Source organism: Xanthomonas sp. WHRI 6108 (assembly GCF_040202385.2).
GTDB classification, from domain to species: Bacteria; Pseudomonadota; Gammaproteobacteria; order Xanthomonadales; family Xanthomonadaceae; genus Xanthomonas; species Xanthomonas arboricola.
Map to the genome: position 1 here is coordinate 2,684,257 of NZ_CP168198.1, position 115,343 is coordinate 2,799,599.

Here is a 115,343-nt window from a genome sequence, read left to right on the forward strand (position 1 = left end):
GCGCCGGCGTGGGCGCAGCGAAGGTCTGCGCAAACCACGCAGCCACGACAGGATGGAACTGCTGCAGGACAGGATGCATAGGCGATGCCGCAGGCCGCGATGCCAGGCCAGAAGCGGCGTGTGGATTCAACGGGGCGAAGCCCAATGAATGGGGTTGCGCTGCGCCCGACACAAGCCGAGCGCGGGAATGGCGGTGAATGGTTAAAGCGGCTGTCGACCTGACTGCGCAGCGGCCAAGCCCGGTGCGTCCGCTGCACCGGATCGACCTGCTGCAACTTTCCCGTCAACTCCAGTTCGAACGGGCGCGATGCCGAGCACTTGCGCGACGTGACGACAGCCGTTGCTGGTGCAGCGAAGGGATGCCTGCACGAGCGGCGGATGCCGGCCGGTGCATCAGGTCGCCAGCCACCAGCCGTCAACGCAACGCTGCGGCCCGGCGTGACGATTGTCGATCGGGCGCAGGCCATGGCACATTGACGCCATGCCCAGCCTTATCCTCTTCATGATTGCCGGCGCCGCGCTGTACGCGTTCTGGAACTCCTCGCGCGCGGCGGCCGAACGTGCCGATATCCTCGGCCGCAATGCCTGCCGCGCCGCCGATGTGCAATGGCTGGATCAGAGCGTGCATTCCACCAACATCCGCATCTGCCGCAAGCCCAATGGCTGGCTGGGCTTCGAGCGGACGTTCCGGTTCGAGTATTCCTACGATGGCATCGACCGTCATAGTGGCCGCCTAGTGCTGCGCGGCGACCAATTGATCGCCTTCACCGGACCGCAGGTGGCCACGGTGACGCCGTTGAGCCCGGACCATCAGCGCCTGAACTGACCGCGATTGGGTCGATCTATGCGTCTGCAGGCACCTGGCCTGCATGCAGCGCCGTACGACCGAAGATCCGTGTCGCTGCCGCTTATCCGCAACGCCGATGCACACATGCAACGGCGTCTTCTGGTGGAAAGATGCACGTGCGATGCAAGCCACACGCGTACATCGCGCAACAACGCACGGACGCGCGATGCGCGTCCGTGCATGTGCTTACTTGACCACGCGCAGATGCGGACGCTTGCCCGCGCTCGGCGGCTCGTCCGGCGTGGGTGCGCTTGGCGGCGGTGTACCCGGATCCGGTGGCTCGGTACTGGTGCCGGGGATATCGTCCGGCAAGGCCATGCCCTGCCCGGTCTCGCGTGCATACACCGCCAGGACCGCGGCCATCGGCACCATCACCGGATAACTGACGCCGCCAAAGCGCGCGGTGAACTGCACGCTTTCGTTGTCGACCTGCAGCCCGACCACGGCGCGCTCGGCGATGTTCAGCACCACGCGGCCGTCCTTGACGGCACTGGCAGGCACCTGCACGCCGGGCAGCCCGGCGTCCACCAGCACGTGCGGGGTCATGCCGTTGTCGTTGATCCATTCGACCAAGGCCCGCAGCAGGTACGGGCGATGGCTGGTCATGCGGGGGAAATCTTCGCTCATGACGTCATTTTACCCGCACACGGCCCGCAGCGGCGGCTGCGCGATGGGGCGTCGGTCTGTTGGCATACAGCCGTCGCATCAGCCCGGCAGGTCGCGCAGTTTCTTTTCCTGATCGGTCAGGCTGCGGATGAAGCCGGGATTGCGGAAGATCCGGTTGCCGTAGTCTTCGATCGCCTTGCCGTCCTTGGGCAGGCCGATCTCCAACGCGTCCAGTCGCCAGATGATCGGCGCCATCGCGCAATCGGCCAGACTCATTTCCGGATTGAGGAAGAACTTGCTGGCCTTGAACAGCGGCACCGACGCGGTGAGCAGTTCCTTCAGGCGCTTGCGGCCGGCCTCGGCCTGGGTCTTGTTGCCGAGCTGGATGGCCTGCACCTGCGGCACCCAGTCGTGCTCGATCCGCAGCATCGCCAGACGCAGACGTGCGCGCGATAGCGGATCGACCGGCATCAACGGCGGATGCGGGTAGCGCTCGTCCAGGTATTCGCTGACCACCGATGCCGCGTACAGCACCAGGTCGCGTTCGACCAGGGTCGGGACCGAATGGTAGGGATTGAGATCGATCAGATCTTCCGGGGGATTTTGCGGGTCGACCGGCACCAGGTCGTAGGTCACCCCTTTCGCCGCCAGGACCAGACGGACCCGGTGGCACAACACGTCGTCGTTGGACGAAAACAAAGTCAAGGTATTCCGCATACGCACACTCGTCGCCATTCAAGGCTCTCCGACGACCGGAATCCGCCGGCCGCATCGGCGCGGCCGGCCCAACGCCGACCGTCACCACGGTCCTTCGAGTGTGCAATCACGTCACGCAAAAGCCAAGAGTGATAGGGCCGATTAATGCCCGGACAGGCCGCTTATTGCGCCGAGATGCAGCTTCCGGTCACGTGCGCGTGTCGCAACGGGGCGACTGCCGGTGCACGACATCGGATGCGGCAGAGGTGATGCGTCGTCAACCGACGCAGTGATTGCTTGCCGACCCTCACCGCACCCCTCTCCCGCGGGGAGAGGGGCTCAGCGGTCGGTTTGCTGCAGCCGTTGCATGACTTGCGCATGCATGGCCGATGCGCTCTGTAGCCGATGACCGGCCTGCAGACCGGTCAGTGCACGTCCTTCCAGTATTCCTTCTTCAGCAGGTAGGCCATGAAGGTGAGCAAGGCCAGGAACAGGATCACCCACACGCCCATGCTCTGCCGCTTCAAGGCCGCCGGTTCGCCGGCGTATTCGAGGAAGTTGGCGATATCGCGCACGGTTTGATCAAACTCGACCGGCGTCTGTCGCCCTGGCTGACCGAGTTTGAGCGCCTGCACCGGCTTGTCGCCGGTCGCCTTGTCGGGCGGGCCGAACTGCGCCTGCTGCAGGCCCTGCAGCTCCCACAGCGGGTTGGGCATGGAGGCATTCGGAAACAGCTGGTTGTTCCAGCCCAGTGGGCGGGTCTGATCCAGGTAGAACGACTTGAGGTAGGTATAGACCCAGTCGGTGCCACGCACGCGCGCGATCAAGGTCAGATCCGGCGGCGCCTTGCCGAACCACTTGGTGGCCGCATCGTGCGGCATGGTGCCTTCGATGTGTTCGCCGATCTTGGCGCCGGTGAAGTTGAGGTTGGTCATGACCTCTTCCTCGCTCAGTCCCAGATCGCTGGCCATGCGCGAATAGCGCAGGTACTTCAGCGAGTGGCAGCCGGAGCAGTAGTTCATGAACAACTGCGCGCCACGCTGCAGTGAGGCTCGGTCGCTCAGGTCGTTGCCGGCCTGCTGCACCTTTCCGCCTTCGGCTGCCAGCGCCCCTGCGGCCAGGGTCAGCCCGCACAACAGGGCGACCACGCGCGACATCCATGACCTCACGTTGGAATTAGTCATGGGTGGTCACCCGCTCCGGCACCGGCTTGGTCTTGTCCAGCCGCGTCCACACCGGCATGGTGATGAAGAAGGCAAAGTACAGGAAGGTCAGCACGCGCCCGACGTAGGTTTCGTGTGCGTCGGTGCCAGGACCGGAGCCGATCACGCCCAGCCACACGAAGCACACCACCAGCACGCCGAGCGCGACCTTGGAGATCCAGCCGCGGTAGCGGATCGAGCGCACCTTGGCCCGATCCAGCCATGGCACCAGGAACAGGATCGCGATCGCCGAGAACATCACCAGCACGCCGCCGAGCTTGTTGGGCACAACCCGCAACATCGCGTAATACGGCGTGTAGTACCAGACCGGCTTGATGTGCTCCGGGGTCACCAGGCGATTGGCCTCGGTGAAGTTGTCGTGCTCCAGGAACAAACCGCCGAACGCCGGTGCGAAGAAGATGATGAAGGCCGCGATCAGCAGCAAGAAGCCGACCCCGACCAGATCCTTGACCGTGTAATACGGATGGAACGGGATGCCGTCGGCCGGCTTGTGCGCGTCCCAGCGGTTGCCCTTGGGCCCCTTCTTGATCTCCACGCCGTCGGGATTGTTGGAGCCCACCTCGTGCAACGCGCCGATGTGCAGCACGATCAGCAGCAACAGCACCAGTGGCAGTGCGATCACGTGCAGCGCGAAGAACCGGTTGAGCGTGGCATCGCCAGGCAGATAATCGCCCATGATCCATTCGGTCAGCCCGTTGCCGATCACCGGGATGGCGCCGAACAGCGAGATGATCACCTTCGCGCCCCAGAACGACATCTGCCCCCACGGCAGCACGTAGCCCATGAAGGCTTCGGCCATCAGCACCAGGTAGATCAGCATGCCGAGAATCCACACCAGCTCGCGCGGCTTCTGGTAGCTGCCGTACATCAGCCCGCGGAACATGTGCAGATACACCACGATGAAGAACAGCGAGGCGCCGGTGCTGTGCATGTAGCGGATCAGCCAGCCCCACTCCACGTCGCGCATGATGTATTCGATCGAGGCGAACGCATCGGCCGCGCTGGTCTTGTAGTGCATCGTCAGGAAGATGCCGGTGACGATCTGGTTGACCAGCACCACGATGGCCAGCGAGCCGAAGTAGTACCAGAGGTTGAAGTTCTTCGGCGCGTAGTATTCGCTGACGTGCTTGCGGTACATGGGCATCAGCCCGGGCGCGCGTTCGTTGACCCAATCGAACACACCGTTGGCGGTACGGACCAGGATATTGCTCATCAGGCAGCCCCCGTGCTGTTGGCCGACGTACCGGCACCGTCGGGATCGACGCCGATCACCAGGGTGTTGTCGTCCACATAGTGGTGTGGGGGCACCAGCAGATTGATCGGTGCCGGCACGCCGTCGAAGACGCGGCCGGACATGTCGAAGCGCGACTTGTGGCAGGGGCAGAAGTAGCCGCCCTTCCACTGCGGGTCGTAGGGCTCGGGGCGGATCTCGGCGACCATTTCCGGCGAGCAGCCCAGATGCGTGCACAGCCCGACCAGCACCGAGATGTCGGACTTGATCGAGCGGTACTCGGGGTTCTTCAGCACGTAGTCCGGCTGCTGGTCCTTGTTCTCCGACTTGGGATCCTTGAGCCGGTCATCCAGCGATGGCAGTGCGTCGAGCATCGCCTTGGAGCGCTTGACGATCCAGATGGGCTGACCGCGCCATTCCAGAACCAGCCGTTGCCCTTCCTGCAAGGCGCTGATGTCGGCGGTCACCGGGGCACCGGCCAACTTGGCGCGTGCGCTGGGATTCCACGACTTCACGAACGGAACTGCGACAAATCCTGCTCCGACCGCACCGACCACGGCCGTTGTCGCGGTCAAGAACCGACGACGCCCGATATCAGCAGGTGCGTTAACCCCATCGTTGGCCATCCGGCTCTCCGATCTTGATTAGGTAGCGTGAGGCTGCCAACGGCTGGCGGGGGGTCCAGCCGCGATGAATCGACCGCAGTGTAGCGGAACGCTTAATGCACAGACAACGCAATGTACGCAGTCGAACCGGCGCAGTGCAAACACTGGATGCAGGCACGCGTCGACCGCATCACGCGCCAGCCCTGCATAAGGCGGACAGCTGTGACCCAGTGCTGACAAAAAAGACCGCGCCAGTTGCAGGCATGCTGCGCGTTGGCTGCACTATCGCGCCGGTGCAACGGCGGCCTGCGCGGCCTGGTGGCCGCATGACGTCCGTTTCGGCGCGCGACTGTCAAAGCAGGCCGCAGCGCGCGCAGATGCATGCAAGGCACACGGCTCAGTTGGCCGCCGTGGTCTGCCCACGATAGCGTCCGGCCAGCACGCCGACGCGTTGGACGTAGCGCTGGGTCTCGCTGTAAGGCGGCACGCCGCCATAGCGATCCACCGCGCCCTCGCCTGCGTTGTAGCCGGCAGCGGCGAGCGTGAGATCGCCGTTGAAGCGCTTCAGCAACCACGAAAGATATTGCACGCCACCGCGAATATTTTGCGTTGCATCATAGGCATCGCTGACGCCGAAGCGGCGCGCGGTGCCGGGCATCAACTGCATCAGCCCCTGCGCGCCGGCCCGGCTCAGTGCCAGCGGGTTGTAGGCCGACTCGGCATGGATGATCGCGCGCACGATCGCTTCCTCGACCCCGAACTCGCGCGCGGCTGCGGTGATTTCCTGCTGATAGGCATTGGTGTTGAGCCGGATCGCACCGAAATTGACGCCGGGCTTGGCCGCGCAGGCGTAACAGGTTTCGATGAAGCTGTAATGGATGGTGCGCAGGCCTTCGATGCTGGCGACCTGACGCGGGCGCGCACTGGTGTAGTGACGCACGCCGTCCTTCATATACGAATAGACCTGCCCGCTGACCACCCGGCGCGGATTGACCGCGGCGGCGGGTGCCTGCACGACCGAGGTCTCCGCCACCGGCAGCGCGCGCGGCATCACCGCCGAGGCGACTTCGGCAGCGCGGCGTGGCGCCTGGCCCACCGGCTGACTGATGATGGTGGCTGGCGCGCCGCTGTCGATCGAGGTGCTGGCGCGCGCAGGGCCAGCGACCAAACCCTGCGCCGGGCGAGCCATGGACGGCGGCGCGCGGCGCGCGGATCGCTCCGGGGTGTAGCTGCTGATGACGCTGCAGGTCGCCCCGCTCTGGCGCTTGCTCAGGTAGCTGGTGATTCCGTCGCCGCTGACACACTTGTACAAGGTGCCAGCGCAGACCGGCGCTGCCGGCAACGTGACGAGTAACAGCCCCAGCAATCTTGACATCCCCTTCATGCGGCGGAGTGTCCCAGCTTGGCCCGGGCTTGCCAAGTGGCCGCCGCAGTTATCCGGGCAACGGCTCCAGCCGCGTCCGCAACGCGTTCAGCGCCTCGGCCAGCGGCACGCGCACGGCGTCCGGGCAGATCGCATCGAACGGCAGATCGAGCAGTAGCAGGTTGGCCGCCAGCGCTGGCATGCTCGGCGCGCCCAGGCCCAGCCAGCAATGCGCCGGCCCGTCGGCTTCCAGCGCGCCCAGCCAGGGCGGGATGCGCGCGGCGAGTGCCTCCAGCGCGCCGTGCAGGCGTACCCGGGCCCGGCACGGGAACGGCGACTCGCCGATCGCCTTGCGCAGGAGTTGCAGTGGTTCTTCCGGCAGTGCGCGAGCGGCGAATTGCGCGCCGGTCGTCTCGGCCAGGTCGATGCGGTCGGCGCGCAAGGTGCGCCAGTCCTGGCGCTCGCAGTCCCAGGCCAGCAGATACCAGCGCCGCCCGTAATTCACCAATAAGGCCGGCTCGACACAGCGCGTGATCGGTAAACCGGAGTGGCGGCGATAGTCCAGCCGCAGCGTGACCCGGTCGCGGCAGGCGCTGGCCAGTTGCGCCAGCAGCGCCGCATCCACCAGGGCACCCGCCTCCCCGGTGACCGGCAGGCTGGCGGTGGCCGCGTGCGCCGCACTGGCACGCTGGCCGCTGCGCCGCGGCAACAGCGGATCGAGCTTGCGCAGCACCCGCGCCGCCGCCGCATCCATGCCGCGTATCGCCGGAGCCGCTGCGCGCAGCGCGATCGCCACCGTCAGCGCCTCGTCTTCTTCGAACAACAGCGGCAGAGCGGCCGCACCCTGCCCCAGCCGGTAACCGCCACCGGCGCCGGGCACGGCATGCACCGGGTAACCCAGCTCGCGCAGGCGCTCGATCGCGCGCCGCACGCTGCGCGGATGCAGCTCCAGCCGCTCGGCCAGCGCCACGCCCGACCAACTGCGGCCGCCCTGCAGCAGCGCAAGCAGACGCAACAAGCGGGCAGCGGTCGAGGCCATCGCATTACCGTATTGCGGACGGAAACTGTCCGCAATAGCTGCGTAGGATTGCCTGGCACCTCGTTCTTTACGCCTTCCGCATCCACCAAGGAAACCGCAATGTCCCACCAGCGCCACATCACCCTGTTCCACAATCCCCGTTCGCGTTCGCGCGGCGTGCTGGTGCTGCTGGAAGAGCTCGGCGCCAGTTACGACCTGCAGATCGTCAATCTGGAAAAGGGCGAGCAACTCGCGCCCGCGTACCTGGCGATCAACCCGATGGGCAAGATTCCGGCGATCCGGCACGGCGACAGCGTGGTCACCGAACAGGGCGCGATCTACCAGTATCTGGCCGAGCTGTATCCGGAAGCCGGGCTGTCGCCGGCGCCGGGCGATGCCGATCGTGGCGCCTACCTGCGCTGGCTGGCCTTCTACGGCTCGGCCTTCGAGCCGGCGATCATCGACCGCGCGATGAAGCGCGATGCGCCGCCGCGCTCGATCTCGCCCTACGCCGACTGCGCCACGGTGCTGCAGGTGATCGATGCGCAGCTGGCCAAGGGCGACTATCTCCTGGGCCAGCGTTGCAGCGCGGCCGATGTGCTGTGGGGCGGCGCGCTGGGCTGGATGGTCGATTTCGGCCTGATCGACCCGCCTGCCAGCACCCGCGCCTACATCGCCCGCATGGCCGACCGGCCGGCGTTCGCGCGTGCCGAGGCCATCAACGCCAAGGCCTGACCAATCGGACGGGCCCGGCGCAAGCGGGTAAACTGTGCGGCTATCTTCTACCCGCCTGGAATAAGCGCCATGCCCGGGACATCCGTTTCCGACCTGTCCGCGGCCACCGCCGTGGACGCACCCGCCCTGTTGCCGCTGCCGGTGGCCCGCCCGTCGGCGCCTGCCGTGGTGCGCGGCAAGCTCTACATCAAGACCCACGGGTGCCAGATGAACGAGTACGACTCGGCCAAGATGGCCGACGTGCTCGCCGCCTCCGAAGGCCTGGAGCTGACCGACAACCCCGAAGACGCCGACGTGGTGCTGGTCAACACCTGCTCCATCCGCGAGAAGGCGCAGGAAAAGGTGTTCAGCCAGCTGGGCCGCTGGAAGGCGCTGAAGGCCGGCGGCAAGCCGGTGATCATCGGCGTGGGCGGCTGCGTGGCCTCGCAGGAAGGCGAGGCCATCGTCAAGCGCGCGCCCTACGTGGATCTGGTGTTCGGCCCGCAGACCCTGCATCGCCTGCCGGAGCTGATCCGCGCGCGGCGCGAATCGGGCAAGTCGCAGGTGGACATCAGCTTTCCGGAAATCGAGAAGTTCGATTGCCTGCCTGAGCCGCGCGCCGAGGGTCCGTCGGCGTTCGTGTCGATCATGGAAGGCTGCTCCAAGTACTGCTCGTTCTGCGTGGTGCCCTACACCCGTGGCGAAGAAGTCAGCCGGCCGTTCGAGGACGTGCTGGTGGAGGTGGCGCAGCTGGCCGCGCAAGGCGTGCGCGAGATCAATCTGCTCGGCCAGAACGTCAATGCGTATCGCGGTGCGTACGGCGCCGATGCCGGCGACGCGGCGCAATACGCCGATCTGGGCCTGTTGATCCGCACCATCGCGCAGATCGAGGGCATCGGCCGTATCCGTTTCACCACTTCGCACCCGCTGGAATTTTCCGACTCGCTGGTGGATGCGTACCGCGATGTGCCGCAGCTGGCCAATTATCTGCATCTGCCGGTGCAGGCCGGCAGCGACCGCATCCTGTCGGCGATGAAGCGTGGCTACACCGCGCTGGAATTCAAGTCCAAGATCCGCAAGCTGCGCGCGGTGCGTCCGGATATCTCGATCAGCTCGGACTTCATCGTCGGTTTTCCCGGCGAGACCGAAGCGGATTTCGAAAAGACCATGAAGCTGATCGAGGACGTGGGCTTCGACCAGAGTTTCTCGTTCGTGTATTCGCGGCGTCCCGGCACGCCGGCCTCGGACCTGCAGGACGACACCCCGGAAGCCGTCAAACAGGCACGGCTCGCACGTTTGCAGGCGCAGATCAACGCGCACGCCACGCGCATTTCGCAGTCCATGGTCGGCAGCGTGCAACGGGTGCTGGTGGAAGGCCCGTCGCGGCGCGATCCGAACGAATTGACCGGCAAGAGCGAGAACATGCGTCCGGTGAATTTCCCCGGCAATCCGCGCCTGGTCGGGCAGTTCGTCGATGTCCTGATCACCGAGGCGATGAGCAATTCGCTGCGTGGTCTTATCCAGGTGGACGACAGCGAAAGCTGATACCGCATAGGTGCCGGGGCGCGTGGCGCCACGGCATGCATCGCGTCTTGCTGACTGGAAGGTGCACGTTGGTTGGTCACTAGTCTCGTATCCAGCGGCCGGGCACGCGATGCTGCGTGTGCCTGCCATCGTTGTTGCGTTGCGTTGCTTTGCGTAGCTGCGTGCGTGTAACACGCTGGCAATTGCGTTGAGGTCACGCGCGTCGTGCCTCGCACCTCGATCTTCGGCAAGCACGCAGCTGCGTGTTTGCCGCACTGCATTCGCCGATCGGCGCTCCAGCATCTGCGCGCTACTAAGCCGTGGTCGGTCTAGGTCAACAACGGCGCGCATTGCTCGCATACGCCAGGCATGGTCGTGATCGCGCACAGCAACGACACCGACGTCCCTGGTCACACGGCACGCAAGGCAAGTGATCAAAATTTCACCACTTGTCTGCAACACCTTGCGGCATAAGGCGTGCGAGCACTTACCCACAGGCTTTGCCGAATTCGATCCACACCGCTTGTGGACAACCGCCATCGCAGTGGTGATTTTTTCACCATGTCCCTGCCGGACCTTGTGCGAGTAGGCGCCACCATTTTTATCCACAGGTTAGTGATGCGTGACTCCACAGCGATTGTGGAAAACCCGTGCACACCATCGGGGACCGGCCATGAACATGCGCTTGCGGCAGCCGGGCGTGTTGGTGGGATCACGCGCTGCGCGCTACCCTCGTCTGCCGCCCAACCGACCAGCGCATGCGTGCGCGGTCCGATCCGACCATGAATTCACCTGCACATCGCGACTTCACACTGGAACCCGACGACACCGAGCGCCTGGCCAACCTGGCCGGCCCGTTCGACGCGCACCTGCGCCAGATCGAACTCAAGCTCGGCGTGGAGATCGCCAACCGCGGCAACATCTTCCGCGTCACCGGCCCGGAGCCGGCGATCACCGCCGCACAGACGCTGCTGACCGCCCTGTACGAGGAAGCCGCCTCCAGCACCTTCGACAACCACGCCATCCACCTGCGCCTGAACGATGCCAATGTCGAGCAGGTGGTCGATCGTTCCTACGTGGCCCAGGACGTGGCGATCAAGGTCAAACGCGGCACCGTGCGTGGCCGTGGCGCCAACCAGGCCAAGTACCTGCATGCGATCGCCACGCACGACATCAATTTCGGCATTGGCCCGGCCGGCACCGGCAAGACCTTCCTGGCGGTGGCCAGCGCGGTCGAGGCGCTGAACGAGTCACGCGTACAGCGCCTGATCCTGGTGCGCCCGGCGGTGGAAGCCGGCGAGAAGCTGGGCTTCCTGCCCGGCGATCTCAGCCAGAAGGTGGACCCGTACCTGCGCCCGCTCTACGACGCGCTCTACGAAATGCTGGGCGTGGAAAAAGTGGTCAAGCTGCTGGAAAAGAACGTCATCGAGATCGCGCCGCTGGCCTATATGCGCGGCCGCACGCTCAACGATGCCTACGTGATCCTGGACGAGGCGCAGAACACCACCATCGAGCAGATGAAGATGTTCCTGACCCGGCTGGGCTTTGGCTCCACCGCGGTGGTCACCGGCGACCTGACCCAGATCGACCTGCCCAAGCACGTCAAGTCCGGCCTGCGCGACGCGATCGAGGTGCTGCGCGAGGTGGACGGCGCCAGCTTCACCTTCTTCGAAGCACGCGACGTGGTGCGCCACCCGCTGGTGCAGCGCATCGTCACGGCCTATGAAAAGCGCGATCAGCAGGACGCTGCCGCCAAGCAACAGCCTGAGTGAGTTCGCGCCCTGTCAGCCTGGTGCTGACAGACGCAGTCGTCGCCGTCGCCGGGCATCCCGATCGCGTGCGGTCTGGCTGCATGACCAGCCAGGATTCGTTTCAAGCTTGCGGGTGCGGGATTACAATCGCGGCTGCGGGCGGGGCCCGATCGGCAGTTCGAGCTACCGCGTGGCCAACGGGCCTGCGTTGCTACTGCTGATCACCTGCACGCGCTGACCCTCTGCCCAGGAAACTCTCGCCATGACCCGTGGACCTGTCCGCCTCGACGTCGCTGTCAGTTATGCGCTGCCGCGCGCCGGTCTGCCGTCGGCGGTGAGTTTTCGCAAGTGGGTGGCCGCTGCGCTGAAGGGACGCATCCGCGAGGCCGACCTGGCGGTGCGGATTGTCGACGAGAAGGAAGGCTGCTCGCTCAACCATCATTACCGGGGCAAGGATTACGCCACCAATGTGCTGAGCTTCCCGGCCGATTTACCCGAAGGCCTGCCCAAGGGCGTCAAGATGCCGCTGCTCGGCGATCTGGTGATCTGCGCGCCGGTGGTGGCGCGCGAGGCGGCCGAACAAGGCAAGTCGCTGGCCGCGCATTACGCCCATCTGACCGTGCACGGCACGCTGCATCTGCTCGGCTGGGACCACGAAGACGACAAGGAAGCCGATGCGATGGAGCAACTCGAACGCGAGATCCTGGCCGATCTCGGCATCGACGACCCGTACGCGGGAGAGCGCTGATGCGGGGCTGCCTCGCCACCGCGTTGCTGTTGCTGGCCTGCTCCAGCGCCTGGGCGCAGGCCGCGCCGGCACGCCCCGACCTGCCGGCCCTGATCGAATGCCGCCAGCGCATCGGCGACTTCAACGCGCTGGCACCGGTGCTGGCCGACCCGCTCAAGGCGGTCGCGCTGGGCTGGACGCCGCTGGACCAGGCCAACCTGTTCATGACCGAGTACACGCTCAACACGCCGATCAGCGTGTTCGGCCACAGCACTACCCACATTGCGTTCTCCGGGGCCAGCGTCATGGCGCTGCTGGACCTGCCCGACCCCCGCCCGCTAGCCAAACAACTGAACCTGGAACTGGGCGTGGATAACGCCGACAAGGTCATGTATGGCCGCGAGCTGGTCAGCGAAGACACCACCAACCCCAAGACCGGCGAGGCGATGATCGAATCGATCGTGCTCAGCGTCTCCAACGTGAAGTCGCATCCGGGCAAGACCGTGGTCGGCTGCGGCTACAGCCTGGACCTGCCCTGACGCGCAGCGCCCACCCCGGCCCCGTCCACAGCGCCTTAGCGGCTTCCTGTTAGACTGACGGCTATCGCCTGGTTTGCCGGGTGCCGTCCCACGTCACGATGTCCGAAGACGACAGTAGCCAATCCCAAGAAACACCCGAAAAACGCCGTAGCTGGCTCGAGCGCCTGAGCGCTGCCTTCTCTGGCGAACCCCATACCCGCGACGAACTGGTCGCGCTGCTGCGGACCGCCGAACAGGACGGTCTCATCGCTGCAGACACCTTGCGCATGATGGAAGGCGCAATCTCCGTGTCCGAGCTCACCGTGGGCGACGTGATGATCTCGCGCTCGCAGATGGTCTCGCTGCCGGTGGAGGCGCGCTTCATCGACCTGATGAAGCAGGTGGTGGAATCCGGCCATTCGCGCTTCCCGGTGCACGGCGAGAACAAGGACGAAGTGCTCGGCATCCTGCTGGCCAAGGACTTGTTGCGCGGCGTGGTTGCCGACAACGGCCCCGGCAACGTGCGCGAACTGCTGCGCCCGGCGGTGCTGATCCCCGAGTCCAAGAAGCTCAACGTGCTGCTCAAGGAATTCCGGCTGTCGCGCAACCACATGGCGATCGTGGTGGACGAGTACGGCGGCGTCGCCGGGCTGGTCACCATCGAAGACGTGTTGGAGCAGATCGTCGGCCAGATCGACGACGAGCACGACGATGCCGAAGACGAGAATTCGCTGATCGCGATCCAGGCCGACGGCCGCTATGTGGTCGATGCGCTGACGCCGATCGAAGACTTCAACGAGCGCTTTGGTGCCGACTTCCCCGATGACGAGTACGACACCGTCGGCGGCCTGGTCACCGATGCGATCGGCCACCTGCCGGAAACCGGCGAAGAGCTGACGCTGGGGCGCTTTGCCTTCCGTGTGGCCAAGGCCGATGCGCGGCGCGTGCACGCCTTCCACGTGACCATTCTGCCGCCAGACCCGCAGGACGACGCTTGAACCGTTGGTACCGCGTCACTGCTGCAGCGCCAGCCCGCGGCAGCATCCGGCGCTGCGCGGCAGCGTGTCTGCTGCTGTTGCTGGCGTGGTTGGTGGCACCTGCCGCCATGGCCCAGGCCACCGGGCAGGCGCTCGCTCAGCCCAATGTGCCGGCACCGCGGGTCGGTGTGGTGACCATGCAGCCGGGCGAGGTGTTCTTCGAGCGCTTCGGCCACGATGCCATCGTGGTGGTCGATCCCGTCACCGGGCAGGCCACCTCGTATAACTTCGGCTTCTTCGACCCCGGCGAGCCGGATTTCGTCCCCCGCTTTGCGCGCGGCGAGATGATGTATTACCTGGTCGCGTTGCCGCTGGAAGAAGACCTGCAGCAGTACCGCGCGGTCGGCCGCGGCGTCAGCATCCAGTGGCTGGACCTGCCACCGGACCAGGCGCGCGCGCTGGCTGACGGGCTGGCCATCCGCAGCCAGCCCGAGAACGCGCGCTACCACTACGATTACTTCGTGGCCAACTGCGCCACCATGGTCCGCGACACGCTGGACCGCGCCATGGGTGGCGCGTTGAAATCGCAACTGGCCGGGCGCTCGCGCGGCAACACCTTCCGCAGCGAAGCGGTGCGCCTGGCCTCCCCTGCCCCGTGGATGTGGCTGGGCTTCGACCTGGGCCTGGGGCCGTATGCGGACCGCCCGCTGTCGCGCTGGGAAGAAGCCTTCGTGCCGATGCGCCTGGCCGACAGCCTGACCCAGGTGCACAACAGCGCCGGCCGCCCGTTGGTGCAGTCCACCCAGGTCCTGCTGCCGCATCGCATCGCACCGGAGCCGGCGGAACAGCAGCGCCACTGGTGGCCATGGCTGCTGACCGGGCTGATCGTCGCTGCCGGCGTGCTGGCACTCGGTCGCCGGCAACGCGTGCTGGCCGCCCTGGCCCTGCCGTACTGGCTGCTGTGCGCGATCGGCGGCGGCTTGCTGGTGTATCTGTGGGGCTTCACCGCGCATCAGTCGGCCTGGGCCAATCGCAACCTGTTGCTGGTCAACCCGCTGTGCGTGCTGCTGTTGATCGGCGGCATCGCCGTGCTGCGCGGGCGCCGGCCCGGGCGCTGGTTCGATGTGCTGCGCTGGGTGGTGGCTGCCGCGGCACTGCTGGCACTGCTGATCCACTGGCTGTCGTTCCAGGCGCAGGACAACCTGCAGTGGGTGCTGCTGCTGTTGCCGATCCATGCCGCGCTCGCCATCGCGTTGCGGCGGCGTGACTTGTCCGTCCGCACGCGCTGATCCAGGATGCGCCCATGAACCACCACGGCCGCCATCCGGACAACCCCTCCTGCGTCATCACCTGCGCCTATTACGACGGCCAGGGCGAGCGCCACGACATCAGCCTGGAGCAGATCAGCGACGTGCTGCAGCGCCCGGATGGCTTTGTCTGGGTCGGCCTGTACGAGCCGCAGGAGTCGGTGCTGCACAAGCTGCAGGATGAGTTCGGCCTGCACGATCTGGCCATCGAGGATGCGCTCAAGGCGCACCAACGTCCCAAGGCCGAGAGCTACGGCAATTCCTTGTTCGTGGTGGTCAACACCGCACAACTGGTCAACGAGCGCATCCGCTACGGCGAGACGCACGCGTTTCTGGGCGCGCGCTTTCTGTTGACGGTGCGCCATGGCGCATCGCTGTCGTACACGCCGGTGCGGCACCGGGTCGAACGCGAACCGGCGATGCTGCGCATGGGCGCCTCGTTCTGCCTGTATGGCGTGCTCGACTTCGTGGTCGACAACTACCTTCCGATCATGGACGAGTTCCGCGACACGCTGGAAGGCCTGGAAAAGGACATCTTCGCCGACAACTACAAGCGTGAAACCGTGGTGCGCCTGTACGAGCTCAAGCGCGAACTCAACAAGATGCGGCTGGTCGTGGCGCCATTGCAGGACGTGCTCTCGCACCTCAAGCGCAACCCCGGCTCGCTGATCCACGACGAGGTCGGCATCTACCTGCGCGACGTGCTCGACCATGCCGTGCGCATCAACGACGCCATCGATACCTTGCGCGAAATGTTGGGCACCGCGCTGAGCGTCAACTTGTCGATGGTGACCCTGGCCCAGGGCGAAACCGTCAAACGCCTGGGCGCCTGGGCCGCCCTGCTGGCCGCCCCGACCCTGATCACCAGCTGGTACGGCATGAACTTCACCCACATGCCTGAGCTGGACAAACCTTATGCCTATCCGCTGCTGGTAGCCGGCGTGGTCGCCTCGTGCCTGGTGCTGTATCGCCTGTTCAAGCGAGCGCGGTGGCTTTAGGCCGCTTTGCGGCTGGGATTTGGGAGTGGGGATTGGGGATTGGTTGGAGCAGGACGTGTGACTGTGGCGCGCGTGCTGCACGCACCCTCATCCGCCCTTCGGGTACCTTCTCCCGAGGGGGGGAGAAGGAAGGCTGCCTGATTTTATGAATCCCCAATCCCGAATCCCCAATCCCCGCACTCAAGCCACATAGATCGTCTTGATGTTCATGAACTCGTGGATGCCGTGCTCGGCCAGCTCGCGGCCGAAGCCCGAGCGCTTGATGCCGCCGAACGGTAGCCGCACGTCGCTCTTGACCACCGAATTGACGAACGCCGCACCGCACTGCAATTGCTGCGCCACGCGCTCGCCGCGCTTGGCATCGGAGGTCCACACGCTGCCGCCGAGGCCGAAGCTGGTGTCGTTGGCCACACGTACCGCCTCGGCTTCATCCCGCACGCGAATGACCGACGCGACCGGGCCGAAAAACTCCTCCTCGTAGGCCGGCATGCCCGGGGCGACATGATCGAGGATGGTGGCCGGATAGCCTGCATGCGAACCGGGTACCGGTTCGCCGCCCAGCAGCACCTTGGCACCCTTTTCCACGCTGTGTTGCACCTGCTTGTGCAGCTCGTCGCGCAGATCCGCGCGGGCCATGGGCGCCAGCGTGGTGCCCTCCTGCTGCGGGTCGCCGAGCACGCGCTGGGAGGCAGCGGCAACGAAGCGTTCGATGAAGCGATCGGCGATGGCGTCCACCACGATGAAGCGCTTGGCGGCGATGCAGGTCTGCCCGCTGTTATCGAACCGCGACTGCACGGCGGAGGCGACGGTGTGCTCCAGGTCGGCGTCCTCCAGCACCACGAACGCATCGCTGCCGCCGAGTTCCATCACGCACTTCTTCAACTGATCGCCCGCATTTGCAGCCAGCGAACGTCCGGCGCGCTCGCTGCCGGTCAGCGTCACTGCGGCAATGCGATCGTCACGCAACACGTCTGCAGCCTGGTCGTTGTCGATATGCAGCACATCGAACACGCCGGGCGGAATACCGGCGGCATCCAGCACCTCCTTCATCGCATCGGCGCAGCGCGGCACATTGCTGGCGTGCTTGAGCAGCGCCACATTGCCGGCCATCAGACCCGGGGCGAGGAAACGGAACGCCTGCCACAGCGGAAAATTCCATGGCATCACCGCAAACACGCAGCCCAGCGGCTCGTAGCGCACATAGCTGGACTGCGCCTCGGTCGGGATATCGCGCGGTGCCAGGTAGTCGGCTGCATGTTCGGCGTAATAGGCGCAGCCCTGCGCGCACTTGTCCACCTCGGCCAGCGCCTCGTGGCGCAGCTTGCCCATCTCCGCGGTCATGATGCGCTGCAGGTCGTCGCGCCGCCGGGTCAGCTCTTCGCCGACCCGGCGCAGCAGCGCGCCGCGCTCGGCCAGCGGCAGCGCCGCCCACTGCGGAAATGCCTTGGCGGAAGCAGCCAGACGCGCCTCGATGGCGGCGGCGTCCAGGGTGTGCTGGGTGTGTTCGACCTGGCCAGTGGCCGGGTTGACGGTGTCGTAGGACATGACGGTCTCCTGTTACAGGCCCGCCATGCTAGTCGCCGGCAAGTTGCAGCCGCGTCACAACCGCGGCAAATCGCTGCAACGCTGTGTTTACCCACGCCGCGACGCAATGCCGCACCTCCATCGCACCGCTCGCGGATCACTGGCAACCGGAACAACGCACCCAGCCAGGCTGATGAAAGCGGCCCTGCCCTGTCCCGACCGTCCCACCGCACAAAAAAGCTCTAGCATTCGGCACTTGGCAGCTTCATCCATTCACGGAAGACCACCACGATGCGCCGGGATCTGATTGTTCTAGTTGTACTTGGCATCGGCGCCTGCCTGCCGGGATGCGCCGTCCTGCAGGACATGCTGCACGGCCCGCGTCCGGGTCCGAACGGATTTGTCACCGTGAGCTGCACCAACACGCTGCCCAATCCCAGCCAACCCTGCGAGGAACAGGCACTGCGGGCCTGCTCGGACACTGCCATCCGCCAATTCGTTACTGCGCACTCGTCGCCGAACATGGTCACGATCTATCCGAGCAAGCAGAAATCCAAGGACGACGGAAAGAACAAGGACAAGGATCGCGCCGACGAACAACCCAAGGTCGAGCAACAGGGCTACGACATCAGCGCCGAGTATCAGTGCTACCTAACCAAGCCGCAGCCCTGGGACAGCGGGTACACGCCTCCGGCCAGGTAACAGCGGCCCAACCAACTGCCGTGCCCGGCGTCCGGTGGCCGCATCAGGCGTCCGCAATCGGCGTGCAGCCATCGTGGATGTCGGTGGCGTCGGCGTTCGCAGCCGTCTGGCCGCCGCTGGTGGCGATGCATTCGCCACACCCATGTTGGTGCCTGCTCAGGAAGCAGCTTGCAGCGCCAGTTGCGCATCGCGCTGGCGGCGTCTTTCGCTGCGCGCCAGCAGCCACCAGCCGATCACTGCGGCGATCGACACCGCCAGCACCATCAGCGTGGCCAACGCGTTGATCTTGGGGCTGATGCCCAGCCGCACCGACGCAAACACCTTGATCGGCAAGGTGGTCGAACTGGGCCCGGCCAGAAAGCTGGCGATCACCACGTCGTCCAGCGACAGCGTGAATGCGAGCAGCCAGCCCGATACCAATGCCGGAGCGATGATCGGCAAGGTGATCAGGAAGAACACCTTCAGCGGTGTCGCGCCCAGATCCATCGCCGCCTCTTCCAGCGAGCGATCCAGTTCCTGCAGGCGCGAGGAAATCACCACCGTGACGAACGAGACGGTGAAGGTGACATGCGCCGCCCAGATCGCCACCGCGCCACGCGGTGCGATCCCGAGTACACCGCCCATCGAAACCAGCAACAACAGGATCGACAGGCCGATGATCACTTCCGGCATCACCAGCGGTGCGGTGATCAATGCACCGAACAGGGTCTTGCCGGGAAAACGCCGCATGCGCACCATCGCCAGCGCCGCCATCGTCCCCAGCAACGTCGATGCACAGGCGGTCCAGAACGCGACTTGCAGGCTGACCCAGGCCGCTTCCAGCAACTGGCGATCGCGCAGCAATTCGCCGTACCAACGCGTGGAAAAGCCGCCCCACACCATCGCCAGACGCGAGGCGTTGAACGAGTAGACCATCAGCAACAGGATCGGCAGATACAGAAAGCCGAAGCCCAGCGCGAGCACGCCAGCGCCCAGCAAGCGCGTGCCGGGAGAGGCGCGCATCATGTCAGCCGCCCTTCCAGCTCGCGCTGCTGATAACGGTGGAACAGCACGATCGGCACCAGCAACAGCAGCAACATCACCGTAGCCACCGCCGCGGCCACCGGCCAGTCGCGATTATTGAAGAACTCGCCCCACAGCACGCGGCCGATCATCAAGGTGTCCGGCCCGCCCAGCATTTCCGGAATCACGAATTCGCCCACCGCCGGGATCATCACCAGCATGCAGCCGGCCACGATGCCGTTGCGCGACAGCGGCAAGGTGATGCGCACGAAGGCCTGCCACGGCCGCGCGCCCAGATCGTAGGCGGCTTCGAGCAATCGCTGGTCGTGCTTGACCAGATTGGCGTACAACGGCAACACCATGAACGGCAGATAGCAATACACGATGCCGATGTAGGCGGCCAGCGGCGTGTACAGCAACTGCAAGGGCTGGCGGATCACTCCCAGCGCCAGCAGCGCCTGATTGAGCAGGCCGTTGCCGTCGAGGATGCCGATCCAGGCGTAGACGCGGATCAGGAACGAGGTCCATGACGGCAGCACCACCAGCATCATCGCCACATTGCGCGTGGCCAGCGGCAGACGCGCACTGACATAGGCCATCGGGTAGCCGATCAACAGCGCAAACACGGTCGACAGCGCGGCGATCCTGATCGAACTCGCATACGCCGCCACGTACTGGCTGTCGCGCAGCATGACCAGATAATTGCCCAGATGCAGCTTGAGGCTCACCGCCCCATCGGCCGCAACGGCGAACAGCGGCGTGTACGGCGGCATCGCGGTGGCGCGCTCGGCGAAGGAGATCTTCAGCACGATCAGGAACGGGATCGCAAAGAACACCAGCAGCCACAGATACGGTGCGGCGATCACACCCCAGCGCGCGCCCGGCAATGCGCGGATCAGGCGCCTCATGCGGTGAGTACCACGCCGTCGTCCTCGCCCCAGCTCAGCCAGACGGTGTCGCCCCAGGTCAGCGCTTCGCTGGCCCAACGCTGACGGTTGGCGAAGTTGGCCATCAGCTTGAAACCGCCAGGCAGGCGCACGTGATAGACCGAATGGCTGCCGAAATAGGCGATGTCCTCGATCACGCCCTGCGCCTTGTTGCAGGCCTGGGCCGGTTCGTCCTTGCCGATGACGAGTTTTTCCGGGCGCAGCGCGAACGCCACCGCCTGTCCTTCGAAACCGGTGATGCCGTGGCCGATCCGGATATTGGCGTCGAAGGCCGGCGCCTTCAGGCCGACGTAGTCGGGTTTGTCCTCGACGATCACCGCGTCGATCAGATTGACCGAGCCGATGAAGTCGGCAGCGAAACGGTTGGCCGGTTGTTCGTAGATTTCGTCCGGGGTGCCGACCTGCTGGATCCAGCCCTGGTCCATCAACGCGATGCGGGTGGCCATGCTCATGGCTTCTTCCTGATCATGGGTGACCATGACGCAGGTGACGCCGGAGGTCTCGATGATGTTGACCAGCTCCAGCTGCATCTGCGCGCGCAGCTTCTTGTCCAGCGCGCCCATCGGTTCGTCCAGCAGCAGCAGCTTGGGCCGCTTGGCCAGCGAGCGCGCCAACGCCACGCGTTGCTGCTGCCCGCCGGACAATTGATGCGGCTTGCGCCTGGCCAGGTTGCCAAGCTGCACCAGCTCCAGCATCTCGCCCACGCGCGCCGCGATCGCCGGCTTGGACAGGGCTTCCTGCTTCAGCCCAAAGGCGATGTTCTGCTCCACGCTCATGTGCGGGAACAGCGCATACGACTGGAACATCATGTTGATCGGACGCTCGTACGGCGGCAACCCGTCGATTGGCTGGCCATCGAGCACGATGCGGCCTTTGGTCGGCCGCTCGAAGCCGGCCAGGCAGCGCAGCAGGCTGGACTTGCCGCTGCCCGAGCCGCCCAGCAGCGCGAAGATCTCGCCCTTGCGGATCTGCAGGCTGACATCATCGACCGCGACGACGCCATCGAATTCCTTGCGGACCTCGTTGATGCTCAGATAGGCGTTGTCGCCAGGGGAAAGCGGCGGCGCTGCGGCCTCGGTAACTGCCATGGATCCTCTCGATTGCGAAGCGTGGCCCGGCACCGACTGTGCACCTCAGAACGCCGGCGCCGCCAGTGCTTGGTGCGACATCGGCACTCGTCCGTTTGCGCCCAAGCGTTTCGTCTGCAGCGAGCCGACAACGACCTGCTACATCGGGTGACCGCCTGCCGGCGCGGGCGCTGCAGCAACACGGTGTCTGCGATGGCAGAGCGACACCCTACCGCGACCGGAGCGCCGACGCCCGCCGCGACGGCTATCGATCAGCGTGGCTCCGGCACCGGCGCGCTCCAGCCCAGACCCAGGCTCTTCTGCAGCGCGACGTAGTTCACCAGCAACTGCACCTGTGCCTGCGCGGCGGCGTCCTGCGCGGACAGCTGCTGGCGCTGCACGTCGAGCAGATCGATCGACGAGGTGGCACCGGCATCGCGCCGTTGCTGCATCAAGCCGGCCGAACGCGTGGCCGAGGCTTCGGCCTGCCGCGCCACCACCAGCTGCTTGCGCGCCGAGCCGAAGCGCGCCAATGCCGAATTGGCATCCTGCAACGCAGCCAGCACCGCGCCCTCGTACGCCGCCTCGCGCCCGGCGTTGCCGGCACGCGCCTGCTCCACCTGTGCCTTGGTGCGGCCGAAGTCGAAGATCGACCAGCGCAGCATCGGCACCGCCAGCGTGGTCAAGGCATCGGAATTGAAATCGCTGGGCGAGCCGGCGACCCAGCTCAGGCCGCCCAGCAGGCTCACCTGCGGAAAATACCCGTTCAACGCCTCGCCGATCTGCGCGCTGGAGGCAGCCAGTTCGCGCTCGGCCTTGCGCACATCGGGGCGGCGACGGATCAGGGCGCCGGCATCGTCCACGCGCACCTGCGTGGGCAGCATCGGCAATGGCTGCGGCGCGCTCAACTGCGCGTCCAGCGCGCCGGGCTCGCGCCCCACCATCAGCGCCAGTTGATCCAGCGCTTCCTGCGACTGCATTTCCAGCGGCAGGCGCTGCGCCTGTTGCTGCTGCACTTGCGTGGCGATCTGTTCGACCTGCAGGTCCGAGGCCGCGCCGCGCTCGCGGCGCTGCTGTGTCAGGCGCAGGGTCTGCCCGATCTTGTCCAGGTTCGCATCGGCGATCGCCAGCCGCGCCTGCAAGCCGCGGTAGTTCAGGTACACCTGCCCCACTTCGGCTGCCAGCTGCACCTGCGCATCGGCCAGCTCGGCTTCCGAGGCCTGCGCCTGTGCCAGCGCGCCTTCGGCGGCGCGACGGCGGCGGCCGAAGAAATCCAGTTCCCAGCTGGCGTCGAAACCGGCGCTGTAGATCTGGGTCTTTTCCAGGTCCAGCGCCTCGCTACCCTGTGCCGGTGGCTGGCCGTTCTGGCCATTCTGCAGGCCGCCCAAGGTATCGACGATGGTCTGCGGCGGCTCGGCATACGCATACACCGCGCTGGCGTTGAGCTTGGGCAGGCGCTCGGCACGGCGCTGGCTGGCCAGTGCGCGGTTGGCGCGCAGCCGCGCCTGCGCCGCACGCAGGTTGGGGCTGTCGGCCAGGGCCTGGGTGACCAGCTGGGTGAGGGTCGGGTCCTGCAGCTGCTCCCACCAATGATTCAATGGCGCGGCAGCGACCACGTCGGCGCCAGCGGCGCGATGCAGGGCCGGCGCCTGCACCGCCGTGTCGGCCACTGCCGGGGGCTTGGTGTAGTTGGGGCCAAGCATGCAACCGCCGAGCAGGACCACGCTCAACGCCGCAGCCAGGGGCATGCGGATCAGGCGCATGGAATCAGTGCATTGCAAGGTGCGCCCCCTTGGGTAACGGCTTGAGCAAAAAGGCCAGCGGAATCGTGCAGACCACGATCACGCCGAAGATCCAGAACAGATCGCTATAGGTCATCACCAGGGCCTGCTGCTGCACCAGGCGCGCCAGCTGCGCGACCGAGCGAATGGCCGCCTCGCCGCCGGCGCTGCCCTGCATCTGCGCAGTCAGCCCGGAAAGAAAGTCCTGCGCGCGCGAGGAATTGGCGGTGATCGCGCTGCCGATGGTTTCGGTATGGAAGGTCATGCGGCGCTCCTGGAAGGTGGAGATCAGCGCAAGCCCCACCGAGCCGCCCAGGTTGCGGCCGGCGTTGAACAGGCCGGACGCATCGCCGGCCAGTTCGGGCGGCACAGATGAAATGGCCGCCTGGTTCAACGACATCATCGCCAGCGCCAGGCCGCAGCCCTGCAACAACTGGCCGGCGACAAAATGCATGCCCACGGTGTCGGCGGTCAGCGACAGATTGGCGAAGCAGGCCGCGGCAAAGCAGATCAGCCCGGCGATCACCAGGATGCGCACGTCCACCACCTCCAGCAGCTTGGGCATCATCGGCATCAGCAGCACGGTCGGCAGGCCTGACAGCAGCAGCACGTAGCCAGCCTGCTCGGTGTTGTAGCCGGAGATCACCGCCAGAAACTGCGGAATCATGTACATGACGCCGAACAGGATCATGCCCACCGCCATGATCATGACGAACACCGCGCCGAAACTGCGATGCAGCAGCAGCGACAGGTGGATCACCGGCGGCCGCTTGCGGAACTGGCCCACGACCAGTGCAGCGAATCCGCTGAGCGCGATCACGCTCAGCGCATTGATCTCGCTGGATTCGAACCAGCGCTCGCGCTGGCCCTCTTCCAGCACCACGGTGAGCCCGCCCAGGCCGGCGGTCAGGCCGTAGATGCCCAGCCAGTCGGCATTGAGCAGGCCGGCCCAGTCGCCTTTTTCATGCTTGAGGCCAAGCAGCAGCAAGGCCACCAGGCCGACGCAGATCGGCACGTTGATGAAGAAGGCGTAGTGCCAGCTGACGTTCTCGGTGAGCCAGCCGCCGAGCAGCGGGCCGATCACCGGGCCCATGATCACGGTCATGCCGAACAGCGCGGTGCCCATCGTTTGCTGGCTGGGCGGCAGCCGCGTCGCAACGATGGTCAGCGCGGTCGGAATGAGCGCACCACCGGCCAGGCCCTGCCCCACACGGCCGATGATCATCATCGTCAACGAGGTCGACAGCCCGCACACCACCGAAAACGCGGTGAACATCAGTGCGCAGATCAGCAGGAAGTTGCGCAGGCCCAGCGTGCGCACGAACCAGCCGGTCAGCGGGATCATGATGATCTCGGCAACCAGGTACGCGGTGGAGATCCAGGTGCCTTCGGTGCCGCTGGCGCCGACCTCGCCCTGGATGGTGGGCAGCGCCGCGTTGACGATGGAGATGTCCAGCGTCGCCATGAACGAGCCGATGGTGCCGGCCAGCACCGCCAGCCAGGCGCCCGGCTCGGCCTTCTCGCGTTGCGCGCTGCCGCCGGCACGCGGGCCGGTGGCTGCCGTTGCATTCATCGCGCGCGCTCCTGCGCCTGCACGCGATCGGATTCCTCCTCGGCCCGTTGCTTGGCGTCCTTGGCCGAGCGCGTGTCCACGGTGACCTCGACCGACATGCCCGGCACCAGCACCTTGCGCGCCTCGTCGCCGGCCAGCACGCGGATGCGCACCGGCACGCGCTGCACCACCTTGGTGAAGTTGCCGGTGGCATTTTCCGGCGGCAGCAGCGCGAACTGCGAGCCGGTACCCGGCGACAGGCTCTCGACCTTGCCGTGCAGCTTGACGCCCGACAAGGCATCGACCTCGATCTCGGCCGGCTGGCCGGGACGCATCAGGCCGACCTGGGTTTCCTTGAAATTGGCGATCAGGTACAGCGATTCCTGCGGCACGATGGTCATGGTGCGGGTGCCGGCCCCGAGGAACTGGCCGACCTGCACGGTCTTGTCGCCGACGCGGCCGTGGATGCGGCTGGTCAGCAAGGTGTCTTCCACCGCCACGCGGGCCTGGTCTGCATCGGCGCTGGCCTGCTTGAGGCCGGCCTGGGCCTGCTCCAGCTGCGCGTTGCTGGCCAGGATCTGGCTCTGCGCGCCCTTGGCCTGCGCCTGCGCGGCCTGGTACTGGGCGCGTGCACGTTGCAGCTCGTGCTGCAGGCTTTCCTGGTGCTCGTGGGTGTCGGCGCCGGAGGCGGCCAACGGGGCGAAGCGCTTCACTTCGGCTTGGGCGAAGGTCAGGCTTGCCGCTGCCGAGGTGACCTGGCTACGCGCCTGCACCAGCGCCGACTCCTGCCCGGACACATTGGCGGTGGCTGCGGCGATATCGGCCTGGCGCGCGGCGATCGCGGCTTCGGCCTGCTGCAGGGTCGCCTGGTAGGTGCGGTCGTCGATCTGCAGCAGCGGCTGGCCGGCTTCCACGATCTGGTTGTCGCCCACCATCACCTTGGTCACGTAGCCGCTGACCCGCGGCGCCACGGCGACCGAGTCGGCCTGCAGGTAGGCATTGTTGGTGTCCTGCATGTAGCGGCCCTTGATCAGGTAATAGGCCAGCCAGATCACCAGCAGCACCACCACCAGCACCCCGACCACGATCAGCGTCCATTTGACCTTTGGGTTCTTCAACGGCGAGGGCTTGGGCGGCTCCTGCTCGTTGTGCGCGCCGGTGCCTTGCGCATCCGTGCCCGAAGGCTGGCCGTCGTTGGACTGCTGGTCGTGGTTGCTCAAGGTGAGGCGTCCTGTGTCGTGGGCGAGGCGCGCGCGACGACGTACCGCATCAGCGGTCCGGCGAAGGCGGCGCAACCATACAATTATTTGAACCGCCCGGTACAGATTGCGTGACGACCGCAGTCAGCGCGCGCTAGGACTTGCAGGCGCACGCCTGGCAAGCGCTCTTACAAAACTGGAGGAGCGACTGCGGCGGTCAGCGACCGGTCTTGATCTCGGTCCACAGCCGCGTATACAGCCGGTCCACCTCCGGCGGATTGATCGCATAGGTGAACATCTTGGCGGTCACCTCCGGCGGCGGGTAGATGGTGGGGTCGTTGCGGATCGCCGCGTCCACCAGCGGCGTGGCGGTGCGCACCGGGTTGGCGTAGTGGATGAAGTTGCTGTTGGCCGCGGCCACGTCCGGCTTCAACAGATAATTGATGAAGGCGTAGGCGTTGTCGGGATGCTTGGCGTCCTTGGGAATGGCCAGCATGTCGAACCACTGCGGCGCGCCTTCCTTGGGGATCGCATAGGCCACCTTGATGCCGTTGCCGGCTTCCACCGCGCGGTCGCGCGCCTGGATGATGTCGCCCGACCAGCCCACCGCCAGGCAGGTGTTGCCGTTGGCCAGCGAGCTCACGTACTGGCTGGAATGAAAGTTCTGCACGTACGGGCGGATCGTCTTGATCAGCGCGGCAGCCTGCTCGATCTCGGCCGGCACGCTGCTGTGCGGATCCAGGCCCAGATAATTGAGCGCGATCGGAATCAGGTCCGAGGGCGTGTCCAGCAGGGTCACGCCGCAGTCCTTCAACCTGGACAGGTTTTCCGGCTTGAACACCAGGTCCCAGCTGTTGGCGACCTCGGTGTTGCCGAAGATCGCCTTGAGCTTGTCCACGTTGTAGCCGATGCCGGTGGTGCCGATCATGTACGGCACGCCATAGGCGTTGCCCGGGTCCTGCGCGGCAATGCGCCGCATGATGTCCGGGTCCAGATTGGCCAGATTGGGGATCTTGGCCTTGTCCAGCGGCAGGAACACGCCGGCCTGGATCTGCCGGCCGAAGAAGTTCAGCGTGGGCACCACCACGTCGTAATCGCTGCCACCGGCGAGCAGCTTGGTTTCCACCATCTCGTCGCTGTCGAACACGTCGTAGGTGACCTTGATGCCGGTGCTCTTCTCGAACGCGGGAATGGTGTCTTCGGCGATGTAGTCCGAGTAGTTGTAGACGTTGAGCACCTTGGCCCGCGCCTCGGCACCGCCGGGTGCATTGCTGCCACCGCAGGCGGCCAGCAAGGTGGTGGACAGCGTCAGGGCGAGCAGTCGCAGCGTCATGCGGGTCTCCAGGGCAGCGCGATCAGGGCGGGCCGGGATGCGGCCGGTCGAAGGGCCAGCCTACCCATGGTGGTTGTGTTTGCACAGCGCGGCGTGGCGGAAACCAACCGTGCGCACCCGCTGGCCGGCGCGGCCGGTGCCGCAAGCGCCTCTGCCGGCCGCCCTGGCGGGTGTGCGCGACCGGCAAAGCTTGACGTGCGCCGGCAGGCTTAGGCGGCACCGATGCCCAGCGCCTGCGCAGTATCGTCCAGCGCCGCCCAGGCCTTGTCGAACAGCGCATCGACCTGTTCGCAGGTGATGATCAACGGCGGCGACAGCAGCATCGCATCGTAGGTGGCACGCAGGATCAGCCCGCGCCGCAGCGCGAAATCGCGGCACAGCGCACCGACCCGACCGCGTTCGGGAAAATAGACCCCGCGCCGGCGTTTGTCCGGCACCAGTTCCAGTGCCCCGACCAGGCCGGCAATACGCGCCTCGCCGACCAGCCGGTGCTCGCCCAGCTCAGCCCAGCGCTGCGCCAGGTACGGCGCGATCCGGTTACGCGCGGTTTCCACGATGCCTTCGTCCTGCAGCAGGCGCAGGTTCTCCAGCGCCACCGCCGCGCAGACCGGATGCCCCGCATAGGTGCCGCCGTGCGCGAGCTCGCCACCCTGCGCCTTGAGCACGCCGGCCACGCGATCGTTGAACATCGCCGCCGCCAACGGGATATAGCCGGAGGTGATGCCCTTGGCCAGCGTCATCACGTCGGGCTGGAAGCCGAAATAATCCGCACCGAACCAGGCACCGGTACGCCCGAACCCGCAGATCACCTCGTCGGCCACCAGCAGCACGTCGTAGCGCTTGCAGATGCGCTCGATTTCCGGCCAGTAGCTGCGCGGCGGGATGTACACCCCGATCGCACCCATGATCGGCTCGCCGATAAACGCCGCCACGTTTTGCGGCCCGAGCTGCAGGATCCTGTCTTCCAGCCGACGCGCCGCCAGCAGCCCGTACTCCTCTGGATCCATCTCCCCGCCATCGCCGAAGTGATACGGCGGCGCGATGTGGTGGATATCCGGAATCGGCAGGCCACCCTGCCTGTGCATGCCGCGCATGCCGCCCAGGCTGGCACCGGCCATGGTGGTGCCGTGATAGCCGTCATGACGGCCGATGAAGATGCGTTTTTCCGGCTGCCCCTGCACCGCCCAGAAATGCCGCACCAGCCGCAGGATGGTGTCGTTGGCCTCCGACCCGGAGTTGGCGAAGAACGCATGGTTCAGATCGCCCGGCGTCAGCTCCGCCAGCTTGGCAGCCAGATGGATAGTGGGCTCGGTGGTGCACTGGAAGAAGCTGTTGTAGTACGCCAGCTGTTCCATCTGGCGCGCCGCCGCCTGTGCCAGCTCCTCGCGCCCGTAGCCGACGTTCACGCACCACAAGCCACCGAACGCATCCAGCAACTTGTTGCCCTGCGCGTCCCAGACATACACGCCCTCGCCACGGGTCAGGATGCGCGTGCCCTTTTCGGCCAATGCCGCGTTGTCGTTGAACGGATGCAGGTGATGGGCGGCATCGAGCTGCTGCAAGGTTTCCAACACAGTGGGGTGCACGGCTTGCTCCGGAAGGTGGCTCACGCCAGTGGCGCGAACGCAGTGGCTTTATAAAAAGCAGCTGGCGCAAAACGCATCGGACGCCTGCAGTGCACGTAGGCCTGGACCATGGCCAGACGACCTGCCCTCATCCGCCCTTCGGGCACCTTCTCCCGAGGGGAGAAGGGAGCGGCGCGGCACGCTGCGCCGAGCGCAGACGCCTCACACATTCAACAACAGGAACTCCCGCTCCCACGAACTGATCACGCGGAAGAACGTCTCGTACTCCTTGCGCTTGACCGAAATGTAGGCGCGCACGAAGCGCCGCCCCAGCATCTCCTGCAAGGCCTCGCAGCCCTCCAGTCCGTCCAGCGCCTCGCCCAGCGAGCGCGGCAGATCGTAGCCCTGCTCCTTGCCGTTGCTGCTGATCGGCGCGGTCGGTTCGAGCTTCTCGCGGATGCCGAGCAACCCGCAGGCCAGGGTCGCCGCCATCGCCAGGTACGGATTGGCGTCGGAGCCGGCAAAGCGGCTTTCCACCCGCATGTTCTGCGGCACATCGATCGGCACCCGCAGCCCGCAGGTGCGATTGTCGAAGCCCCACAGCACATTGCTCGGCGACACCTCGCCAAACATCAGCCGCCGGTAGGAATTGACGTTGGGCGCCAGCAGCCCCATCGCCATCGGAATGTATTTCTGCAGGCCACCAAGATAGTGCGCGAAGGTGTCGCTGAAGCCGCCGTCGCGTTTGCCGCTGAACACGTTCTTGCCGGTGCCGGCATGCAGCAGGCTCTGATGGATATGCATCGCACTGCCCGGCTCGGTCTCCATCGGCTTGGCCAGAAACGTCGCATACACGCCATGCCGCAACGCGGCCTCGCGCATGGTGCGCTTGAACAGGAACACCTGATCGGCGCGCGAGAGTGCATCGGCGTGGGTGAAGTTGACCTCCAGCTGCGCGGCGCCGGATTCGTGGATCAGCGTATCCACGTCCAGTTCCATCGCATCGCAATAGTCGTACATCAGGTCCAGGATCGGGTCGAACTCGTTGACCGCATCGATCGAATACGACTGCCGCGCGGTCTCCGGCCGACCCGAGCGCCCGGCCGGCGGCAACAACGGAAAGTCCGGGTCGGTGTTCTTCTGCACCAGGAAGAATTCCAGCTCCGGCGCCACCACCGGTTGCAGCTTGGCTTCGGCATAGGCGTCCAGCACGCGCCGCAGCACATTGCGCGGGGCAAGCTCATGCGGCTGGCCGTCCTTGGTGTAGCAATCGTGGATGACCTGCGCGGTGGGATCGGCCGCCCACGGCACCATGCGCACGGTGGACGCGTCCGGGCGCAGATGCATGTCCGAATCCGATGGCGAGGTCAGCTCGTAGTAATCGTCCGGGAAATCGCCGGTGACGGTGGTGGCGAAGATGCCTTCCGGCAGCCGGGTGCCGTAGTCGTGCGAAAACTTGTCCGCCGGAATGATCTTGCCGCGTGCGTTGCCGGTGATGTCCGGCACCAGGCACTCGACCTCGGTGATGTGGCGGTCCTTGAGCCAGCGGCGCAGCGCGCTCTCGGGCTGCTTGGGCGTGGATGTGCGCGAACGGGTGCGGATCGACATGCAACCTCACTGACCGCGTCGAGCGGCGTATTGGCGACAGGCCTCGCCGAAGGCCTGGAAGATGGCACGGTAGAACGGATGCTGTGTGACACGCCACTCCGGATGCCACTGCACCGCGAGCAGAAAGCCCGGCCCGGGGCCGCGAAAGGCTTCGATCAGGCCATCCGGCGCGGTCGCCTCGATCAGCAGGCCGTCGGCCAGGCGTGCAATGCCCTGCCCGTGCAGCGAGTTCACCGCGACCTGCGCGCTGCCGCTCATGCCGGCCAGCAGGCCGCCGGGATGCAGCTGCACCGGATGCGCCGGGCCGTACTGCGTGTCCAGCGGCATGGCGCGATCTTCGCGGTGATCAAGCAGGCCGGGCACGTCATGCACGCGTTGATGCAGGCGCCCGCCCAGCGCCACGTTGACCTCCTGCAGCCCGCGGCAGATCGCCAGCACCGGCAGGCCACGCGCCAGTGCCTGCGGGATCAGCCCCAGGCTGGTGGCATCGCGCGCCGGGTCGTGCGGATTGCCCTCCCAGCTCGGCTCGTCGCTGTAGTGATGCGGCTCGACATTGCTCACCGCACCGGTCAGCAACAGGCCATCCAGGCGATCCAGCCACGCGCGCGCATCCAGCGTGGGCTGCAGGCTCGGCAACAGCACCGGCATGGCTCCGGCTGCGTCCACCACCGCGCGGATGTACTTCTCGCCGGCGGCCAGAAACGGATGCGGCCCTTGCTGGATGCGATCGGTCGGCAACCCGACCAGTGGAACGACAGCCATGCGGATCTCCCGGTTGAACGCGGCTGCATCACGCGTGCGCTTGCCATCGGGCAGGCGCTGGCACTGTACAGGGCACATGTGGCGCGCAGCTGGCGGCTTGCGCATCACCTGCATCGCTCCGACCGCGACGACTTGTCAGCGCGTGGTCGCCACGGGTTGATGGGCTGCGTTGCCGATGCCTGCGAACTTACCGTGCGGCCACCTGCATTGCCAGGGTTCCACACGCGCACGGTCGCGAACGATCACATGCGCTTTGCTAGTCTGAGCGGCGACCTTGCAGGTGGTGCCCATGGTTTCCGAGAACTCCGTCGCGTACTTGCCCGCCACCGATGCCGCCACGCTGGCGCGGATCGATGGCTGCGAAGCGGTCGATCTGCTGTTGCCCGACACCAATGGCGTGCTGCGTGGCAAGCGTGTGACAGCCGAGGTCCTGGGCAAGGTCTATCGCGATGGCGTGTGCCTGCCGATGTCGCTGATCGCCACCGACATCACCGGCAATACTGTCGAGGAAACCGGGCTGGGCTACGCCATTGGCGATGCCGATCGCATCTGCCGGCCGATCGCCGGCTCGCTGCGCCCGGTGCCGTGGGCACCGCGGCCGATGGCGCAGCTGCTGCTGGCGATGCATCAGCCGGACGGCAGCGTGTTCGAGGTCGCGCCGCGCGCGGTCTTGCAGCGCGTGCTGCACGGTTTTGCTGCGCTCGGCCTGACCCCGGTCATTGCGGTGGAACTGGAGTTCTACCTGTTCGATGCGGTGCCCGATGCGCAAGGACGCCCGCAGACGCCGCGCGACCCGCAGACCGGTGTGCGCAGCGACAGCACCCAGGTGTATTCCTTGCAGGACCTGGACGACCAGCGCACCTTCACCGACGCGGTGACTGACGCCTGTCGCCAGCAACGCATCCCGGCCGACACCGCCGTGGCCGAGTACGCACCCGGCCAGTTCGAAATCAACCTGCAGCATCGCGCCGATGCGGTGGCTGCCTGCGACGAGGCGATCCTGCTCAAGCGCACCATCAAGGCGATTGCGCAACAGCAGGGCAAGCTCGCCAGCTTCATGGCCAAGCCGTTTCCCGGCCAGGCCGGCAGCGGCCTGCACCTGCATGTGAGCCTGCTCGATGCCGACGGGCACAACGTGTTTGCCGGCAGCGTCGATGTACCCGCCGACCGCCTGCGCCATGCCATCGCCGGCCTGCAGCGGCACGCCGATGCCTCGCTGCTGATGTTCGCGCCGCACGCCAACAGTTACCGCAGGTTCGTCAGCAATGCCTTCGTGCCGCTGGATGCGAGCTGGGGCTTCAACAACCGCACCGTGGCGCTGCGCATCCCGCATAGCGATGCACGCAACACCCGCATCGAGCATCGCATCGCCGGCGCCGATGCCAACCCGTACCTGGCCGCCGCCGCCGTGCTGGCGGCCATGCTGGACGGCCTGCAACATCCCGGCGAGCCCAGCGCGCTAGTCACCGGCAATGCCTATGCGCAAGCGGTCTTTCGGCCGCGCACCTGGCAAGCCGCGGTGGATGCATTCGGCGCCAGCGACTTTGTCGGCGCGCAGTTCGGCAGCCAGTTCCAGCACGTATTCGGCCAGCAGAAACAGCGCGAGTTGCTCGACTACCAGGCGCAGGTGCCCGATCTGGATTACGCCCGGTACCTGCGGATCGTCTGATGGACGGCCCGGCCACATCGCTGCCGCCAACCGATCCGCCGGGTAACGGCTATCCCGACAGCTGGTACGCCCGCAGCACGCCGGCCTTGCCGGAGCAACCATGCCTGCAGGGCGTGCAACGTGCCGATGTCTGCATCCTCGGCGCCGGCTACACCGGCCTCACCGCCGCGCTCGCCCTGGCCGAAGCCGGCTACGAGGTCATCGTGCTGGAAGCCAGGCGCATCGGCTGGGGCGCCTCCGGGCGCAACGGCGGCCAAGCCATCGTCGGCTACGGCTGCGAGCAGGAAACCCTGGAAGCGCTGGTCGGCGATGCCGACGCGCGGCTGCTGTTCGATTTCTCGCGCGACGGCATGCGCCTGCTGCGCGCGCGCATCGACCGCCACGCCATCGCCTGCGACTGGCGCGACGGCCACGCCCATGTGCCGCTGAAGCCGCGCCAGGTGCAGGCCTTGCAGCACGGCATCGTGCGCATGGCCGAACGCTACGACTACCCGCTGGAATGGTGGGACCGCGCGCGTACGCGGCAGGTGCTGGACAGTCCGCTCTACCTGGGCGCGATGTTCGATCCGGCCAGCGGCCATCTGCATCCGCTGGCCTATGCGCTGGGCCTGGCGCGCGCAGCGCTGGCGGCCGGCGTGCGCATCCACGAGGCCTCGCCCGTCTCCCGGCTGGAGCACGGCACGCGCGTGACCATGCAGACCGACCAGGGCAGCGTCAGCGCCGAGTTCGGCGTGATCGCCGGCAATGCCCTGCTGCAGGGCATTTCCACGGCGCTGGAACGCCGCATCATGCCGGTGGGCACCTATGTCGGTGCGACGCCGCCGCTGGGCCAGGCCCGTGCACGCGCCCTGATCGCCAACGACATGGCGGTCGCCGACACCAACTGGGCGCTGGACTACTACCGGCTCAGTGCCGACCACCGGCTGCTGTTCGGCGGACGCGCCAGCTACTCCTCGCGCCCGCCGCACGGCCTGGATCGGTTGATGACCCGGCGCATGCACACAGTCTTCCCGCAACTGCGCGACGTGCCGCTGCAGACGCTGTGGGGCGGCTACGTGGACATCTCGCGCAACCGCGCCCCGCACTGGGGCCGGCTGGGGCCCAACGTGTATTTCGCCCAGGGATTCTCCGGGCATGGCGTCGCCGCTACCGGCCTGGCCGGCCAGGTCATCGCCGAGGCCATCGCCGGCCAGAGCCGACGGCTGGACGTGTTCGCACGCATTCCGCATCGGCCCTTCCCAGGGGGGCGCCTGCTGCGCACGCCGCTGCTGGTGGCAGCGATGAGTTGGTACCGGCTGCGCGATGCGTTGTGGTGAACAGGGCGCCGTCTTGGGCACTTTGAGACGCGGCGCTCAAGTTTTGGCGAGCAGGGCCGTTAGCTGGTATGACGGTTCGATCCGCACGGCCAGCCGATGTCCCCAGGTACCCTACATCGCAATAGTGAAAGCGCAGTCCTGCCGCAACGCGTGTTGCTGGTGGAGAACTCGCGCACTTTCACCAGCATGCTGCGCGAGGCCATCGAGCAACGTGTGGAGCTGCCGGTCACGGTCGTGTCGACCCTGGCGGAAGCCGCCCGTGTACTGGACGAAGAAGACGGCTGGTTTCTGGTCCTGACCGGCCTGGTGTTGGTGGATGGCGACCGCGACAAGGTCGTGGAATTCTTCCTCTCGCGCAAGCTGCCCACCGTGGTGGTCAGCGGCGTCTACGACGAGGATCTGCGCCAGCGCGTGCTGCAGCAGCAGATCATCGATTACGTGCTCAAGAACGCGCCCGGCAGCATCGAATATCTGGCCTGGCTGGTGCAACGCCTGGAGCGCAATCGCCGCATCGCCGCGCTGGTGGTGGACGATTCCCTGTCCGCACGGACCTATGCGGCCGCGTTGCTGTCGATGTACGGCTACCGTGTGGTGCTGGCGGCCGACGGTGCGGCCGGCCTGCAGGCGATCGAGCGCGACCCCGGCATCCGCCTGACCATCGTCGACCAGGAAATGCCCGGCATGGAAGGGGTGGAATTCACCCGCCGTCTGCGTGCGATCCGTTCGCGCGACAAGGTCGCGGTGATCGGCATCTCCGGCAATAACGACTCGTCGCTGATCCCACGTTTCCTCAAGAACGGTGCCAACGATTTCCTGCGCAAGCCGTTCTCGCGCGAAGAGTTCTTTTGCCGCGTGTCGCAGAACGTGGACCAGCTGGAACTGATCGGCACGCTGCAGGATCTGGCCACCCGCGACTTCCTCACCGGCCTGCCCAACCGGCGCTATTTCCTGGAACAAAGCCAGCGGGTAATCCCCACCCTGCTGTCGCAGGAGCAGACGGTCACCGCGGCAATGCTGGACATCGACCACTTCAAGCACATCAACGACACCTGGGGCCACGAAGCCGGCGACCAGGCGCTGCGCGCGGTGGCCGCGTCGGTCTCCAGTCATGCGCGGCCGCAGGATCTGGTAGCGCGTTTCGGCGGCGAAGAATTTTGCCTGCTGGTACCGGGGCTGGATGCCGCCAACGCCACCAGCTACTTCGAAACCCTGCGCGAACGCATCAGCGCACTGCGCGTGCGGATCGGCGACGAAACCCTCAGCATGACGGTGAGCATCGGTGTCTGCATCGCCACCGAAGACGGCCAGTCGCTGCACCATCTGCTGGGCGAAGCGGACAAGTACCTGTACCTGGCCAAGGCCGGCGGCCGCAACCAGGTGCGTCTGGCCAGCTGAGCGGGGGCAGGCTCGTGCGCTGCACGGCCGGCGGCGCGCCCGACCCGGCGGTATCGCCGGCACACAGAATCGCCCCGCAGCACGCACGCCGCCCGCGCGCCGTGACTGGATTTGATCCAGATCAACGCGTTGGCGATCACGTGCGCCTATCGTGCCCTCATCGTATGGAACAAGGGCGAACGATGGCTTTGCTGGTCTGGCAGGACGACCTCAACACCGGGATCGAGGTCATCGATCACCAACACCGGCGCATCGTGGAAATGATCAATCAGTTGCATGCCGCGCACGCCAGCCTGCAACGCCTGGCAGTGGCCGAGGTGATCGACGAATTGATCGACTACACGCTGTCGCACTTTGCCTTCGAGGAAGAACTGATGGAGGAAGCGGGCTACCCCTTCAGCCTGGCGCACAAGCGCGTGCACGAGGTCTTCGGCAAACGTGTCGGCGAGTACCGGCTGCGGTTCCAGGCCGGCGAAGACGTCTGCGACGAACTCCGCAGCATGCTTTCGCGCTGGTTGTTCAACCATATCCGCGGCGACGATCAGGCCTATGCGCCGCAGGTGATCGCACATCTGGACCAGTTCGCGCGCAGCCACCAGCACGGCAACTGGCTGGGACGCACACTCAAGCGCCTGTTCCGCTAGCGACCACTCTGCACCTGGGCGCAATCCACCTCAACGATGACGCCGACTCGCGTACGCCTTCAAACGCCAACCGGGCGACGCGATCTGCGGGCCACGATCAACGCCAGCAGGCTCAACACCGCCGCGGCGCCCAGATACTGCCCGACCGCCTGCACGCCATAGCGTGCGGCCAGTTGCGTGGCCACGTACGGCGCCGGTGCCGCCCCCAGGATGCTGGCCAGGTTGAACGACAGCGAGGCTCCGGTGTAGCGCACCTCGGTGGGATACAGCTCGGCCAGCAGCGTGCCGCAGGGGCCGTAGGTCAGGCCCATGAAGAAGAAGCCCAGTGCAAGGAACGCGAGCACCTGCAACGGGTGATTGGCCTGGAACAGTGGCGCGAACGCCAACCCGAACGCGATGATCGCCACACTGGCCAGCATCATCGCCAGCGGCGCGCCATGCCGGTCGCCGAATCTGGCCGACAGCGGGATGCCGATCGCGAAAAACACGATCCCGGCCATCTGCAACAGCAGGAATTGCTCCTTGTCGTAGCCCAGGGTCTTGGTCCCGTAGCCCAGCGCGAACACGGTCATCAGATAGAACAGCACGAAGGTGGCGAATGCGCCCAGCGTGCCGATGATCAGCGCCGGCCAGTGCTGCGAGATCACCGTACCCAGCGGCAGGCGCACGCGCGTCTTGCGGTCCAGGGCCTTCTGGAAGTCCGGCGTCTCGGTGATGCTCAGGCGCACCCACAGGCCGGTCAGCACCAGCAATGCGCTGGCCAGAAACGGCACCCGCCAGCCCCATTGCATGAACTGCGCATCGTCGAGCAACGCGCCCATGCCGAGAAAGGTGCCGGTGGACAGCAGAAAGCCCAGCGGCGCACCCAGCTGCGGAAACATGCCGTACCACACGCGCTTGCCGGGCGGTGCATTTTCGGTGGCAAGCAGCACGGCCCCGCCCCACTCGCCGCCCAGCCCCAGACCCTGGCCAAAGCGGCACAGCGCCAGCAACGCGGGTGCGAACACGCCGATCTGCGCGTAGCTGGGCAGCAAGCCGATCGCCACGGTGGACAGGCCCATCGTCAGCAGCGCCGCCACCAACGTGGCCTTGCGCCCGATCCGGTCGCCGAAATGGCCGAACACCGCCGAGCCCACCGGCCGTGCGATAAAGGCCACCGCAAACGTCGCCAGCGACTGCAGCATCGCCGCACTGCCATCGCCCGCCGGAAAAAACAGCGTCGGGAACACCAGCACCGCAGCGGTGGCGTAGATATAGAAATCGAAGAACTCGATGGTGGTGCCGATCAGACTGGCGAACAGCACGCGCGCGGGCGAATTGATGGGAGCAGCAAGCGGCGCAGCAGCAGTCATCGTTGATCGGCATCCAGACAAGACAAGTCAGCCGATTCTGGCAGATTGCAGCAACGGTTTGCGCAGACCAACCTGCTCACGAAAGGTTACAGCCGTGACTGCTTGCCTTTCGGGCAGTGGCAGCCTGATGTCTTTCGGAATCTCGGTTGCGTTGGAGTCGCCGGGCAGTGTTGATAGATGCTTGTTAGAGCGACTGCTCTGTGGCCTTGTTGCAGGGCCCTTGCCCGCCCACCATCGCAGGACACGCCGCAAGTACATCCTTGTAGGCTCTTACGCGGCATCCATGCCGCGTAAGAGCCCGCGACGGTGAGCGGACAAGGACCAGTCAAGATGGTCGGTGTGCGCAGTTAAGAGCAGTGCGTGATGCGCGTTGTTCGTATCACCTTGCGCCCGATCAGCTCCCGACGCAGGCCGAGCAACCGGCAGGCTTTCAACACGCGACTTACAAACGTCTCATCTTCCCACCGCAAGCCGAGAAATAAGCTTTGAGGAAAGCAGCCGACCAACTCTCTGGTGCGGTGTCCTTGCCGGTTGCGGGACCCTCGGCGGCATGGATGCCGCCGAGGAGCCTCCACGGATGGATTCACGGCGTGTCCCGCAAGCGGTGAGGGCACCGCGCGCTCGATCAACCAGGCTTTTGACCCAAGTCTTAGACTGCATCCATAACGGCGCCACGATTGAAGAGCTCGGTGGGTCTTGGAGTGGTCGGATAGTGCTGATAGATCGCTTGCAGAGCGTCGGGTCTGCGACTTTGCTGCGGGGCCCTTGCCCGCCCACCATCGCAGGACACGCCGCAAGTACGTCCATGTAGGCTCTTACGCGGCATCCATGCCGCGTAAGGTCCCGCGACGGTGAGCGGACAAGGACCAGTCAAGATGGTCGGTGTGTTTGGTTGCAAGCAAAGCGTAGCCTGCGTTGTTCGGATCAGGTTGCGTCTGATCGAGCTTCCCGTACAAGTGAAGAGGCTTCAGTCTCCTGCTCTCCTCAGCCGGGAAGAACCAGCAAGTTACTCAGTCGCCCTGCTGCGTTTGCGTCATTGCACGTTGCGCATGCGCTGCAAGCCCGAGATCCGTCAGCACTGCGAACTGGCGCTCGCCGCGGTCTTCCAGCTGGATCCAGCCCGGACCGGGTTGACCATCCAGACTGGCGTTACCCAACCACGCCAGGGTGCGCAGCAGCACGCTCATGCGCACGCCCAGTTGCTTGCACAGGCGCGCCAGCGACACGCCCTCGGGCGTGTCGGCCAATGCGGCAATCAGCAGCGCGGTGAGCTGTGGATCAGCGGACAAGCACCGCTCCGATATCGCGCGGCGCCGCATCGGCGGTTTCGGCGCGGTGCGGCAGCACGATCACCGGAATCGACTTGGAGGTGGGCGTGCGCGCTTCGTCGGCGAAGCTGGACAGCGGCACCAGCGCGTTGGTTTCCGGGTAATACGCCGCCAGGCAGCCGCGCGGAATGTTGTAGTCCACCAACAGGAAGCGACGCGCCTCGCGGTGCACGCCGTCCTCGCACAGGCTCTCCAGGTCCACCCAGTCACCGGCCTTCATGTTCAACGCGGCGATGTCCGCGCCATTGATGAAGAGCACGCGACGCTCGCCGAACACGCCGCGGTAGCGATCGTCCAGCCCGTAGATGGTGGTGTTGTATTGATCGTGCGAGCGCGTGGTGGCCAGCGTAAACACCATCTGCTCGGTGTGGCTGCGGCGTGCGCGATGGATCGGGTTGTCGGTCGGCACCGCGTGCGGTTTGAACACCGCGCGCTTCTCGGGCGTCACCCACTGACGATCGCGCGCGGTGTTGGACAGGCGGAAGCCGCCCGGCACCCGCACGCGCTGATTGAAGTCGGCAAAATCGGGGAACACCTGGGCAATCAGGTCGCGAATGCGGTCGTAGTCGCCCACCAGCCAACGCCAGCGGATCGCGCTGCGCGTACCCAGCGTCGCCTCGGCCAGCCGCGCCACGATCGCCGGCTCGGACAACAGCTCCGGCGAGGCCGGCGGATTGATGCCGGCCGACAGGTGCACCATGCTCATCGAATCTTCCACCGTCACGCCTTGCGAGCCGGCGTCCTGGATGTCGATTTCGGTACGGCCCAGGCATGGCAGGATCAGCGCATCGCGCCCGTGCACCAGGTGGCTGCGATTGAGCTTGGTGGTGACATGCACGGTGAGTTCGCAGTTGCGCAGCGCGCGATGGGTGGCGTCGGTATCCGGCGTGGCGGCAGCGAAGTTGCCGCCCATCGCGAAGAACACCTTGCCGCGCCCGTCCAGCATCGCCTCGATCGCACCGACAGTGTCGAAACCGTCTTCGCGCGGCGGCGCGAACCCGAACAGCGTCTGCAACTTGTCCAGAAACGCGGCCGGCGGTTTTTCGTAGATCATCATCGTGCGGTCGCCTTGCACGTTGCTGTGTCCGCGCACCGGGCACACGCCCGCGCCCGGCCGGCCCAGATGGCCGCGCAGCAACAGCAGGTTGGTGATCATGTGGATGGTGGCCACCGAATGCTTGTGCTGGGTGATGCCCATGCCCCAGCAGGCGATCACGCGCTCGGCATTGAGATAGAGTTCGCCGGCCTTGCGCAGCGCCGCTTCGTCCAGCCCGGACTCTTCGACAATGGTGTCCCAGGATTCGCCATGCACCTCGGCAGCGAAAGCGTCGAAGTTGGCGGTGTGGGCGTCGATGAATTCCAGATCCAGCAGCCGTGGCGTGCCCTCGCGCTGGGCCTGTGCGTCGCGCTCGAGCACATGCTTGATGATGCCCTTGACCGCGGCCAGATCGCCGCCGATCTTGAGCTGGAAATAATCCGAGGCGATGCGGGTGGAGCCGTTGTGCAGCATCTCCAGCTTGTCCTGCGGGTCGGCGAACTTCTCCAGCCCGCGCTCGCGCAGCGGATTGAATGCCGCAATCGCCGCGCCGCGCTTGGAGGCCTGACGCAACTCGCCGAGCATGCGCGGGTGATTGGTGCCCGGATTCTGGCCGAAGATGAAGATCGCATCGGCCAGTTCGAAATCGTGCAGCGACACCGTGCCCTTGCCCACGCCGATCTGCGAACGCAGCGCGGTGCCGGAGGGCTCGTGGCACATGTTGGAGCAGTCGGGGAAGTTGTTGGTGCCGAACTCGCGCACGAACAACTGATACAGGAAGGCCGCTTCGTTGCTGGTGCGCCCGGAGGTGTAGAAGATCGCCTCGTCCGGCGATGCCAGCCCGTTGAGGTGCCCGGCGATCTGCGCAAACGCCTCGTCCCAGCTCACCGGCACGTAATGATCGGTGACCGCGTCGTAACGCATCGGCTGGGTCAGCCGGCCCTGCCCTTCCAGCCAGTAGTCGCTGTACTGCGACAGCAGGCTGACGCTGTGCGAGGCGAACAGCTCCGGTCCGGCGCGGCGCGCCGTGGACTCGGCCGCGACGGCCTTGGCGCCGTTCTCGCAGAACTCGAAGGTGGAGGTGTGATCGCGGTCGGGCCAGGCGCAGCCGGGGCAGTCGAAACCGTCCGGCTGGTTGGCGTGCAGCAGCGTCTTGGCGCCCTGCACCGCGATGTCCTGTTCCATCAGGTGCTTGGCAACCGAGCGCAATGCGCCCCAGCCGCCGGCGGGATTGTCGTATTGCTGGATGGTCTTCTTGCTCATGCGGGCTCTCCCACGCCAACGCCCAGATTCAGGCGCTGCGGATGGCTGTAAACGACACAATCGTGATCGCGGGCAAACCCGATCAGGGTCAGTCCCGCACTGTCGGCCAGGCTGATCGCCAGCGCGGTCGGTGCCGAAATCGCTGCGAGCAGCGGGATCCGGGCCTGCGCGGCTTTCATGGCCATTTCGTAACTGGCGCGGCTGGTCACCACCGCAAACCCTTGCGACGCATCGACGCGCTCCCGCGCCAGCGCACCGATCAACTTGTCGAGCGCGTTATGCCGGCCGACGTCTTCGCGCACGTAGCGCACCACACCGTGCACATCGGCCCAACCGGCGGCATGCACCGCGCCGGTCTGTGCGGCGATCGGCTGCTGCGCGTGCAGCGCTTCCAGCGCACGCGCCAAGGCCTGCGCATCGATCTGCAACGCCGATTGCAGCAGCGGCGGCACACGCAGCACCGCCTCGATCGATTCGTTGCCGCACACCCCGCAACCGCTGCGGCCATCCAGATTGCGCCGTCGCCGGTCCAGCGCAGCGGCACGTTCGGGCGGGATCTCGATCTGCAGCGAGGCGCCTTCCAGAAACGTCTCCACCGCCACCACCCGCAGATCCTGCGGCTGGTCGACGATGCCTTCGCTCAGCGAGAACCCGAATGCAAAATCTTCCAGGTCTTCCGGCGTGGCCATCATCACCGCGAACGGCACGCCGTTGTAGTGGAAGGCGACCGGCATTTCGGCCGCCACCATGTCCTGCACCGTGGCGTTGCGGCCGCCACGGTGGCGGACAACCGTGCGCACCACACTGCCGGCGCGCACGGAACGGGAAGACGGAAGTGTCATCTCATCTCAATGAAACAGCACGAAGGCTTTCTGCAGCGTGACCCAGATGCCCCAGGACATCGGCACGCCCACCGCCAGCCAGGCCAGCGCGACCAGGGCGGGGTTGCCGCCATGCCCGATGCGCGCCATCTGCTCCGGCGGCAGCACCGCCTTGCCGCTGCGGTCCACCTTCTCGTGCGCCAGCTGCTTCTCGCGCGCCAGTTCTTCCGGCGTCATGAAATGACGCGCGGCCACCGGGCGCACCAACAGGTTGCAGATCAGACCGAGCACCAACATGCCGGCGAGGATGTACATGGTGGTGTTGTAGACCTGTGACGGCGGGCTGCCGTGGGCCAGCTGGTACTCGCGCATGTAGCCGACCACCACCGGACCGAGGATGCCGGCGGTGGCCCAGGCGGTCAGCAGGCGGCCGTGGATGGCACCGACCATCTGGGTGCCGAACAGGTCGGCCAGATATGCAGGGATGGTGGCGAAGCCGCCGCCGTACATCGACAGGATGATGCAGAAGATGCCCGCGAACAGCGCGATGCCGCCCACGCCGCCGGCCGACGGCGCAGCCGCGTACAGGCAGATGCCCAGCACGAAGAACAGCGTGTAGGTGTTCTTGCGGCCGAGCTTGTCGGACATGCTGGCCCAGAAGAAGCGCCCGCCGATGTTGAACAGGCTGAGCAGGCCGGTGAAGCCGGCCGCGATGGCCGCGATGCTGGCCAGCTGCGCCGTGTCCAGGCTGCCGAAGCCGACGTCCACCCCGATCAACCGGCCGCCGAACACTTCCTGCAGCATCGGCGAGGACATGCCGATCACGCCGATGCCAGCCGACACGTTCAGGCACAGCACGCCCCACAGCAGCCAGAACTGCGGGATGCCCCAGACCTTGCTCACGTGCACGTGGTTGGCAGTGATCATGGCGTTGTTGCTGGCCACCGGCGCGGTCCAGCCGGCGGGGGTCCAGCCGCTCGGCGGCACGCGGTAGCCGAACGCGCCGGCCATCATGAAGACGAAGTACAGCGCCGCCATCACCAGGAAGGTTTCCAGTACGCCCACCGAGGTCGGCGTGGCGAAGTGACGCATCAGCGCATCGGCCAGCGGGCTGCCGATCATCGCGCCGCCACCGAAGCCCATGATCGCCATGCCGGTCGCCATGCCGCGACGGTCCGGGAACCACTTGATCAGCGTCGACACCGGCGAGATATAACCCAGGCCCAGACCAATGCCGCCGATCACGCCCGAGCCCAGCCACAGCATCCAGATCTGATGGAAGTGGATGCCGGCCGCCGAAATCACCAGGCCACCGCACCAGCACAGCGCCGAGACCACACCGGCCTTGCGCGGGCCGACACGTTCCAGCCAGCCGCCCCAGATCGCCGCCGAGCAGCCCAGCAGCACGAAGAACAGCGTGTACATCCACTGCAGCTCGCTGATCTTCCAGTCGCAGGTGGTGGCGACCATGCGCGCGAACAGGCCCATGTCGGCCGGGCACGCGATCGCCTCGGTGATGCCCAGCGCCTTGGACAGTGGCAACCAGAACACGCTGAAGCCATAGGCCATGCCGATACACAGGTGGATCGCCAGTGCCGCCGGCGGTACCAACCAACGATTGAAGCCCGGACGCGCAACGATGCGCTCCTTGGACAGCAGGCCGGCATCTGCGCCGTTGGCGCTCGCCACGGTGGACCCTTGTGTCATTCCCGTTCCCCTAAAAAGTGCGATGAAGTGTGTCCGGAGCGCCCGACAGGACGGCTGCGCGCAGGCGGTGTCAGTGGCTCCGAAAACGATTGATGGCTGCGATCGATTGACGTGTTGCGATAAGGGCAGCGGCGACTACCAGGCCCAACTGGCACTCGTCTGGCGCATCATCGGCGATCGTTGAATCTTTGCAATGCTTCGGCGCGCCCCGCAGCCGGTCAAAAACCCGTCATGGCCTGCACCACAAGGCGTTCCCACAGCTTAGCGGCCGACGTTGCGACTAATTGACTAGTCCATGTGGATCGGCGCATGCGGGTCCGCAAATCGTGCTCGCCGTCGCGCTCGGCCGAGGTGACGGCCGACGCGTGGTGGCCGTACAGTCGGACGCTCCCCCAGCGACGGAGTCCGCCATGCACGACCACCCTCCGCGCGATGGCGCGCACGCGCTGCAGGCACCGGCGCACCTGGACGCGTTCTGGATGCCGTTCACCGCCAACCGCCAGTTCAAGGCGCGCCCTCGCCTGCTGGCCTCCGCTGCCGGCATGTACTACCGCGATGTCGACGGCCGCCAGATCCTGGACGGCACCGCCGGGCTATGGTGCTGCAATGCCGGCCACGCCCGCGAGCGCATCGTGGCGGCGATCCGTGAGCAGGCCGGCACGCTGGATTTCGCGCCGACCTTCCAGATGGGTTCACCGCTGCCGTTCGTGCTGGCGCAGCGGCTGGCCGCGATCGCACCGCCCGGCCTGGGCCATGTGTTCTTCACCAACTCCGGCTCGGAGGCGGTCGATAGCGCGATGAAGATCGTGCTGGCCTACCACCGCCTGCGCGGCGAGGGCCAGCGCACCCGCTTCATCGGGCGCGAGAAGGCCTATCACGGGGTCGGCTTTGGCGGCATGTCGATCGGCGGGCTGCCCAACAACCGCAAATGGTTCGGCCCCCTGCTGGCCGGCACCGACCATCTGCGGCATACGCTGGATCTGCAACGCAATGCCTACACGCGCGGGCTGCCGGCGCACGGCGCCGAACTGGCCGACGATCTGGAACGCCTGATCACCCTGCACGACGCCTCGACCATTGCGGCGGTCTTCGTCGAGCCGGTATCCGGCTCGGCCGGAGTGATCCTGCCGCCGGAAGGTTATCTGCAGCGGCTGCGCGCTATCTGCGACCGCCACGGCATCGTGCTGGTGTTCGACGAGGTCATCACCGGCTTCGGCCGGGTCGGCGAGGCGTTCGCGGCGCAACGCTTCGGCGTCACGCCGGACCTGATCACCGCCGCCAAGGGGCTGACCAGCGGTAGCGTGCCGATGGGCGCGGTCCTGGTGGCCGATGCGATCCACGCGGCCTTCATGCAGGGGCCGCAGAACGCGATCGAGCTCTTCCACGGCTACACCTATTCCGGCCATCCGCTGGCCTGCGCCGCGGCCATCGCCGCGCTGGACACCTACGCCGAAGAACACCTGTTCGACCGCGCGATCACGCTGGGCCCGCAATGGGAAGACGCGCTGCACAGCCTGCGCGGGCTGCCGCACGTCATCGACATCCGCAACATCGGCCTGATCGGCGCGATCGAGCTGGCGCCACGCGACGGCGCGCCCGGCGCACGCGGCTACGAGGTGTTCGAACGCTGCTTCCACGACGGCGGCCTGCTGGTGCGCGTCACCGGCGATGTCATCGCGCTGTCACCACCACTGATCGTCACCCCTGAGCAGATCGGGCAGATGGTCGAAACGCTGGCGAAGATCCTGCGCAGCACCGCCTGACGACGAGCGACACAGGCGCCCGCGCGTAACGCCCGCACGCGGCGCGGTCAAGCGCGCAAAGCCGGGGCAGGCTCACTACAATGCCGGCCCCGCACTTCCCCGCAGTTGCCGCATGAACATCGTTGTCAAAGAAGAACTCAAGGCCTACATCGACCCGCTGACGCCCGACGAGCACGAGGCGCTGGAACGCAGCCTGCTGGCCGAGGGCTGCCGCGATGCGCTGGTGCTGTGGGGCGACGTGCTGGTGGATGGCCACAACCGCTACGGCATCTGCCAGAAGCACGACCTGCCGTTCCAGACCGTGCAGAACCCGCGCTTCCAGTCGATGCAGGACGTGCAGCTGTGGATGATCGAGCAGCACCTGGGCCGGCGCAGCGTGTCGGACTTCCAGCGTGGCGTGCTGGCACTGCGCAAGCGCGAGATCCTGGCCGCGCGCCAGCGCAGCCAGCGCGACGCCGACGCCGCTGCCGAAGCGCCGGCGGTTGCCGACATTGAGCAGCCGGCCACCGGCGTCGACCACGACGCCACGCCGGCGGCCACGGACAACGACAGCCCGCCGTGGGAAGAGACCTCCACCCCGGTCAGCCGCGCCGAGCTGGCGCGCGAGGCCCGCCTGAGCAACAACCAGGTGGTGATGATCGAGCGCATCCACAAGCAGGCCGCCCCGGAAGTGGTGCAGGCGGTCAAGGCCGGCGAGATTTCGATCAGCGCCGCCGCTGCCGTGGCCACCTTGTCCGAGGACGAACAGCGCGCCGCCGCGCAGGCCGGCAAGGCCGAGCTCAAACAGGCTGCCAAGCGCGTACGCGACGCCAAGCGCAAACCCAAGCCCGACGAGGCCGAAGGCGGCGAAGCCGAACGCCGCGACATGAAAGCCCTGCAACGCCGCGTCACCGAACTGGAAAACGAAAACGCCGCGCTGCAGGCCAAGGTGACCGCGCTGCAATCGCAGCTGGAGCGCCTGCGCGGCTAGGTGCCGGACGGTGCATCACCGTAGGAGCGCACCCGGGCGCGACATGGCATTCCCGGTAACCCCATCGCGCTCAGGCGCGCTCCTAAAGAACCGGTCAGCCGCCACCGCGATCGCCGCAACCACTCGTAGGAGCGCACCCGGGCGCGACGCGGCTCTCCCGGTAACGCCGTCGCGCTCAGGCGCGCTCCTACCGCGCCGTCACGCCCGGCTGTGGACATGCCGTGCTCCGGCGACTGGGTACACTGCGCAAATGGAACCAAGCGTTAGCACTCCCCGCCCCGTCGATCCCCGTCGTGCCCAGCTGCAGCGCATGAAGCTGTTGGCGGTGGCCCTGCTGCTGGCCATGTTCGCCGGCTTCGTCGTCAGCCACCTGATGGGCGAACAAGGCGTCTGGGCCTGGGTCTCGGCCTTCTGCGAAGCGGCCACGGTCGGCGCACTGGCCGACTGGTTCGCGGTAGTGGCCTTGTTCCGGCGGCCGATGGGCCTGCCGATTCCGCACACCGCCATCCTGCCCCGCGGCAAGGACCGTCTGGCCGACGGCCTGGCGGTATTCGTGCGCGACCAGTTCCTCGCCCCCGAGGCGTTGATGGACAAACTGCGCGTGTTCGACCCGGCCAGCCGCCTCGGCGAATGGCTGGCCAAACCCGAACAGGCGCGCATGCTCGCGCAGATGGCGCGCAGCTGGATGCTGCAGGCGCTGGAACTGCTGGACGAGGCCGCGGTGCGCCGCGCGATCCAGCGCTTCGTGGTCGACCGTCTGCGCAAATGGAATGCCGCCGCCACCGTCGGCGATGTGATGGCACTGCTCACCACCGACGGCCGGCATCAGAAATTGCTGGACGAGGTGCTGCTGCGCCTGGGCGAGTGGCTGGATCAGGAGCAGGTCAAGACGCGCGCCTCGGCCTTAATCGTGCGCTACGCGCGGCGCGAGTGGCCCAAGCTGGTCGGCACGGTGAACTGGGTCAAGCCGATCGAGGAGATCGGCGACAGCCTGGCCGACCGCATGGCGCGGGCGGCGATCGAGGAGTTGCAGGACATCCTGAAGACCCCCGAGCACCCGATCAGGCTCGACTACGAAGCGTGGCTGCAACGCTACATCGCGCGCCTGCGCGACGAGCCGGCAATGGCCGAGCGCGTGGAGGAGCTCAAGCAACGCGTGATCGAACATCCGGCCTTGCAGGACTACGTGCAAGGCCTGTGGGGCGAGATCCGCGATGCACTGCGCAACGACCTGGCGCGTGAAGAATCGTCGATGGCCGCGCACATGGAGCGCTCCATGCAATCGCTCGGCCAGGCCTTGTCGCAGGATCCCTCGCTGCGCGAAGCGCTCAACCAGCACATGTTGCAGGCCGCCGACAAACTCACCACGCGTCTGCGCGCATCGGTGACCGACCATATCGCGTCGACGATGAAAAGTTGGGACGAACGTCACCTCGTCGAACAATTGGAATTGGGTGTCGGACGCGATCTGCAATACATTCGGTTCAATGGAACGTTGGTGGGCGGACTGATCGGGCTTGCCCTTCACGCATTATCGATCTGGCTGGCGTTCTGATGCATTGGCAATGACGTTGATCGCCCACCGGAAGCACGTGCGGACGCCGGGGAGTTTGCACGGGTTCTGATGATCGTCAGGCGCCACCACGAGACCGACCTCGCCGTCGGCCAGCACACCGGGCACGCAACAGGCAAGGCAAAGGAACAGAAATGCCGAATGGCCGCTGGGATCTGCGCAGAAAATACGGGCGCCGCGCATCGATCGGTGCCCTGCTGATTCTCGCCACAGGTCTGATTGCCGCCATTCTCGCCGGCCTGTCGCTACAGCGACATAACGAGCTCGAGCGCGAGCAGCGTTTCAACTATGTCGTGCGCACGCTGACACGCAACATCAGCGAGCGCATGTATACCTTCGAACACGGGTTGCGCGGCGCACGCGGTGCCTTGATCGGCGCCGGCAAGGATGTCATCAGTCGCGACCGCTTCACCTTGTACAGCCGCTCGCGCGATTACACGCGCGAGTTCCCCGGCGTACTGGGTTACGGCTACATCCATCGCGTCGCGCCCGCCGACGAAGAGGCCTTCCTGCAGGCCGCACGCGCGGACGGTGCACCGGACATCAAGCGCCGGCCGCTGGCGCCCTGGGACGGCGAGCGTTACATCGTGCTGTATTTCGAACCGGAGTCCTCGGGCAACCGTCCGATCGGTCTGGACATCGCCTCCGATCCGCGTCGACGCGCGGCGGCACTGCAGGCCGCACGCAGCGGCGTGCCGATCATGACCTCGCCGATCTCGCTGTCCGGTTATCGCATTCCCAGCGAGAGCGGATTCCTGGTGCTGCTGGCGGTCTATCGCGAGGGCATGCCGCTGCAGACGCCGCAACAGCGCATGGCCGCGACCAGCGGCTGGGTCTACGCGCCCTTCAGCGTCGAACAGATGGTGGAAAGCACCCTGGGCGAGCGTGACGACGTGGCGCTGGATCTGTCCGACCGCAACGAGCCCACTCACAACTTCTTTCGCAGCGGCACGCCGTCCAGCGACAGCGCGCGTCGCCCGCCGGTGATCCAGCAGCTGCAGATCTATGGCCGCACCTGGATCATCACCGCCCACCCCACCGCCAGCTTCCTGGCCTCGCTCAACCAGACCTCGCCATGGCTGACCGGCGGCCTGGTGCTGGGCGTGTCGGTGCTGCTGGCGGCATTGCTGGTGCTGTATTTCAGCAACGGCCTGCGGCGCGAGGAAGTGCTGCGCAAACAGATGGAGCTGGCGGCACTGGTCAGCCATTCCAGCGAGGCCATCGTTGCCGAAACCCCGGACGGACACATCACCCACTGGAATCCCGCTGCCGAAGCGATGTTCGGCTACAGCGCGGACGAGGCGATCGGCCAGAACCTGACGATGCTGCTGTCGCCGCAGCCATATGCGATCCCCGACATCGAGCACGCCGACGAGCACCATTCGGTCGATACCTCGGCCGCACTGAGCATGCGCCATCGCGATGGGCATCTGGTCCATGTGCTGGCCAGCAAGGCCCCGATCATCGAACGCGATGCCACCTTGAGCGGGCACTCGCATTTCTTCCGCGACATCTCCGAGCGGGTGCGTTCGCATCAGCGCATCGTCGACCTGAATGCATCGCTCGAACACCAGGTCGCCGAACGCACCAGCGAGTTGATGAAGTTCTCCGCGCTGCACCGGGCGATCCTGGCACACGCCGGCTTTGCCATCATCGCCACCGACTCCGGCGGCTTTGTCACGCTGTTCAATCGCGCCGCGGAAAAACTGCTGGGCTACAACGCCGACGAGGTGATCGGCCGCCGCAAGGCCGGCCAGTTCATCGAGCAGGAGGAACTGCAGGAGCGCGCGCACCTGCTCTCCGAGCAGACCGGCGCGCCGGTGGCGCATACGCTGGAGGCAATCGCCGCGCTGACCAGCCTGGGCCGCAGCGACACCAGCGAATGGACCTACGTCAGCCACGAAGGCCGCCGCCTGCCGGTGCTGCTGACCCTGAGCACCCTGCGCGACGATAACGACCAGGTGATCGGTTACCTGGGCATGGCGGTGGACCTGACCGAGCAGAAACTGCACGAGAAACAACTGCGCCTGGCGATGGATGCGGCCAAGAGCGCCAACCAGTCCAAGTCCGATTTCCTGGCCAACATGAGCCACGAGATCCGCACGCCGATGAACGCGATCCTGGGCATGCTGTACCTGCTCCAGCGCAGCGAACTGCCCGGTGCGGCGCAGGACATGGTGACCAAGATCGACCGCTCCGCGCGCTCGCTGCTGGAGATCATCAACGACATCCTGGACTTCTCCAAGATCGAGGCCGGGCGCATCGATCTGGAACGCGCACCGTTCGACCTCAATCAACTGTTCGACAACATCGCCGACCTGATGCGTTCCTCGCTCAGCACCAAACCGGTGGAGATGATCGTCGAACCGCTGCCGCGCGACTGCCGCTGGTTGCTCGGCGATGCGCTGCGCATCAACCAGGTGCTGGTCAACCTGGTCGGCAACGCGATCAAGTTCACCGAGCAGGGCGAAGTGGTGCTGTCGGTGCGGCGCTTCCCCAGCGGCGATCCGAACAAGCTCAAGCTGCTGTTCTCGGTGCGCGACACCGGCATCGGCATTTCCAAGGAAAAGCAGAGTCTGATCTTCTCGCCGTTCCTGCAGGCCGATACCTCCACCAGCCGGCGCTACGGCGGCAGCGGCCTGGGCCTGACCATCAGCCGGCGCCTGATCGAATTGATGGGCGGCGAGCTGGAAGTGGAAAGCGTGCCCGGCCGCGGCAGCGAGTTCTACTTCGTGGTGACGCTGGAAAAATCCGCCCCGCCGCTGGCGCAGCGCGACCTGCCGGCGCTGCCGCCGGAAGCGATGCCGCGGGTGTTGATCGCCGACGACCACGATGCGGCACTCAACAACCTGGTGCGCATCGCCAGCGAACTCGGCTGGCGCGTGGATGCGGTCGCCAGCGGCCAGGCCGCCCTGCAGGCGATCGAGCAGGCCAGCGAGCCCTACGACATCTTCCTGCTCGACTGGCGCATGCCCGATATCGACGGCGTGGCGATCGCGCGGCAGATCCGCGCACGCGCCGTGCCCGGCCCGCATCCGGTGATCGTCATGGTCACCGCCTACGAGCGCCGGCTGCTGGAGCAGCATCCCGAGCAACAGGACCTGGATGCGGTGATGACCAAGCCGGTGACCAGCGCGGCGCTGCACCGGCTGGTGGAGCAACTGGTCCACGAACGCCCCGGCGCGCGGCCGGTGGCGCCCACCTTCGTGGCGCGTCGGCTGGAAGGCGCGCATCTGCTGCTGGTGGACGACAGCGAAATCAACTGCGAAGTGGCGCAGCGCATTCTCGAAGGCGAAGGCGCCATGGTCACGGTCGCCCACGACGGCGAACAGGCCATCAACACGCTGCGGCGTGCGCCGGAGCTGTTCCAGCTGGTGTTGATGGACGTGCAGATGCCGGTGGTCGATGGCTATGAAGCCACGCGGCGGCTGCGGCAGATCCCCGCGCTGGCCAGCCTGCCGGTGATCGCGCTGACTGCCGGCGCCTTTCGCCCACAACAGGAGAAAGCGCTGGAAGCGGGCATGAACGGTTTCATCGCCAAGCCGTTCAATGTGGAGGAACTGGTCACCGCCATCCGCCACTTCCTGCAACCGGGTGTACGGCGCATCCCGTCGCTGCCGCACGAGGCCGCTGTGCAGGGCGGCCCCGAGTGGGAACACGCCGACCCGGAGGTGCTGGATGCGGCGCGTGCACGCAGCCTGTGGCGCGAGCGTGAACCGTACGAGCGCTATCTGCTCAAACTGCTGCGCGACAACCCCGACCCGGCCGAGGCCGCAGCCGAGCATCTGCGCCGCAACGAGCTGCCGGCGATCGGTGCGCTGGCGCACAAGCTGCGCGGCGCCGCCGGGTCGCTGGCGTTGCCGGCCCTGGCCGGTGCCGCCAGCGACCTGGAAACCCGCATCGAGCAGGGCCACGACATCACCTCGGCACTGCTCGCACTCAAGGACACCATGCAGCGTACCGCCGCGGCGATCCATGCCTTCCTGCAACACGGCGAAAGCGACGCGGAAGCAGGCGATGACGATGCCGCGCTGGACGCGGACAGCGTGCAGATCCTGGAAGCGGCCCTGGGCAGCGACGATGCCGACAGGATCGACCACGCGCTGCTGATCTGCGCGCCGCATCTGCCGCGCAACCTGCAGGAAGCACTGCAGCGTGCGGTGGAAGATTTCGACTTCCGTCGCGCCGAGGCCACATTGCGCGACTGGCAAGCCACTCACCTGCGCTGACCGCTCACCACGCCGGTGGCAAGGAGCCTCCATGCCGCATCGTCCCCTGCTGTGTGTCGACGATGAATCCAGCAACCTGGCCACCCTGCGCCAGCTGCTGCGCGACGATTTTCCGCTGGTGTTCGCCAAGTCCGGCGGCGAAGCGCTGGAGGCGGTGCTCCGCCACACGCCGGCGTTGATCCTGCTGGATGTCGAGCTGCCCGACATGGACGGCTATGCGGTGGCGCGCACGCTCAAGCAGCAGCCCGCCAGCACGGCCATCCCGATCCTGTTCGTGACCTCGCGCAGCAGCGAGCACGACGAACGTACCGGACTGGAAGCGGGCGCGGCCGATTACGTCAGCAAGCCCTACTCGCCCGCCCTGCTCAAGGCGCGCATCGCCACCCAGTTGAAGCTGGCCGAAAGCGCGCGCCTGGCGCAGCACTATCGCGATGCGATCCATCTGCTCGGTACCGCCGGGCAAGGCCAGGATGCCGACACCGGCGCGCATATCTGGCGCATGGCCGCCTATGCGCAGGTGCTGGCCGAGCAGGTCGGCTGGCCGGCGCAACGGGCGCAGCTGCTGCAGGATGCCGCGCCCCTACACGACGCCGGCAAGATCGCGGTGCCCGGCAACATCCTGCACAAGCCCGGTGCATTGGACGAACACGAACGCACCGTGGTGCGCCAGCACCCGCAGGTCGGCCACGACCTGCTGCGGCACGGGCGCGGGCCGGTGTTTCAGCTGGCTGCGGAAATCGCGCTGCATCACCACGAATGCTGGGACGGCAGCGGCTATCCCAACGGCCTGGCCGGCGAGGCCATTCCCGAATCGGCGCGCATCGTGGCGGTGGCCGACGTGTTCGACGCGCTGTGCGGGCGGCGCGCCTACAAGGCGCCGTGGACGGTGGACGATGCGATGCGCAAGCTCGACAGCATGGCAGGCAAGCAACTGGAACCGCGCCTGGTGCAGCAATTTCGCGAGGCGTTGCCGCAGGTCCTGCAGATCATGGATGCCTGGGATAGCGCGGCGCCGGGGACCTGAAGAGCCGGGAATCGGGAATCGGGAATTGGGATTGGGAATTGGGATTGGGAATTGGGAATTGGGAATTGGGATTGGGGATTGGGGATTGGGGAATCGGGAATCGAAGAGCGGGGAGCGCGGGACGGGCTGATCAGTTTCTGGGCCGATCGGGTGAGTTGGCACAAGGCATTCGCGCCCGTCTTTCGGGGCGTACGGCTCTCTCAGGTGGGCTGGTGGTGTTATCGGCCCTGTGATGCGTACGCAGTGTTGCCTGGCGCGTGCTTGAACACCGCTTCGCACGGGCGGACAATAGCCATGTTGCGCCGCACAACACCGTGCGACGCGGGCCGGTCCGATCGCCATCTGCGCGCCACCGATGCGGCCCCGCAACCGAGAGTCCGATGTCCTCCAGCGTGTCCGAGGCCGGCGTCACGCCGCCGCGTTATCCCGATTACCGCATCATCTCGCTGATCCTGGCCTGCGCCATCTTCATGGAGCAGATGGACGCCACCGTGCTGGCGACCGCGCTGCCGACCCTGGCGCGCGATTTCGGCGTTGCCGCGCCGGCGATGAGCATCGCCATGACCAGCTACCTGCTGGCGCTGGCGGTGCTGATCCCGGCCAGCGGCGCGATCGCCGACCGCTTCGGCCTGCGCCGCGTGTTCGGCGCATCGATCTGGGTGTTCGTCGGCGGCTCGATCCTGTGTTCGCTGGCTGACAGCCTGCCCACCATGGTCGCCGCGCGCGTACTGCAAGGCGCCGGCGGCGCAATGATGGCCCCGCTCGGCCGGCTGATCCTGCTGCGCACGGTGGAGCGCCGTCACCTGGTGTCGGCCATGGCCTGGACGCTGGTGCCGGCCTTCATCGGCCCGATGCTGGGCCCGCCGCTGGGTGGATTTTTCGTCTCGTATCTGGACTGGCGCTGGATCTTCTACATCAACGTGCCGATCGGCATTGCCGGCTTTTTGCTGGTGCGCCGTTTCATTCCGGAAATTCCCACCGAATCGGCGCCGGCACGTTTCGACCTGCGCGGTTTCGTGCTGTGCGGCACCGCGTTGGGCTGCCTGCTGTTCGGCCTGGAAATGGTCAGCCAGCAGGACGGCATCGGTACCGCGAGCTGGCTGCTGGCCATCGGCGGCAGCGCTGCGCTGGGATATCTGTGGCATGCACGCCACCACCCCGCTCCGCTGCTGGACCTGAGCCTGCTGCGGATCGATTCGTTCCGCTTGTCGGTGATCGGCGGTGCGCTGATGCGCATTACCCAGGGCGCGCATCCATTCCTGCTGCCGCTGCTGTTCCAGATCGGCTTCGGCATGAGTGCTGCACACAGCGGGCGCCTGATCCTGGCCACCGCGCTCGGTGCACTGCTGATGCGCAGCATCACCCCGCAGTTGCTGCGCCGCTTCGGCTATCGCAACAGCCTGATCGGCAACGGTGTGCTCGCCAGCCTGGGCTACATGGTGTGTGCGTTGTTCCGGCCCGACTGGCCGCCGGCGCTGATGTTCGGCCTGCTGCTGTGCTGCGGCGCCTTCATGTCGTTCCAGTTCGCCGCCTACAACACCATCGCCTACGAAAATGTGCCCGCATCGCGCATGAGCCGCGCCAGCAGCCTGTACACCACCTTGCAGCAACTGATGCTTTCGGTCGGCGTATGCGCCGGCGCAATGATCCTCAAGCTGGCGATGCTGGCCGGCGATCACACCCAGCCTGCGCAACGCGATTTTTCGCTGGCGTTCTGCGTGGTCAGCCTGATTTCGCTCAGCGCCACCTGGTGGCATGTGCGTTTCGACAAGGATGCCGGGCAGGAAATGAGCGGGCACCGGGCTTCGAGCGGCTGACCGCACGGCTGCGTAGCCGGCGCAGCTACATAGCCGTGACTGGAATCGGCGTGCACCGCCCCGGCAACTGCGGTTTCCATGCGACACCCACATCCAGTTGCCAACTGCTCGCACCGCTTGGTTGGCCAGTCTTGCAACGTGTCATATCCGCCAACTCGCATAACAGCACCTCACAGGTGCCGTCATGCCTGCCATCATCGCGCCTTGTCGTTTTGCCGCGACGCGGCCTCGGCACGCGTCACCAGCAGGAACGCCAGCGGAAAGCCGATCTCGATCGCGACTGCCGCGAAGATGCCGGCGTTGACATGCCCGGCCACCCACTCCGCCACGCCCAGCACTGCCAGCAACAGGCACGCGGTGACGAAGCCCGCAACCACGGCACGGCGCCCTGGCGACGGTGGCGCCGTTCGCACCAGCAGCAGCATGACGCCGATGGCCGCATACAGCGGTGCGGCGCGTCGGCCGAGCACGCCCAGCGCGTCGCTGTCGAAGACCACACCCCAATTGGCCAGCATGGCCGCAGGCGCCAGCAGCCAGGCAGCGCCCAACGCGAAGAACGACAACGCCGACAGCGTGGCCAGGTAGCGAAATGCCCGCGATGCAGTCGGCGCGCTCATGCGTTCACCTCCACGACGGTGCGCCCCTGCACCTTCCGCGCCTCGCCGCCAGAGTGGGGCTGATGCAATCCGCGGCCGCTGGTCAGCACCCGGTCTGCAACCGCAATGCCGGCATCGCGGGACGCTTCGACCACACCGGCAGGATCGACGCCAGGAATCAGCGGAAGATGGCGAATGACCGGGCCACCTCCGCTCATCGCCACCATCATCGCGTGGTGGTCGTTGCCGGTCGAATACTCGACAGCAACCCTCACCTCGCCCGGCATCAACGCATCTTCGTTGAACCGGACCAGCCTGTTAACCACCGGCTCGCGGGTCTGTACGCTAAGCACTGCATTGAAGGTCATTGCCTTCTCCTGTTGGGGGTAAGGCCGCGCGCTACTGCGTCACCACCGACGCATCGGTAACGGCATGCGCACTGCAGTCGCTGCAGTGGTTTGTCGGCCGGGCTTATCCGGCGTGGGATGGCGTCGTGGTCTCGGGTGGCGTCTTCGCATCGAGCTGCAGATTCTTGCGAATCAACGCCTGGAACACGCCTGCCGGCGCAAACCGCCGCAAGAACTGCAGCTGTCCGGCGATCTTGCCCGCGGTGTAGCGCACCTTGGGCTGCTGCGCGCGCGCCGCCTTCACCACCACGTCCGCCACGACAGAGGGCTCGTCCGCGCTTGCCATTGCCTGCGCCACCACCTGGCCGACCTGGGTGCGCACCTGACGGTAGTTTTCCAGCGGCGCATCCGGGGCGAGAGTGTTCGCCTCGAACTGGGTTTTGGTGTAGGCCGGCTCGATTACCGTGACCCGGATTCCGTAGCTGCGCAGCTCGTGGTCCACCGCTTCGGAGTAACCCTCCACCGCGTGCTTGCTGGCCGCGTACAGCGCCGCATACGGCGTGGGCACCAGCCCGATGATCGAGCCGATGTTGATGATGCGGCCACTGCCCTGGCGGCGCATGTGCGGCACCACTGCGCGCGTCATGCGCACGACACCGAGGAAGTTGGTGTCGAGGATGGCCTTGGCCTGCTCGATCGAGCTTTCCTCCGCAGCGGCAGGAGACACACCGAAACCGGCGTTATTGACCAGCAGGTCGATGCGCCCTTCCCGTCGCAGCAGTTCCTGGATCGCGGCGTCGACCGATTCGTCGCTGGTCACATCCAGCGCCAGCAGCGTGAAGGCGCGCTGCCCGGACTGCGCGCCTCGACGGCTGGTGCCGTACACCGTATAGCCGGCGGCAGCCAGCGCGTTGGCAGTTGCTTCGCCGATGCCGGAGGAGGCGCCGGTCACCAGCGCAACAGGGGGTTTGCTTGTCATTGGAATTCCTTGAGTGCAGTGAGTGACAGGGCGGCAGTCGGTTGACGATCGCGCCGCGACTGGGATGCGATGGCTTGGCTAAAAACGCAGTTTTACCGGTGAAACCTCGGCCACGTGTGTGGCGGATGCACGCCTGTCGGTTAGTTGGATGCCTGCAACGACGACAGGATCTGGTCGCGACACACCGCGATGATTTCGTCGGCCAGTGGCGAATCGTTCGGGCACGACCGCGACAGCACGATGGCGCCGATGGCGTGCGCCATCATGTCCAGGTTGCTGGCGCGCTCCGCTGCTGCCTCGGCGGTGCCGGGCGCAGCGCCGCTGCGGTCGAGCGAGGCCAACAGGTTTTCGACCCCGGTGGCGAACGCCTCGCGCACTTCCTCCGGCTGGCGCGCGGCATCGGCGCCCAGCGCCGCCATCGTGCAACCGGTGGCAAGGCTGTCGCGATGTCCGCGCGACAGATAGAAGTTCACGAAATCCGCCTTGTCCACGTGCTCGGTCTGCGCGGCGATGTTGGCCAGCCCGCAGGCCGCCGATTCAGCCATCAGATCCGCCTTGGAGCGGAACTGCTTGTAGAAGCCGCCGTGGGTGAACCCTGCGGCGGCCATCAGATCGGCGATGCCAATCCCTTCGTAACCACGCTCGCGAAACAGCACCGAGGCGGTCTCGACGACGCGCGCCCGGTTTGCCTGCGCCTGTGCCTTGGTCACTTTCATCGTTGGGACACTCCGTGCTTGTGCGGGACTGGTGAGAGCGGCAGCTTACTTTGATGTCATCCGTCATCAAAGTGTTGACACTTTAGATTTTGATCGTAATCTTTGTCAACCACTGATTCCGAGCACCGCCAATGACCCACCCTTTGCTGTTCGAACCCTATGCACTGGGCGCGCTGACCCTGGCCAACCGCATCGTGATGGCCCCGCTGACCCGCAACCGTGCGGGCGCCGGCCTGGTGCCGAGCGCACTGGCGGCCACCTACTACGCCCAACGCGCCTCGGCCGGCCTGCTGATCACCGAGGCCACCCAGATCTCGCCGCAGGCCCAGGGCTATCAGGACACCCCCGGCCTGTACACGCCCGAGCAGATCGCCGGCTGGCGTGCAGTCACCGACGCCGTGCATGCCAAGGGCGGGCGCATCTTCGTGCAGCTGTGGCATGTGGGCCGGGTGTCGCACGTCGACCTGCAGCCGGGCGGCGCCGCACCGGTTGCGCCGTCGGCGATCCGCGCGGCGACCAAGGTGTTCGTCAACAACGGCTTTGCCGATGTCTCCGAACCACGCGCGCTTGAGCTGCACGAACTGCCGGGCATCGTCGACGACTTCCGCCAGGCAGCGGCCAACGCGATTGCCGCCGGCTTCGATGGCGTCGAAATCCACGGCGCCAACGGCTACCTGCTGGAGCAATTCATCAAGGACGGCGCCAACCAGCGCACCGATGCCTACGGCGGCTCGATCGAAAACCGCGCGCGCCTGTTGCTGGAAGTGGTGGCCGCCGTAAGCAAGGAAATCGGTGCCGATCGCACTGGCGTGCGCATCTCGCCGGTGTCGCCGGCAAGCGGCATTTCCGGCAGCGAACCGCAGCCGCACTACGACTACATCGCCGAGCAGCTCGATGCGCTGGGCATCGTCTACCTGCACGTGGTCGAAGGTGCGACCGGCGGCCCGCGCGACGCGGCCCCGTTCGACTATGCCGCGCTGCGCAGCAAGTTCACCCGTACCTATCTGGCCAACAACGGCTACGACCTGGAACTGGCCAACGCCCAGTTGCGCGCAGGCAACGTCGACCTGGTGGCCTTCGGCCGCCCGTTCATCAGCAACCCCGATCTTGTCGAACGTCTGCACACCGGCGCAGCGCTGGCGCCGTTGAATCCGGCCACGCTCTACGGCGGTGGCGCCGAAGGTTATATCGACTACCCGTCCCTCGCCGGCTGAGGCTGTCTCGCCTGGCGTCTTTCATCCACTGTCATCAAGGAATTCTGCATGTCCACACTTCCCGCTGTCCTCATCACTGGCGCCTCCACCGGTATCGGCGCCGTCTACGCCGAGCGCTTTGCGCAACGTGGCCACAACCTGGTGCTGGTCGCACGCGACAAGGCCCGCCTGGATGCGCTGGCGGCGCGTCTGCACGCTGCACATGGCGTCAACGTCGACGTGCTGCAGGCCGACCTGACCCAGCCCGCCGACCTGACCGCAGTGGAAGCCCGCCTGCGCGATGACGCGCAGATCGGCATCCTGATCAACAACGCCGGCATGGCGCAGTCCGGCGGCATCCTGCAGCAGAACGCCGAGGCAATCGACCGCCTGCTGGCGCTCAATGTCACCGCGTTGACCCGCCTGTCTGCCGCGGTTGCGCCGCGCTTTGCGCAGTCCGGCAGCGGCGCGATCGTCAACCTCGGCTCGGTGGTGGGCTTCGCTCCCGAATTCGGCATGAGCGTCTACGGCGCCACCAAGGCCTTCGTGCTGTTCCTGTCGCAGGGGCTGCACCTGGAGCTGGGCCCCAAGGGCGTCTATGTGCAAGCCGTGCTGCCGGCCGGTACGCGCACCGAGATCTGGGGGCGTGCCGGTATCGACGTCAACACGCTCAGCGATCTGATGGACGTGGGCGAACTGGTCGATGCCGCGCTGGTTGGTTTTGATCGCCGCGAACTGGTCACCATCCCGCCACTGCACGTGGCCGAACGTTGGGACGCACTGGATGGCGCGCGCCAGGGGCTGCTGTCTGACATCCGCCAGGCCACCGCCGCCGAGCGCTATCAGCCGGCGGCCTGACCGGCCCGGCGGCGCAACCGCCCGCAGCGCTTGCCACGGTGAGCGCTGCGGGCCTGCGCTGATGTGTCGCGCATTCGCCCTGCTGCATGGATGCGTCGATGCAAACCGCCCACATGGCGATCAGGCGGCAGGCACGCAGTTGCCAGCGCACAGGTGAAGGCGGCCGGGGATCGCATCGCGCCCGGCCACGCATCCAGACAACGACAGCAGTGGACCCGAACCAGATGAAAGCACTCACCTTCAAACGCTATGGCAAATCTCCCGATATCGGCTTCAGCGAGCGCGCCCGCCCGACGCTGCAGCCCGACGAACTGCTGGTCGAGGTGCATGCCGCTGGCGTGAATCCGATCGACAACATGATTCCCACCGGCATCTTCAAACCCGTGGTGAAGTTCGAGCTGCCCGCCACGCTGGGCAGCGACGTGGCCGGGATCGTCATCGATGTCGGCAGCCGCGTCACCCGCTTCAAGCGGGGCGATGCGATTTTTGCCAGCGTGTTCGATCTTGGCCGCGGCACCATCGCCGAGTATGTCGCGGTACCGGAAAGCGCCGCAGCGCTGAAGCCGGCCAATCTGGATTTTGTGCAGGCGGCATCGCTGCCGATGGTCGCGCTCACGTCCTGGCAGGCCCTGAAGGAACGTGCCGACCTGCAGCCTGGCCAGAAGCTGTTCATTCCCGCCGGTTCCGGCGGTATCGGCACCATCGCCATCCAGTTGGCAAAACACCTCGGCGCCACCGTCGGCACCACCACCAGCACCGGTAATGTCGCGCTGGTGAACAGCCTTGGCGCAGATGAGGTGGTCGACTACAGGCAACAGGACTTCGAGACCGTGCTGCGCGGCTACGACATCGCGCTTGGCACAATGCGGGGCGATACGATCGAAAAATCGCTCGCCATCCTCAAGCCCGGCGGCAGGATCGTGTCGCTGGTCGGGCCGCTGGATGCAGCCTTTGCCCGCGCACGCCGGTTGAATGTGGTGTTGCAATTCGTCTTCGCCATGATGAGCCGCAAGATCATCTGTCTAGCGAACAAGCACAACGTCGCCTACTCGTTCCTGTTCGTACGCCCCAATGGCACGCAGCTGGCCAAAATCGGCGAACTGCTCGAAGCCGAACGCATCCGCCCGGTCATCGACAAGGTGTTTGCGTTCGACCAGGCAAAGCAGGCGCTGGAGTATCTGGCGCAAGGCCGCGCCAAGGGCAAGGTGGTCGTCAAGATCAAGTAAGAAGCAGGATGCAGGGCACCCAATCTGCGGCTTGTCTGCAGGGCCCTTGGCGGCATTGTTGCCGCCAAGGAGCCTGCACGGGCGAATTCACGACGTGTCCCACGGGCGGTGAGGGCACCGCACGCTCGACTCACCAGCAAGCGTCGTTTGAGGTGCACAGCATCGAGCCCAAAGGCGGCTCTTTGATGCAAGCCAACGACGTTGCCGTCTGACCGCCGCGAGGATGATGACGAAGCACTTGCTCCGCCATCACCTCGCTGCACACGCTTACATCCCGTGCGCCGCCAGCTGCCCGAGACGCTGCACTGCGACCGATACGGTCGGGTAGTCCAGGGTCTTCTGCTCGGCCACATCGGCGAGCATGGCCAGGGTGAAGCGCAGGCTGGAATCGTCGCGTGCCAGCCAATTGGCCACCTTGTCCTCGGCGCTGCTGCCGGGCAGGGTCAGCACCTGCGCCACCAGTGCGCGTTGATGCGCGGCCAGCTCGTCGCGCAGTACACCACGTGCCACCGCGTGCCAGCGGCCGTTGACCTCCAGCGCGTCGATCTGCTCAAACAACCACGGCAAACGCAGCGCTTCGCCCAGGCGGAAATGCACCTTGGACACGTCCACCGGCTTGAGCTTGCGGGTGCGCGCGGTTTCGATGATGTCGAAGGCCGGTTCCAGGTAACGCAGCTCGCACAGCTGCTGCGCAAGTTGCGGCGGCAGGCCCTTGTCCTGCCATTCCTGCACGCTGGCTTCGTACTGCGGACGCTGCGCATCCGAAAGCACGCCCGAAGCGACACGGATGTCGTTGAACGGGCCGTGGTAACGCTCCACCGCCGCGGTGATGCCCGGCATCTGGCCCGGACGCAACAACAGCCAACGCACGAACGAGCGCTGCAGGCGCCAGATCACTTCCAGCGCATCGATCTGCACCGACTCGGGTACCTTGCCGTCCAATGCGTCGATCTGCGTCCACAGCGCGCGTGCATCCAGCGTCTCGCGGCTGATGGTGTAGGCCTTGGCGACCTCGGCGATACTGCGGCCGGTGTCTTCCTGCATGCGCATCAGGAAGGTGGCGCCCATGCGGTTGATGGTGGTGTTGGTCACCGCGGTGGCGATGATCTCGCGCTTGAGGCGGTGACGCTCCATCGCATCGGCGTACTTTTTCTGCAGCGGCTGCGGGAAGTAGCGCTGCAATTCCTTGGACAGATACGGGTCTTCCGGAATATCCGATTCCAGCAGCTGCTGGAACGCCACCAGCTTGGAATACGACAACAGCACCGACAGCTCCGGGCGCGACAAGCCCTGCCCGCGTGCCTTGCGTGCGGACAGTTCGGCATCGGAGGGCAGGAACTCGATCTGGCGATCGAGCAGGCCCTGCAATTCCAGCGTGCGGATGAAGTGCTGCTTGGAGCCGAGACGTTTGACGCTCATCCGCTCCATCAGGCTGATCGCCTGGTTCTGGCGGTAGTTGTCCCACAACACCAGGTCGGCCACTTCGTCGGTCATCGACGCGAGCAATGTGTTGCGCGCGTCGTAGGTGAGCTTCTTGGCCTGCACCATGTCGTTGAGCAGGATCTTGATGTTCACCTCGTGATCGGAGGTGTCCACGCCGGCCGAGTTGTCGATGAAGTCGGTGTTGAGCAGCACCCCGGTCTGCGCGGCCTCGATGCGGCCGAGCTGGGTCAGGCCCAGGTTGCCACCCTCGCCTACTACCTTGCAGCGCAGCTCGCCGCCATTGACGCGCAGGCCGTTGTTGGCGCGGTCGCCCACATCGGCGTGCGACTCGCTGGACGCCTTGACGTAGGTGCCGATGCCGCCATTCCAGAACAGGTCCACCGGGGCCTTGAGGATGGCGTTCATCAGCTCGTTGGGCGAGAGCTGCTTGACGTTGGATTCCAGGCCCAGGACCTCGCGCACCGGCGCGCTGATGTCGATGGATTTGAGCGTGCGCGGATAGATGCCGCCGCCGGCGCTGATCAGCTTGGCCTCGTAGTCGGCCCAGCTGGAACGCGGCAGCTTGAACAGGCGCTCGCGCTCGGCGAACGAGGCAGCTGCATCCGGATTGGGATCCAGGAAGATATGCCGGTGATCGAACGCGGCCAGCAGGCGGATATGCCGCGACAACAGCATGCCGTTGCCGAACACGTCGCCGGACATGTCGCCGATGCCGACCACGCTGAAATCCTGGCTCTGGCAGTCGCGCCCCATCGCACGGAAGTGGCGCTTGACCGACTCCCACGCACCGCGCGCGGTGATGCCCATGCCCTTGTGGTCGTAACCGACCGAACCGCCGGAAGCGAACGCATCGCCCAGCCAGAAGCCGTGGTCCAGCGCCAGCCCGTTGGCGATGTCGGAGAACGTGGCGGTGCCCTTGTCGGCCGCGACCACCAGGTACGGATCATCCTGGTCGTGACGCACCACCTGCGGCGGCGGCACGATCTTGCCGCCGACGATGTTGTCGGTGATGTCGAGCAGGCTCTGGATGAACAGCTTGTAGCAGGCGATGCCTTCGGCCTGGATCGCATCGCGGTCGCCGCCGACCGGCGAGCGCTTGACGTAGAAACCGCCCTTGGCGCCGACCGGCACGATGACGGTGTTCTTGACCATCTGCGCCTTGACCAGGCCCAGCACCTCGGTGCGGAAATCCTCGCGCCGGTCCGACCAGCGCAGGCCACCACGCGCCACCGCGCCGAAGCGCAGGTGCACGCCTTCCACCCGCGGGCTGTAGACGAAGATCTCGCGGTACGGGCGCGGCTTGGGCAGGTCCGGCACGATCGAAGAATCCAGCTTGAAGCTGATGCAGTGGCCGTGCTTGCCGCTCTTGTCGGTCTGGTAATAGTTGGTGCGCAGCGTGGCGTCGATCACACCGATGAAGCTGCGCAGGATGCGGTCCTCGTCCAGGCTGGAGACGCGATCCATCAACTTCAGCAGCGTGGCGCGGGTGGCTTCCTGCTGCGCATCGCGGTCGCTGCCGCGCGCCTGCAACACCGGCTCCAGGGCCTTGAGCGTGGCCTCGTCGTCACCGGCCAGCACCGACAGTTCCTCGCGCAGGCGTTCCTGCCCGGCAAAGATCTGCGCCTTGGTCTCGCTGCCGGTGGCCGGATCGAAGCGCGCTTCGAACAGTTCCACCAGCAGGCGCGCCAGCAGCGGGTAACGGGTGAACGTCGCCTCGACATAGGCCTGCGAGAACGGCACCGCGGTCTGCAGCAGATACTTGCAGTAGCCGCGCAGCAGCGCGACCTGGCGCCAGTGCAGGCCGGCGGCCAGGATCAGGCGATTGAAGCCGTCGTTTTCGGCATCGCCGCTCCAGATCCGCTCGAAGGCTTCGCCGAAGCCAGCGTCGGCATTGGCTGCGTTGATCTTGCCGGAGGTCGATTCGACCTCGAAATCCTGGATGTAGACCGGCGTCTCGCCGACCTGCAGCCGGTACGGCCGCTCGGAGATCACCCGCAGGCCCATGTTCTCCATCATCGGCATCGCGTCGGACAACGGGATGTCGTCGAGCTGGCGATACAGCTTCAGGCGCAGGCCCTCGCCGGCGTCCAGCCGCACGCCGTCGTCGCGACGGATCTCCTGCAGGCTCAGGTGCAGATCGTCCGGGCCGTCCAGTGCGGCCAGATGCTCGACGTCGGACACCGCCGATTCGATCGACGAGTCCTCGATATAGCCGGCCGGCAGCGCACGCCCGAAGTTGGCGGCCATGCGCAGGCCATTGACCTCGCCATGCCGCGCCACCAGTGCCTCGCGCAGGGCATCGCGCCAGTTGCGCAGCAGATGCGCCAGCCGCGCCTCAAGTTCGGTGGTGTTGAATTCCAGCGCCTCGCCACTCTTGGGTCGCACGATCAGGTGCAGCTGCGCCAGCGGCGACTCGCCCAGCACCACGCTGGAATCGATGTATTCGCCGTGCAGCGCGTCCTTGAGCAAGGCCTCGATGCGCAGCCGCACATCGGTGTTGAAGCGCTCGCGCGGGATGTACACCAGCGCGGAGATGAAGCGGCTGTACTTGTCGCGGCGCAGGAACATGCGGCTGCGCACGCGCTCCTGCAGGCCGAGGATGCCGATCGCGGTGCGATACAGCTCTTCCTCGTTGGACTGGAACAGCTCCTCGCGTGGCAGCGTCTCAAGAATGTGCCGCAACGCCTTGCCGCTGTGGCTGCTCGGGGTCAGCCCCGACTTGCTCATCACGTATTCGTGGCGCTGGCGCACCAGCGGGATTTCCCACGGGCGGCGGTTGTAGGCGCTGGAGGTGAACAGGCCCAGGAAGCGCTGCTCGCCGACGATGCGGCCCTTGGCATCGAATTCCAGGATGCCGATGTAATCCATGTAGCCGACCCGATGCACGCGCGAGCGCGCATTGGTCTTGGTCAGGATCAGCGCATCCTTGAGCTTGGCCGAGGTGTTCAGGCCGTGCGCCGCCAGCGTGGTCACCGGGCGCGCCGGCGAGGTGTCGCGGCCGCGCATCAGGCCCAGGCCGGTTTCTTCCACCGGCGCCAGCACGTCCTGGCCGTCCTGCTTCTCCACGCGGTACTCGCGATAGCCGAAGAAGGTGAAATGGTCGGCCGCCGCCCAGCGCAGGAACTCCTGCGCCTCGTGGCGGCTGATGTCGTCCATCGGCAGGCGGCGGGTGGCCAGGTCGTCGGCCAGCATCACCATCTTTTCGCGCATCGACGCCCAGTCGTGCACGATCGCGCGCACCTCGCCCAGCACCTTGCGCACCGCCGCTTCCACCTTGGGCATGTCCTCGGCGGGCTGGCGATCGATCTCCAGCACCATCAGCGACTCGCTCTTGCCCTCGCCCACCGCGGTCAGCTTGCCGGCCTTGTCGCGCGCGATGCGCAGCACCGGGTGGCCGAGCACGTGCACGCCGATGCCCAGGTCCGACAGCGTCATGCTCACCGAGTCCACCAGGAACGGCATGTCGTCGTTGACGATCTGCAGCAGCGTGTGCGGCGATTCGTAACCGTGGCTCTTCAGGGTCGGGTTGAACACCCGCACATTGACCGTGCCGGCCTTGCGCGTGCGCGCAAATTCCAGCATGTCCGCCGCCAGGGCCGCCCACTGTTCGGCCGGGTGGTTGGGGAACTCGTCCTCTTCCATGCGCCGGTAGAAGTCGGCGGCGAACAACTGCACCTCGGACTGGCGGGCGGCCGGGTAGCGCTTGCGCAACGCGGCAAACACCGGCTCCAGGGTGACCGCCTGCGGCGCGGTGGCAAGCACGGGGACGGCATGGTCGGCGACCGGTTTGACCGACGTCGTGGACGATTTCGAAGCAGCTTTCTTGGCTGTCATGAGAGCGCTGGGATGCTCGGTGGAAAACCTGAATTGTACCGGCGCCGGATGAAGACGCCTTGCTGCATAGCGCAAAATCCTGATCGGACGCCCGACCCCGGCGCGGCGCAAAAGCACTACCCGACTGTAATTCCTGCAGCGGCGCCGGATTGGCGCCTGCATGGCCAGCCGCCAGACCGCCACAGCCGGCAAAGTCCGGCAGGGCGCTTGGGCCACAAGGCGTTGCGCAGACAGAACTGCGACCGTCAAGCCTGTTTAAAAACTAAACTGGACGGTATAGTCTACCGCCATGACCCCCCGTTCCCACCGTGCTGCCCGGCGCTCGGACTGCGATCGCCGCATCCATGCGGCTGTGCATGCGTTGCTTGCCGAGCGCGGCATGCGGCTGAGCATGGACGCGGTGGCCGAGCGCGCGGGCTGCTCCAAGCAGACGCTCTATAGTTATTACGGTTGTAAAGAAAACCTGCTGCGCGATGTCCTTCAGGACCATGTGCACCTGGCCACGGTGCCGCTGGGCACCGCCTCGGGCGAGTTGCGCGAGGATCTGCTGGCCTTCGCACTGGCCCACCTTGACCGCCTGAACCGCCCGGATGTGTTACAGACCTGCCGGTTGGTGGAAGCCGAATCGCACCGGTTCCCTGATCAGTCGCAGCAGATCTTCCAGGACGGGGTCGTCGGCATGCAGCAGCGCCTGGCGCAGCGCTTTGAGCAAGCGATGCAGGCCGGCCAGCTGCGCCATGACGATCCGCACTGTATGGCCGAACTGCTGTTGAGCATGATCGTCGGTCTGGATTTCGACCGGCAACGCTTTCAGGTTCCCCACCGCGCCGGCCTTCCCGCCAGGCAGCAGTGGGCGCAATTCGCTGTCGACACCTTCCTGCGCGCATTTGCCGCGGTCGCTGCCACGCCTTCGCTGTCCCCGCTTTCCTTTCTCACTTCAAGACCCTAACGGAGTTCCTCCTGATGATCGCCCCGCTCCGCACATTCGGCCTGGCCTGTGCCATCACCCTGGCGCTGGCTGCCTGCAGCAAGCCCGAACAACAGCAGGCGCCGCCGCCGCCGGAAGTGTCGGTGCTGGAAATGAAGCCGCAGACCCTGCCGCTGGAACGCGACCTGGTCGGCCGGCTGTCGGCGTTCCGCTCGGCCGACGTGCGTGCGCGCGTGGACGGCGTGCTGCTCAAGCGCCTGTACACCGAAGGCACCGACGTCAAGGAAGGCCAGCCGCTGTTCGAGATCGACCCGGCGCCGCTGAAGGCCACGCTGCTGCAGGCGCAAGGGCAGCTGGCCGCCGCCCAGGCGACCTACGCCAATGCCCAGGTCGCCGCCAAGCGCGCGCGCAGCCTGGCTCCGCAGCAATACGTGTCGCGTGCCGACATCGACAATGCCGAAGCCACCGAGCGCTCCTCCGGCGCCAACGTGCAGCAGGCACGCGGCCAAGTCGAGTCCGCCCGCATCCAGCTCGGCTTTGCCAGCGTCACCTCGCCGATCACCGGCCGCGCCGGCATCCAGCGCGTGACCGAAGGTGCGCTGGTGGGCGCCGGTGAGGCGACCCTGCTGACCACGGTCGACCAGATCGACCCGCTGTACGTGAACTTCGCGATGAGCAGCGAAGAACTGGCCGCCCTGCGCCAGGCCCAGAGCAGCGGCAACGTGCAGCTCAGCGGCGACGGCAAGTCCACCATCAACGTGGAACTGGGCAACGGCACGCAGTACCCGCACCCGGGTACGCTGGATGTGTCGGCGGTGACGGTGGACCCGAGCACCGGTGCGGTGTCGCTGCGCGCGACCCTGCCCAATCCGGAGCAGGCGCTGCTGCCGGGCGCGTTCGTGACCTTCAAGGCCAGCCTTGGCCAGCGCAACAACGCCTACCTGGTGCCGCAGCAGGCCGTGCAGCGCGATGCCACCGGCGCCTACGCGCTGGTGCTGGGCAAGGACGGCAAGGTGGTGCGCAAGAATCTCACCGTCGATGGCCAGCAGAAGGGCCAGTGGATCGTCACCGCGGGCGTGACCCCGGGCGACCAGGTGATCGTCGACGGCGTGCAGAAGGCGAAGGAAGGCCAGCCGGCCAAGGGCGTGCCGTGGGATCCGAACAAGCCGGCGCAGGGTGGCCAGCCCGGCGCACCGGGCGCGGCTCCCGCCGCTGCCCAGGGCGGCGGCGCGCAGGCCGCACCGGCGGCCGACAAGGCCGATGCAGCGGCACCGGCCGCGCAGGAACAGTCCAAGCCGGACGCTGCGGCGCAGCCGGCCGACTCCCAGTCCAAGCAGCAGTAACGGAACCCGGACATGCCTAAGTTTTTCATCGAACACCCTGTCTTTGCCTGGGTGGTGGCGATCCTGATCTCGCTTGCGGGCGTGATCTCGATCCTGAATCTGGGTATCGAGTCGTACCCCACGATCGCCCCGCCGCAGGTCACCGTTACCGCCAACTTCCCCGGCGCCAGCGCCGATACCGCCGAAAAAGCGGTGACCCAGGTCATCGAGCAGCAGCTCACCGGTATCGACCACCTGCTGTACTTCAACTCGTCCTCGGCCGCCAACGGCCGCGTGACCATCACGCTGACCTTCGAAACCGGCACCGACGCGGATATCGCGCAGGTGCAGGTGCAGAACAAGGTGTCGCTGGCCACGCCGCGCCTGCCCTCGGAAGTCACCCAGCAGGGTGTGGTGGTGGCCAAGGCCAACGCCGGCTTCCTGATGGTGGCCGCGTTGCGCTCAGACAACCCGTCGATCAACCGCGACGCGCTCAACGACATCGTCGGCTCGCGCGTGCTCGAGCAGATCTCGCGCGTGCCCGGCGTGGGCAGCACCAACCAGTTCGGCGCCGAGTACGCGATGAACATCTGGTTGAACCCGGAGAAGCTGCAGGGCTACAACCTGTCGGCCACCCAGGTGCTGACCGCGGTGCGTAACCAGAACGTGCAGTTCGCGGCCGGTTCGGTGGGCGCCGACCCGACCCCGGAAGGCATCAGCTTCACCGCCACGGTCTCGGCCGAAGGACGCTTCAGCTCGCCGGACCAGTTCGAGAACATCATCCTGCGCACTGACAACAACGGCGCCACGGTGCGGTTGAAGGACGTCGCACGGGTCACCGTGGGGCCGAGCAATTACGGCTTCGACACCCAGTACAACGGCAAGCCCACCGGCGCCTTCGGTATCCAGCTGTTGCCGGGTGCCAACGCCCTGAACGTCTCCGAGGCGGTCGGTGCCAAGCTCGACGAACTGCAGCCGACCTTCCCGCAGGGCGTGACCTGGTTTGCGCCGTACGAATCGACCACCTTCGTGCGCATCTCCATCGAGGAAGTGATCCACACGCTGGTGGAAGCCATCGTGCTGGTGTTCCTGGTGATGCTGCTGTTCCTGCAGAACTTCCGCGCCACCGTGATTCCCACGCTGGTGATTCCGGTCGCGCTGCTGGGCACGTTCTTCGGCATGTACATGATCGGCTTCACCATCAACCAGCTGACGCTGTTTGCGATGGTGCTGGCGATCGGCATCGTGGTCGACGACGCGATCGTGGTGATCGAGAACGTCGAACGCATCATGAGCGAGGAACACCTGGAGCCGAAGGCGGCCACCCAGAAGGCGATGACCCAGATCACCGGCGCGGTGGTGGCCATCACCGTGGTGCTGGCGGCGGTGTTCATCCCCTCCTCGCTGCAACCGGGCGCTTCGGGCGCGATCTACAAGCAGTTCGCCTTGACCATCGCCATGTCGATGGGGTTCTCCGCGTTCCTGGCGCTGAGCTTCACCCCGGCGCTGTGCGGCGCGTTCCTCAAGTCGACCCATTCGACCAAGAAGAACTGGATCTACCGCACCTTCGACAAGTACTACGACAAGCTGGCGCATCGCTATGTCGGCGTGGTCGGCCACACCCTCAAGCGCTCGCCGCCGTGGATGATCGTGTTCGTGGTGCTGGTGGTGCTGTGCGGCTTCCTGTTCACCCGCATGCCGGGCAGCTTCCTGCCGGAAGAAGACCAGGGCTTTGCAGTGGCCATCGTGCAGCTGCCGCCGGGCGCGACCAAGATCCGCACCAACGAGGCCTTCGCGCAGATGCGTGCGGTGCTGGAGAAGCAGCCGGCCGTGGAAGGCATGCTGCAGATCGCCGGCTTCAGCTTCCTGGGTTCGGGCGAAAACGTCGGCATGGGCTTCATCCGGCTCAAGCCGTGGGAAGAGCGTGACGTCACTGCCGAGCAGTTGATCCAGCAGCTCAACGGCGCCTTCTACGGCATCAAGGGCGCGCAGATCTTCGTGGTCAACCTGCCCACCGTGCAGGGCCTGGGCCAGTTCGGCGGCTTCGACATGTGGCTGCAGGACCGCTCCGGCGCAGGCCAGCAAGCTTTGACCCAGGCGCGCAACATCGTGCTGGGCAAGGCGGCGGAAAAGCAGGACACCATGGTGGGCGTGCGCCCGAATGGCCTGGAAGACGCGCCGCAGCTGCAACTGCACGTGGACCGTGTGCAGGCGCAGTCGATGGGCCTGGACGTCAGCGACGTCTACAGCTCGATCCAGCTGATGCTGGCGCCTGTCTACATCAACGACTACTTTTCCGAAGGCCGCATCAAGCGCGTCAACATCCGTGCCGACGACCAGTTCCGTACCGGCCCGGAGTCGCTGCGCAGCTTCTTCAGCCCCAGCGCCACAGCCACCGGTGCCGATGGTCAGCCGGGGATGATTCCGCTGAGCAATGTGGTCAAGGCCGACTGGACCTACGCCTCGCCGGCACTGAACCGCTACAACGGCTATTCGGCGGTGAATATCGTCGGCAACCCGGCGCCGGGCGGCAGCTCCGGCCAGGCGATGACCGCGATGGAGGAGATCGTCAACAACGACCTGCCGCCGGGCTTCGGTTTCGACTGGAGCGGCATGTCGTACCAGGAAATCATTGCCGGTAATGCGGCCACGCTGTTGCTGGCGTTGTCGGTGGTGGTGGTGTTCCTGTGCCTGGCCGCGCTCTACGAGAGCTGGTCGATTCCGGTGGCGGTGCTGATGGTGGTGCCGATCGGTGTGCTGGGTGCGATCACCTTCTCGATGCTGCGCGGCCTGCCGAACGATCTGTACTTCAAGATCGGCATGATCACCGTGATCGGCCTGGCGGCGAAGAATGCGATCCTGATCGTGGAGTTCGCGGTGGAGCAGCGTGCGGCAGGCAAGACGCTGCGCGAGGCGACGCTGGAAGCGGCGCATCTGCGCTTCCGCCCGATCCTGATGACCTCGTTCGCCTTCATCCTGGGTGTGCTGCCGCTGGCCATCTCCACCGGTGCCGGCGCCAACTCGCGTCACTCCATCGGTACCGGCGTGATCGGCGGCATGGTGTTCGCCACCGTGCTCGGCGTGATCTTCATTCCGCTGTTCTTCGTGGTGGTGCGCCGCATGCTGGGCGACAAGCTGGACGAACAGTCCAAGGAATACCTGCTCGCGCAGAACGACTCGGGCCCGCATCGTCCGGATCGCTGATCCCGGACATGGCGCAGAACGAAAAGCCCCGGCAGTGCCGGGGCTTTTTTTTGGCTGCGCTGCAGTCATGTCTCGTAGGAGCGCACCCGGGCGCGATGGGCCTCACCGGTAACGCCCGTCGCGCCCGGGTGCGCTCCTACGGAGTGGCGGGGATTGGTGACATGGCGTGCTTCGACAGGACCCGCACAGCGCGATCCGCAACGAACGCCACGCCGTCGTAGGAGCGCACCTGGGCGCGATAGGCCTCACCGGTAACGCCCGTCGCGCCCGGGTGCGCTCCTACGGAGTGGCGGGGATTGGTGACATGGCGTGCTTCGACAGGACCCGCACAGCGCGATCCGCGACAACCGCCATGCCGTCGTAGGAGCGCACCTGGGCGCGATAGGCCCCACCGGTAACGCCCGTCGCGCCCGGGTGCGCTCCTACGGAGTGGCGGGGATTGGTGACATGGCGTGCTTCGACAGGACCCGCACAGCGCGATCCGCAACGAACGCCACGCCGTCGTAGGAGCGCACCTGGGCGCGATAGGCCTCACCGGTAACGCCCGTCGCGCCCGGGTGCGCTCCTACGACGAGGGCGGCTAGGTGCGCGGGCGTGCGCCGGTAGAGCCACGGACCACGCAGCGGCCGGTCATTACCATGCGGCGGATCGGCAGCTGCGGATTACTCAAACGCTCGAGCAGCAGCGACATCGCCGCGCGACCCATGTCTTCGACCGGTTGCTCGACCACGGTGATGCCCGGCTCGACCAGGTCGGTCCAGCGCTCGTTGTCGAAGCCGGCCAGCGCCAGGTCCTCGGGGATTCGCAGCCGGGCGGTGCGGGCGGCCTTGAGCGCGCCCATCAATAACAGGCTGTTACTGGTCACGATGGCGTCGGGGCGGTCAGCGCCGGCCAGCCATTGGCCGACTTCGGCGATCGCCGCTTCGGCGGTGGGCGCCACTTCGCGGTAGGCCGGCGTCAGCCCTGGCGCCGCCATCGCGGCCAGATAGCCGTTGCGACGCTCGGTTGCGGTGGTACTGGTGCCGAACAGCCCGCCGATGCGCCGATATCCCTGTGTCTGCAGATGCGCGACCAGCTCGCCCATGGCCGCGGCGTTGTCCAGCACCACGCTGTCGTAGCGGCTGCCGGGGCCGGCGCGGTCCACCAGCACGGTCGGGTAGTCCAGCACCAGCTCGTGCATGCGCCCGACCGTGCTGCGGGTCGGCGCGAAGATCAGCCCGGTGATGCGTTCTTCCTGCATCAATTGCAGGTACAGCGCCTCGCGCTCGGGGTCTTCGTCGGTATTGCACAGGGTCACGCGCATGCCGGCGCGGTAGGCCACTTCCTCCACCGCACGGATCAGCGCGGTGAAGTACGGGTTGCGGATGTCGGCGACGATCACCCCCAGGATGCCGGACTGCTGGGACCGCAGGCGCCGCGCCATCAGGTTGGGCCGGTAGCCGGTCTGGCGCACCGCCGCCTCGACCTTGGCCCGCACCTCCTCGCTGACCGGGCCGGTGCCCAGCGCGCGCGAGACCGTCGATTTGGAAACCCCGGCCACCCGGGCCACGTCATTGATGCTGATACTCACTGGGACCGTTCCCGCTCCATTTGCGCACCTGGGGCCAGGCGTCGTCTCTGATTCGATGCTAACCCGAAAGCACTACAACGTTTTTGTGCAGCGCACATTGACCTGGAACATGGGAACGTTCCCACTATACTGCCCAGCCCGTCCCCACCCCCGGAGTCCGTCTTGTCCTCTCCGTCGCCAGCCGCCCCCGTCACCCCCGAACTTGTGCGCCTGCGGGCGCATGCCCGCGACAAGGATGACGCCATCGCGCAGGCCGCCCAGTTGCTGGTCGCCGCCGGCTGCGTGGCGCCGGGCTACGACGCCAGCATGCGGCGCCGCGAAGGCCTGGCGAACACCTTCCTCGGCCACGGCCTGGCGATCCCGCACGGCGTCGGCGAAGACCGCCACCTGGTGCGCCGCGACGGCATCGCGGTGCTGCAGTTGCCCGAGGGCGTGGAGTGGAACCCGGGACAGACCACCCGGCTGGTGGTCGGCATCGCCGCCCAGTCCGACACCCACATCACCTTGCTGCGCCGGCTGACCCGCCTGATCCAGGACCCGGCCCAGCTGGAAGCGCTGTTCACCACCGACGACCCCGGCGTGATCGTGGCGGCCTTGACCGGCGACCGCGCACCCGACAGCAACGCCGCGCCGGCCACCGACCTGGCCGAATCCTTCGAGTGGACCATCGCCTACCCCAGCGGCCTGCACGCCCGCCCGGCCACCCGTTGGGCCGAGACGGCGCGCGGTTTTTCGGCGCGCGCCCAGGTGCGCGCCGGCGACCAGGCCGCCGATGCCAAGAGCCTGGTCGGCCTGCTGCAATTGGGCCTGCGTGCCGGCGACAGCATCACCGTCTCGGCCGAAGGCACTGATGCGGGCGCGCTGCTCAAGCGCCTGCGCGCAGTGATGGACAGCCTGACCGCGCAGGAAAAGGCCGATGCCGAGCGTGCCGCGCAACGCCGCGCCGCCCCGGTGGCCGGCTGGACGCCGCCGCAGGCGCAACCGGCCATCGTCGGTATCGGCGCCAGCCCGGGCGTGGCGATCGGCATCGTGCACCGGCTGCGCGCGGCGCAGACCGAGGTGGCCGATCAACCGGTCGGCCTGGGCGATGGCGGCGCGCTGCTGCACGACGCGCTGACCCGCACCCGCCAGCAGCTGGCGGCGATCCAGGACGATACCCAGCGCCGGCTCGGCGCTTCGGACGCGGCGATCTTCAAGGCCCAGGCCGAACTGCTCAACGACACCGACCTGATCACCCGTACCTGCCAGCTGATGGTCGAAGGCCACGGCGTGGCGTGGTCCTGGCACCAGGCGGTGGAACAGATCGCCTCGGGCCTGGCCGCACTCGGCAACCCGGTGCTGGCCGGCCGCGCGGCCGACCTGCGCGACGTCGGCCGCCGCGTGCTGGCCCAGCTCGACCCGGCCGCCGCTGGCGCCGCCCTGACCGACCTGCCCGAGCAGCCCTGCATCCTGCTGGCCGGCGACCTGTCGCCGTCGGACACCGCCAACCTGGACACCGCACGCGTGCTCGGCCTGGCAACTGCCCAAGGCGGGCCGACCTCGCATACCGCGATCCTGTCACGCACGCTCGGCCTGCCGGCGCTGGTCGCGGCCGGCGGCCAACTCATGGATATCGAAGACGGCGTCACCGCCATCATCGACGGCAGCAGCGGGCGGCTGTACATCAACCCGTCCGAGCTGGACCTGGATGCGGCGCGCACGCATATCGCCGAGCAGCAGGCGACCCGCGAGCGCGAGGCCGCGCAGCGTGCATTGCCTGCCGAAACCAGCGACGGCCACCACATCGACATCGGCGCCAACGTCAACCTGCCCGACCAGGTCGCAATGGCGCTGACCCAGGGCGCCGAAGGCGTCGGCCTGATGCGCACCGAATTCCTGTTCCTGGAAAGCGGCAGCACGCCCAGCGAGGACGAGCAGCACGCGACCTACCTGGCGATGGCGCAGGCGCTGGATGGCCGCCCGCTGATCGTGCGCGCGCTGGACATCGGCGGCGACAAGCAGGTGGCGCATCTGGAGCTGCCGCACGAGGAAAACCCGTTCCTGGGCGTCCGCGGCGCACGCCTGCTGCTGCGTCGCCCGGACCTGCTCGAACCGCAGCTGCGTGCGCTGTACCGCGCCGCCAAGGACGGGGCGCGGCTGTCGATCATGTTCCCGATGATCACCTCGGTGCCGGAGCTGATCACCCTGCGCGCCATCTGCGCGCGCATCCGCGCCGAACTCGACGCGCCGGAGGTTCCGATCGGCATCATGATCGAGGTGCCCGCCGCCGCCGCGCAGGCCGACGTGCTGGCGCGCCATGCGGACTTCTTCTCGATCGGCACCAATGACCTGACCCAGTACGTGCTGGCGATCGACCGCCAGAACCCGGAGCTGGCCGCCGAAGCCGACAGCCTGCACCCGGCGGTGCTGCGCATGATCCGCAGCACGATCGAAGGTGCGCGCAAACACGACCGCTGGGTCGGCGTGTGCGGCGGCCTGGCCGGTGATCCGTTCGGCGCCAGCCTGCTGGCCGGCCTGGGCGTGCAGGAACTGTCGATGACGCCCAACGACATCCCGGCGGTCAAGGCACGCCTGCGCGGCACCGCGCTGAGCACGCTGCAACAGCTCGCCGAGCAGGCGCTGAACTGCGAAACCGCTGAACAGGTGCGCGCACTGGAAGCCCAGCGCGAGGGCCAGGCATGAACCTGCACGCCATCACGGTGACGCTGAACCCGGCGATCGACCAGACCATCCAGCTCGACAGCCTGCAGCCGGGTGCGGTGCATCGCGCCAGCAGCGTGCGCAACGATGCCGGCGGCAAGGGCATCAACGTGGCCGCCTGTCTGGCCGACTGGGGCAGCCAGGTCGCCGCGCTCGGCGTGCTCGGGGTCGGCAATGCCGGCGTGTTCGAGGCGCTGTTCCGCGAGCGCGGCATTGCCGATCACTGCCAGCGCGTGGCCGGCGAGACCCGTACCAACCTCAAGCTGGTCGAAGCGCGCAGCAACGACACCACCGACATCAACCTGCCCGGGCTGCGCCTGGGCCAGCCGCACCTGCAGGGCGTGGCCGATCACCTCGCCCCGCTGCTGCGCCCCGGCCTGCCGGTGGTGCTGTCGGGCAGCCTGCCGGCCGGCCTGCCGGACGACAGCTGGGCGCAGTTGCAGGCCCAGGCCAGCGCCGCCGGTGCGCGCGTGCTGCTGGACACCAGCGGCGCGCCGCTGGTGGCCGCGCTTGGTGCCGAACGCCAGGCGCTGCCGTACGCGGTCAAGCCGAACCGGCACGAACTGGAAGCCTGGACCGGTCGCCCGCTGAGCGACCGTGCCGCCCTCAGCGCCGCCGCGCACGAACTGATCGCGCGCGGCATCCAGCTGGTGGTCATTTCGATGGGGACCGAAGGCGCACTGTTCGTGCAGCGCGACCAGCGCCTGATCGCGCGTCCGCCGCGCCTGGCGCAGGGCAGCAGCGTGGGCGCCGGTGACGCGATGGTGGCCGGCCTGGCCGCCGCGCTGCTTGGCGAGTCCACCGATCTGGAAAGCTGCGCACGGCTGGCGACCGCGTTCTCGGTCAGCCGGCTGGAAAGCGGCGATGCGCGCCGGCTGAACCCGCAGCAGGTGCGCAAGCTCGCCGGCGAGATCGTCATCGACCCGCTCTCGTAGCACCACCGCCGGCGCGAACGCTGGCAGTGCCAGCGCAGCGCGCCGATGTTTGCGCAAGACACCACGTATCCCGCCGGCGCTTGCCGGCGACCGAACAACGCAGGAGATTTGCATGTCCTCTTCCATCGTGGTCATCGCCGCTGGCGACCGCAGCACCGAAGCCGTCCTGGCGGCCGAAGCGCTGCGCCGGGCGGCCGCCGCCGCCGGGCGCAGCGTGACGATCGAAATCCGCAGCGACCAGGGCGTGCTCGGCGCATTGCCGGACGAACTGGCCAGCGCCGCCAGCCAGGTGCTGGTGATCGGCGACGCCGATGCAGACACCGCCCGCTTCGGCGACGCGCAGCTGCTGCGCCTGAGCCTGGGCGCGGTACTGGACGACCCGGCCGCCGCGGTGAACCAGCTAGCCGCACCGGCTGCCGCCAATGCATCGGCTGCCGCAGCCAGCGCGGGCACCGGCAGCAAGCGCATCGTTGCGATCACCTCCTGCCCCACCGGCATCGCGCACACCTTCATGGCCGCCGAAGGCCTGCAGCAGGCCGCCAAGAAACTCGGCTACCAGATCCGCGTGGAAACCCAGGGTTCGGTCGGCGCGCAGGACGCCCTGACCGACGCGGAAATCCGCGACGCCGACCTGGTGCTGATCGCCGCCGATCGCGAAGTCGACCTGGCCCGTTTCGGCGGCAAGCGCCTGTTCAAGAGTGGCACCAAGCCGGCGATCAACGATGGCCCTGCCTTGATCCAGAAAGCGCTGGCCGAAGCCGGCGTGCACGGCGGCGCGGCGCCGGTCGCAGGCGCCGCCAAGGCCGAAAACACCGGCAACGGCCGCACCGGCGCCTACAAGCACCTGATGACCGGCGTGTCGTTCATGCTGCCCTTCGTCACCGCCGGCGGCCTGTTGATCGCGCTGGCATTCGCGCTCGGCGGCATCTATGCCGGCGACGATGCGCACCAGGGCACGCTGGCCTGGTCGCTGTTCCAGATCGGCGCCAAGGCCGGCTTCACCCTGATGGTGCCCGCGCTGGCCGGCTATATCGCCTACTCCATCGCCGACCGCCCCGGTATCGCGCCCGGCATGATCGGCGGGCTGGTCGCAGCCAACCTCAATGCCGGCTTCCTCGGCGGCATCATCGCCGGCTTCATCGCCGGCTACGGCGTGGCCGCGCTCAACCGCTACATCCGCCTGCCGCGCAACCTGGAAGGGCTCAAGCCGGTGCTGATCCTGCCGGTGCTGGGCACGCTGCTGGTCGGCCTGGCGATGATGTACGTGTTCGGTCAGCCGGTGGCCGACCTGCTGGCCTGGCTCACCGCCTGGCTGCGCGGCATGCAGGGCAGCAGCGCGCTGCTGCTGGGCCTGTTGCTCGGCGGCATGATGGCCTTCGACATGGGCGGGCCGGTCAACAAGGCCGCCTATGCGTTCTCCACCGGCCTGATCGCCAGCCAGGTCTATACCCCGATGGCCGCCGCCATGGTCGCCGGCATGACCCCGCCGCTGGGCATCGCGCTCGCCACCTGGGTGTTCCGCAACCGCTTCACCGTGGAAGAGCGCGGCTCGGCCACGGCCGCCGGCGTGCTCGGGCTGGCCTTCGTCACCGAAGGCGCCATCCCGTATGCCGCGCGCGACCCGCTGCGCACCATCCCGGCGCTGGTGATCGGCTCGGCCGTGGCCGGCGCCATCTCGATGACCGCCGGTGCCGAATTGAAGGCACCGCACGGCGGCATCTTCGTGCTGCTGATCCCCAACGCGGTGACCCACCTGCTCAATTACGTGCTGGCCCTGGTGGTCGGCGTGGTGGTCACCGCGGTGGCACTGCGCCTGCTCAAGAAGCCGGTGACCGACGTGGTCGCCTGACCTTCGGCCACCCCGCCACTGGCGCTTGCCGCCCGCGCATGCGCCACGCCTGATCGCCGCCCCGCTCCACCCCTGACTGGTTTCACCGCTGCGCTGCGCACCCTCGTGCGCGGCCAGCGGCTTGCCCATCCCCTAGCTGTCGCGTTCGCCACCCGGCCACGCCTTCCTTCGTTCGGAGTCCTGCCATGACCGTCCTCGCCCCCCGCCATGCCCGTCCCCGCCTGCTGTGCCTGTCGCTGGCACTGGCGCTGACCCCGCTCGCCCACGCGCAGGATGCCGCCGATGCCTTCAAGCTCAAGCTGGGTTACACCGGCGAAGCCGCCTCGATGATCGATGGCGGCCGCAAGAACGGCGACGCCTATGCCGGCCAGCTGATGGTCGGTACCGACGTCGACATGGACCGCCTGTTCGGCTGGGGCGGCGCCACCGTCAAGCTGTACGTCACCAACCGCCACGGCACCAACCTGGCCAACAGCAGCATCGGCAACAGCACCTCGGTGCAGGAGATCTACGGCGGCCAGGGCACGCGGCTGGCCAACTTCACCCTGCTGCAGAAACTGTTCGACGACCGCCTGGAACTGGAAGCCGGCCGCAGCGTGGCCAACATCCACTTCCTCGGCTCGGACCTGTGCCAGTACTTCCAGGGCAACTCGGCCTGCGGCAACCCCACCTTCGTGTTCCGCACCAGCAATTTCACCTACTGGCCGGTGTCCAGCTGGGCCGCGCATGCCACCGCCTGGGTCACGCCCAAGGTCTACGTGCATGTGGGCGCCTACGAGGTGAACCCGGTGCAGGCCCAGGACGGCCAGCACGGGCTGAAGTGGAGCACCGACGACACCACCGGCGTGGTGGTGCCTTACGCGGTCGGCTACAAGAACAAGGGCGGCGACGGCAGCATGGCCGCGATGTACGAACTGGGCGGCTGGCAGGACAACTCCGACTACACCGACCCGCTGCGCGACCGCAACGGCAACCCGGCCGTGCTCAGCGGCCTGGGCTACGAGAACAAGCAGGGCCGCTCGGGCCTGTTCGGTCGCTTCGAACAACAGGTCACCAACCCGGATCCGTCCGGCGCCCGCGGCCTGACCGTGTTCGGCGCCATCCTCAAGAGCACCGGCGGCCAGGCGATCGAGGACCACTTCGTGCAGCTCGGCCTGGTGCAGAAAGGCACCTTCGCCAGCCGCCCGCAGGACAACATTGCGTTTGTGATCACCCAGCAGAAGTACAGCGACGAGGCGATCGAAAACCTGCGTCTGGCGCGCGCCTCGGCCGGCGGCACCGGCACCCCGGCCGACAACCAGATCATGATGGAGCTCAGCTACGGCATCCAGGTCACCAAGCGCCTGCGCATCGCGCCGAACCTGCATTACGTGATCAACCCCGACCAGTTCAACGAACCGACCCGCACCAACGATCTGAAGAACGCGCTGATCGCGGGCATGCGGATCGACTGGAATCTGTAAGTCCGCGAGGATCGGTGCGTGCGTTGCAGGACGTTGCAGCACACTCACCTAGCTCGGTAGGAGCGCGCCTGAGCGCGATGAGGCATTTCCGATAAAGCCTCGTCGCGCTCTGGCGCGCTCCTACGACGCATTGCACTGCATGGCTGACCTGGTTTCGGCGGATTTAGCCAGCGCACTCGCCCGGCCCGGTAGGAGCGCACCTGGGCGCGATGAGGCGTTACCGATAAAGCCCGGTCGCGCTCAGGCGCGCTCCTACGACGCGTTGCGCTGCATGGCTGACCTGGTTTCGGCGGGTTTTAGCCAGCCCGCTCGCTTGGCCCGGTAGGAGCGCACCTGGGCGCGATGAGGCGTTACCGATAAAGCCTCGTCGCGCTCAGGCGCGCTCCTACGATACGTCGCGTTGCCCTGCTCGATGCGCCAAAACGAAAAAACCGCGCAGCGCGCGGTTTTTTCGTGATCGAAGATCGATGACCAATCAGGGACGACGCGCCAGCGCCTCCACGTCCTTGGCCTTGGGCAGCAGATCCTGCTTCGTCACCGCAAATGGCCCGATGCTCAGCATCGGCACTGCGACGATCACCGAGGAGATCACCACGATCACCGCGCCGATCATGTGCGTCTCGGCCAGGCCTTCCATCGACTCGCCGCCGTAGATGTACAACGCCAGTGCCGACAGGAAGAACATCACCGCGGTGATCACCGTGCGCGACAGCGTCTGGTTGATCGAGCGGTTCAGCACTTCCAACGGTTCCACCCGCAGCGCGCGGAAGTTTTCGCGCACGCGGTCGAACACCACGATGATGTCGTTGATCGCAAAGCCCATCACCGACAACAGGCCGGCCAGCACGGTCAGGTCGAACTCGCGGCCGGTCAGCGACACGAAGGCCACGGTGACCAGCAGGTCGAACAGAGCGGTCAGGCTGGCGACCACGGCGAACTTCCACTCGAAGCGGAAGGCGATATAGATCAGAAAGCCCACCAGCATGAACACGGTAGCGTACACGCCGTTCAAGGCCAGATCCTTGCCGACCTGCGGGCCGACGAATTCGCCCGGCTGCACAGTGGCGGGATTCTGCGCGGTGCTGACCGCCTTGCGCACTTCTTCGGCGACGGTGGTTGCGGCATCGTCGCGGTTGTTGTGCTGCTCGCGCGCCTGCAGGCGGATCATCACTTCGTTGCCGCCGCGCGCGTTCTGCACCTGGGCGTTCTCGAAGCCGGCCTTGGCCAGCTGCTCGCGCACCTGGTCCACGTCCACGGTCTTCTGGAACGAGGTCTGCACCAGTGTGCCGCCGGTGAATTCCAGTGCGTAGTTGAAGCCCTTGCCGACGATGACGCCGACCGAGGCCACCGCGATCACCAGCATCAGGATCAGCACCGGCTTGCGCAGGCGCATGAAGTCGATCTTGGTGTCGTTGGGAATGAGATGGAGCGGGAACAATTTCATGGAAAAGATCTTCCGTTTAGACGTTACGCACCGTCAGGATGCGCAACGCTTGCGAAGGGATTCATCCCCCGCCCCCAGCAGCGCACTGCAGGGACAAGGCCGGACTCGCATCTCAGATGGCGACGGTCTTCAGCTTCTTGCGGCGGCCGTAGATCAGCACCGCCAGCGCACGCGACACGGTGATCGCGGTGAACATCGAGGCGAAGATACCGATCATCATGGTCAGCGCGAAGCCCTTCAGCGGGCCGGTGCCGAACGCGTACAAGGCCACCGCCACGATCAGACCGGTGAGGTTGGCGTCCAGGATGGTGCCGCCGGCCTTTTCATAACCGGCGGCAATCGCCGATTTGGCCGGCACGCCCAGTCGCAGCTCCTCGCGGATACGCTCGTTGATCAGCACGTTGGCGTCCACCGACAGGCCCACCGACAACGCCAGGCCGGCAAACCCGGGCAGCGTCATGGTGGCACCGAACAGCGACATCACCGCTACCACGATCAGCAGGTTGAACAGCAGCGCCACCGAGGTGATCGCGCCGAACACGCGGTAGTAGACGGTGAAGAACACCAGCGTGAACAGGAACGAGTAGATCACCGCAGTGACGCCGCGCTCCACGTTCTCCGCGCCCAGGCTCGGGCCGATCACGTATTCCTCGACGAAATCCATCGGTGCCGCCAGCGAACCGGATTTGAGCAGCTTGGCCAGGTTCTCGGCCTCCACCTTCTCCAGGCCGGTGGTCTGGAAGTTCTTGCCGAACACGCCGGCGATGCGGGTCGGCGACAGCGCCTCTTCCTTGACCCGCACGCTGCGCACTTCCTTGCCGTCGACCATGCTGACGGTGGGAATGCGCTCGATATAGACCACCGACATCAGCTTGCCGACGTTGGCGCTGGTGTAGTCGAGCATGCGCTGGCCGGCGACGTTGTTGAGCGTCACCGCCACCGCCGGCATGCCGTTCTGGTCGGTGCTGACGCTGGCGCTGACCATCTGGTCACCGGTCACCAGCGCGCGCTTGTTGAGCAGCACCGGCGCACCGGTATCGCGTACGCGGTAGACCTTGGCTTCGGGCGGGATGCTGCCGCTGCGCACGGCGTCTTCGGCATTGCCTTCGACCACCGCACGGAATTCCAGCGAGGCGGTGGCGCCGATCAGGCGCTTGGCCTCGGCGGTGTCCTGCAGGCCGGGCAGTTCGACCACGATGCGGTCTTCGCCCTGGCGCTGGATGGTCGGTTCGGACACGCCCAGCGCATTGACACGATTGCGCAAGGTGGTGAGGTTCTGCTCGATCGCGCCGCTGGCGATCTGCTTGAGTTCGGCCTCCGGCACCTTGACCGAGATGTTCTGGCCGCTGACGTCGTAGGTCAGGGTCGGCTGCGACTTGGCCAGCGCGGTGCGCGCGGCGTCGACGCTGGCGCCCTCGCTCAGGCTGACCTGGATGCTGTTGTCGCCGCGGCGCTCGACCGAGCGATAGGCGATACGGCCGTCACGCAGCGTGGTGCGGATGTCTTCGGCAAAGCCGTCCAGGCGCTTTTCCAGCGCGGCCTTCTGGTCCACCTGCATGGCGAAGTGCACGCCGCCGACCAGGTCCAGGCCCAGCACCATCGGCCGGCCGCCCAGCTTGGCCAGCCAGTCCGGCACGGTCGAGGCCAGATTCAGCGCCACCGTGTAGTTCTCGCCCAGTTGCTGGCGCAGCACGTCGTTGGCGCGGGTCTGTGCCTGCAGGTTGGGCAGGCGCACCATCAGGCTGTCGCCTTCCCGGGTGACGGCCTTCGGCGTGATGCCGGCGGCCTTGAGGTCGGCGTCGATGCGGCTGCGCAAGGCGTCGTCGAGCTGGGCACCGCGGCTGGCGGTGATCTGCACGGACGGGTCCTTCTGGTAGATGTTGGGCAACGCGTACAACGCGCTGACCGCAAGCACCAGCAGGATCAGAAAATACTTCCAGCGAGGAAATTCAAGCATTGCGACAGTCCCGCGCGACACCATCCCGGCGACGCGCCTAGCAGTGAGAACGACTTCAGGCGGCCAACACAACGTCGCCAGCGGTCGTCAGGTGGATGCGGCGGTGCCGCGGAGCAGCGCGCTCAGCGCCGGTTCGCGGCACCGACTGCGCCCACCTGACAGTGGGCGCAGCGGGTTGGTTGCCGCTTAGTTGGCAGACTTCAGCGTGCCCTTGGGCAGCACGTGGCCCACGGCACTCTTCTGTACGCGGATGCGCACGTTGTCGGCCACTTCCACGGTGATGAAGTTGTCGCCGATATCGGTGATCACGCCCGCCACGCCGCCGGAGGTGATGACCTCGTCGCCGCGCGCCAGCTTGTCCAGCAGCGACTTGTGCTCCTTCTGGCGCTTCATCTGCGGGCGGATCATCAGGAAGTACATGACCGCGATCAGGATGATCGGCAGCGCGAAGGTGGACAGGCCGCCCATCGGGCCGGGCGCCGGCGCGCCGCCAGTGGCCTGCGCCTGGGCGACGGGGATCAGGAAATCGAGCAGATTCATTCAGTGCATCCTAGTTTGGGTGCCAGCGCGCCAACCGGCCGCTCGCTATTCAGGTACCGCCGGAGCGGAACAGCCGGGAATTATGCCATGCAGGTTCCAAACCGTCCGCGCAAGGGCGCGGACGGCCGGTCTCAGCTGGTTTCCCCCGGCAACGGCGGCGTGATGGCGCCGCGTGCCGCATAGAAGGACCGCCGGAACTCGGCAAAGGTTCCCGAGGCGATCGCCGCACGCAGGTCGGCCATCAACTTCTCGTAGTACCAGAGGTTGTGCAGGGTGCCCAGCATCGGCGCCAGCATCTCGTTGCAGCGGTCCAGATGGCGCAGGTAGGAACGTGTGTAGCCGCTGCTGCAGGCATGGCAGCCGCAGCCCGGCTCGATGGTGTCCAGGTCGCGCTCGTACTTGGCGTTGCGGATGCGCACGGTGCCGAAGGAGGTGAAGTAATGCCCGTTGCGCGCATTGCGGGTGGGCATCACGCAGTCGAACATATCCACGCCCCGTGCCACGCCTTCGACCAGGTCCTCCGGCCGGCCCACGCCCATCAGGTAACGCGGGCGGTCGGCCGGCAGGCGCGGATGCAGGTGTTCCAGCATCGCGTTGCGCTCATGCTCCGGCTCGCCCACCGCCAGCCCGCCGATGGCGTAGCCGTCGAACCCGATGCCCTGCAGCCCGTCCAGCGAGCGGCTGCGCAGGTCCGGATGCACCCCGCCCTGCACGATGCCGAACAGCGCCGCGTCGTTGCCCAGCCCGTCATGCGCCTGCCGCGAGCGCTGCGCCCAGCGCAGGCTCAGCTCCATCGAGCGCCGCGCCACCTCTTCGGTGGCCGGGTACGGCGTGCATTCGTCGAAGATCATCACGATGTCCGAATCGAGCACCTTCTGGATCTGCATGCTCTCTTCCGGACCCAGGAACACCCGCGCGCCATCGGTGGGCGAGGCGAAGGTCACGCCCTGCTCGGTGATCTTGCGGCGATGCGCCAGCGAAAACACCTGGAACCCGCCCGAATCGGTGAGGATCGGCCCGTCCCAACGCGCAAACCCGTGCAAGCCGCCGTGATCGCCGATCACATCCAGGCCCGGGCGCAGATACAGGTGGAAGGTATTGCCCAGGATGATCTCCGCACCCAGCGCGCGGATCTGCTCGGGCAGGATGCCCTTGACCGAGCCATAGGTACCCACCGGCATGAACGCCGGCGTCTCGACAGTGCCACGCGGAAAGGTCAGACGCCCACGCCGGGCATGGCCGTCGGTGGCTTGAAGCTGGAACTGGAGTCGGGACATTGAAAGGCCGGGATTGGAAATTGGGGATTCGGGATTGGCAAAAGCGAGAAGGCGGCGAGCGGAGTGCTGTTACGAATCCCCACTCCCGACTCCCCAATCCCTGCTCCACAGCAACATCGCATCGCCGTAGGAAAAGAAGCGATAGCGCTGTTCGATGGCGTGTTGATAGGCGGCGAAGATGCGCTCGCGGCCGGCGAAGGCCGAGACCATCATCAGCAGCGTGCTTTCGGGCAGATGGAAGTTGGTGACCATCGCATCGACGCTGCGGATGCGGTAGCCGGGCAGGATGAAGATCTGGGTTTCGCCGGCAAATGGCAGCAGTTCGCCCTCGGGCGCGGCATCGCTGGTGCGCCAGGCACTTTCCAGCGAGCGCACCACCGTGGTTCCCACCGCGATGACGCGGCCGCCGCGGGCCCGGGTGCGGCGCACCTGCTCGACCAGCGCGGCGCCGACGTTGAGCCATTCGGTGTGCATCACGTGCTGATCGAGCGCATCCACGCGTACCGGCTGGAAGGTGCCGGCGCCCACATGCAAGGTGACATGGCCGAACTCCACCCCGCGCTCGCGCAGGCGTGCCAGCAATGCCTCGTCGAAATGCAGCCCGGCAGTGGGCGCGGCGACCGCACCGACCTCGCGCGCGAACACGGTCTGGTAGCGCTCGCGGTCTTCCACTCCCGGCTCGCGGCGGATGTACGGCGGCAGCGGCAGGCGCCCGGCTTCCAGCAGCCAGTGCTCCAGCGGCGTGGGGATCTCGAAGCGCAGCAGATAAAACTCGCCGTCGCGGCCCAGCACCTCGGCCTGGCCGCCGGCGTCCAGCGCGATCCAGCTGCCGGCCTTGGGCGACTTGCTGGCGCCGATCTGCACCCGCGCCTCGCGCTCGCCGAGCAGGCGCTCGATCAGGATTTCCACCCGCCCGCCACTGGCCTTTTGCCCGAACAACCGCGCCGGGATCACCCGGGTATCGTTGAAGATCAGCAGATCGCCCGGCTGCAGCAGCTCGGGCAGATCCCGCACCTGCCGGTCGACCAGCGCCTGCGGCGACGGCGGCACCACCAGCAAGCGGCTGGCCGCCCGCTCGGCCAACGGCGCCTGGGCAATCAGCTCGTCGGGCAGCGAATAGTTGAAATCGGACTTCTTCAAGGCCGCAGGATGTGTTGGCTGAGGAGCCGGATATTGTAACTGCGGCCGGGATTGGAGATTCGGGATTGGGGATTCGCAGTGAGGCGGGGATTGGGGATTCGGGATTCGTAAGAGCAGGATCCGCGGACCGGAACGTTTAGGACGCAAGCGGCCCGCTCTTACGAATCCCCAATCCCCAATTCCCAATCCCCGCCTTTCACCGCTCAAACTTCGTTGACAAAATGATCGACGTCGTCGTGCGCTCCACGCCGTCGATCGCGCCGATGGCGTCGGTGAGCACGTCCATCTCGTTGACGCCGCCGACCACGCCCAGGGCGATCAGGTCGTAGGCGCCGCTGACCGAGTGCAGCAGGCGTACCTGCGGGATGTCGCGCAGCGCCTTGACCACGGCCGGCATCTTCTTGGGCAGCACGGTGATCAGGATATGCGCGCGGATGCGGCCCTGTTCGTAGGCGTCGTGGGTGCGCACGGTGTAGCCGCTGATCACGCCGTCGCGTTCGAGTTTTTCGATCCGGCTCTGCACGGTGGTGCGCGACAGCCCGAGCCGGCGCGCAATCTGCGCGGTGGAGGCGCGCGCGTCCTCGCGCAGCAGCGACAGCAGGCGTTCGTCGGAGGGAGTGATTTTCACTTTTGCCCAATTGGTTCGTCGATTCGACGAAAATACCCGACTTCCTGCCCGGATTCACGCTGCCAAACGCCGATCTTCTGCCGATAATAGGAAGGGAACGCCACCTTGCAGGAGATGCGCCATGTCCGTCCTCGCCCCGCTCGCCCCGCTGCGTGCCCACGCCGGCCGCCGCCTGACCGATGGCCTGGACGATGCCAGCATCGTGCGTCTGGCCGCCAACCACCCGGATCTTGCACGCGCCATCGACGCGGCGGTTGCCGAGTACGCGCAGGTGCGCGCGGAGGCCGCCGACCTGCTGGACCTGGACGAAGACGCCCAGATCAGTGCGGTGCAGGACGGCTTCATCAACTTCTATGCCGACGATGCGGTGACCCCGTACGTGGCACTGGCCGCGCGCGGGCCCTGGGTGATCACGCTCAAGGGCGCGGTGCTGTACGACGCCGGCGGCTACGGCATGCTCGGCTTCGGCCACACCCCCGCGCCGGTGCTCGAGGCGATGGCGCGTCCGCAGGTGATGGCCAACGTGATGACCCCCAGCCTGGCGCAGCGCCGGCTCGACCGCGCCCTGCGCGCCGAGATCGGCCATACCCGTGGCGGCTGTCCGTTCGCACGCTTCATGTGTCTCAACTCGGGCTCCGAAGCGGTCGGCCTGGCCGCGCGCATCGTCGACACCAACGCCAAGCTGCACACCGACCCGGGCGCGCGCCACGCCGGTGCCAGCATCAAGCGCGTGGTGGTCAAGGGCAGCTTCCATGGCCGTACCGACCGCCCCGGCCTGTATTCCGATTCCAGCCGCAAGACCTACACCAAGTACCTGGCCAGCTACCGCGACGAAGACTCGGTGATCGCGATCGCGCCGTACGACGTGGCGGCGCTGCAGCGCGCCTTCGACGAGGCCGCGCGCAATCACTGGTTCATCGAGGCGGTATTCCTGGAGCCGGTGATGGGCGAAGGCGACCCGGGCCGCGCATTGCCGGCCGCGTTCTATGCCGCAGCGCGCGAACTGACCCGCCTGCATGGCAGCCTGCTGCTGGTGGATTCGATCCAGGCCGGCCTGCGCGCGCACGGCGTGCTGTCGGTAGTGGATTACCCCGGGTTCGAGCAGCTCGACCCGCCGGATCTGGAGACCTATTCCAAGGCGCTCAACGCCGCGCAGTACCCGCTGTCGGTGCTGGCGGTGACCGAACACGCCGCGCAGGTGTACCGCAAGGGCACCTACGGCAACACCATGACCACCAATCCGCGTGCGCTGGATGTCGCCTGCGCCACGCTGGCGTTGTTCACCCCGCAGGTGCGCGAGAACATCCGCACCCGCGGCGCGCAGGCGATCGCCAAGCTGGAAGCACTGCAGTCCGAGCTGGGCGGTTTGATCACCAAGGTGCAGGGCACCGGCTTGCTGTTCTCCTGCGAGCTGGCACCGCAATTCAAGTGCTATGGCGCCGGTTCCACCGAAGAGTGGTTGCGCCATCATGGCGTCAACGTCATCCATGGCGGCGAGAATTCGCTGCGCTTCACCCCGCACTTTGCGATGGACGAAGACGAACTCGATCTGCTGGTCGGCTTGATCGCGCGTGCGCTGAAGGAAGGTCCGCGCCAGACCCAGGCCGAGGCCGCCTGAGAGCCAGCGACAGGACGTGGCGAGCCGTCCTCATGTGGTAGCGGACGGTGCGCAGTAACTTCGGTATCCGAGCGGTAAACGCTGAATCCCAGCACCGGCCGCGCCCACCTGTAGGTGAGCGCCATGGTTTTGCGAGCCGCTTTAAGCCAAGGCGACGCAGGCGGTACTTGCGCGCCTCGGACAGGTGCGCGGCCGCCCCGAAGCTCACCGCGCGCCCTTGCTGTCGCGGCGATGTGCTGCCCGGCCCGGTCAGATCGGCACGGCGCTCAGCTTGCGGCGCAGGTAATTGGTCACGGCCCGGCGTGGCGACTTGCCGCGCCAGGACGCCCAGCACAGGTGCGAGCCCACCGCGACGGTGCCGCCACGGTGACCGAGCCCGAACCAGGTGCGATCCGGATGGAACGCATCGCGCGCCGGGAACACGATGCCGGCAAACTCGCCGGCGTGCGCGTTGTAGAAACGCGTCAAGCCGCGCGGGCCGGAGATCATCGGAATCTGCCGGTGGTCTTCCAGCATCTCGGGCGCATGCGTGGTGAAGATGTGCTCGATGAAGGCGCGCCAGAACGGATGCCCTGCCTCCGAGCCGAACACGGCATTGCCGATCTTGAACTGCTCGTTGCCGGGCGCGCCCTCTTCGATCGGCAGCACGCATTGCTGTGCCAGTACGTCCGCGCCAAGCGTGCGCAGCAGCTTGTAGTCGGTGTCGAAATAGAACCCGCCGTAGCTGTGCATATAGGCGCAGCGCGCGATGTCGGCCTTCATCACACCGAAGCGTATCGCCTCGTAGCGGTCGGCGAATTCCGGGAACGCGCGCCGCATCAGTGCGGAGTTGTCGGCGTCGTCCCAGACATGGCAGGTCCAGCCCGGCAGCAGCCGCTGCAGGCGGGCCCGGATCTTGCGCTCTTCCCAGAGCAGGTGCTTGGTCGGCGCAGTGAGATGGAACACGTGGGGGATCATGGGGGCTTCTCGGGGCTGGGGGAACCAGACCTCCATCGAAGCACCGCACCGAAGCCGGCTACCCGGATGGAGCTCCGGTCAGCCGCAACAGTAGTCCCATTATTAGTGTGACGTAATTCACAATTTTAAATGGTTACGCCTGCCGCCGATTTGCATCATCAATCCACAACCGAAGTTCGCTCACAGCCTCGTCATCCGGTACGGCGGGTCTCGCAGCTGCTGTCCTGTGCCTCACTCCCAGCAACGGTCTGCGCGTCCCTTCAGGCTTGCGCTGCGCGGGCAATCGCGCGGTGCGATGCGCCCGGCTTCCTGCTCCACCAGCCGCTTGCCGCCATCGCTGCCGCGCTCCAGCTCGAACGCATCGTAGAGACGTCCGGTGGCGGTGCGCGACTCGTAACGCAACTTCTGGTTGTCGATGCGAAGCACCTGATAGAGCTGGGTGTCTTCGCCGACCGGACGCATGGTCTTGCGTGCCATGTCCGAGAGACGGTACTGCTTGGGCCCGGCCACCGAGACCACGAACACCGGCGTCGCCTGCCCTGCGTCATCGCCGCGCCGGCCGTAGGTGTGGTCGTGGCCCTGCAGCACCAGATCGACCTTGTGGCGGCGGATCACCGGCAGCACCTGCTCGACCAGCTTCTGGTTCTCGCGATCGGCGCGCGGGGAAAAGAACGGCTGGTGGATCAACACGATCGACCACGGGTGCGGGTTGTCGGCCAGCACCGTGTCCAGCCACTGCGCCTGTGCCGGGCCGGTGCCCAGATCCAGCACCGAGGTGCCGTCCAGCACGGCGATGCGTACGCCCTGATAGTCGAACCAGTAGCTGGTGCGCGCGGTGGCCGACGGCCCGTTGCGCGGCAGGGCGAAGGTCACCGGCCAGTGGTTGCCGAGCGTGCGCGTGGCCTGCGGGGTGTCCTCGCCCTCTTCGTGATATTCGTGATTGCCCGGCGCCGGTGCCACTGCGGTGCCTTCCAGCAACCAGCGCCCGGCTTCGAACCATTCGGCCCATTCGTTGTCGTCCTGGCCGTCCTTGCCGCTGACCAGGTCGCCGGCAAACAGGGCCAGCCGCGCGTCCGGTGCCGAGCGCCAGGCCTGGCGGATCACCCGCGAGACCAGGCTGAGGTTCTTGTTCTGGGTGTCGCCGAAGTACAGCAGCGTCAGCGGTGTGTCGGGGCTGGCGGCGGTGCGGAAATGATTCCACGCACCCCAGGTACGGTTGCCCTGCACGCGGTAGGCGTACAGCGTGTCCGGCTTCAGCCCGTCGATGTCGGCGCGGTGGTGGTGCGAGCTGCCGTTTTCGCTGGCCAGCGTGGCGGTGCTGGCACGGATGCGGCGCGGCGTACCCACGTCGGGCGAGTCGCCGGCAACCACCAGTTCCAGCCACGGCTGATCGACGCTGGCATCGGTACGCCAGGCCACTGCGAAACCGGTCGCCGCCGCCTGCGCGGGCGTGGCGACGATGCGGTCCGGGAAGCCATCGGCAACATAGTGGCTGGAACCCGCCGGCACCTGGGTATTCGGTTCGGCGGCGCGCTCGGCGGCGAACGACCGCGTGCCCGCCATCGCCCCCAGCAACAGCGCTGCAGACAGCGCCGCACGTGCAGCGCTCATGGCGCGCACTCTTTCAGGCGCAGCGTGCGCGCGATATCGCGCCAGTCGAATGCCGCCACCGCCTGGTCGTCGTGCAAGGCATAGAACACCCCGCCCGGAAAGCGCGCATCGCCGCGTTGATCCAGCCACACACCGTCGGTATTGGCGGTCACCCGGCCAGCGAAGGCACCGACATGCGCCAGGCTCTGGCGATCGAATACCTGGAACACGCTGCGGTCCTTGAACTGATCGGTGGCGATCCAGTAGCCGCTGCCGTCCTTGCACGCAAACAGCGTCATGCCTTCGGCCTGCGCCTTGAACAGGCCGCTGCCGACATTGCGGCCGCGGTAGCGTCCGTCCATGCCGTATTCGCGCAACTGCGTACCCACGGCGACATCTTCTTCGGCAATCATCAGGCGCGCATGCGCTTCGTCGCCGAACACCGACTCGGCGATCCGGATCGCGCCCGCGTCGCTGGTATCGCCGAAGCTCTGCGTCAGCCGCGATTGCCAGCCCTGCCCCGCAGCGCTCAATTGATAGCGACGAAAGCGTTGACCGAGTTCGGCCAGCGGCGGCGGCAGATCCTTGTTGGCCGGCGACATGTAGTTGTCGCTGACCACCACCTCGTAGCCGCCGTCGTGCTTGCGCACCCACAGGCCGTAGGGCTCGCGCAATTCGTCCTGGCCGAAGCTGGTCAGCGGCTTGAAGTCGGGCAACGAGAACACCTGCACGCGGCGGTTGTCGCGCTCGACCACGAACACCAGATCGTCGACCACCGAAATCCCGTTCGGGCGATCCAGCTTGCCCAGCGCCTTGCCCTTGCCGCCGACCACGCGCAGGCGCTTGCCGCTATCGCCATCGAACACCACCAGCGCATGCGTGGCCTTGGCGGTGGCGATCAACCAGCGGCTGCCATCGGGCGCACTCCAGCTGGCCGGCGAATCCAGATTGTCGGCCGGGGTCAGCGCGGTGATGAAGGCCTCCGGCACCACCTGGTGCGCCACCTTGGCCTCGCTGAGCAAGGGGTCTTTCAGCAACGCCTCGTCGGCTTCGCGGTCGACCGGTGCGCTGGCGCAGGCGGTCAGCGCCAGCGCGCTGGCGAGCAGCGTGGTGTGGAGTAACGTTGTGTGAAGCAGCGCGCGTGTTGCGATCACAGTGCCACCTTCAGGCCGAGCGCATAGGTGCGGCCGTATTCTTCGTTCTGCAGCGTGCGCGAGGGCACGCCCTGGTACAGCTCCAGCGGTTCGTCCAGCAGGTTCTGCGCTTCCAGATACAGGCTGACGTGGCTGTTGAATTGGTAGTTCATGCTGAAATCCAGCTGGGTATGCGGGGCGACATAGATATCGTACGCGCGGCTTTCGCCAATGGTGTCCAGGTACTCGCTGCGGTACACCGCCGCAACCCGCGCACTGAAGCCGTATTTTTCGTAGCCCAGGTGGCCGCTGTAGATGCGCTTGGACGAGCGCGGCAAGGTGAAGTCCTCGCCGGCGCGATCGCTCAGGCCGGGATCGAAGTCGCTGTCCAGCACGGTGGCGCTGGCGCCGACCAGCAGGCCGTTCCAGCCTTCGGGCAGGAAGTCCAGCGCCTGCTGCCAGTTGAATTCGGCGCCACGCACCTTGGCAGTGTCGCCGTTGATCGAGCGCGTGACCTGCAGATCGGGGAACTCGGCATCGTTGGTGCTGATGGTCTGCACGATGTAGTCGTCGATCGACTTGTTGAACACGCCCAGCGAGATCAGGCCGGTGCTGCCGATGTATTTTTCGAACGACAGGTCCAGGTTGGTGGAGCGATACGGATCGAGATCGGGGTTGCCGACGTTCACCTCGTTGTCGCCGCGATTGATACTCACGCGCGGGGAGACATCGCCGAATGCAGGCCGCGACAAGGTCTTGTTGGCGGCAAACCGCAGTACCCAGTCATTGCCGGTGTCGTAGCGCAGATGCAGGCCAGGCAGCACGTTGGTGTAGCTGCTGGAGGCTTCGCGCGGCGTCACCGTGGCGGTGCGGCCGTTCTCGGCCACGTCGACCTGGTTGCCGGTGGCATCGAACTGGGTGTTTTCCACGCGCACACCGGCAATCGCGCGCAGCGCACCGATGTCCCAGGTGCCCATCACATAGGTGGCGAACACGTCTTCGGTGGCCTTGTAGTCGTCCTGCAGCGAGGTCTGCAGATTGCCGCCGACATCCTGCGGGCGCGCGCTGTACAGATTGCCGGAGGTGTTCCAGTAACGGCGCATGCCGTCCGAGCCGATGCTTTCGCCCAGGGTGCCGCCGCGGTGTTCCGGCGCGGCGGTGGTCCAGTCGCTCAGATCGATCGCCGGCCCGCGACGCAGCTCGCTTTCGTCCACATTGACATCGCGCTCGCGCCAGCGGCCGAGCACACCCATCTTCAGGCTGGAATGCTCGCCGTCGAAGCGCACGTTGATCTGCGCGCTGCGCTCGCTGTCGTCCACCCGCTTGGGCGCAAGCACGAAGCGGTCGAACACGAAATCGTCGTTGCTCTGCCAGCCGTTGTCGGAAAAGCCCAGGCGCGGAATGCCGCTGTTCTGGTCGACCGTGGCCGACAGATCGTCGCCGTCATAGTTGAAGCGCGCCTCCATCTCGTCGTTCACGCGCTCGGTGGTCTTGGTGTAGCCCAGCTTGTAATCCACCGTGGCCGCGCTCAGACGGTTTTCACCGCCCACGCTCAAGGCCATGGTGTCCTCCTTCTTGGTGCGATAGCGCACGCGCTTGGAGATGGAATCGGCCGGCAGGTCGGCCACCTCGTAGGTGCCATCGCCATTGGCGCTGACCTGCCCATCGGCCAGGCCGAAGATGGTGCGCTGGCGGGTTTCGGCATCGTCGAAGCGGCTGTACAGCGTGCGCAGGTAATAGCGGTTGTCCGCGTCGGGGCGCCAGTCCAGATTGAGGTTGGCGCCCATGCGGGTGCGCTCGATGAAGTACTTGCGGCGCTGCACCTCGCCGGCGAACAGATCGTCGGCCGCACCGCCGTCGAAGCTGTCGTAGGCCACCTCGGTATTGTCGGATTCGAATTCGCGGTCCTGGTAGTTCACGCCCACTGCGACGCCGAAGGTGCCGTCGAAGATATCGCTGTAGTTGAACGCGCCCTTCGGGCTGGTCTTGCCCGACAGCGACTGGTGGCTGCCTTCGACCGAGCCGCGCAGCGTGCGGCCATCGCGATCGAACGCGGAGGTGGACTCGACCTGGATCGCACCGCCGATGGAATCGCCCGGCATGTCCGGAGTCGGCGACTTGACCACCTTCAGGCGTTCGGTCGAGTCGGACGGAATCACGTCCAGCGGCGCCGAGCGCGTGCCGTCTTCCGGCGTGCCCATGGTCATGCCGTCGATGGTGACGCTGTTGAGCGCCGAATCCAGGCCGCGGATCACCACGAAGCGGCCCTCGCCCTGATCGCGGGTGACGCTGACGCCGGGCAGGCGCTGCAAGGATTCTGCAACATTCTTGTCGGGGTAACGGCCCATCGCATCGGAGGCCACCGCATCCTGGATCGCATCGGAGCCACGCTTGAGATCGACTGCGCGCACCTGCGATTCCACCTGCGGGCGCACTTCCAGGCGCTCCAGATCGATGGCCGCCGCGCCGGATGCACCGGTGGCAGCTGCCGCACCCTCGGCCGCCTGCGCAAGCGGGCTCCACGCGGCCGCCGCCAACGTCAGCGTGATCGCCAGGCACAGCGGAGTCTTGTTCAACACGGGTGCTTCCCCAATCGGTTAAGAATGGGTGGGCACACTATGTCTACGACGTTTCACTGACATGACATATGCAAGCGCGATCACGCGCAATGTGTGGCGACGCTGCCGCCGGCTGCGGCACACTGTGGGTCTCTCCCGCCTGTCGCTGCCCATGAAAATCGTCGAAGTGCGTCACCCCCTCGTCCAGCACAAGATCGGTCTGCTGCGCGATGCCGCCTTGAGCACCAAGGGCTTCCGCGAACTTGTCACCGAGCTGGGCACGCTGCTGGCCTACGAGGCCACCGCCAATCTGGACACCGAATCGCACGTGCAACCCGGCTGGGCCGGCCCGGTGACCGTGCAGCGGATTGCCGGCGCAAAAATCACCCTGGTACCGATCCTGCGCGCAGGGTTGGGCATGCTGCCCGGCGTGCTGGCGCTGATCCCGGCCGCGCGCGTGAGCGTGGTCGGCCTGCAGCGCGACGAAGAAACCCTGCAGCCGGTGCCCTACTTCGAACGCCTCACCGGCCGCCTGGAAGAACGCGATGCACTGATCCTGGACCCGATGCTGGCCACCGGCGGCACGCTGATCGCCACCATCGACATGCTCAAGCGCGCCGGCGCGCGGCGGATCAAGGGCATCTTCCTGGTCGCCGCACCGGAAGGCCTCAAGGCACTGGAAGCCGTGCATCCGGACGTGGAGGTCTACACCGCCGCGATCGACGACCACCTCAACGACAAGGGCTACATCCTGCCCGGCCTGGGCGATGCAGGCGACCGCATCTTCGGAACGCGGGTGGAGTGAGCTGCGGAGGCTTGAAGCCCCTCTGCCTGCGGGGCGAGAAGACTCCGCTTGCGCGCCATTGGCGCGCGTGCCTTGAAGCGCCCGCGCCGCAAGCGCGGGCCGGGGGCGCGCAGTGGGGATTGGGGTGAAGGTCCGTCTAGCGAAGCAGTCGGCGAGTCACTTCTGACGGCACGTGGCGACGCGTTTGTCATTGCCGGCATTGGTAGCTCCCCTGAGGCGCACCCTCATCCGGCGCTGCGCGCCACCTTCTCCCGGTGGGAGAAGGAACAGCCGCGGCATCGTTCGTTGCGTTGAAAAATGCCCACCTCAGCGCGTCGACGCCTCGATCGCCGCACTCACATACACCAGCGGCGCATTCCAGTTGATCGCCACCTCGTTGCTGGCATAACTGCAGGTGTTGTCCAGATACGACAGCGCCGGCAGTTTGGAGGGGTACGCCACCTTGCAGTCCTTGGCGTCCTGCTGGCCCGGTTGCGGACCACCGGCCAGCCAGCCCGGCACCGGGGCGTCGATGCCGTCGGCCTCGGAGGGGCGATGGTGGATATGCATCGGGCTGCGCAGCCCGACGCCGGTGACGAACGACAGGCCCAACGGATTGCGCCCCAGGATGTAATCCAGCTGCGACTGCGCAGCATCCAGATACGGCCGCTGCCGGGTCAGCCGATAGCCCTGCATCAGCATCATCGCGCGGTTGAGCACCACCACATTGCTGCCCCACACGAAGTCGGTGTCGCTCATCGCCAGACGCCAGGGCGAGGCCTGCCACTCATCGGCAAGACGCTGCGCCAGGCCGGTGATCTCACGGGTGATGCGTGCGCGATCGGCATGCGGGGTGAGCCGGTCGCGATGTTCGGCCAGCGACATCCAGGCCAGGCCGCCGACGTTGCTCCAGCCCGGCACGCTGGCCGGTACGTTGCGCGCAATCATTGCGTCGTAGAAGCCGTCCTCGCGCGTGCTCACGTACAGCTCGGCCGCGGCCCAGGCGAATTCGTCGTCTACCTGCGCATCGTCATAGCCGCCGGTGCGCACGTCGTCGGGTTGGCGATAGATCACATCCGGGTGTTGCTGCGCCCACGCCCAGGCACTGCGCGCGGCGTTCAACATGCGCGCCGATGCGCCCGGATACTGCTTGTCGAACGGCGCATAGACGCGGCTGGCTGCCGCCATCACTGCGGCGAAATCCAGCGTGGCGGCGGTGGCCTTCATCACTACATAGCGTTGTTGCGTGGCCTGCGCGGGCATCACCAACCCGTCGAACTGCTTGTCGGTGAGCTTGTGGTACACGCCACCGTCGGCCGGGTCCTGCATGGCCAGCATCCATTCCAGATTCCACCAGGTCTCTTGCAGGATGCCGGGCACGCCGGGCGCGTCGTCGGGAATGGTCAAGGCCTGCGCCTTGAACAGTGCCGGGTACTGCTCATAGGCGGCCAGCAAGGTATAGGTGCTGATGCCGGAATTGACGATGTACTTGTTGTAGTCGCCGGCGTCGTACCAGCCCTTGGGCGCACTGATCACGCTGTCGGCCGGGCGCGTGGCCGATGCCGCCGAAGGATGGATGCGCACCTGCGTATCCGGATGCCCGGCCGCACGCGCATAGCGCCCGGCGAACTGCGCCGGCAGCGCAGTACTGGCGCGATTGAAATAGAACGCCTTGAGCGATGCGTCGAGCACGGGCCGATACGCGCTGGCCGCGATCGGGAACGGATCGGACACCGGCTGCCCGTCGATCTTCAACCGGTAGGTACCCGGCGCGCGCAGGCTGGAAAAATCCGCCACCCGCGCCTGCTGGCCGGCCGGCGTCCACAGCGCGGCGGCCTGCAGCCTGCCCTCCAGCACCTGGCGGCCCTGCGCATCCTCGACCGTGAAACGGTCCGCGGTGGGCGCCGCGCCTTGCGGCAATCCGAGCACCGCAAGCTTGGCCGAGCCCGGCAGATAGCCGAGCTGATTGACGTGGATGGCAGCGCCCGTTGTCGCTGCGGCCTGGTCGCCGGTGGTATCGGCCGCGCAAGCGGCGATGGGCGATGCGATCACCATGCCGGTGAGCAGAGTCTGGAAAATGTTCATGCCACGATGGTCGCTGCATTGGCGCAGGGCGACAAGTCCAATCCAGGCATAGGCAACCGCGTGGAAATGCATCGCTGCGGCCGCGTGCCTGCATCGATGGAGGCGAGCACCTGCGGCCAACCGCAGCATCGCGCAGGCCATGCCATGGCACGGCGCGGAACATGCAATGGGACAACACCCGCTGCCTTCCGACCATGCCTGCCCTCGCCGACGAGGACAGGCATATCTCGATCACTCAGCGATCAGCGCGCCGCAGCCTCCAGCTGCACCTGCGCCTTGCCCACCGGGTTGCGCGGGTCGCTCCCGCCGGTGAGCACGTTGCTGCGCTTGTCCCATTCCACCGTCTGCAGGTTGCCCCAGACGTGGCTGGAACCGCGGCCGCCCTCGGCGGTATCGCCCGGCAGCTTGAGCGCATGACCCATCGCCTGCAGCGCCTTGGCGGTCTGCGGCGAGAACGCGTTGCTCTCGGCCTCGATCACGTCCGGCAGCCACTGGTGGTGATAGCGCGGCAAGGCGCTGACCTGCTGCGCATCCAGGCCGGCGTCGTAGCCCAGGATGCCGAGCAGCACCATGGTGATGATGCGGCTGCCACCCGGGGTGCCGATCACCGCGACCTTGTCGGCCGATTCCATGAAGGTCGGCGTCATCGAGCTGAGCATGCGCTTGCCCGGCTTGGGGGCGTTGGCCGCGTAGCCCATCACGCCGAAGGCATTGGGCGTGCCCGGCTTGAGCGCGAAGTCGTCCATCTCGTCGTTGAGCAGCACGCCGGTGCCCTTGGGGATCAGGCCCGAGCCGTACAGCAGGTTGACGGTCTGGGTGGCGCCGACGCGGTTGCCTTCGCCGTCGATGATGGAAAAGTGCGTGGTCTCGTCGTCTTCCAGCGGGGTCGGGTTGCCCGACAGCAGGTCGCTGGGGGTGGCCTTGTCCGGGTTGATCGTGGCACGCAGGCCTTGTGCGTAATCCTTGCTGGTCAGCACGCGCTGCGGCACGGCGACAAAGTCCGGGTCGCCCAGGAAGAAGGTGCGGTCGCGGTAGGCGCGGCGCATCGCTTCCACCACCAGATGGGTACGGTGCGCATCGTCGAGCGTGTCCAGTTCCCAGCCTTCGAGGATCTGCAGCATGGCGGCGAGTGCGATCCCGCCGGAGGACGGCGGCGGCGCGGTGGTGATCTTCCAGCCGCGGTAATCGAACTGGATCGGCGTACGCTGCTTGACCCGGTACCCGGACAGCTCGGCGGCCTTCCACTGCCCGCCGGCCTGCTTGACGCCGGCCAGCAGCTTCTTGGCGGTTTCGCCCTTGTAGAAGCCATCGAAGCCCTTGTCGCCGAGCAGCTGCAGGGTATGCGCCAGCTCGGGCTGCTTGAAGATGTCGCCTTCGGCAATCGGCTTGCCGCCGCGCAGATACACCTCACGCGTGCCGGGATAACGCTCCATCACCTCGCGCCGCGAGGCATAGCCCTTGGCCATGCGCGCGTACACCGGGAAGCCTTCGCTGGCGATGCGGATCGACGGCGCCAGCGACTGCTTCAACGGCAGCCGGCCGTGCTTGGTGGCCAGTTCCACCAGCGCTGCCGGCAGCCCGGGAATACCGGCCGACCAGGGACCGTTGACCGAGCGGTCGCGGTCCAGCGCGCCCTGCTTGTCCAGGAACTGCGCCTCGCTGGCCGACTCGGGCGCGGTCTCGCGCGCGTCCAGCATCACGTCCTTGCCGGTCTTGGCATCGTGCAGCAGGAAGAAGCCGCCGCCGCCCAGCCCCGAGCTGATCGGCTCGACCACCGCCAGTGTGGACGACACCGCGATCGCCGCATCGAACGCATTGCCGCCCTCGCGCAGGATCTGCAGGCCGGCGTCGGTGGCCAGTGCATGACCGCTGGCAATCGCCGCACCGGGCGGGTGCCCCGCCACCGGCGAGGTCGTGGCTGCTGCAGGCCTGGCGCCATCGGCAGCCCAGGCCGTTGGTGCCAGCACCAGGGCCAGCAGCAACAGGCCGCGCGAAGAGAAACGTCGGGAAAAGATGCTCACGGGGCGGGAGGCTCCTGTTCGTACAGTTCGGGGTGGTCGCGCTGCAGCTGCATGAGCTTGGCGAGCAGTTGATCGTGGGTTTCCGGTATTGCCGGATCCGGGTCGATGCATTCGACCGGGCACACCACCACGCATTGCGCTTCGTCGAAATGGCCCACGCACTCGGTGCAACGTGCCGGGTCGATCACGTAGATGGTTTCGCCCATCGAGATGGCCTGGTTCGGGCACGCCGGCTCGCAGACATCGCAGTTGACGCAGAGCTCGTTGATTTTCAGCGACATATCGGCACCACCATGCGATGCGGCGCGGCGCGATGCAACGCCAGGCGCTGGAACGCAACGTACTGCCGGAAGCGGACGCACGGGGCGTAGCGCGATGCACGGACAACGCCATGCGCGTGGCCGGCAACCGGTCCGAGCGGACCGGCGCCGACGGCGCGCGGGATCAGCAGCATGCTGCGATCCCGCACGGCGGCCGGACGCGCCCTCCCGCGCCTCCGGCCTGGTACGGCATTACTTGGCTTCAACGAAGGTGTATTCCACGCCCTTGGGCTGGACGATGCCCTGCACCCGCGCATTCTCGGCCGCATTGCCGATGAACAGCACGCGCACGCCCTTCATCGAATCGGCCGGCACGTCCTTGAACGCGGCGTCGATCAGGTCGGCCATCTTGGTCGAGGCGGACGAACCGAAGGCCAGCATGTTGCCCGGCTGCACGCCACGCGCGAGTGCGGTCTTGACGCTTTCCAGCTGACGCTCGTAGCTGCCGGCGAACTCGGCATCGGACTCCGGCGGCAAGTAATACAGGAACGGGCTGTTGGTGGTGGTGCCCAGGTTCTGGCCGACCACTTCCTGCAGGTACTTCTTCCAGCCGGCGTTGTCGTCCTTGGCCGGCGCGGTCAGCGCAGCCGGAGCGGCGGCGGCGGTCGGTGCCGGCTCTTCCTTCTTGCAGGCGGTGACGGCCAGAGCAGCGACCGAAGCGAGCACCAGCGCGCGCATTGTGTGTTTCATGAAACTCCTCCCTTTGAAAAGCATGTGGTGATGTGACTGCTAGAGAATCAGGCCTGCGCGCGGGACTCGCGCACCTGCCGCAAGGCTTCGACGACCGAAGCCGGAACGAAACCGGACACGTCCCCGCCCAGCCGCGCGATTTCGCGCACCAGCGAGGACGAGATGAAGCTGTACTGCTCGGCCGGGGTAAGGAACAGCGTCTCCACCTCCGGGATTAGATGGCGGTTCATGCTGGCCATCTGGAATTCGTATTCGAAGTCGGACACCGCGCGCAGGCCGCGCAACAGCACCCCGGCGCCCATGTCGCGCACGAAGTGGGCCAGCAGCGTGTCGAAGCCGCGCACTTCCACATTGGCATGCGCGGCCAGTGCTTCCTGGGCCAGCTCCACGCGGCGCTCGAGCGGCAAGGCCGGGCCTTTGGAGGGGCTGTAGGCCACGCCGACCACCACGCGCTCGAACAACGGCGCGGCGCGGTTCACCAGATCGATATGCCCGTTGGTGATCGGGTCGAAGGTACCGGGATAGACGGCGGTGCGGCTATTGGCCACGCTCATACGGAAACTACCGGGGTCGGATCGCCGTTCAGTGTAGCAGCGGCCCGGCGGTACAGCGCATAGCGCACCTGCTGGGTGGCGCCTTCGCGGTGCAGATGCCAGCCGGCCGGCACCTGCGGCGGGACCTCGGCCGGGCCTTCCAGGTACAGCCAGGCGTCGGCGCTCAGATGCGCGGGCAGGCGTTCCAGCACGCTGGGCCACAGCCCGGCGGCAAACGGCGGGTCGACGAACGCGATGCTGGCCTGCGCCACCGGCGCACGCTCCAGCCAGCGCAGCGCATCCTCCTGCAGCACCTGCACCTGATCGGCCGCATCCAGCCTGGTCACGTGCTGGCGCAAGCGCTGCACCAGGTCAGGGTCGCGTTCGATCAGGGTCGCATGCGCGGCGCCGCGCGACACCGCCTCCAGGCCCAGCGCGCCCGACCCGGCAAACAGGTCCAGCACGCGCGCACCGGGCAGGCGCGGCATCAGCCAGTTGAACACCGTCTCGCGGACGCGGTCGCTGCTCGGGCGCAGGCCGGGCAGGTCCGGCACCGCCAGCTTGGTATTGCGCCAGCGCCCGCCGACGATGCGCACCTGCCCTTCCGCGGCGCGTGGCGCCGGCCGTGCGGGGCGCCTCATCGCCACACGCCGGGTGCGGGCGAACGGGTGCAGGACGGCGGCAGCGCAAATGGCGACATGGCTCAAGGCAGGACGGTTGGCCGGCCATGATACCGCCGCGATCGCCGCAACCACCCTCCCCGATCGCCATGGACGCAGGCCATCTGGCGCACGCCCGCCTTGAAAAATCCCCACACGGCCTCATCCCCCAGGCCATCGGCCGCGTTGCGGCCTGGGCCACCATGGAGCACGACCCCAATGACCGTTGATACCGACAAGCAGACGCTTGGCTTCCAGACCGAGGTCAAGCAGCTGCTGCAGCTGATGATCCACTCGTTGTACTCGAACAAGGAAATCTTCCTGCGCGAGCTGGTCTCCAACGCCGCCGACGCCGCCGACAAGCTGCGTTTCGAGGCACTGGTGAAGCCGGAGCTGCTGGAAGGCGGCGGCGAGCTGCGCATCCGCGTGGACTACGACAAGGACGCGCGCACCGTCACCATCGACGACAACGGCATCGGCATGAGCCGCGAGGATGCGGTCTCGCATCTGGGCACCATCGCCAAGTCCGGCACCGCCGACTTCCTCAAGCACCTCAGCGGCGACCAGAAGAAGGACGCCAACCTGATCGGCCAGTTCGGTGTGGGCTTCTACAGCGCCTTCATCGTCGCCGACCAGGTCGACGTGTACTCGCGTCGCGCCGGCCTGCCCGCCAACGAGGGCGTGCACTGGTCCTCGCGTGGCGAAGGCGAGTTCGAGGTCGCCAGCGTCGACAAGCCAGAGCGCGGCACCCGCATCGTGCTGCACCTGAAGGACGGCGAAGACAGCTTTGCCGACGGCTGGACGCTGCGCGGCATCCTCAAGAAATACTCCGACCACATCGGCCTGCCGATCGAGATGCGCAAGGAGCACCACGGCGAACAGGCCGACGCGCCCGCCGAGCCGGAGTGGGAAGCGGTCAACCGCGCCAGCGCGCTGTGGACGCGGCCCAAGTCCGAGATCAAGGACGAGGAATACCAGGAGTTCTACAAGCACGTCGCGCATGATGCCGGCAACCCGCTGGCGTGGAGCCACAACAAGGTCGAAGGCAAGCTGGAGTACACCTCGCTGCTGTTCGTGCCCGGCCGCGCCCCGTTCGACCTGTATCACCGCGATTCGGCCAAGGGCCTGAAGCTGTACGTGCAGCGCGTTTTCATCATGGACCAGGCCGAGCAGTTCCTGCCGCTGTACCTGCGTTTCATCAAGGGCGTGGTGGATTCGTCCGACCTGTCGCTCAATGTGTCGCGCGAGATTCTGCAGTCCGGCCCGGTGGTCGACTCGATGAAGTCGGCGCTGACCAAGCGCTCGCTGGACATGCTGGAGAAGCTGGCCAAGGACAAGCCGGACGACTATGCAACGTTCTGGCGCAACTTCGGCCAGGCGCTGAAGGAAGGCCCGGCCGAGGATTACGCTAACCGCGAAAAGATCGCCGGCCTGCTGCGCTTCTCCTCCACGCATGACACCACCGGCGCGCAGAGCGTGGGCCTGGCCGATTACGTGGGTCGTCTGGCCGAGGGCCAGGACAAGCTGTACTACCTCACCGGCGAAAGCTACGCGCAGATCAAGGACAGCCCGCATCTGGAAGTCTTCCGCAAGAAGGGCATCGAAGTGCTGCTGCTCACCGACCGCATCGACGAGTGGCTGATGAGCTATCTCACCGAGTTCGACGGCAAGTCGTTCGTGGACGTGGCACGCGGCGACCTGGACCTGGGCAAGCTGGATTCAGAAGAAGACAAGAAGGCACAGGAAGAAGTCGCCAAATCCAAGGAAGGCCTGGCCTCGCGCATCAAGGCCGCCCTGGGCGACGACGTGGCCGAAGTGCGCGTCTCGCACCGCCTGACCGATTCCCCGGCAATCCTGGCCATCGGCCAGGGCGACCTGGGCCTGCAGATGCGTCAGCTGCTGGAAGCCAGCGGCCAGGCCGTGCCGGAGTCCAAGCCGGTGTTCGAATTCAACCCGGCCCACCCGCTGATCGAAAAGCTGGATGCGGAAGCAGACATGGACCGCTTCGGCGATCTGAGCCGGGTGCTGTTCGACCAGGCGGCGCTGGCGGCGGGCGACAGCCTCAAGGATCCGGCCGGCTATGTGCGACGGTTGAACAAGTTGTTGTTGGAGTTGTCGGCGTAAGCCTTGCGACACCTTTGGTGACACACCAAGACCGGCGCTTGCGCCGGTCTTTTTTTGCGTCTCTCTTCTGTCGGGCACGCCCGGTGCCTGCGCGCATCGTGCGCGCTACGATCAGGGCGCAGGCAACGTCATCGACGATCTACCGCAACAGCACTCACGCCGACTCCAGCACCCAGCACCCGAACGCTGGTCCGGCCGAATAGCCAGTCTCCGGCTCGATGCGGATCTGCAAGGTGGCGCGGCCTGCCACTGCTGCAGGCAAGGCGTAATCCACATCGACGAAGTCCAGGCCGCGGTTGCCGTCCAGGCGTTCGTTGGCGATGAGTTCGCCGTCGGCCAAGATGCGGAAGCGGCGGCGGGTTTCGTCGCCCCAGTAGCGCAGGCGCAGGATCCTGGCCTGGGTGGTGTTGCGCAGGGTGAAGGCGATGAAGCCGCCGGTGCGGGCGTCGCGGCCGGCACGGCGGCGGTAGCTCAGTGCGTAGGAGCTTTCGCTGTGCAGGCCGTGGGCTTTTTCGGATGCTTCATCGCCCAGGGCAATGCGGTCCAGTGCGCGCGTGTCGAGCGCCTGTTGTTTCGCGTCTGCTGCGGCCTGCTCGGCTTGATGCTGCTGCCATGCAGCGGCGTCGCGATGCTCCAGGTAGGGCGCGCTGCGGCGATCGAACTGCGCGTAGAACGGCGAGAAGCGCCACAGCTGGTCGCCGTGGCGGTAGTCGAATGCGGTCTGGCCCGCCACCGGCTGCAGGCGCTGCAAGACCTCATCGCCGCCGATCAACGCCGGGGTCTTGCCCGACCAGGGTTTTGCGGCAGCGCCCAGGTCGGCCGCCAACACCAGCGGCCCGCGCAGCACCGAGACCCAGGCCGGGTCGTCCGGCGTGGCTTCCAGGCGCAGCGGCATCTCGAACGACAGCGTGAGCGTGTCGCCGGCGCGCCAGACCCGGGTGAGGCGCAGGTAGCCCTCGTTGACGGTGGCATCGACCGGCTGGCCGTTGAGCTGCAGCCTCGGCGACTGCGCCCAGCCAGGCAAGCGCAGTGCGAGCATGCGTTGCTCGGCCGGCGCGACGTCGATGCGTAGCGAGGCGCTCCCCTGCTCCGGCATCGTGCTGCGCAGGGTCATGTCCAGCCCGGCGGCATCACGCACGCTGGAGGGCACATACAGATTGACGTAGACGCCCTGCCCGTCCTGCCAGTAGATCGAATCGCCGAACTGGGCATGCGCCTCCATGCCGCTGCCGACGCAGCACCAGAAATCGTCGAACGGCGAGGACCAGGCGCGCGCTTCGCCGGCCAGCATCGGTGTCATGTAGGTGAACATGCCGGTGCGCGGATGCTGCTGCGCCATTACGTGATTGAGCAGCGTGCGCTCGTAGTAATCGAAGAACTCGGCCTGCGGGCCCCACTGGTAGAGATGGCGGGTGAGCTTGAGCATGTTGTAGCTGGCGCAGTGCTCGCAGGTCTGCTCGGTGAGAAACTTCGCGATGCTGTCCGGCTGCTGGAAGTACTCGCGGTCGCCGTTGCCGCCGATCACGTAGGTATGGTGGTCGGTGACGGTGTGCCAGAAGAAGCGCGCTGCCGCGCCCGAGGCGGCATCGCCGGTGACCTCGTACTCGCGTGCCAGGCCGATCAGCTTGGGGATGTTGGTGTTGGAATGCTGATGGACCAGCTCGTCGCGTTGGGCGACCAAGGGATCGAGCACGGCGTGATGGTGCAGGCGCTGCGCCAGTGCCAGCCATTGCGCATCGCCGGTACGCACATGCAGCTCCACAAAGGATTCGTTGAGGCCACCGAATTCGCACGACAGCACCTTCTGCAGCTGCGCCTCGTCCAGCGCTGCGAAGATGCCTTGCAGATAGCCGGCCAGGCTTACCGCCACCTGCAGCGCCTGCGCGTTGTCGCAATGCGCATGCACGTCGAGCAGGCCGGCAAACAACTTGTGCCAGGTGTAGAGCGGTGCCCAGCTGCCGTTGAGGTAGAACGGCGCCGGGTCGATCTTGCCGCGCCTGAGTTCATCGAACACCACGCGCCCGCTTTCGATCTTCCCTGCTGCATTCTTTCGGGTGAAGCCAGCCACATAGCCATCGCCTGCATGCGCCTGGCAGCGTGCCAGCGCTGCGACCAGGTACCCGGCGCGCGTGCGGCATTGCGCATCGCCGGTCTGCGCATGCATCAGTGCCAATGCGCTGAGATAGTGACCGAGCGTATGCCCGGCGATGGTGTCCGCCTCCCAGCCGCCGTATGCAGGCGCCTTGGGATCAAGGCCGGCGTACAGCATGAAGTTGTGCAACAGCCGGTCCGGCTCCAGCCGCATCAGGTAACGACGGTTGGTGTGCAGCGCGTCCAGGAACAACGACGGCGTGAGCCGCACCTGCGCCAGCGGCACTGCGCGGACGCTGCCGGGTTGTGCGGCGCTGGCCTGCGCCGGAAAGCGCAGGAAACCCGCCGCAACCGCCAGGCTGCTCCAGGCCAGAAAACGGCGCCGCGACAGACTAGGCGCGTGGTCGTTGGGCAACTCGATCGGATACGTCTCGGTCATGGGCTCAGCTTAGCTCCTGTCGGCGCGCACAGACCGCGCGCGCCGTTGCAACAACCGCCTATGCAATCGCGACAACACGCGCGTGCATACGCATGACGCCCACGACCGATGGCATCTGGCCGCACGCCACCGCGACACGCCGGCCCGATCAGAACTTCACCGTGGCACGCGCCCAATAGAACCGACCGAGCAGATCGTAGGTGGCCACATCGGTATTGGCGTTACCGACGTTGTTGGAGTAATACAACGGCGGCTGTTTGTTGGCGATATTGTCCACGCCCACTTCGAAGCGCGTGTGCCACGGTTCGACGTTGTAGCCGAGCTGCAGGTTGTTGTAGACGTAGGCGCCGATCTTGCGCACCACCATCGGCTCGCTGGAATCGGCCGACAGGCTCTGGTCCGGATCCGAATTGCCGATGGCGGTGTGCCCCACATAACGGATGCGCCAGGTGGCGCTCCAGTCGTCCAATGCCCAGTTCACCGTGCCCAGCGCACGCCAGCGCGGGAAGTTGCCGTAGGCCTGGGTGTAGCGGCCGACGTTGTGGATGGTGACCGAGCTGGGGTCGGTGGTATCGGGCAGCACGTCGTAACGGGTGAGATAGGTGCCGTTGAGCCCGGCGCTGAGATTGCCCCATGCGGTGGGCGGCGCGCGGTAGGTCAGGTTAAAGTCCATGCCCTTGGCCCACAGCTTGCCCAGGTTGACGGTGGGTTCGGCAATGTAATTGATGGTGCCGTTGCCGTTGCGATGGATCAACGCGCAGAAGGAGCTGGCCGGGTTGGCGAAGCATTGATTGAGCACGGTCTGCGCCGACACCGTGGTGATGGTGTCTTCCAGATCGATGCGCCACCAGTCCGCGCTCAGCGACAGCCCATCGATCCACTGCGGGTCATACACCAGTCCCACGTCGTAGGACTTGCCGGTTTCCGGCTTGAGCTGGTACCCGGCCACTGCTGCGCCGGACACCTTGCCCGACACCTGGCCATCGGATTGCTGGTAGCTGCCATCGGTGGGCACATTGGCGCAGGCCACGCTATTGCCACCGGTGTAGCCATTACATGGGTCGTTGACAGTGGCCGCATCGCCGGCCACGCCGGCGTACAGTTCATTGATGTTGGGCGCGCGGAACACCTCCGACACCGTGCCGCGGATCAGCAGGTTCTCGATCGGGCGATATTCCAGCGACACCTTGCTGTTGGTCTTGCTGCCGACCGAGCTGAAGTCGGAAAAGCGCGTGCCCAGCGTGATGTTCAAGGCGTTGATGCCGGGCAGGTCCTTCAGCAGCGGAAACAGCGCTTCGGCATAGGCCTCCTTGACGTCGAAACTGCCGGCCAGGGTGGACGAACAGAATTCGATCACCCCGCACAGGCCGTCTTCGTCGCCGGTCCATAGCGGGTCGGAGGCGGTGGTCGAGCGCTCCTTGCGATAGGAGACGCCGGTCGCCAGGCTGACCGTGCCGGCCGGCAGTTCGAACAGCGAGCCGTTGGCATTGGCCTCGAATTGCTTGACCGTGTAGACGCTGGTCACGATGGGGTTGACCACCATGCCCTGCAGGGTGGACAGGTTGGTGCTGTCGTTGAGGTTGAAGAAGTTCAGCGGTGTGCAGCCGGCGATCGCCGCGCCCGCGCTGCCGCACTTGACCACGCCATCGCCGTCCAGGAACGAGGGGCCGATGGCCTGATTGAATGCGGCATAGTCGAGAAAGCCGTTGTTGATCGACTTCTGTTTGACCTTGCCGTAGTTGAAGGTGGCATCCCACTGCCAGGAACTGTCGCCGAAGTGGCCGCGCAAACCGGGGCTGATCTGGAAGTTGTAGGTGTTGTATTGATAGCTGCGATTGCCCAGCACGGTGGCGCGCGTGTTGAGGTCGTTGTAGGAGGTGCCGGTGTTGCGATCGGTGCCGAAGTTCACCCCGAACGGGTTGTAGTAACTCTGCGACGACACCAGGATGTTGTCGCCGTTGGCGAAGATCGGAATCGGCGCAATGATCGAGGCGGATTCGGTTTTACTGAACCAGGTATTGACGTAGCCCTCGACGTTGTCGGTGAAGCGATAGGTGCCCAGCAAAAACGCATTGGTGCGCTTCTGCGGGGTCTGCAACAGGTTGAACGGCTGGTAGTTGTAGGAGTCGGCGCTGGCGTTGTAACAGTGGAAATCGCCCGCGCCGGCGCGACCGCTCACGCCGCTGTTGAGGGTGACGCGCCCGCAGCCGTTGGCTTGCGCAAGCTGCGTGGACTGATCCGAGCCATCGTTGAAATTCACGGTGCCGGTGGGTGTTGCGGACGAACCCTGCTTCACCGGTTGCCCGTTGGTCAACGCAAGCGCGTCTTTGGAATAGTCGCGCGCCGCTGCCGAGACCGGATCGATGTTGTGGTACGACAGGCCGCCGATCAGGCTGCCATGCTCCCAGGTCTTGCCGGTGGTCAGGGTGAAGTTGCGCCGGTTGCCGTCGCCTTCGCTGCTGGTACCAAAGTCGCTGCTGAACTGCACGCCATCGAACTGGCTGCGCAGGATGAAATTGACCACGCCGCCGATGGCGTCGGAGCCATACACCGCAGAGGCGCCGTCGCTGAGCACTTCGATGCGCTCGATCATGCTGGACGGAATGGCGTTGACGTCGTTGTAGGCCAGTCGAATACCGTTGACCAGCACCAAGGTGCGCTTGTCGCCCAGACCGCGCAGCGAAATGGCCGACGCACCGGTGCCGCCGCCGTTGTTGGTATACGGATTGGTGGCGTTGCCGGCGATCGACGGCAGCTCCTGCAGCAGATCGCCCACCGTGGCCTTGCCGGTCGCGGCGATCTGTTCCTGGCTGACCGTGACCACCGGGTTGGCGGTTTCGGTATCCACGCGGCGCAGACGCGAGCCGGTGACGACCACGCTGTCCAGCGTTTGCGGCGCGTCACTACTGCCGCCGGCCTGCTGCGCAGACACCGGTGCGCTGACGCCTGCAGACAGCGCCAGCAGCAATGCGGCGCTGAGCATGCTCGGCACCGGGCGCGTGGGCGTGCCGGAGGTCCGGGAGAAAGGCAACAGCGGCATCGGCATGCAAGGCTCCTGATTCGTATGGCAGACAAACGATGGGCAACACACACCCGTGCCGGCGGACACCAGCGCAGGGCAAGATGGATGGCAGACGCGCACGCAGCGAAACTTCTCGCCAGCGCTGTGCTGCAGACATGCAGACAACCTGCGACGCGCATGACCACGCAGGGTCACGCAGCAGCGCGTGTTGTCAAAAGGGTGTTGGTTCCGCACCGGAGGCGCCCATGCGCTCCAGTTTCATCAGCTGGTCACAATGTGCCTGTGCGCACGCGCCACGTCTTGTCGCATTTGGCGACAGCGCATGCGGAAAACTGCATGGTTCGCAAATGAACCAGCCTGCCTTGACGTTGCACTCTGCAGCAACGTCTGCAGCTGGACACCACGCCTAAGGCAATGGACGGGACATCCGAGGCGATGTATCGCCTGCAACCATGTGCGATGACAGTCGATCTAGAAATCGAGCACTGCGCATGCATGCAGCAGCGCGGTGACGGCAATCAGCGTGCACTGCCCTGCCCGCCCTGTTTCAGCGGCTGTGGTCTAGCCACTGCAGTCGAACGGTCGGCCGGCAGACCTGGCCTTACGGAATCACGGCGCCTGCGTCGTCGCAGGCTGGTCGTGGTTCCAGTCCGGCGTTGGCGCCTGCTGCATCCAGCGCAGGAAGAAATCCAGCAGGCGGCGCTTGCCGTAGTCGCCACCGGCGCCGTGATCGCCGCCGGGCACGACCAGCAGATCGAAATCCTTGCCTGCCTTGATCAGCCGATCGGCCACCTGGAAGGTGCTGGCCGGATCGACATTCATGTCCATGTCGCCGGTAACCAGCAGCAGATGTCCTTGCAGGCGCGCGGCGTTTTCCACGTTCGACGATTCGGCGTACCACGGCCCGACCGGCCAGCCCATCCATTGCTCGTTCCACCAGATCTTGTCCATGCGGTTGTCGTGGCAACCGGAATTGGCCACGCCTGCCACATAGAATTCCGGATGGAACAGCAGCGCACCCAAGGCGTTCTGGCCACCGGCCGAGGTACCGTACACACCGACGCCGCCGTCGATGGCGTACCACGGGTACTGTGCGGCAGCCGCCTTGTGCCAGGCGATGCGATCCGGCAGGCCCGCATCCTTGAGATTGCGCCAGGCCACATCGTGGAAGGCGCGCGAGCGATTGTTGGTGCCCATGCCATCGATCTGCGCGACCGCAAATCCCAGTGCGGTCAGCGCTGACATGCGGGTGGTGAACGTCTTGGGCACGAAGGATCCCTGCGGCCCTGCGTAGATGTATTCGATCACGCGATAACGCTGCTGTGGCTGCATCTGCGCGGGGCGCTGGATCACGCCCCAGATCTCGGTCTTGCCATCGCGGCCGGTGGTGTGGAACGGCAACGGTGGCTGCCAGCCGGCAGCCTGCAGACGGCTCAGGTCGGTGCGCTCCACCGTGCGTGCCAGGCTGCCGTCGGCGCTGCGCCGCAGCTCCAGCACCGGGCCCAGGTCCACGCGCGAGTACAGGTCCAGATACCATTTGCCGTCCGGCGAATAACTCACCTGGTGATCGGCGGCTGCCGGCGTCAATGCAGTGAGCCCGGTGCCGTCCAGACCGATGCGATAGGCATGGCGGTAGTACGGGTCCTCGCCAGGCTGCATGCCGGAGGCGGTGAAATACAGCTGGCCTGCGGCCTCGTCGAGGTAGTCGAGTTTGCGCACCACCCAGTCGCCCTGCGTGACCTGGCGGATCACCGCACCGCTGTGGCCGTCGTACAGATAGACGTGCTCCCAGCCATCGCGCTCGGAGGCCCACAGGATCTGCGCGCCGTCGGCCAGATCACGCCGCGCATGCTTGCCGCCGTCCTCGTGCGTTCCGCTGAGTTCGGAGTATTCGATGAAGGTGGGCGAGGTCTCTTCGATCAGGGTGCGCGCGTCAGCCGTGCGTGCGTCCACTTCGATGACCCGATACAGCTGGTGCCCGCGCGCGTTGTATTCGAAGGTGAGCCCGCGGCTGTCCTTCCACCAGACCATCTCGCTCAAGCTGAAGGCATTGGGCAGCAGCGTCATCGCCACCGGATGCGCGGCGCGCGTGGCGATGTCGAACAGCACCGGCTGCATTACCGGCAAGGCATCGCCGGGCTTGGGATAGACCTGCTGGTGCAACTTCGGCTGCAGCTGATCGGCCGGCGCCGACTCGATGTGATAGACCATGCGTGGCGGCGGTGCCTTGACCCGATACGCAGCCAGATGCTGCGAGTCCGGCGACCACACCACGCTGTCGAGTGCGTAGTAATCATCGGCACTGCCATCGCGGCTGAGCACGCTGCGCTCGCCACCATCGACCGGCGCGATCACCAGATTGGCCTGCTCCACCCAGGCGCGCCAGCGGCCATCCGGCGATAGCTTGGCCTGCCGCTCGCCCTGCTTGAGCGGCAGGCGCATGTCCATCGACTCGGCCTGCACGTCGCGTTCGGGCACATGCGCGCAGCGATAGCGGGCCAGATCGCACTGCCAGCCCAGCTTCGCCAGCTGGAAGCCCAGGCGCTGCCGGTCCAGGGTGAGTTCCTCCAGCTGCAGTTGCGTGGCGTCGATGGCTTGCGCACCGGCCTGGGTCAGGGCCGCCGCTAGCCGCGCATGATCGAAGGCCAGCGTGTTGCGGCCGCTGGCCGCATCCACCAGGCGGTACTCGATGGCCGGCGCCTGATCGGCACGTGCCACGCCACGCCGATACAGGAAATGCCCTGCATCGATCCATACCGGCGCCGTCGGCTGCCTGTCGACCAGCGACGCATAGTGATCGGTCAGACCGATCGCCTGCACATACTGCGCCGGTGTGGGCGTGGGCACAGGCGTGGTTGCTACGGGTGGAACGGATGCAGCCGCTGCGCTTGCCGAGAGCGTCCAGAGTGCGATGCTCAGGCACCGTGCTGCAACGCTACGCTGCCTGGAGGTCTGGGTGTGATGCAGCAGTGGCTTCATGCGTTTATCCGCGGAGATGATGTGGTCATGGCTGGCACGGTCATCGCGCCAATGGGCCATCACCCGTACCAGGCCTGCACCTTCACCGCCGCTGTGCTGGCGGGCAATGCCACGCGATCGGCATGCGGGCCCTGCGCACGCGCCGGCTTGCCGTCGACGAGCACGCGGGTGAGCTTCTTACCCTTGGGCACGCGCAAGCTCAGCCAGGTGTGCCTGGGTGACCGTTCCGGCAGTTGCACCTCGGCATCGATGCGGCGTGCCGCCACGTCGGCGCGCAAGGTCAGCGTGAGCTTGCCCCAGCGTGTGGGCGCTGCGGTGATGCCGATCGCGGCGCCACTGCCCAGCCATGCGCGCGGCAGCGCACGCGCAAGGAACAACTGCTCGCCTGCGCTGTCGTCGCTGACCAGCATCCAGCGCAGCAGCAACGGGATGGTCATCTGCGCGGGGATGCAGAACAGCGGCATGCCACCGGTGATGCCGCTGACCTCGCCGGCGGTCCAGCTGCCGCGGGTATGCACCTGGTAGCGGTGCGCATAGACGAACAAAAGATACTCTTCGATACGATCCAGCCGCAGCAGCTGTTGCGCATAGCCGTAGGAAATGAAGCCGAGCAGATCGCGGCTGCCCGGCTCCGGCGGCGCGATGTTGGCCACCACGCCGATGCTGGTGCCGCCATGGCCGCGCAGGCAATCGATCACCAGGTTGGCCAGGTCGTCGGGCAGCACATCGGCCTGCAGCAATTCCGCATACGCGCGGTGCGGCCATTGCTGCTCGCTGGGCTTTTCCTGCAGCAGCGACTGGCGAAACGTGAGTTTGGTGCCCGGCAGCGGGCCGATATACGGCGGCGACAGCTCGCGGCGCACGTTGGCACGCAGACTGGCTTCCAGCCGTGTGCGCAACTGCCTGGCGCGACGCTGCCATTGCGTGGCCAGACCGGCATCGCCACCGAGCGTGCTCCAGACCTGGGCGATGTCTTCCCAGCCGCGTATCGTCAGCGCGCTGTTGGCGTAATACGGTTTCCACCACAGCGACGGATCCGGAAACAGACAGGCATCGGATTCGTTCCAGCCGTGCAGCAGGCCATGGCCATGCGCGTTGCGCGGTAATGCCAGCGCCTGGTCGTGCAGCTCGCACAGCAGCTGGGCGGTGGCGGCGATCTTGGGCAGCAGGCGGCGCAGCCGCGCCGCATCGCCGGTATAGCGCAGATAGCGCGCCAGCAGCGACAGGGTCAGCCCGAACTGCCCGACCTCCGGCCCGCGCATGTTCGGCAGGCCATCGTCCTGCACGAAGTCGTCGAAGTAGTTGTCCAGCACCGCAGCGGCCTGCGCGAAGCGGCCCCATTCCAGGTTGGCGTAGAACGAGCTGGTGAAAGTGTCCTGGAAGCCGTCGTACTCGTTGCCGTAGTAGTCGCGCTCCACCGCACCGTACTTCGGATAATCGCCACCGGGCCGCACCACCAGCTCGCGCGCGAACGCGAACTGCGCCATGTCGTTCCAGCTGGCATCGGGCAGCTGCGCCTGCACCGTGCCGTCCAGGGCCTGCTGCCAATACGCGGCAAAATCGATCAACGCCGCGTAGAACTGCTCAGCCGTGGCCGGCTTGCGCGACGGTGCAAACGCGGGATAGCTGTGGGTGTAATGCACGCCGACGATCTCGCCGCCGCGCACCTGCATCGTGCGATGCCAGGTCTGCACCACGAAGCGATCGCTGGCACGCACATCGGCGAACACCAGCACGTCGTACCAACTATCGACCTCGCCTTCGCGCCGCATCACCTTGCGCACCGCCGGCATCCAGCCACCCAGCAGGCCTTCCTCGCGCCGTTTGATCAGCGCCTCTTCGCCCAGCTCGGCGAAGGCGTGTTCCGGCCGCGAGGTGCGGCTGCGGCCGTTGGGCAGGATCGGCATGGTGTCCAGGCCTTCGCGCGTGCCGACGAAGGTGGTCCACGGCCAGCGCCCGCCATTGTCCTTGGGGTCGAGCAACGAGGCCGGCGGCGGCGCGACATCGCGCACCTGCGCCTCGTCCGGGTCGCCATCGCGCAGCAGGCGGTCGGCGAGCAGATCTGCCTCGGCCATTGCCACCTCGGCCAGCGACATCCCGAAGTACGGCTTGCCCTCGGCCGGGTAGGCCGGCTCGGTACGTTTGTCCAGGCGCAGCATGCCGCTGTCGGTCCATAGCGTCAGCTGGCCCTGCGGGTCATCGAGATGCTCGTAGACGGTCCACTGCTGCTGCAGGTGTTCAAAACTGCACAGCTTGCTGCCCACATGCGCGGCCGATGGCAGCGCCTCAAGACGCGGCAGCGCCGGTGGCGGCAACGGCGCCGGGGTGTGCGACGTGCCCGGCAGCGCGAGCGCGGCACCTGCGCCCACCGCCGCGGTTGCCGCCATGCCCTGACGCAAAAAGCTTCTGCGGTCCATCGTCGCGCCCTCGGTTGATCTCATCCACATCCTGCGCGACGGCGCGGCTTGCGTCTTGTGGCAGCTGTCTGGCACGTATGCGGAAATCCGCACACAAGCAGCTGTTGCTGCGCTGCCATC

83 protein-coding genes and 1 pseudogene (1 of these 84 running past the window's edge) are annotated in these 115,343 nt (G+C 66.5%); 33 read left to right on the forward strand and 51 right to left on the reverse strand.

Going from position 1 to position 115,343, the window contains the following annotated elements:
* A protein-coding gene (locus tag ABQ039_RS11270) for a DEAD/DEAH box helicase (RefSeq protein ID WP_349777740.1) crosses the window boundary here: on the reverse strand, nt 1-79 show its beginning. 4,316 nt of this gene lie to the left of the window's left edge; only the first 79 of its 4,395 coding nucleotides appear in the window; the start codon lies at nt 77-79; its stop codon lies beyond the left edge, outside the window.
* A 366-nt stretch (nt 80-445) separates the two neighbouring features.
* Between ABQ039_RS11270 and ABQ039_RS11275 the strand changes: the two genes are divergently transcribed.
* Nucleotides 446-826, forward strand: a complete 381-nt coding sequence (locus ABQ039_RS11275; RefSeq protein WP_039516191.1) for a DUF3301 domain-containing protein — start codon at nt 446-448, stop codon at nt 824-826.
* Between the two features lie 207 nt (nt 827-1,033).
* On the opposite strand, the gene ABQ039_RS11280 is transcribed toward ABQ039_RS11275, so the two are convergent.
* The 7 genes from ABQ039_RS11280 to ABQ039_RS11310 all read right to left on the reverse strand — a co-directional run bounded on the left by ABQ039_RS11280 (nt 1,034) and on the right by ABQ039_RS11310 (nt 7,610).
* Nucleotides 1,034-1,474: a ClpXP protease specificity-enhancing factor gene (locus ABQ039_RS11280; RefSeq protein ID WP_104554192.1), complete on the reverse strand. Its 441-nt coding sequence runs from the start codon at nt 1,472-1,474 to the stop codon at nt 1,034-1,036.
* 78 nt (nt 1,475-1,552) lie between these two features.
* Nucleotides 1,553-2,188: a glutathione S-transferase N-terminal domain-containing protein gene (locus ABQ039_RS11285; RefSeq protein WP_024939278.1), complete on the reverse strand. Its 636-nt coding sequence runs from the start codon at nt 2,186-2,188 to the stop codon at nt 1,553-1,555.
* 386 nt (nt 2,189-2,574) lie between these two features.
* The gene (locus ABQ039_RS11290; protein WP_046343083.1) at nt 2,575-3,333 is read right to left on the reverse strand and encodes a cytochrome c1; all 759 of its coding nucleotides are present in this window, start codon (nt 3,331-3,333) and stop codon (nt 2,575-2,577) included.
* Nucleotides 3,326-4,585 (reverse strand): cytochrome bc complex cytochrome b subunit, encoded by a 1,260-nt coding sequence (locus ABQ039_RS11295; RefSeq protein ID WP_024939276.1) that lies wholly within the window; start codon nt 4,583-4,585, stop codon nt 3,326-3,328. The genes ABQ039_RS11290 and ABQ039_RS11295 overlap by 8 nt, the downstream gene beginning before the upstream one ends.
* Entirely contained in the window at nt 4,585-5,229 is a 645-nt protein-coding gene (gene petA, locus ABQ039_RS11300; protein ID WP_026064126.1) for a ubiquinol-cytochrome c reductase iron-sulfur subunit, read from the reverse strand. The genes ABQ039_RS11295 and petA overlap by 1 nt, the downstream gene beginning before the upstream one ends.
* 376 nt (nt 5,230-5,605) lie before the next feature.
* The gene (locus ABQ039_RS11305) at nt 5,606-6,592 is read right to left on the reverse strand and encodes a lytic transglycosylase domain-containing protein (RefSeq protein WP_184431326.1); all 987 of its coding nucleotides are present in this window, start codon (nt 6,590-6,592) and stop codon (nt 5,606-5,608) included.
* Between the two features lie 49 nt (nt 6,593-6,641).
* The gene (locus tag ABQ039_RS11310; protein ID WP_184431328.1) at nt 6,642-7,610 is read right to left on the reverse strand and encodes a YafY family protein; all 969 of its coding nucleotides are present in this window, start codon (nt 7,608-7,610) and stop codon (nt 6,642-6,644) included.
* A gap of 156 nt (nt 7,611-7,766) precedes the next feature.
* Here ABQ039_RS11310 and ABQ039_RS11315 point away from each other — a divergent pair.
* From ABQ039_RS11315 to ABQ039_RS11350, 8 genes and pseudogenes are all read left to right on the forward strand, one after another.
* Nucleotides 7,767-8,355: pseudogene (locus ABQ039_RS11315) on the forward strand (glutathione S-transferase family protein).
* 38 nt (nt 8,356-8,393) lie between these two features.
* Nucleotides 8,394-9,848, forward strand: coding sequence for a tRNA (N6-isopentenyl adenosine(37)-C2)-methylthiotransferase MiaB (gene miaB, locus ABQ039_RS11320; RefSeq protein WP_349777739.1), 1,455 nt, complete (start codon nt 8,394-8,396; stop codon nt 9,846-9,848).
* 761 nt (nt 9,849-10,609) lie between these two features.
* Complete coding sequence (locus ABQ039_RS11325; protein ID WP_349777738.1) at nt 10,610-11,599, forward strand: PhoH family protein; 990 nt, start codon at nt 10,610-10,612, stop codon at nt 11,597-11,599.
* 241 nt (nt 11,600-11,840) lie between these two features.
* Nucleotides 11,841-12,326, forward strand: a complete 486-nt coding sequence (gene ybeY / locus ABQ039_RS11330; protein ID WP_016901623.1) for an rRNA maturation RNase YbeY — start codon at nt 11,841-11,843, stop codon at nt 12,324-12,326.
* Nucleotides 12,326-12,844, forward strand: a complete 519-nt coding sequence (locus ABQ039_RS11335) for a hypothetical protein (RefSeq protein ID WP_046343090.1) — start codon at nt 12,326-12,328, stop codon at nt 12,842-12,844. Before ybeY ends, ABQ039_RS11335 begins: the two co-directional genes overlap by 1 nt.
* Nucleotides 12,845-12,942: 98 nt before the next feature.
* Complete coding sequence (locus ABQ039_RS11340) at nt 12,943-13,821, forward strand: HlyC/CorC family transporter (RefSeq protein WP_024939270.1); 879 nt, start codon at nt 12,943-12,945, stop codon at nt 13,819-13,821.
* Nucleotides 13,818-15,089 (forward strand): DUF4105 domain-containing protein, encoded by a 1,272-nt coding sequence (locus tag ABQ039_RS11345; protein WP_184378358.1) that lies wholly within the window; start codon nt 13,818-13,820, stop codon nt 15,087-15,089. Before ABQ039_RS11340 ends, ABQ039_RS11345 begins: the two co-directional genes overlap by 4 nt.
* Nucleotides 15,090-15,103: 14 nt before the next feature.
* Nucleotides 15,104-16,105, forward strand: coding sequence for a magnesium and cobalt transport protein CorA (locus ABQ039_RS11350; protein ID WP_016901627.1), 1,002 nt, complete (start codon nt 15,104-15,106; stop codon nt 16,103-16,105).
* Nucleotides 16,106-16,285: 180 nt separating this feature from the next.
* Here the strand turns inward: ABQ039_RS11350 and ABQ039_RS11355 are convergent, their stop codons facing one another.
* Nucleotides 16,286-17,650: an NAD-dependent succinate-semialdehyde dehydrogenase gene (locus tag ABQ039_RS11355; protein WP_104607947.1), complete on the reverse strand. Its 1,365-nt coding sequence runs from the start codon at nt 17,648-17,650 to the stop codon at nt 16,286-16,288.
* Between the two features lie 270 nt (nt 17,651-17,920).
* Between ABQ039_RS11355 and ABQ039_RS11360 the strand changes: the two genes are divergently transcribed.
* Nucleotides 17,921-18,331 carry a hypothetical protein gene (locus tag ABQ039_RS11360; RefSeq protein WP_102256702.1) on the forward strand — a complete coding sequence of 137 codons (411 nt, stop codon included), beginning with the start codon at nt 17,921-17,923 and terminating at the stop codon, nt 18,329-18,331.
* A gap of 156 nt (nt 18,332-18,487) precedes the next feature.
* Here ABQ039_RS11360 and ABQ039_RS11365 read toward each other — a convergent pair whose 3' ends face one another.
* From ABQ039_RS11365 to ABQ039_RS11410, 10 genes are all read right to left on the reverse strand, one after another.
* Nucleotides 18,488-19,336 carry an ABC transporter permease subunit gene (locus ABQ039_RS11365; RefSeq protein ID WP_184609330.1) on the reverse strand — a complete coding sequence of 283 codons (849 nt, stop codon included), beginning with the start codon at nt 19,334-19,336 and terminating at the stop codon, nt 18,488-18,490.
* Entirely contained in the window at nt 19,333-20,241 is a 909-nt protein-coding gene (locus ABQ039_RS11370; RefSeq protein ID WP_054592750.1) for an ABC transporter permease subunit, read from the reverse strand. The genes ABQ039_RS11365 and ABQ039_RS11370 overlap by 4 nt, the downstream gene beginning before the upstream one ends.
* Nucleotides 20,238-21,368 carry an ABC transporter ATP-binding protein gene (locus ABQ039_RS11375; protein ID WP_184609328.1) on the reverse strand — a complete coding sequence of 377 codons (1,131 nt, stop codon included), beginning with the start codon at nt 21,366-21,368 and terminating at the stop codon, nt 20,238-20,240. The genes ABQ039_RS11370 and ABQ039_RS11375 overlap by 4 nt, the downstream gene beginning before the upstream one ends.
* A 251-nt stretch (nt 21,369-21,619) precedes the next feature.
* A complete protein-coding gene (locus tag ABQ039_RS11380; RefSeq protein WP_039526823.1) occupies nt 21,620-23,110 on the reverse strand; it encodes an efflux transporter outer membrane subunit in 1,491 nt (496 codons plus the stop codon).
* Between the two features lie 4 nt (nt 23,111-23,114).
* The gene (locus ABQ039_RS11385) at nt 23,115-24,701 is read right to left on the reverse strand and encodes an MDR family MFS transporter (protein ID WP_024940507.1); all 1,587 of its coding nucleotides are present in this window, start codon (nt 24,699-24,701) and stop codon (nt 23,115-23,117) included.
* Complete coding sequence (locus ABQ039_RS11390; RefSeq protein ID WP_102254368.1) at nt 24,698-25,900, reverse strand: HlyD family secretion protein; 1,203 nt, start codon at nt 25,898-25,900, stop codon at nt 24,698-24,700. Before ABQ039_RS11390 ends, ABQ039_RS11385 begins: the two co-directional genes overlap by 4 nt.
* Nucleotides 25,901-26,096: 196 nt before the next feature.
* Nucleotides 26,097-27,212, reverse strand: coding sequence for a polyamine ABC transporter substrate-binding protein (locus ABQ039_RS11395; protein WP_024940509.1), 1,116 nt, complete (start codon nt 27,210-27,212; stop codon nt 26,097-26,099).
* Between the two features lie 209 nt (nt 27,213-27,421).
* Nucleotides 27,422-28,798 carry an aspartate aminotransferase family protein gene (locus ABQ039_RS11400; protein WP_184609325.1) on the reverse strand — a complete coding sequence of 459 codons (1,377 nt, stop codon included), beginning with the start codon at nt 28,796-28,798 and terminating at the stop codon, nt 27,422-27,424.
* Between the two features lie 201 nt (nt 28,799-28,999).
* Complete coding sequence (locus tag ABQ039_RS11405) at nt 29,000-30,385, reverse strand: glutamine synthetase family protein (RefSeq protein WP_065031616.1); 1,386 nt, start codon at nt 30,383-30,385, stop codon at nt 29,000-29,002.
* Nucleotides 30,386-30,391: 6 nt separating this feature from the next.
* The gene (locus ABQ039_RS11410) at nt 30,392-31,147 is read right to left on the reverse strand and encodes a gamma-glutamyl-gamma-aminobutyrate hydrolase family protein (RefSeq protein WP_184609323.1); all 756 of its coding nucleotides are present in this window, start codon (nt 31,145-31,147) and stop codon (nt 30,392-30,394) included.
* 289 nt (nt 31,148-31,436) lie between these two features.
* Between ABQ039_RS11410 and ABQ039_RS11415 the strand changes: the two genes are divergently transcribed.
* The 4 genes from ABQ039_RS11415 (at nt 31,437) to ABQ039_RS11430 (ending at nt 36,171) form a co-directional block, all read left to right on the forward strand.
* Nucleotides 31,437-32,816: a glutamine synthetase family protein gene (locus ABQ039_RS11415; protein WP_184609321.1), complete on the forward strand. Its 1,380-nt coding sequence runs from the start codon at nt 31,437-31,439 to the stop codon at nt 32,814-32,816.
* Complete coding sequence (locus tag ABQ039_RS11420; protein ID WP_184609319.1) at nt 32,816-34,132, forward strand: FAD-binding oxidoreductase; 1,317 nt, start codon at nt 32,816-32,818, stop codon at nt 34,130-34,132. The genes ABQ039_RS11415 and ABQ039_RS11420 overlap by 1 nt, the downstream gene beginning before the upstream one ends.
* A gap of 96 nt (nt 34,133-34,228) precedes the next feature.
* Nucleotides 34,229-35,527 (forward strand): diguanylate cyclase, encoded by a 1,299-nt coding sequence (locus tag ABQ039_RS11425; protein ID WP_024940515.1) that lies wholly within the window; start codon nt 34,229-34,231, stop codon nt 35,525-35,527.
* Between the two features lie 182 nt (nt 35,528-35,709).
* Nucleotides 35,710-36,171 carry a bacteriohemerythrin gene (locus ABQ039_RS11430; RefSeq protein WP_039526813.1) on the forward strand — a complete coding sequence of 154 codons (462 nt, stop codon included), beginning with the start codon at nt 35,710-35,712 and terminating at the stop codon, nt 36,169-36,171.
* Between the two features lie 59 nt (nt 36,172-36,230).
* Here the strand turns inward: ABQ039_RS11430 and ABQ039_RS11435 are convergent, their stop codons facing one another.
* The 5 genes from ABQ039_RS11435 to ABQ039_RS11455 all read right to left on the reverse strand — a co-directional run bounded on the left by ABQ039_RS11435 (nt 36,231) and on the right by ABQ039_RS11455 (nt 43,678).
* On the reverse strand, nt 36,231-37,523 hold the full coding sequence (locus tag ABQ039_RS11435; protein WP_104582140.1) for an MFS transporter: 1,293 nt from the start codon (nt 37,521-37,523) through the stop codon (nt 36,231-36,233).
* Nucleotides 37,524-38,533: 1,010 nt separating this feature from the next.
* The gene (locus tag ABQ039_RS11440; RefSeq protein WP_349777737.1) at nt 38,534-38,812 is read right to left on the reverse strand and encodes a hypothetical protein; all 279 of its coding nucleotides are present in this window, start codon (nt 38,810-38,812) and stop codon (nt 38,534-38,536) included.
* Nucleotides 38,802-41,150 (reverse strand): FdhF/YdeP family oxidoreductase, encoded by a 2,349-nt coding sequence (locus tag ABQ039_RS11445; protein WP_349777736.1) that lies wholly within the window; start codon nt 41,148-41,150, stop codon nt 38,802-38,804. Before ABQ039_RS11445 ends, ABQ039_RS11440 begins: the two co-directional genes overlap by 11 nt.
* Nucleotides 41,147-41,992 carry a formate dehydrogenase accessory sulfurtransferase FdhD gene (gene fdhD / locus ABQ039_RS11450; protein ID WP_024940201.1) on the reverse strand — a complete coding sequence of 282 codons (846 nt, stop codon included), beginning with the start codon at nt 41,990-41,992 and terminating at the stop codon, nt 41,147-41,149. The genes ABQ039_RS11445 and fdhD overlap by 4 nt, the downstream gene beginning before the upstream one ends.
* Before the next feature lie 6 nt (nt 41,993-41,998).
* Nucleotides 41,999-43,678: an OFA family MFS transporter gene (locus ABQ039_RS11455; protein ID WP_102581525.1), complete on the reverse strand. Its 1,680-nt coding sequence runs from the start codon at nt 43,676-43,678 to the stop codon at nt 41,999-42,001.
* A 410-nt stretch (nt 43,679-44,088) separates the two neighbouring features.
* Between ABQ039_RS11455 and ABQ039_RS11460 the strand changes: the two genes are divergently transcribed.
* The 6 genes from ABQ039_RS11460 to ABQ039_RS11485 all read left to right on the forward strand — a co-directional run bounded on the left by ABQ039_RS11460 (nt 44,089) and on the right by ABQ039_RS11485 (nt 55,054).
* The gene (locus tag ABQ039_RS11460) at nt 44,089-45,441 is read left to right on the forward strand and encodes an aspartate aminotransferase family protein (RefSeq protein WP_349777735.1); all 1,353 of its coding nucleotides are present in this window, start codon (nt 44,089-44,091) and stop codon (nt 45,439-45,441) included.
* 112 nt (nt 45,442-45,553) lie between these two features.
* Nucleotides 45,554-46,411, forward strand: a complete 858-nt coding sequence (locus ABQ039_RS11465; RefSeq protein WP_184431357.1) for a plasmid replication/partition related protein — start codon at nt 45,554-45,556, stop codon at nt 46,409-46,411.
* A gap of 250 nt (nt 46,412-46,661) precedes the next feature.
* Nucleotides 46,662-47,966: a DUF445 domain-containing protein gene (locus ABQ039_RS11470; protein WP_024940197.1), complete on the forward strand. Its 1,305-nt coding sequence runs from the start codon at nt 46,662-46,664 to the stop codon at nt 47,964-47,966.
* A 152-nt stretch (nt 47,967-48,118) separates the two neighbouring features.
* Nucleotides 48,119-52,213, forward strand: a complete 4,095-nt coding sequence (locus tag ABQ039_RS11475; protein ID WP_349777734.1) for a CHASE domain-containing protein — start codon at nt 48,119-48,121, stop codon at nt 52,211-52,213.
* 31 nt (nt 52,214-52,244) lie between these two features.
* Entirely contained in the window at nt 52,245-53,237 is a 993-nt protein-coding gene (locus tag ABQ039_RS11480; RefSeq protein ID WP_046343123.1) for an HD-GYP domain-containing protein, read from the forward strand.
* A gap of 380 nt (nt 53,238-53,617) precedes the next feature.
* A complete protein-coding gene (locus tag ABQ039_RS11485) occupies nt 53,618-55,054 on the forward strand; it encodes a DHA2 family efflux MFS transporter permease subunit (protein WP_054593009.1) in 1,437 nt (478 codons plus the stop codon).
* Between the two features lie 194 nt (nt 55,055-55,248).
* Here the strand turns inward: ABQ039_RS11485 and ABQ039_RS11490 are convergent, their stop codons facing one another.
* From ABQ039_RS11490 to ABQ039_RS11505, 4 genes are all read right to left on the reverse strand, one after another.
* Nucleotides 55,249-55,671, reverse strand: coding sequence for a hypothetical protein (locus ABQ039_RS11490; RefSeq protein ID WP_349777733.1), 423 nt, complete (start codon nt 55,669-55,671; stop codon nt 55,249-55,251).
* Nucleotides 55,668-56,018, reverse strand: a complete 351-nt coding sequence (locus ABQ039_RS11495) for an alcohol dehydrogenase catalytic domain-containing protein (RefSeq protein ID WP_349777732.1) — start codon at nt 56,016-56,018, stop codon at nt 55,668-55,670. The genes ABQ039_RS11490 and ABQ039_RS11495 overlap by 4 nt, the downstream gene beginning before the upstream one ends.
* Before the next feature lie 103 nt (nt 56,019-56,121).
* Entirely contained in the window at nt 56,122-56,976 is an 855-nt protein-coding gene (locus ABQ039_RS11500) for an oxidoreductase (protein WP_022559377.1), read from the reverse strand.
* Nucleotides 56,977-57,116: 140 nt separating this feature from the next.
* Nucleotides 57,117-57,692, reverse strand: coding sequence for a TetR/AcrR family transcriptional regulator (locus ABQ039_RS11505; protein ID WP_104568316.1), 576 nt, complete (start codon nt 57,690-57,692; stop codon nt 57,117-57,119).
* Between the two features lie 131 nt (nt 57,693-57,823).
* On the opposite strand from ABQ039_RS11505, the gene ABQ039_RS11510 reads away from it, so the two are divergent.
* The 3 genes from ABQ039_RS11510 (at nt 57,824) to ABQ039_RS11520 (ending at nt 60,969) form a co-directional block, all read left to right on the forward strand.
* The gene (locus ABQ039_RS11510; RefSeq protein WP_349777731.1) at nt 57,824-58,906 is read left to right on the forward strand and encodes an alkene reductase; all 1,083 of its coding nucleotides are present in this window, start codon (nt 57,824-57,826) and stop codon (nt 58,904-58,906) included.
* Between the two features lie 48 nt (nt 58,907-58,954).
* The gene (locus ABQ039_RS11515) at nt 58,955-59,743 is read left to right on the forward strand and encodes an SDR family oxidoreductase (RefSeq protein WP_349777730.1); all 789 of its coding nucleotides are present in this window, start codon (nt 58,955-58,957) and stop codon (nt 59,741-59,743) included.
* 86 nt (nt 59,744-59,829) lie between these two features.
* Nucleotides 59,830-60,969, forward strand: a complete 1,140-nt coding sequence (locus ABQ039_RS11520) for an NADP-dependent oxidoreductase (protein ID WP_349777729.1) — start codon at nt 59,830-59,832, stop codon at nt 60,967-60,969.
* 267 nt (nt 60,970-61,236) lie between these two features.
* Here ABQ039_RS11520 and ABQ039_RS11525 read toward each other — a convergent pair whose 3' ends face one another.
* Entirely contained in the window at nt 61,237-66,246 is a 5,010-nt protein-coding gene (locus ABQ039_RS11525; protein WP_349777728.1) for an NAD-glutamate dehydrogenase domain-containing protein, read from the reverse strand.
* Nucleotides 66,247-66,535: 289 nt separating this feature from the next.
* Here ABQ039_RS11525 and ABQ039_RS11530 point away from each other — a divergent pair, with 289 nt between their 5' ends.
* Genes ABQ039_RS11530 through ABQ039_RS11540 form a run of 3 tightly spaced genes read left to right on the forward strand, consistent with a single transcriptional unit; the run spans nt 66,536 to nt 71,700 of the window.
* Nucleotides 66,536-67,195: a TetR/AcrR family transcriptional regulator gene (locus ABQ039_RS11530; RefSeq protein ID WP_104568313.1), complete on the forward strand. Its 660-nt coding sequence runs from the start codon at nt 66,536-66,538 to the stop codon at nt 67,193-67,195.
* A 14-nt stretch (nt 67,196-67,209) separates the two neighbouring features.
* Nucleotides 67,210-68,517, forward strand: a complete 1,308-nt coding sequence (locus ABQ039_RS11535; protein ID WP_046343141.1) for an efflux RND transporter periplasmic adaptor subunit — start codon at nt 67,210-67,212, stop codon at nt 68,515-68,517.
* Nucleotides 68,518-68,529: 12 nt separating this feature from the next.
* A complete protein-coding gene (locus ABQ039_RS11540; protein ID WP_065031636.1) occupies nt 68,530-71,700 on the forward strand; it encodes a multidrug efflux RND transporter permease subunit in 3,171 nt (1,056 codons plus the stop codon).
* Between the two features lie 580 nt (nt 71,701-72,280).
* Here the strand turns inward: ABQ039_RS11540 and ABQ039_RS11545 are convergent.
* A complete protein-coding gene (locus ABQ039_RS11545; protein WP_184609299.1) occupies nt 72,281-73,270 on the reverse strand; it encodes a LacI family DNA-binding transcriptional regulator in 990 nt (329 codons plus the stop codon).
* 162 nt (nt 73,271-73,432) lie between these two features.
* Here ABQ039_RS11545 and ptsP point away from each other — a divergent pair, with 162 nt between their 5' ends.
* The 4 genes from ptsP (at nt 73,433) to ABQ039_RS11565 (ending at nt 80,217) form a co-directional block, all read left to right on the forward strand.
* Nucleotides 73,433-75,952 carry a phosphoenolpyruvate--protein phosphotransferase gene (gene ptsP, locus ABQ039_RS11550; protein ID WP_184609298.1) on the forward strand — a complete coding sequence of 840 codons (2,520 nt, stop codon included), beginning with the start codon at nt 73,433-73,435 and terminating at the stop codon, nt 75,950-75,952.
* Complete coding sequence (pfkB, locus tag ABQ039_RS11555) at nt 75,949-76,905, forward strand: 1-phosphofructokinase (protein WP_126966033.1); 957 nt, start codon at nt 75,949-75,951, stop codon at nt 76,903-76,905. The genes ptsP and pfkB overlap by 4 nt, the downstream gene beginning before the upstream one ends.
* Before the next feature lie 112 nt (nt 76,906-77,017).
* A complete protein-coding gene (locus ABQ039_RS11560) occupies nt 77,018-78,754 on the forward strand; it encodes a PTS fructose transporter subunit IIC (protein WP_184609296.1) in 1,737 nt (578 codons plus the stop codon).
* A 185-nt stretch (nt 78,755-78,939) separates the two neighbouring features.
* On the forward strand, nt 78,940-80,217 hold the full coding sequence (locus tag ABQ039_RS11565; protein WP_161961456.1) for a carbohydrate porin: 1,278 nt from the start codon (nt 78,940-78,942) through the stop codon (nt 80,215-80,217).
* 475 nt (nt 80,218-80,692) lie between these two features.
* On the opposite strand, the gene secF is transcribed toward ABQ039_RS11565, so the two are convergent.
* The 6 genes from secF to ABQ039_RS11595 form a co-directional block, all read right to left on the reverse strand.
* Nucleotides 80,693-81,661 carry a protein translocase subunit SecF gene (gene secF / locus ABQ039_RS11570; RefSeq protein ID WP_016903296.1) on the reverse strand — a complete coding sequence of 323 codons (969 nt, stop codon included), beginning with the start codon at nt 81,659-81,661 and terminating at the stop codon, nt 80,693-80,695.
* Between the two features lie 112 nt (nt 81,662-81,773).
* Nucleotides 81,774-83,618, reverse strand: coding sequence for a protein translocase subunit SecD (gene secD, locus ABQ039_RS11575; protein ID WP_039516458.1), 1,845 nt, complete (start codon nt 83,616-83,618; stop codon nt 81,774-81,776).
* 186 nt (nt 83,619-83,804) lie between these two features.
* A complete protein-coding gene (gene yajC / locus ABQ039_RS11580) occupies nt 83,805-84,158 on the reverse strand; it encodes a preprotein translocase subunit YajC (RefSeq protein ID WP_016903294.1) in 354 nt (117 codons plus the stop codon).
* A 131-nt stretch (nt 84,159-84,289) separates the two neighbouring features.
* A complete protein-coding gene (tgt, locus tag ABQ039_RS11585) occupies nt 84,290-85,435 on the reverse strand; it encodes a tRNA guanosine(34) transglycosylase Tgt (RefSeq protein ID WP_016903293.1) in 1,146 nt (381 codons plus the stop codon).
* Between the two features lie 69 nt (nt 85,436-85,504).
* On the reverse strand, nt 85,505-86,575 hold the full coding sequence (gene queA, locus ABQ039_RS11590) for a tRNA preQ1(34) S-adenosylmethionine ribosyltransferase-isomerase QueA (RefSeq protein WP_154832196.1): 1,071 nt from the start codon (nt 86,573-86,575) through the stop codon (nt 85,505-85,507).
* 196 nt (nt 86,576-86,771) lie between these two features.
* Entirely contained in the window at nt 86,772-87,203 is a 432-nt protein-coding gene (locus ABQ039_RS11595) for an Lrp/AsnC family transcriptional regulator (RefSeq protein ID WP_016903291.1), read from the reverse strand.
* A gap of 121 nt (nt 87,204-87,324) precedes the next feature.
* Between ABQ039_RS11595 and ABQ039_RS11600 the strand changes: the two genes are divergently transcribed.
* The gene (locus ABQ039_RS11600) at nt 87,325-88,821 is read left to right on the forward strand and encodes an aminotransferase class III-fold pyridoxal phosphate-dependent enzyme (RefSeq protein WP_184609295.1); all 1,497 of its coding nucleotides are present in this window, start codon (nt 87,325-87,327) and stop codon (nt 88,819-88,821) included.
* A 249-nt stretch (nt 88,822-89,070) separates the two neighbouring features.
* On the opposite strand, the gene ABQ039_RS11605 is transcribed toward ABQ039_RS11600, so the two are convergent.
* The 4 genes from ABQ039_RS11605 to ABQ039_RS11620 form a co-directional block, all read right to left on the reverse strand.
* On the reverse strand, nt 89,071-89,778 hold the full coding sequence (locus tag ABQ039_RS11605; RefSeq protein WP_024940028.1) for a glycosyltransferase family 32 protein: 708 nt from the start codon (nt 89,776-89,778) through the stop codon (nt 89,071-89,073).
* A 231-nt stretch (nt 89,779-90,009) separates the two neighbouring features.
* Nucleotides 90,010-91,389, reverse strand: a complete 1,380-nt coding sequence (locus tag ABQ039_RS11610; RefSeq protein ID WP_184609294.1) for a metallophosphoesterase family protein — start codon at nt 91,387-91,389, stop codon at nt 90,010-90,012.
* Entirely contained in the window at nt 91,386-92,504 is a 1,119-nt protein-coding gene (locus ABQ039_RS11615) for a phytase (protein ID WP_184609543.1), read from the reverse strand. Before ABQ039_RS11615 ends, ABQ039_RS11610 begins: the two co-directional genes overlap by 4 nt.
* Nucleotides 92,505-92,518: 14 nt before the next feature.
* Complete coding sequence (locus tag ABQ039_RS11620; protein WP_026064507.1) at nt 92,519-95,080, reverse strand: TonB-dependent receptor; 2,562 nt, start codon at nt 95,078-95,080, stop codon at nt 92,519-92,521.
* A 151-nt stretch (nt 95,081-95,231) separates the two neighbouring features.
* Here ABQ039_RS11620 and upp point away from each other — a divergent pair, with 151 nt between their 5' ends.
* Entirely contained in the window at nt 95,232-95,864 is a 633-nt protein-coding gene (gene upp, locus ABQ039_RS11625) for a uracil phosphoribosyltransferase (RefSeq protein WP_024940024.1), read from the forward strand.
* A 306-nt stretch (nt 95,865-96,170) separates the two neighbouring features.
* Here upp and ABQ039_RS11630 read toward each other — a convergent pair whose 3' ends face one another.
* The 7 genes from ABQ039_RS11630 to rsmD form a co-directional block, all read right to left on the reverse strand.
* Nucleotides 96,171-97,928 carry a glycoside hydrolase family 9 protein gene (locus ABQ039_RS11630; RefSeq protein ID WP_349778440.1) on the reverse strand — a complete coding sequence of 586 codons (1,758 nt, stop codon included), beginning with the start codon at nt 97,926-97,928 and terminating at the stop codon, nt 96,171-96,173.
* A 242-nt stretch (nt 97,929-98,170) separates the two neighbouring features.
* On the reverse strand, nt 98,171-99,949 hold the full coding sequence (gene ggt, locus ABQ039_RS11635; protein ID WP_349778439.1) for a gamma-glutamyltransferase: 1,779 nt from the start codon (nt 99,947-99,949) through the stop codon (nt 98,171-98,173).
* A complete protein-coding gene (locus ABQ039_RS11640; protein WP_003489796.1) occupies nt 99,946-100,230 on the reverse strand; it encodes a YfhL family 4Fe-4S dicluster ferredoxin in 285 nt (94 codons plus the stop codon). Before ABQ039_RS11640 ends, ggt begins: the two co-directional genes overlap by 4 nt.
* A complete protein-coding gene (locus ABQ039_RS11645; protein WP_053052131.1) occupies nt 100,221-100,403 on the reverse strand; it encodes a hypothetical protein in 183 nt (60 codons plus the stop codon). Before ABQ039_RS11645 ends, ABQ039_RS11640 begins: the two co-directional genes overlap by 10 nt.
* 58 nt (nt 100,404-100,461) lie before the next feature.
* Nucleotides 100,462-100,959: a hypothetical protein gene (locus ABQ039_RS11650; RefSeq protein WP_039516474.1), complete on the reverse strand. Its 498-nt coding sequence runs from the start codon at nt 100,957-100,959 to the stop codon at nt 100,462-100,464.
* A 47-nt stretch (nt 100,960-101,006) separates the two neighbouring features.
* A complete protein-coding gene (gene coaD, locus ABQ039_RS11655; protein ID WP_016903280.1) occupies nt 101,007-101,513 on the reverse strand; it encodes a pantetheine-phosphate adenylyltransferase in 507 nt (168 codons plus the stop codon).
* Complete coding sequence (rsmD, locus tag ABQ039_RS11660; protein ID WP_184609291.1) at nt 101,510-102,199, reverse strand: 16S rRNA (guanine(966)-N(2))-methyltransferase RsmD; 690 nt, start codon at nt 102,197-102,199, stop codon at nt 101,510-101,512. The genes coaD and rsmD overlap by 4 nt, the downstream gene beginning before the upstream one ends.
* Nucleotides 102,200-102,370: 171 nt before the next feature.
* On the opposite strand from rsmD, the gene htpG reads away from it, so the two are divergent.
* The gene (gene htpG / locus ABQ039_RS11665; protein ID WP_104626866.1) at nt 102,371-104,275 is read left to right on the forward strand and encodes a molecular chaperone HtpG; all 1,905 of its coding nucleotides are present in this window, start codon (nt 102,371-102,373) and stop codon (nt 104,273-104,275) included.
* Nucleotides 104,276-104,429: 154 nt separating this feature from the next.
* Here the strand turns inward: htpG and ABQ039_RS11670 are convergent, their stop codons facing one another.
* The 4 genes from ABQ039_RS11670 to ABQ039_RS11685 form a co-directional block, all read right to left on the reverse strand.
* On the reverse strand, nt 104,430-106,805 hold the full coding sequence (locus ABQ039_RS11670) for a beta-L-arabinofuranosidase domain-containing protein (RefSeq protein ID WP_349778438.1): 2,376 nt from the start codon (nt 106,803-106,805) through the stop codon (nt 104,430-104,432).
* A gap of 148 nt (nt 106,806-106,953) precedes the next feature.
* On the reverse strand, nt 106,954-109,851 hold the full coding sequence (locus tag ABQ039_RS11675) for a TonB-dependent receptor (protein ID WP_184609289.1): 2,898 nt from the start codon (nt 109,849-109,851) through the stop codon (nt 106,954-106,956).
* Nucleotides 109,852-110,436: 585 nt separating this feature from the next.
* The gene (locus ABQ039_RS11680) at nt 110,437-112,806 is read right to left on the reverse strand and encodes a S9 family peptidase (protein ID WP_184609288.1); all 2,370 of its coding nucleotides are present in this window, start codon (nt 112,804-112,806) and stop codon (nt 110,437-110,439) included.
* Nucleotides 112,807-112,865: 59 nt separating this feature from the next.
* Nucleotides 112,866-115,223 (reverse strand): Tat pathway signal protein, encoded by a 2,358-nt coding sequence (locus ABQ039_RS11685; RefSeq protein ID WP_184609286.1) that lies wholly within the window; start codon nt 115,221-115,223, stop codon nt 112,866-112,868.
* Nucleotides 115,224-115,343: the final 120 nt, after the last annotated feature.

Coding starts and splice junctions, on each gene's coding strand:
- ABQ039_RS11280 (WP_104554192.1), bottom strand. CDS start 1,474: ATGAGCGAAGATTTCCCCCGCATGACCAGCCATCGCCCGTACCTGCTG.
- ABQ039_RS11285 (WP_024939278.1), bottom strand. CDS start 2,188: ATGGCGACGAGTGTGCGTATGCGGAATACCTTGACTTTGTTTTCGTCC.
- ABQ039_RS11290 (WP_046343083.1), bottom strand. CDS start 3,333: ATGACTAATTCCAACGTGAGGTCATGGATGTCGCGCGTGGTCGCCCTG.
- ABQ039_RS11295 (WP_024939276.1), bottom strand. CDS start 4,585: ATGAGCAATATCCTGGTCCGTACCGCCAACGGTGTGTTCGATTGGGTC.
- petA (WP_026064126.1), bottom strand. CDS start 5,229: ATGGCCAACGATGGGGTTAACGCACCTGCTGATATCGGGCGTCGTCGG.
- ABQ039_RS11305 (WP_184431326.1), bottom strand. CDS start 6,592: ATGAAGGGGATGTCAAGATTGCTGGGGCTGTTACTCGTCACGTTGCCG.
- ABQ039_RS11310 (WP_184431328.1), bottom strand. CDS start 7,610: ATGGCCTCGACCGCTGCCCGCTTGTTGCGTCTGCTTGCGCTGCTGCAG.
- miaB (WP_349777739.1), top strand. CDS start 8,394: ATGCCCGGGACATCCGTTTCCGACCTGTCCGCGGCCACCGCCGTGGAC.
- ABQ039_RS11325 (WP_349777738.1), top strand. CDS start 10,610: ATGAATTCACCTGCACATCGCGACTTCACACTGGAACCCGACGACACC.
- ybeY (WP_016901623.1), top strand. CDS start 11,841: ATGACCCGTGGACCTGTCCGCCTCGACGTCGCTGTCAGTTATGCGCTG.
- ABQ039_RS11335 (WP_046343090.1), top strand. CDS start 12,326: ATGCGGGGCTGCCTCGCCACCGCGTTGCTGTTGCTGGCCTGCTCCAGC.
- ABQ039_RS11340 (WP_024939270.1), top strand. CDS start 12,943: ATGTCCGAAGACGACAGTAGCCAATCCCAAGAAACACCCGAAAAACGC.
- ABQ039_RS11350 (WP_016901627.1), top strand. CDS start 15,104: ATGAACCACCACGGCCGCCATCCGGACAACCCCTCCTGCGTCATCACC.
- ABQ039_RS11355 (WP_104607947.1), bottom strand. CDS start 17,650: ATGTCCTACGACACCGTCAACCCGGCCACTGGCCAGGTCGAACACACC.
- ABQ039_RS11360 (WP_102256702.1), top strand. CDS start 17,921: ATGCGCCGGGATCTGATTGTTCTAGTTGTACTTGGCATCGGCGCCTGC.
- ABQ039_RS11365 (WP_184609330.1), bottom strand. CDS start 19,336: ATGATGCGCGCCTCTCCCGGCACGCGCTTGCTGGGCGCTGGCGTGCTC.
- ABQ039_RS11370 (WP_054592750.1), bottom strand. CDS start 20,241: ATGAGGCGCCTGATCCGCGCATTGCCGGGCGCGCGCTGGGGTGTGATC.
- ABQ039_RS11375 (WP_184609328.1), bottom strand. CDS start 21,368: ATGGCAGTTACCGAGGCCGCAGCGCCGCCGCTTTCCCCTGGCGACAAC.
- ABQ039_RS11380 (WP_039526823.1), bottom strand. CDS start 23,110: ATGCGCCTGATCCGCATGCCCCTGGCTGCGGCGTTGAGCGTGGTCCTG.
- ABQ039_RS11385 (WP_024940507.1), bottom strand. CDS start 24,701: ATGAATGCAACGGCAGCCACCGGCCCGCGTGCCGGCGGCAGCGCGCAA.
- ABQ039_RS11395 (WP_024940509.1), bottom strand. CDS start 27,212: ATGACGCTGCGACTGCTCGCCCTGACGCTGTCCACCACCTTGCTGGCC.
- ABQ039_RS11405 (WP_065031616.1), bottom strand. CDS start 30,385: ATGTCGATCCGCACCCGTTCGCGCACATCCACGCCCAAGCAGCCCGAG.
- ABQ039_RS11410 (WP_184609323.1), bottom strand. CDS start 31,147: ATGGCTGTCGTTCCACTGGTCGGGTTGCCGACCGATCGCATCCAGCAA.
- ABQ039_RS11415 (WP_184609321.1), top strand. CDS start 31,437: ATGGTTTCCGAGAACTCCGTCGCGTACTTGCCCGCCACCGATGCCGCC.
- ABQ039_RS11420 (WP_184609319.1), top strand. CDS start 32,816: ATGGACGGCCCGGCCACATCGCTGCCGCCAACCGATCCGCCGGGTAAC.
- ABQ039_RS11425 (WP_024940515.1), top strand. CDS start 34,229: ATGTCCCCAGGTACCCTACATCGCAATAGTGAAAGCGCAGTCCTGCCG.
- ABQ039_RS11430 (WP_039526813.1), top strand. CDS start 35,710: ATGGCTTTGCTGGTCTGGCAGGACGACCTCAACACCGGGATCGAGGTC.
- ABQ039_RS11435 (WP_104582140.1), bottom strand. CDS start 37,523: ATGACTGCTGCTGCGCCGCTTGCTGCTCCCATCAATTCGCCCGCGCGC.
- ABQ039_RS11445 (WP_349777736.1), bottom strand. CDS start 41,150: ATGAGCAAGAAGACCATCCAGCAATACGACAATCCCGCCGGCGGCTGG.
- fdhD (WP_024940201.1), bottom strand. CDS start 41,992: ATGACACTTCCGTCTTCCCGTTCCGTGCGCGCCGGCAGTGTGGTGCGC.
- ABQ039_RS11455 (WP_102581525.1), bottom strand. CDS start 43,678: ATGACACAAGGGTCCACCGTGGCGAGCGCCAACGGCGCAGATGCCGGC.
- ABQ039_RS11460 (WP_349777735.1), top strand. CDS start 44,089: ATGCACGACCACCCTCCGCGCGATGGCGCGCACGCGCTGCAGGCACCG.
- ABQ039_RS11465 (WP_184431357.1), top strand. CDS start 45,554: ATGAACATCGTTGTCAAAGAAGAACTCAAGGCCTACATCGACCCGCTG.
- ABQ039_RS11470 (WP_024940197.1), top strand. CDS start 46,662: ATGGAACCAAGCGTTAGCACTCCCCGCCCCGTCGATCCCCGTCGTGCC.
- ABQ039_RS11475 (WP_349777734.1), top strand. CDS start 48,119: ATGCCGAATGGCCGCTGGGATCTGCGCAGAAAATACGGGCGCCGCGCA.
- ABQ039_RS11480 (WP_046343123.1), top strand. CDS start 52,245: ATGCCGCATCGTCCCCTGCTGTGTGTCGACGATGAATCCAGCAACCTG.
- ABQ039_RS11485 (WP_054593009.1), top strand. CDS start 53,618: ATGTCCTCCAGCGTGTCCGAGGCCGGCGTCACGCCGCCGCGTTATCCC.
- ABQ039_RS11490 (WP_349777733.1), bottom strand. CDS start 55,671: ATGAGCGCGCCGACTGCATCGCGGGCATTTCGCTACCTGGCCACGCTG.
- ABQ039_RS11495 (WP_349777732.1), bottom strand. CDS start 56,018: ATGACCTTCAATGCAGTGCTTAGCGTACAGACCCGCGAGCCGGTGGTT.
- ABQ039_RS11500 (WP_022559377.1), bottom strand. CDS start 56,976: ATGACAAGCAAACCCCCTGTTGCGCTGGTGACCGGCGCCTCCTCCGGC.
- ABQ039_RS11505 (WP_104568316.1), bottom strand. CDS start 57,692: ATGAAAGTGACCAAGGCACAGGCGCAGGCAAACCGGGCGCGCGTCGTC.
- ABQ039_RS11510 (WP_349777731.1), top strand. CDS start 57,824: ATGACCCACCCTTTGCTGTTCGAACCCTATGCACTGGGCGCGCTGACC.
- ABQ039_RS11515 (WP_349777730.1), top strand. CDS start 58,955: ATGTCCACACTTCCCGCTGTCCTCATCACTGGCGCCTCCACCGGTATC.
- ABQ039_RS11520 (WP_349777729.1), top strand. CDS start 59,830: ATGGATGCGTCGATGCAAACCGCCCACATGGCGATCAGGCGGCAGGCA.
- ABQ039_RS11525 (WP_349777728.1), bottom strand. CDS start 66,246: ATGACAGCCAAGAAAGCTGCTTCGAAATCGTCCACGACGTCGGTCAAA.
- ABQ039_RS11530 (WP_104568313.1), top strand. CDS start 66,536: ATGACCCCCCGTTCCCACCGTGCTGCCCGGCGCTCGGACTGCGATCGC.
- ABQ039_RS11535 (WP_046343141.1), top strand. CDS start 67,210: ATGATCGCCCCGCTCCGCACATTCGGCCTGGCCTGTGCCATCACCCTG.
- ABQ039_RS11540 (WP_065031636.1), top strand. CDS start 68,530: ATGCCTAAGTTTTTCATCGAACACCCTGTCTTTGCCTGGGTGGTGGCG.
- pfkB (WP_126966033.1), top strand. CDS start 75,949: ATGAACCTGCACGCCATCACGGTGACGCTGAACCCGGCGATCGACCAG.
- ABQ039_RS11560 (WP_184609296.1), top strand. CDS start 77,018: ATGTCCTCTTCCATCGTGGTCATCGCCGCTGGCGACCGCAGCACCGAA.
- ABQ039_RS11565 (WP_161961456.1), top strand. CDS start 78,940: ATGACCGTCCTCGCCCCCCGCCATGCCCGTCCCCGCCTGCTGTGCCTG.
- secF (WP_016903296.1), bottom strand. CDS start 81,661: ATGAAATTGTTCCCGCTCCATCTCATTCCCAACGACACCAAGATCGAC.
- secD (WP_039516458.1), bottom strand. CDS start 83,618: ATGCTTGAATTTCCTCGCTGGAAGTATTTTCTGATCCTGCTGGTGCTT.
- yajC (WP_016903294.1), bottom strand. CDS start 84,158: ATGAATCTGCTCGATTTCCTGATCCCCGTCGCCCAGGCGCAGGCCACT.
- tgt (WP_016903293.1), bottom strand. CDS start 85,435: ATGTCCCGACTCCAGTTCCAGCTTCAAGCCACCGACGGCCATGCCCGG.
- ABQ039_RS11600 (WP_184609295.1), top strand. CDS start 87,325: ATGTCCGTCCTCGCCCCGCTCGCCCCGCTGCGTGCCCACGCCGGCCGC.
- ABQ039_RS11605 (WP_024940028.1), bottom strand. CDS start 89,778: ATGATCCCCCACGTGTTCCATCTCACTGCGCCGACCAAGCACCTGCTC.
- ABQ039_RS11610 (WP_184609294.1), bottom strand. CDS start 91,389: ATGAGCGCTGCACGTGCGGCGCTGTCTGCAGCGCTGTTGCTGGGGGCG.
- upp (WP_024940024.1), top strand. CDS start 95,232: ATGAAAATCGTCGAAGTGCGTCACCCCCTCGTCCAGCACAAGATCGGT.
- ABQ039_RS11630 (WP_349778440.1), bottom strand. CDS start 97,928: ATGAACATTTTCCAGACTCTGCTCACCGGCATGGTGATCGCATCGCCC.
- ABQ039_RS11640 (WP_003489796.1), bottom strand. CDS start 100,230: ATGTCGCTGAAAATCAACGAGCTCTGCGTCAACTGCGATGTCTGCGAG.
- ABQ039_RS11645 (WP_053052131.1), bottom strand. CDS start 100,403: ATGCTGCTGATCCCGCGCGCCGTCGGCGCCGGTCCGCTCGGACCGGTT.
- ABQ039_RS11650 (WP_039516474.1), bottom strand. CDS start 100,959: ATGAAACACACAATGCGCGCGCTGGTGCTCGCTTCGGTCGCTGCTCTG.
- coaD (WP_016903280.1), bottom strand. CDS start 101,513: ATGAGCGTGGCCAATAGCCGCACCGCCGTCTATCCCGGTACCTTCGAC.
- htpG (WP_104626866.1), top strand. CDS start 102,371: ATGACCGTTGATACCGACAAGCAGACGCTTGGCTTCCAGACCGAGGTC.
- ABQ039_RS11670 (WP_349778438.1), bottom strand. CDS start 106,805: ATGACCGAGACGTATCCGATCGAGTTGCCCAACGACCACGCGCCTAGT.
- ABQ039_RS11675 (WP_184609289.1), bottom strand. CDS start 109,851: ATGCCGATGCCGCTGTTGCCTTTCTCCCGGACCTCCGGCACGCCCACG.
- ABQ039_RS11680 (WP_184609288.1), bottom strand. CDS start 112,806: ATGAAGCCACTGCTGCATCACACCCAGACCTCCAGGCAGCGTAGCGTT.
- ABQ039_RS11685 (WP_184609286.1), bottom strand. CDS start 115,223: ATGGACCGCAGAAGCTTTTTGCGTCAGGGCATGGCGGCAACCGCGGCG.